84 protein-coding genes, 2 tRNA genes and 1 pseudogene (2 of these 87 only partly in view) are annotated in these 115,343 nt (G+C 51.7%); 63 read left to right on the top strand and 24 right to left on the bottom strand.

From position 1 onward, the window contains the following. From BAQU_RS06070 to BAQU_RS06040, 7 genes are all read left to right on the top strand, one after another. Positions 1-81, top strand: the end of a protein-coding gene (locus BAQU_RS06070) for a hypothetical protein (protein ID WP_094693609.1). Its footprint begins 189 nt before the window's first position; only the last 81 of its 270 coding nucleotides appear in the window; its start codon lies beyond the left edge, outside the window; the stop codon is at positions 79-81. After that, positions 62-2,125, top strand: coding sequence for a DNA primase (dnaG, locus tag BAQU_RS06065; RefSeq protein WP_094693607.1), 2,064 nt, complete (start codon positions 62-64; stop codon positions 2,123-2,125). The genes BAQU_RS06070 and dnaG overlap by 20 nt, the downstream gene beginning before the upstream one ends. A 101-nt stretch (positions 2,126-2,226) precedes the next feature. Further along, positions 2,227-2,303: transfer RNA gene (locus BAQU_RS06060), tRNA-Arg, on the top strand. Between the two features lie 186 nt (positions 2,304-2,489). Then, the gene (locus BAQU_RS06055) at positions 2,490-4,223 is read left to right on the top strand and encodes a hypothetical protein (protein WP_094693605.1); all 1,734 of its coding nucleotides are present in this window, start codon (positions 2,490-2,492) and stop codon (positions 4,221-4,223) included. Positions 4,224-4,310: 87 nt separating this feature from the next. After that, entirely contained in the window at positions 4,311-4,844 is a 534-nt protein-coding gene (gene purE, locus BAQU_RS06050) for a 5-(carboxyamino)imidazole ribonucleotide mutase (RefSeq protein ID WP_169713282.1), read from the top strand. After that, on the top strand, positions 4,828-6,000 hold the full coding sequence (purK, locus tag BAQU_RS06045) for a 5-(carboxyamino)imidazole ribonucleotide synthase (protein ID WP_094693601.1): 1,173 nt from the start codon (positions 4,828-4,830) through the stop codon (positions 5,998-6,000). The genes purE and purK overlap by 17 nt, the downstream gene beginning before the upstream one ends. Positions 6,001-6,126: 126 nt before the next feature. Beyond that, complete coding sequence (locus tag BAQU_RS06040; protein ID WP_094693599.1) at positions 6,127-6,522, top strand: Fur family transcriptional regulator; 396 nt, start codon at positions 6,127-6,129, stop codon at positions 6,520-6,522. 49 nt (positions 6,523-6,571) lie between these two features. On the opposite strand, the gene BAQU_RS06035 is transcribed toward BAQU_RS06040, so the two are convergent. Then, complete coding sequence (locus tag BAQU_RS06035; protein WP_244568449.1) at positions 6,572-9,178, bottom strand: bifunctional lysylphosphatidylglycerol flippase/synthetase MprF; 2,607 nt, start codon at positions 9,176-9,178, stop codon at positions 6,572-6,574. A gap of 104 nt (positions 9,179-9,282) precedes the next feature. Beyond that, entirely contained in the window at positions 9,283-10,668 is a 1,386-nt protein-coding gene (locus BAQU_RS06030) for an alpha/beta hydrolase (RefSeq protein ID WP_094693597.1), read from the bottom strand. A 173-nt stretch (positions 10,669-10,841) separates the two neighbouring features. On the opposite strand from BAQU_RS06030, the gene BAQU_RS06025 reads away from it, so the two are divergent. Next, positions 10,842-13,196: an LTA synthase family protein gene (locus tag BAQU_RS06025; protein WP_244568448.1), complete on the top strand. Its 2,355-nt coding sequence runs from the start codon at positions 10,842-10,844 to the stop codon at positions 13,194-13,196. A 60-nt stretch (positions 13,197-13,256) separates the two neighbouring features. On the opposite strand, the gene BAQU_RS06020 is transcribed toward BAQU_RS06025, so the two are convergent. The 8 genes from BAQU_RS06020 to purT all read right to left on the bottom strand — a co-directional run bounded on the left by BAQU_RS06020 (position 13,257) and on the right by purT (position 25,669). Then, a complete protein-coding gene (locus BAQU_RS06020) occupies positions 13,257-13,997 on the bottom strand; it encodes a TIGR03943 family putative permease subunit (RefSeq protein ID WP_094693595.1) in 741 nt (246 codons plus the stop codon). A 3-nt stretch (positions 13,998-14,000) separates the two neighbouring features. After that, the gene (locus BAQU_RS06015; protein ID WP_094693593.1) at positions 14,001-15,083 is read right to left on the bottom strand and encodes a permease; all 1,083 of its coding nucleotides are present in this window, start codon (positions 15,081-15,083) and stop codon (positions 14,001-14,003) included. 38 nt (positions 15,084-15,121) lie between these two features. Then, complete coding sequence (gene purD, locus BAQU_RS06010) at positions 15,122-16,399, bottom strand: phosphoribosylamine--glycine ligase (protein ID WP_094693591.1); 1,278 nt, start codon at positions 16,397-16,399, stop codon at positions 15,122-15,124. 141 nt (positions 16,400-16,540) lie between these two features. Further along, positions 16,541-17,581, bottom strand: coding sequence for a phosphoribosylformylglycinamidine cyclo-ligase (purM, locus tag BAQU_RS06005; RefSeq protein WP_094693589.1), 1,041 nt, complete (start codon positions 17,579-17,581; stop codon positions 16,541-16,543). A gap of 108 nt (positions 17,582-17,689) precedes the next feature. Then, complete coding sequence (gene purF, locus BAQU_RS06000; protein ID WP_094693587.1) at positions 17,690-19,198, bottom strand: amidophosphoribosyltransferase; 1,509 nt, start codon at positions 19,196-19,198, stop codon at positions 17,690-17,692. 215 nt (positions 19,199-19,413) lie between these two features. Further along, positions 19,414-23,175, bottom strand: coding sequence for a phosphoribosylformylglycinamidine synthase (locus tag BAQU_RS05995; RefSeq protein WP_094693585.1), 3,762 nt, complete (start codon positions 23,173-23,175; stop codon positions 19,414-19,416). Positions 23,176-23,345: 170 nt separating this feature from the next. Next, positions 23,346-24,128, bottom strand: a complete 783-nt coding sequence (gene purC / locus BAQU_RS05990; protein WP_094693583.1) for a phosphoribosylaminoimidazolesuccinocarboxamide synthase — start codon at positions 24,126-24,128, stop codon at positions 23,346-23,348. 245 nt (positions 24,129-24,373) lie between these two features. Continuing rightward, a complete protein-coding gene (purT, locus tag BAQU_RS05985; protein ID WP_094693581.1) occupies positions 24,374-25,669 on the bottom strand; it encodes a formate-dependent phosphoribosylglycinamide formyltransferase in 1,296 nt (431 codons plus the stop codon). A gap of 77 nt (positions 25,670-25,746) precedes the next feature. Between purT and BAQU_RS05980 the strand changes: the two genes are divergently transcribed. The 3 genes from BAQU_RS05980 (at position 25,747) to BAQU_RS10835 (ending at position 36,110) form a co-directional block, all read left to right on the top strand. Then, positions 25,747-26,772, top strand: coding sequence for an SDR family NAD(P)-dependent oxidoreductase (locus BAQU_RS05980; protein ID WP_094693579.1), 1,026 nt, complete (start codon positions 25,747-25,749; stop codon positions 26,770-26,772). Between the two features lie 140 nt (positions 26,773-26,912). Next, a complete protein-coding gene (locus tag BAQU_RS05975) occupies positions 26,913-28,079 on the top strand; it encodes a pyridoxal phosphate-dependent aminotransferase (RefSeq protein WP_415453845.1) in 1,167 nt (388 codons plus the stop codon). 267 nt (positions 28,080-28,346) lie between these two features. After that, positions 28,347-36,110, top strand: a complete 7,764-nt coding sequence (locus tag BAQU_RS10835; RefSeq protein ID WP_094693577.1) for a SpaA isopeptide-forming pilin-related protein — start codon at positions 28,347-28,349, stop codon at positions 36,108-36,110. Between the two features lie 516 nt (positions 36,111-36,626). On the opposite strand, the gene BAQU_RS05960 is transcribed toward BAQU_RS10835, so the two are convergent. Continuing rightward, the gene (locus tag BAQU_RS05960) at positions 36,627-37,283 is read right to left on the bottom strand and encodes an SOS response-associated peptidase (protein ID WP_094693574.1); all 657 of its coding nucleotides are present in this window, start codon (positions 37,281-37,283) and stop codon (positions 36,627-36,629) included. Positions 37,284-37,504: 221 nt separating this feature from the next. Here BAQU_RS05960 and BAQU_RS05955 point away from each other — a divergent pair, with 221 nt between their 5' ends. From BAQU_RS05955 to BAQU_RS05935, 5 genes are read left to right on the top strand one after another with little or no spacing between them, the layout of a single operon-like run. Then, positions 37,505-39,163, top strand: a complete 1,659-nt coding sequence (locus BAQU_RS05955; protein WP_211277120.1) for a BglG family transcription antiterminator — start codon at positions 37,505-37,507, stop codon at positions 39,161-39,163. Beyond that, on the top strand, positions 39,156-39,599 hold the full coding sequence (locus BAQU_RS05950) for a PTS sugar transporter subunit IIA (RefSeq protein WP_094693572.1): 444 nt from the start codon (positions 39,156-39,158) through the stop codon (positions 39,597-39,599). The genes BAQU_RS05955 and BAQU_RS05950 overlap by 8 nt, the downstream gene beginning before the upstream one ends. Next, positions 39,596-39,886 (top strand): PTS sugar transporter subunit IIB, encoded by a 291-nt coding sequence (locus tag BAQU_RS05945; RefSeq protein WP_094693570.1) that lies wholly within the window; start codon positions 39,596-39,598, stop codon positions 39,884-39,886. Before BAQU_RS05950 ends, BAQU_RS05945 begins: the two co-directional genes overlap by 4 nt. After that, positions 39,883-41,154, top strand: coding sequence for a PTS ascorbate transporter subunit IIC (locus tag BAQU_RS05940; protein ID WP_211277119.1), 1,272 nt, complete (start codon positions 39,883-39,885; stop codon positions 41,152-41,154). Before BAQU_RS05945 ends, BAQU_RS05940 begins: the two co-directional genes overlap by 4 nt. After that, positions 41,154-41,891: an SIS domain-containing protein gene (locus BAQU_RS05935; protein WP_094693568.1), complete on the top strand. Its 738-nt coding sequence runs from the start codon at positions 41,154-41,156 to the stop codon at positions 41,889-41,891. The genes BAQU_RS05940 and BAQU_RS05935 overlap by 1 nt, the downstream gene beginning before the upstream one ends. A 164-nt stretch (positions 41,892-42,055) precedes the next feature. Here BAQU_RS05935 and BAQU_RS05930 read toward each other — a convergent pair. After that, positions 42,056-42,131: transfer RNA gene (locus BAQU_RS05930), tRNA-His, on the bottom strand. A 270-nt stretch (positions 42,132-42,401) separates the two neighbouring features. Here BAQU_RS05930 and BAQU_RS05925 point away from each other — a divergent pair. From BAQU_RS05925 to BAQU_RS05905, 5 genes are all read left to right on the top strand, one after another. Further along, positions 42,402-43,373: a ketopantoate reductase family protein gene (locus BAQU_RS05925; RefSeq protein ID WP_094694046.1), complete on the top strand. Its 972-nt coding sequence runs from the start codon at positions 42,402-42,404 to the stop codon at positions 43,371-43,373. Between the two features lie 71 nt (positions 43,374-43,444). Then, on the top strand, positions 43,445-44,464 hold the full coding sequence (locus tag BAQU_RS05920) for a lactate/malate family dehydrogenase (RefSeq protein WP_094693566.1): 1,020 nt from the start codon (positions 43,445-43,447) through the stop codon (positions 44,462-44,464). A gap of 206 nt (positions 44,465-44,670) precedes the next feature. After that, a complete protein-coding gene (locus BAQU_RS05915; protein ID WP_094693564.1) occupies positions 44,671-45,483 on the top strand; it encodes a MetQ/NlpA family ABC transporter substrate-binding protein in 813 nt (270 codons plus the stop codon). Between the two features lie 143 nt (positions 45,484-45,626). Next, positions 45,627-46,637 carry a methionine ABC transporter ATP-binding protein gene (locus tag BAQU_RS05910; protein WP_094693562.1) on the top strand — a complete coding sequence of 337 codons (1,011 nt, stop codon included), beginning with the start codon at positions 45,627-45,629 and terminating at the stop codon, positions 46,635-46,637. 89 nt (positions 46,638-46,726) lie between these two features. Beyond that, positions 46,727-47,332, top strand: a complete 606-nt coding sequence (locus BAQU_RS05905; RefSeq protein ID WP_244568446.1) for a methionine ABC transporter permease — start codon at positions 46,727-46,729, stop codon at positions 47,330-47,332. 1 nt (position 47,333) lies between these two features. Here the strand turns inward: BAQU_RS05905 and BAQU_RS05900 are convergent, their stop codons facing one another. Then, complete coding sequence (locus tag BAQU_RS05900) at positions 47,334-48,023, bottom strand: TetR/AcrR family transcriptional regulator (RefSeq protein WP_094693558.1); 690 nt, start codon at positions 48,021-48,023, stop codon at positions 47,334-47,336. Between the two features lie 269 nt (positions 48,024-48,292). Here BAQU_RS05900 and BAQU_RS05895 point away from each other — a divergent pair, with 269 nt between their 5' ends. Both BAQU_RS05895 and BAQU_RS05890 read left to right on the top strand, forming a co-directional pair. Then, complete coding sequence (locus BAQU_RS05895) at positions 48,293-49,588, top strand: ABC transporter permease (RefSeq protein ID WP_094693556.1); 1,296 nt, start codon at positions 48,293-48,295, stop codon at positions 49,586-49,588. Then, positions 49,585-51,252 (top strand): ATP-binding cassette domain-containing protein, encoded by a 1,668-nt coding sequence (locus BAQU_RS05890; protein WP_094693554.1) that lies wholly within the window; start codon positions 49,585-49,587, stop codon positions 51,250-51,252. The genes BAQU_RS05895 and BAQU_RS05890 overlap by 4 nt, the downstream gene beginning before the upstream one ends. Here the strand turns inward: BAQU_RS05890 and BAQU_RS05885 are convergent. Continuing rightward, positions 51,210-52,376, bottom strand: coding sequence for an ATP-binding protein (locus BAQU_RS05885; RefSeq protein WP_094693552.1), 1,167 nt, complete (start codon positions 52,374-52,376; stop codon positions 51,210-51,212). The genes BAQU_RS05890 and BAQU_RS05885 overlap by 43 nt on opposite strands. Before the next feature lie 237 nt (positions 52,377-52,613). On the opposite strand from BAQU_RS05885, the gene BAQU_RS05880 reads away from it, so the two are divergent. From BAQU_RS05880 to gmk, 11 genes and pseudogenes are all read left to right on the top strand, one after another. Continuing rightward, positions 52,614-53,624, top strand: coding sequence for a YihY/virulence factor BrkB family protein (locus BAQU_RS05880; protein WP_094693550.1), 1,011 nt, complete (start codon positions 52,614-52,616; stop codon positions 53,622-53,624). Between the two features lie 307 nt (positions 53,625-53,931). Then, a complete protein-coding gene (gene rpsL / locus BAQU_RS05875) occupies positions 53,932-54,303 on the top strand; it encodes a 30S ribosomal protein S12 (protein ID WP_094694044.1) in 372 nt (123 codons plus the stop codon). A 4-nt stretch (positions 54,304-54,307) separates the two neighbouring features. Further along, the gene (gene rpsG, locus BAQU_RS05870) at positions 54,308-54,778 is read left to right on the top strand and encodes a 30S ribosomal protein S7 (protein WP_094693548.1); all 471 of its coding nucleotides are present in this window, start codon (positions 54,308-54,310) and stop codon (positions 54,776-54,778) included. Between the two features lie 28 nt (positions 54,779-54,806). Next, complete coding sequence (fusA, locus tag BAQU_RS05865) at positions 54,807-56,933, top strand: elongation factor G (protein WP_094693546.1); 2,127 nt, start codon at positions 54,807-54,809, stop codon at positions 56,931-56,933. A 193-nt stretch (positions 56,934-57,126) separates the two neighbouring features. Continuing rightward, a complete protein-coding gene (gene tuf / locus BAQU_RS05860; protein ID WP_094693544.1) occupies positions 57,127-58,326 on the top strand; it encodes an elongation factor Tu in 1,200 nt (399 codons plus the stop codon). A 177-nt stretch (positions 58,327-58,503) separates the two neighbouring features. After that, a complete protein-coding gene (gene efp, locus BAQU_RS05855; protein WP_094693542.1) occupies positions 58,504-59,070 on the top strand; it encodes an elongation factor P in 567 nt (188 codons plus the stop codon). A gap of 14 nt (positions 59,071-59,084) precedes the next feature. Then, complete coding sequence (nusB, locus tag BAQU_RS05850) at positions 59,085-59,750, top strand: transcription antitermination factor NusB (protein ID WP_094693540.1); 666 nt, start codon at positions 59,085-59,087, stop codon at positions 59,748-59,750. Positions 59,751-59,937: 187 nt separating this feature from the next. Next, positions 59,938-61,200 carry a glutamine-hydrolyzing carbamoyl-phosphate synthase small subunit gene (gene carA, locus BAQU_RS05845; protein WP_094693538.1) on the top strand — a complete coding sequence of 421 codons (1,263 nt, stop codon included), beginning with the start codon at positions 59,938-59,940 and terminating at the stop codon, positions 61,198-61,200. Further along, the gene (gene carB, locus BAQU_RS05840; protein ID WP_094693536.1) at positions 61,193-64,579 is read left to right on the top strand and encodes a carbamoyl-phosphate synthase large subunit; all 3,387 of its coding nucleotides are present in this window, start codon (positions 61,193-61,195) and stop codon (positions 64,577-64,579) included. The genes carA and carB overlap by 8 nt, the downstream gene beginning before the upstream one ends. A gap of 9 nt (positions 64,580-64,588) precedes the next feature. After that, positions 64,589-65,494, top strand: a pseudogene (gene pyrF / locus BAQU_RS05835) (orotidine-5'-phosphate decarboxylase); the annotation flags it as partial. A 212-nt stretch (positions 65,495-65,706) separates the two neighbouring features. Then, positions 65,707-66,306 carry a guanylate kinase gene (gene gmk, locus BAQU_RS05830; RefSeq protein WP_094694042.1) on the top strand — a complete coding sequence of 200 codons (600 nt, stop codon included), beginning with the start codon at positions 65,707-65,709 and terminating at the stop codon, positions 66,304-66,306. A gap of 377 nt (positions 66,307-66,683) precedes the next feature. Here the strand turns inward: gmk and ilvD are convergent, their stop codons facing one another. Continuing rightward, positions 66,684-68,543: a dihydroxy-acid dehydratase gene (gene ilvD / locus BAQU_RS05825; RefSeq protein ID WP_094693532.1), complete on the bottom strand. Its 1,860-nt coding sequence runs from the start codon at positions 68,541-68,543 to the stop codon at positions 66,684-66,686. A 169-nt stretch (positions 68,544-68,712) separates the two neighbouring features. Here ilvD and rpoZ point away from each other — a divergent pair, with 169 nt between their 5' ends. The 9 genes from rpoZ (at position 68,713) to glnA (ending at position 77,815) form a co-directional block, all read left to right on the top strand. After that, the gene (gene rpoZ, locus BAQU_RS05820; RefSeq protein WP_094694040.1) at positions 68,713-68,997 is read left to right on the top strand and encodes a DNA-directed RNA polymerase subunit omega; all 285 of its coding nucleotides are present in this window, start codon (positions 68,713-68,715) and stop codon (positions 68,995-68,997) included. 208 nt (positions 68,998-69,205) lie between these two features. Further along, positions 69,206-70,417 (top strand): methionine adenosyltransferase, encoded by a 1,212-nt coding sequence (metK, locus tag BAQU_RS05815; RefSeq protein ID WP_094693530.1) that lies wholly within the window; start codon positions 69,206-69,208, stop codon positions 70,415-70,417. A gap of 225 nt (positions 70,418-70,642) precedes the next feature. Beyond that, the gene (hisD, locus tag BAQU_RS05810; RefSeq protein WP_169713268.1) at positions 70,643-72,040 is read left to right on the top strand and encodes a histidinol dehydrogenase; all 1,398 of its coding nucleotides are present in this window, start codon (positions 70,643-70,645) and stop codon (positions 72,038-72,040) included. Continuing rightward, complete coding sequence (locus BAQU_RS05805) at positions 72,037-73,197, top strand: histidinol-phosphate transaminase (protein ID WP_094693528.1); 1,161 nt, start codon at positions 72,037-72,039, stop codon at positions 73,195-73,197. Before hisD ends, BAQU_RS05805 begins: the two co-directional genes overlap by 4 nt. Positions 73,198-73,342: 145 nt before the next feature. Further along, positions 73,343-73,942 (top strand): imidazoleglycerol-phosphate dehydratase HisB, encoded by a 600-nt coding sequence (gene hisB, locus BAQU_RS05800; protein WP_094694036.1) that lies wholly within the window; start codon positions 73,343-73,345, stop codon positions 73,940-73,942. Then, positions 73,939-74,871 carry a hypothetical protein gene (locus tag BAQU_RS05795; RefSeq protein WP_244568445.1) on the top strand — a complete coding sequence of 311 codons (933 nt, stop codon included), beginning with the start codon at positions 73,939-73,941 and terminating at the stop codon, positions 74,869-74,871. The genes hisB and BAQU_RS05795 overlap by 4 nt, the downstream gene beginning before the upstream one ends. Positions 74,872-74,944: 73 nt before the next feature. Next, a complete protein-coding gene (gene hisH / locus BAQU_RS05790; protein WP_094693526.1) occupies positions 74,945-75,592 on the top strand; it encodes an imidazole glycerol phosphate synthase subunit HisH in 648 nt (215 codons plus the stop codon). 46 nt (positions 75,593-75,638) lie between these two features. Next, on the top strand, positions 75,639-76,379 hold the full coding sequence (priA, locus tag BAQU_RS05785) for a bifunctional 1-(5-phosphoribosyl)-5-((5-phosphoribosylamino)methylideneamino)imidazole-4-carboxamide isomerase/phosphoribosylanthranilate isomerase PriA (RefSeq protein WP_094693524.1): 741 nt from the start codon (positions 75,639-75,641) through the stop codon (positions 76,377-76,379). A 98-nt stretch (positions 76,380-76,477) separates the two neighbouring features. Beyond that, complete coding sequence (gene glnA, locus BAQU_RS05780; protein ID WP_094693522.1) at positions 76,478-77,815, top strand: type I glutamate--ammonia ligase; 1,338 nt, start codon at positions 76,478-76,480, stop codon at positions 77,813-77,815. A gap of 217 nt (positions 77,816-78,032) precedes the next feature. Here glnA and BAQU_RS05770 read toward each other — a convergent pair whose 3' ends face one another. The 3 genes from BAQU_RS05770 to BAQU_RS05760 form a co-directional block, all read right to left on the bottom strand. Further along, complete coding sequence (locus BAQU_RS05770; RefSeq protein ID WP_244568444.1) at positions 78,033-78,959, bottom strand: hemagglutinin; 927 nt, start codon at positions 78,957-78,959, stop codon at positions 78,033-78,035. 91 nt (positions 78,960-79,050) lie between these two features. Continuing rightward, positions 79,051-83,154: an ATP-dependent RNA helicase HrpA gene (hrpA, locus tag BAQU_RS05765; RefSeq protein ID WP_094693518.1), complete on the bottom strand. Its 4,104-nt coding sequence runs from the start codon at positions 83,152-83,154 to the stop codon at positions 79,051-79,053. Beyond that, a complete protein-coding gene (locus BAQU_RS05760) occupies positions 83,151-83,951 on the bottom strand; it encodes a class I SAM-dependent methyltransferase (protein WP_094694030.1) in 801 nt (266 codons plus the stop codon). Before BAQU_RS05760 ends, hrpA begins: the two co-directional genes overlap by 4 nt. A gap of 273 nt (positions 83,952-84,224) precedes the next feature. Between BAQU_RS05760 and hflX the strand changes: the two genes are divergently transcribed. The 3 genes from hflX (at position 84,225) to BAQU_RS05745 (ending at position 87,897) form a co-directional block, all read left to right on the top strand. Further along, positions 84,225-85,706 carry a GTPase HflX gene (gene hflX / locus BAQU_RS05755; protein ID WP_094693516.1) on the top strand — a complete coding sequence of 494 codons (1,482 nt, stop codon included), beginning with the start codon at positions 84,225-84,227 and terminating at the stop codon, positions 85,704-85,706. 83 nt (positions 85,707-85,789) lie between these two features. Further along, the gene (locus BAQU_RS05750) at positions 85,790-86,752 is read left to right on the top strand and encodes an L-lactate dehydrogenase (protein ID WP_094693514.1); all 963 of its coding nucleotides are present in this window, start codon (positions 85,790-85,792) and stop codon (positions 86,750-86,752) included. 206 nt (positions 86,753-86,958) lie between these two features. Beyond that, positions 86,959-87,897, top strand: a complete 939-nt coding sequence (locus BAQU_RS05745; RefSeq protein ID WP_169713281.1) for a cation diffusion facilitator family transporter — start codon at positions 86,959-86,961, stop codon at positions 87,895-87,897. A 65-nt stretch (positions 87,898-87,962) separates the two neighbouring features. On the opposite strand, the gene lexA is transcribed toward BAQU_RS05745, so the two are convergent. After that, positions 87,963-88,805, bottom strand: coding sequence for a transcriptional repressor LexA (gene lexA, locus BAQU_RS05740; protein WP_094693511.1), 843 nt, complete (start codon positions 88,803-88,805; stop codon positions 87,963-87,965). 223 nt (positions 88,806-89,028) lie between these two features. Between lexA and BAQU_RS05735 the strand changes: the two genes are divergently transcribed. Both BAQU_RS05735 and nrdR read left to right on the top strand, forming a co-directional pair. After that, the gene (locus tag BAQU_RS05735) at positions 89,029-89,391 is read left to right on the top strand and encodes a LysM peptidoglycan-binding domain-containing protein (protein ID WP_244568443.1); all 363 of its coding nucleotides are present in this window, start codon (positions 89,029-89,031) and stop codon (positions 89,389-89,391) included. Positions 89,392-89,474: 83 nt separating this feature from the next. After that, positions 89,475-89,936 (top strand): transcriptional regulator NrdR, encoded by a 462-nt coding sequence (nrdR, locus tag BAQU_RS05730; RefSeq protein WP_094693509.1) that lies wholly within the window; start codon positions 89,475-89,477, stop codon positions 89,934-89,936. 693 nt (positions 89,937-90,629) lie between these two features. Here the strand turns inward: nrdR and serA are convergent. Both serA and BAQU_RS05720 read right to left on the bottom strand, forming a co-directional pair. Beyond that, positions 90,630-91,829 carry a phosphoglycerate dehydrogenase gene (serA, locus tag BAQU_RS05725; RefSeq protein WP_094693507.1) on the bottom strand — a complete coding sequence of 400 codons (1,200 nt, stop codon included), beginning with the start codon at positions 91,827-91,829 and terminating at the stop codon, positions 90,630-90,632. A 10-nt stretch (positions 91,830-91,839) separates the two neighbouring features. After that, a complete protein-coding gene (locus BAQU_RS05720) occupies positions 91,840-94,119 on the bottom strand; it encodes a HelD family protein (protein WP_094693505.1) in 2,280 nt (759 codons plus the stop codon). A 331-nt stretch (positions 94,120-94,450) separates the two neighbouring features. On the opposite strand from BAQU_RS05720, the gene mraZ reads away from it, so the two are divergent. The 12 genes from mraZ to BAQU_RS05660 all read left to right on the top strand — a co-directional run bounded on the left by mraZ (position 94,451) and on the right by BAQU_RS05660 (position 109,345). Beyond that, a complete protein-coding gene (mraZ, locus tag BAQU_RS05715; RefSeq protein WP_094694028.1) occupies positions 94,451-94,924 on the top strand; it encodes a division/cell wall cluster transcriptional repressor MraZ in 474 nt (157 codons plus the stop codon). Next, the gene (rsmH, locus tag BAQU_RS05710; RefSeq protein ID WP_094693503.1) at positions 94,924-95,931 is read left to right on the top strand and encodes a 16S rRNA (cytosine(1402)-N(4))-methyltransferase RsmH; all 1,008 of its coding nucleotides are present in this window, start codon (positions 94,924-94,926) and stop codon (positions 95,929-95,931) included. The genes mraZ and rsmH overlap by 1 nt, the downstream gene beginning before the upstream one ends. A 1-nt stretch (position 95,932) precedes the next feature. After that, positions 95,933-96,394 carry a cell division protein FtsL gene (ftsL, locus tag BAQU_RS05705; RefSeq protein ID WP_244568442.1) on the top strand — a complete coding sequence of 154 codons (462 nt, stop codon included), beginning with the start codon at positions 95,933-95,935 and terminating at the stop codon, positions 96,392-96,394. After that, positions 96,391-98,190 carry a peptidoglycan D,D-transpeptidase FtsI family protein gene (locus BAQU_RS05700; RefSeq protein WP_094693501.1) on the top strand — a complete coding sequence of 600 codons (1,800 nt, stop codon included), beginning with the start codon at positions 96,391-96,393 and terminating at the stop codon, positions 98,188-98,190. The genes ftsL and BAQU_RS05700 overlap by 4 nt, the downstream gene beginning before the upstream one ends. 108 nt (positions 98,191-98,298) lie before the next feature. Next, positions 98,299-99,363 carry a UDP-N-acetylmuramyl peptide synthase gene (locus BAQU_RS05695; RefSeq protein WP_143241971.1) on the top strand — a complete coding sequence of 355 codons (1,065 nt, stop codon included), beginning with the start codon at positions 98,299-98,301 and terminating at the stop codon, positions 99,361-99,363. Between the two features lie 134 nt (positions 99,364-99,497). Then, entirely contained in the window at positions 99,498-101,063 is a 1,566-nt protein-coding gene (locus BAQU_RS05690; protein WP_094694025.1) for a UDP-N-acetylmuramoyl-tripeptide--D-alanyl-D-alanine ligase, read from the top strand. Positions 101,064-101,178: 115 nt separating this feature from the next. After that, entirely contained in the window at positions 101,179-102,282 is a 1,104-nt protein-coding gene (gene mraY / locus BAQU_RS05685) for a phospho-N-acetylmuramoyl-pentapeptide-transferase (protein WP_094694023.1), read from the top strand. Positions 102,283-102,341: 59 nt separating this feature from the next. After that, positions 102,342-103,772, top strand: coding sequence for a UDP-N-acetylmuramoyl-L-alanine--D-glutamate ligase (gene murD / locus BAQU_RS05680; protein WP_094694021.1), 1,431 nt, complete (start codon positions 102,342-102,344; stop codon positions 103,770-103,772). Next, a complete protein-coding gene (locus tag BAQU_RS05675; RefSeq protein WP_094693497.1) occupies positions 103,756-105,057 on the top strand; it encodes an FtsW/RodA/SpoVE family cell cycle protein in 1,302 nt (433 codons plus the stop codon). The genes murD and BAQU_RS05675 overlap by 17 nt, the downstream gene beginning before the upstream one ends. A 168-nt stretch (positions 105,058-105,225) precedes the next feature. Further along, the gene (murG, locus tag BAQU_RS05670) at positions 105,226-106,401 is read left to right on the top strand and encodes an undecaprenyldiphospho-muramoylpentapeptide beta-N-acetylglucosaminyltransferase (protein WP_094694019.1); all 1,176 of its coding nucleotides are present in this window, start codon (positions 105,226-105,228) and stop codon (positions 106,399-106,401) included. Positions 106,402-106,614: 213 nt separating this feature from the next. Further along, the gene (gene murC / locus BAQU_RS05665) at positions 106,615-108,285 is read left to right on the top strand and encodes a UDP-N-acetylmuramate--L-alanine ligase (RefSeq protein ID WP_094694017.1); all 1,671 of its coding nucleotides are present in this window, start codon (positions 106,615-106,617) and stop codon (positions 108,283-108,285) included. A 19-nt stretch (positions 108,286-108,304) separates the two neighbouring features. After that, on the top strand, positions 108,305-109,345 hold the full coding sequence (locus tag BAQU_RS05660) for a cell division protein FtsQ/DivIB (RefSeq protein ID WP_244568441.1): 1,041 nt from the start codon (positions 108,305-108,307) through the stop codon (positions 109,343-109,345). A gap of 92 nt (positions 109,346-109,437) precedes the next feature. On the opposite strand, the gene BAQU_RS05655 is transcribed toward BAQU_RS05660, so the two are convergent. The 3 genes from BAQU_RS05655 to rpsT all read right to left on the bottom strand — a co-directional run bounded on the left by BAQU_RS05655 (position 109,438) and on the right by rpsT (position 111,434). Further along, on the bottom strand, positions 109,438-110,292 hold the full coding sequence (locus BAQU_RS05655; protein ID WP_094693495.1) for a hypothetical protein: 855 nt from the start codon (positions 110,290-110,292) through the stop codon (positions 109,438-109,440). A gap of 197 nt (positions 110,293-110,489) precedes the next feature. Further along, a complete protein-coding gene (gene dtd / locus BAQU_RS05650) occupies positions 110,490-110,963 on the bottom strand; it encodes a D-aminoacyl-tRNA deacylase (protein WP_094694013.1) in 474 nt (157 codons plus the stop codon). A gap of 210 nt (positions 110,964-111,173) precedes the next feature. Then, positions 111,174-111,434 (bottom strand): 30S ribosomal protein S20, encoded by a 261-nt coding sequence (gene rpsT, locus BAQU_RS05645; protein ID WP_094693493.1) that lies wholly within the window; start codon positions 111,432-111,434, stop codon positions 111,174-111,176. A gap of 205 nt (positions 111,435-111,639) precedes the next feature. On the opposite strand from rpsT, the gene lepA reads away from it, so the two are divergent. From lepA to gltB, 3 genes are all read left to right on the top strand, one after another. Beyond that, positions 111,640-113,517 (top strand): translation elongation factor 4, encoded by a 1,878-nt coding sequence (gene lepA, locus BAQU_RS05640; RefSeq protein WP_094693491.1) that lies wholly within the window; start codon positions 111,640-111,642, stop codon positions 113,515-113,517. Positions 113,518-113,546: 29 nt separating this feature from the next. After that, positions 113,547-114,809: a radical SAM family heme chaperone HemW gene (hemW, locus tag BAQU_RS05635; RefSeq protein WP_094693489.1), complete on the top strand. Its 1,263-nt coding sequence runs from the start codon at positions 113,547-113,549 to the stop codon at positions 114,807-114,809. Between the two features lie 133 nt (positions 114,810-114,942). Continuing rightward, positions 114,943-115,343: the start of a glutamate synthase large subunit gene (gene gltB, locus BAQU_RS05630; RefSeq protein ID WP_094693487.1), read on the top strand. Its footprint extends 4,171 nt past the window's final position; the window shows 401 of its 4,572 coding nt (coding positions 1-401); it begins with the start codon at positions 114,943-114,945; the stop codon falls past the right edge of the window.

The raw sequence follows: 115,343 nt of genomic DNA, 5'->3' as shown, positions 1-115,343 counted from the left end.
ACGCATGCATGTCTAGCCTATGGACGCGTGCTATCCCAATCTTCGGCTAAGGTGAGGTGCTATGGCAGGGATGATCGTTAAAGAGGATATTGAAAAGGTGCGGGCTTGTGCCGATCTATATGACATCGTGTCTGCAGATGTGACGCTAAAGGCTTCCGGAGCGGGCACCTTTATGGGACTGTGCCCTTTCCATGATGAAAAGACACCAAGTTTTTCGGTACGGCCTTCGATGGGCGTATGGCATTGCTTTGGTTGCGGGCGCGGTGGTGATGTCTTTGGATACGTTGAGGAGCATGAAAACGTCGGTTTTGGTGAGGCAGTCGGCATCTTGGCCGATAAATATCATATCGAACTGCATTACGATTCAGAAGGACCGCAGAAGCCGCAAGGTTCAACTCGTTCGAGACTCTTGGAGGCAAACGAGGAGGCGCAGCGGTTTTTCGTTTCGCAAATCATGACCGACGATGCACTTGCAGCGAGAAAACTGTTGGGCGGCCGGAATTTTTCGCAAGTCGATTCCGAGCGATTCGGATGCGGTTTCGCTCCGCGCGGATGGGATAACCTTGTGCGCCATCTGGCATCCAAGGGATTTACGCAGAAAGAGATGCTGGATGCGGGTTTGGCGCGGCAAGGTCAGCGCGGAATCTATGACTATTTCCGTGGCCGTGCAACGTGGCCAATTCGTGACTCCACAGGGAGAGTGCTTGGCTTCGGTGCACGCATGCTCTTTGATGATGACGCGATTCAGGCGAAATATATCAATACCCCTGATACGCAGCTCTACCGAAAAAATCAAGTGTTGTATGGCATCGATCTGGCGAAATCCGCTATTGTCAAGAAACGTCAGGTGGTGATCGTCGAGGGATATACCGATGTGATGGCATGTCATCTTGCCGGCATCGATACCGCTGTTGCCACCTGCGGCACGGCATTCGGGCTGGAGCATGCAAAGATCGTTCGCCGTTTGATTGCCGATGATTCTCTCGGGGGTATTCAGCTCATTGGTCCTGTGAAAGGATCGCGAGTAATCTTCACCTTTGATGGCGATGCAGCGGGTCAAAAGGCGGCTCTGCACGCCTTTGGGCTTGATGGTTCGTTCCTGACGCAGACCTTCGTGGCAGTTGCCGACGACAATCTGGATCCATGCGACTTGCGCATTCAGCGGGGCGATGCGGCGGTACGCGCATTGGTAGAAAAGCCTCAGCCACTGTATGACTTCGTGATCGATACTGCCATTGACGCCTTCGACACGGAATACACGACCGGTCAAATGGGAGCGTTGAAGGCCGTTGCACCAATTATCGCGCAGATTCGAGATCGTTCTCTGGTAGATATGTATGCTCGCAAGGCGGCACGAAGAATCGGCGTAGAAAGCGCACTCATGTCTCGTGAAACCCTGGCTGCGCGTCGAAGGGCGCATGTGCGTGATGAAGATGCCTATGCGGTGCGTGAGCCTCGTCATCATCATGAGCCGGACCGCGGGCCATTGGCTTCTGCGAATGCCGAATTGTCAGAGCGTATGGCCGTTCAGCGCCAGGATGCCGTCAGCCAGGGGTATTTTCGGATCGACGACGCTGTGTTTATCTGTGAACAGCAATTCATGGGCGTGCTGATTCAGATACCCCGTGCCGTAAACGTCGAGATGGCGCAACAGCTGTCGGAGTCAAGCTTTGTCACACCTGTATTTCGCTCATTGTTCCAGGTATTCGAAACCGTTGGCGGACTGCCTGCAGACGATATGCCGCAGGGACTGTGGATGCATAATCTGATCAAGGGTGCAGGTCCGGCACTCGAACCGGTAATCAATGAGCTTGCCGTGATGCCTCTGCCGTTGCCGCAACCTGACAATGCGAATGCATCCGATCGCAGTGATGACGAACAGCCAGAACATAATGCTGCCGCAGTGCAATTGCGGCCAGCGACGGATACGGAAAGTCAATATGCTTCAGAGCTGTTGGTGAGGCTTCTTGATATGGGTTTCATGCGACGCATCGCATATGCGAAGGCACGCATGAACCGCTTGCCTGACGGCGAGGAAAAATTCAAGCTTCTGGGAAACATCACGACGATGGAAACCGCAAGAAAAGATCTCCAGGCTCAGATTTTCGGCAATACCGTAGGATAGACAATTTCAGCTCATATCGTCCGTCTTGGAAGTCGACATTTCCCGATGTTCGACCGAAAAGCACTATGTATCCGTGGGTGTGGCTACAATGATTCTGGTTTGGCCCCGTAGCTCAGTTGGATAGAGCGTGTGACTTCTAATCTCAAGGTCGTCGGTTCGAACCCGACCGGGGTCACCATTCCTGATGTTTCTTTCTGCTTGCTGAATTCCAGATAAACTCTGGAATTCATGTCAGCGAAAACCAATTCGCACGCGATACACTGCAACAGTGCCTTCGAAATCTCATAGTTGGACATCATATTGCTGGATATGCATTGCGGCAGTCTCCGTCTTAGCCAGTGCAGGCCTTCAGACGAGCTTCGCCATGAGCGCCAAGACCCCATCATTTCCTTTCGATGAAATCACACTGTTGCAATATGCAAAATACTTTTCAGGCACAGGTATGCATCTTCCGCTTGCCGGGTCAGGATACTTTCCCGGATGGGCCATCATCATGGCTCCCCTGTGGTGGATTACATCAGATCCGCAGACCATGTATCATCTGGCAATTGCACTTGGAGTCGTCGTCGGTGTTGTGACAGTGTGGCCGTTGACGCTACTTGTCGAACGATTTTCGCTTGACCGTGCCAAATCTGCTGCAGTGGCCGGCATCATCATGTGCATGCCCTCTCGTACGGTGCAGGCGGGATATGCCATGAGTGAGAAGTTCCTTTGCCTCATGATTGTGTGCACTGCGCTTGCGGCCTATCGACTTGCAGAAGGCGTGTCGCTTCGGAGGGCAGTCCAGCTGAGTCTGCTCACATCGACCCTGATTCTCACCCATGCTCGAGCTATAGTTGTTCTCCCTATAACGATTGTCTGGCTTGTGCTGCTCCTGAGGAAGCAAGGAAGGCTGGCTCTGCTTTCCGTTTCGATGACTGCAGGATTGGGAACGCTGACTTTCGTGGGATCCATTCTCTTGAACCAGCATCTCTTGGAATTTCAATTCACGCAGGGATACAGCATTGCGGGCAATGTCTTTTCGGGAGCCAGCATCATCCTGCGAACCTTCCTCGGACAGGCGTGGTATCAGATCGTTGCAAGTTTGGGCATCGTCGTACTGGGTGTCGTTGTGCTGACACAGAAGGTGTCTCGAGACTGGAAGTCCTCGAAACGGGTCGATGCCCATCTGTGGATGCTGGCTGTGGGCGTTGGAGCCTTTTCATTTTCTGTTCTGGCATGGGCGAATTCCGCAGGACTGTTTACAACTTCAGGCAGAGGACGTTTGGATCCTGCCATCTACGGTCGCTACAGCGACCCGTTCACCATGTTGCTCATCGTGGCAGGACTGGCATCTATCATGAAGGGTCTGCACGAGTTGAGCTTTGTCTGGGCAGCATTCATCAATCTGATAATCATCGGTGCAACCGTACTATGGGTTGCACCACGGGCGCTTACATGGGGCATTGTCACTCCTGCCCATGTTCCGGGCATCCTTTCGTGGGGATCAAGCCTGCCATATCCACAGAGCATGTCGCCTGGATGGCTGCCTTCGGTCTATCAGCACTATGATACGTGGAATTGGCTGATGCCCACATGGACGAACCTGAACCGATTCTGGCTTCATGCCTCAGCGCCAACCGTCGCTTTCTTGATGATGACAGCGTTGTACATGCTGGTCCGGCACAACGGGGTTAAGTCTTCGGCAGCGTTCATCTTCAGCGCCGTACTCGTCGCCGCGTGTATCCTTGGAAGTCTGACATCGCTTCCCATGGTGCGAAATTTCCAATTGAAAGATGGCGGCAAGCCGAATATCGTGCAGTCCATCGACACTATCGAGGATAGATATGGCACCATGAAGGTCGCCTTCGATATTTCCTGTACACCACATCAGGGCAGTCAGGGCTGGGCATTGAATGCATTCTCATTCTGGCTTCAATCTCGAGGTCTTGAACTGACCGAGCATCCAGAAGAATCAAAGGCACCACTGCTCATAAGCTGCACCGACTACAAGGCGAAGACTGGTAGCGATGTGGAGGCGATTTCAGGGGCGAATACCTTTGGATATCAGCTTTGGGCATTGCCTGGATCATCGTTGTACGCCCATGAAAAAGCTTAGGCTTCCTTGCGTTCGGCGTAGTTCACATGCTTTTCTTTGCTCGTGCGTAGAGTAGTCATGGTCACATCGTTCGGATTGCGAGGTCAAATGTCGTTATTGCATCGAAATGAACATGAATCACACCCTTCTGCTGATCAGCCAGTGGTTGCAGTTGTCATGGGGTCATCAAGCGACTGGGAAACCATGAAACACTCATGCCAGATTCTTGATGATTTTCATATTCCATACATGAAAAAAGTCATTTCAGCACATCGTACGCCGGAACTGATGGCTGATTTTGCGCATAATGCACGCGACAACGGGCTCAAGGTCATTATTGCCGGTGCTGGTGGCGCTGCCCACTTGCCTGGCATGGTTGCAGCACAGACCACACTGCCAGTAATCGGGGTTCCCGTGCAATCGCATGCGCTCAGCGGTTGGGATTCCTTGCTTTCCATAGTGCAGATGCCCGGTGGCATACCTGTGGCGACTACTGCAATCGGAAAATCTGGAGCAACGAATGCAGGAATTCTTGCAGTGAGCATCCTATCGACGAGCGATTCAACGTTGGCGGATGCGCTTGCAGCATTCCGTGAAGAGCTCAAGGAGAAGGTCGAGGAGTCAAATGCCGAGCTTAAGTGAAGAAACCAGCGGTAGTATCACCATGCTGCAGCCTGGAGCCACGATTGGCATAGTTGGCGGAGGCCAGCTGGGTCGAATGATGGCGCTCGCCGCCAAATATCATGGCTTTCGTATTGGAGTTCTCGATCCGACTCCAGATTGTCCAACTGCGCAGGTCAGCGATTTCCAGATCGTCGCCGAATATGACGACAGGAAGGCAATTCATGAACTTGCTGAACGCAGTGATGTGCTCACCTACGAATTTGAGAATGTCGATGCGGATGCACTCGACGAGGTTCGCGGAAAGACTGCAGTTCCACAGGGGACTGACCTGCTTCGTGTAACGCAGGATAGGGTCTTCGAGAAGCAGTTCATCAATGATCATGGCACGCAGACAGCGCCGTGGAGACAGGTTGATGATTTCGATCAATTGGTGCGGGCAATCAACGATCTCGGTTATCCAGCCGTCTTGAAGACTCGTCGAGGTGGATATGACGGTCACGGTCAACTGGTTCTGCATAGTGATGACGATCTTGATATCGTTCGCAAGCGTGAGCAGGATACAGGTATCTTCCCACCATCGATTCTTGAAGGATTCGTGGATTTCGCGTTTGAAGCTTCCATTCTGATTTCGGGTAATGGCAAGGATTTCGTTACTTTCCCCATCGTTCGCAACGAGCATCGCCACAATATTCTGCATCTGACCATTGCTCCGGCAACCGTTGATGACGAAGTTGCCCAGGAGACAGAAGCCCTTGCCTTGCGACTTGCCAATGGATTCGAGCTGGCGGGCACACTTGCCATTGAACTCTTCATCACCAAGGACAACAAGGTTATCGTGAACGAGCTTGCCCCACGTCCACACAATTCCGGCCATTACACGATCGAGGCGTGTTCGATCAGTCAGTTCGATGCCCATATTCGCGGAATTGCCGGATGGCCGCTTCCCAAGCCGGAGCTGCTCAGCCCGGCTGTCATGGCGAATGTCCTTGGTCAGCATGTCGCACCCACGCGTGCAATGATAGGTGCTCATCCCGAATGGAATCTGCATGATTACGGCAAGGCCGAGATCAAGCACAATCGAAAGATGGGTCATGTCACTGTGCTCACTTCAGATACGGCGAGTGCAGTATCCGAACTCGAAGCCACAGGCTGCTGGTCAGATCTGGAGGATTGAGACGTGTGATGGTGTTCTCTTGCAGGCAAGTGATGGCGCTGCCTGCAATACGCCTCAGGCATGTCCATTGCTTCCTGCCTCGCAGGTGCGCTACATTGGAGCGGAAAGCCTATTAAAAGGAGCGTCATGACTGAGCATGTGATTCGGCAAACGAAACAGAAGGATGCAGTGCGAAAGGCTTTGCATGCTTCAGGGGATTTCGTAACAGCTCAGGAATTGCATCGTCAACTGGAAGATGAGGGCTCGACCATCGGCCTGGCAACAGTCTATCGCCAGCTCAACATGCTTGCTCAGGTGGGGCAGGCAGACACGATACAGCTCAATGGTTCCCAGATGTTCAGAATGTGCGATGATCGGACTCATCATCATCATCTCGTCTGTACCAAGTGTGGCAGAACGGTTGAAATCGAGCCTCCCGACGAGACCTGGCTCCGCAAGACTGCGGCCGCGCACGGGTTCACCGTCAGTTCTCACACCTTAGAGCTGTTTGGTCTGTGCAAAGACTGCCAAATGGCTCAGTGATAGGTCATGATCTGAAAGACCCATGAACAGCGGCACAATATCCCGTATTTTAGTGATTAAGCATGTTGCTGATCTGACTTGGCTTCAGATCTGGCAAATACGCTTCCAAGACAGCCAATCCCATAGGAAGAAGTCGTGAAACATCTGGATAACAGATGTATACCGGTTCCTCAGCTGGTTGGAATCGCTTTTTGAACTGGAACAATGAATTGAACCCATACGAAGGCTCCATGATGTCCGCAACAATTTGCAGTGCATGGTGCAGTGCAGCTGAATCTGCTCCGTCCTCTACAGGAGAGCCGGCCAGGGGAGCGGCAGACAGGCTCATGAATTCAGCGATGCCTTCGTCCTGCAGCCGCTCGGCCATGCGCGCAATCAGGAATTCCATGATGCCGTTGGGACTGTCAATCCGATGGCGCATGAAATCCAGCGTCCATCCGACAATCTGGCCATTTCTCCATGTTGGCAACCAGCTCGTCACACCCTGAACCACGTTGTGGGCATCGATGGCGTACAACAGCATGACGCGGTGATCTCTGAGCTCATCGACACCGCCCAAGGTGAACTTCATCTCTGGCAGGGACTTCAGGTTTGCCCATTGATCCGAGATATCAATGATCTGGGACTGAATGTCGCGTGGACTGTCATTGAAGCTTGCATAGATGTCTCGGATTCCCTCGCGATTTGCCTTGTTGATTGCAGTTCGTATTGCCTGCCATTTCTTTCCCTTGGTCTGCCAGATGCGAGGATCGACGACCATTTCGCTGCCCACCTGAATTGATGACCATCCTTGCCGTAACAGTGCCTGTCGTGTCGCATCGTGAACGCTATAGAACACAGGGGAGAGTGAACGTTCGTAACAGAAATGGGTAAAGCCCTGAAGGTCATCGAGATATTCGTGGGTGTCGCCAAAAGGTCCGGTGGTGGTCAGTGCAATGCCATGAGAGACACGATAGGCGATCGCTGATCGGCCAGTCGGAGAAAACCAATAACTATTGCCTTCCCAGGTGGTCATGAACGACATCGATTCTCCGCCAAGTTCGACAAGTGCGCTTGCTGCCTTTCGCGCGCCTGAATTTTCGGCGATTGAAGTGCGCATCCAACGTGACATCACGATGATGAGCACCAGCCAGAATATGATGCCGATACTCTGGCGTACGATTTCAGCTCCAAAGGTTTCCGTGTGCAATACCGCTTGCGAGGTATTCAGGAATCCCATCGGAATGAATGTCTGAGGCAGTTGCGAAAGCAATGAAGGTAAGTCGGCAACAGGCGTGAACGAATGCGGATTGGACAGTCCAAAGCCGACATAGAATATGCTCAGCATGACCGCAGTCGCGACGATTGAAGATAGACCTCTCCAGATGGCGCCGCGCTCGGTAGGAACGCTGAACAGTCGAATGTTATAAAGAATCACTATGGCGAAAACCAGCGGTGGAAGAACGCTCATCAACATCGAGGGCAAGAGACCGTGTCTGTATGGTTGAAACGCGACAGAGCTACCCCGCACCGTTGAGAGCATATAGTACAGGAGGGTAAGCAGGACGATGCCGGCATTGACGACCGCTGCAGACCATGCCGCGATGCGACGGCCACGATACAGACCCCAACTGATGATGAGCAATACGATGGTCGGAAGAATGGCCCGGACGATGCTTCCTGAAGTCGAGATGTGATACAGATTGAATTCCTGATAGCAGCTGCTCTGCGAGGAAGTTCTCAGACAATCCACCAGACGTGCATCATTAATGGTTCCAGGGCCGGCGAGCAGTCCCAGAGCGCTCAGAGCGCCGTGATGCGCGTGTGAGATCGTTGCCACAATCGGGCCAAGAGAGAGAACGACCGATATTGATGTAAGCAGACTCCGACGTTCATGTGCACTGCTCGCAGCCCAATGCTCTCGGCTATCTTGTGGTCCGTGCCATACGTATCCAATGAATTGACCGACAAGTGCTGCAGTCAGCAGGCAGTAGTCGCCGGGATCTCCGGTATAGAGCAGTGCAATGAGAATGGCTGAATAGCTGATAAGCCGGATTCTGCGTCTCCAGATGAAACTGCTGAATGCGCTGGCAGTCATCAATGCACCAATGGTCATGACCAAGGGACTCAAGGTCATCCGTGCATGAGCGGCACTTTGCCACATGCCTCCAAGCCAATTGATGAAGATGCACAGGAACAGACCGATGACCGCGCCTGAAAGTCCAGAAAGCAGACAGGTAAGCAGAGTGCGGGTGCGGCCAAGTCGAGGCTCTGCTATGGAGAATATGGTAAAGATGATGATGACATCGAGGATTAGCCGGAACACGCTTGTGGAAAGAAACAGCGTGGCAATCAGACCGATCATCTGGGCAGCAAGGCTTGGAGGATTCTGAGCCACTGCATTATTGGCGATGCTGCCACCGTGCATGATGAGCTGGTCATAGGTTGTATAAAGATACAGGCTGCTTTGCGGGATTCTGAAGAGCAGCCGCCAGAGCCAAAACACTGTGTTGACTAGGGCAATACTGCCCGTGACCCACACAGCGAGCTGATGGTTGTGCAGCCATTGACGTGTATCGCTCAGCAGTCCCTGCCATCCCTCTGGTGGCTCTGCCGATGGCTCTTGTCCGATGTTTCCGGATGTGGGCTGAGGCATGTGTCTTTCGGTTTGCGACATGAGTTATTGCTTTCCTTGTATATTCGAACGTACATGCTGGTGTGAGTCGATGCCGATGCACATCATTATCCCTTGGCTCTCCACCATAGTCTCAGAGGCTTTCATCAGAGCTTGACATCGACAAGATTCGGGTATTCGCTGATCGGTTTGGTGTCTGTGCCAAGACCCATCTGTGCAGATATCCAATAGATGCCAGGTACCAAGGCGCTCTTCACAGTATGCCAGTCGTGGCCAGATCCCTTGGTGATCACCGCCTGAACCTTCATGCCCGCCTTCTGTGCTGCAGCACCAATGACTTTCATATTATTCACCGATTCTGGATCCTGCTCTCCGGCCACCGTAAACATTGTCTGCGTCGATGGTGCATGCTGTGTGATGGCGTTGACGGGAATCTGAGCTTCGTATGCTGCCCTGCTCCCCCCATAGAAGCGTCGAATCATGCTTGACTCGCTGCCATTTGTGGGCTGCATCTCGCCGTCGACCGGGAACATATGACCATACAGCTTGGGGTTTCTTGGCCCGAGTTGCGTCGTGCAGGTTCCGCCTTGCGAAAACCCGCCAATCGTCCAATACTTCGCCGTGGTTTCCACCGGCAGATGCTTCTTGATCCACGAGGTCACATCCTTGGTCAGGAATGTTGCCGCATTGCCATATACCGGTGAATCGATGCAGAGGGTATTGTGCACTGCGGAGCCGTTCTGATCGGGAGATACAACAATCGGTGCCAACCCGTCGTGTGACTGCGCGTATTCGTTCATGACATGCGATATGCCGCTGGCGGTGAACATGCGGTCAGGACTTCCCGGCTGCCCGCCGAGCATGATCATGACCGGCAACCTAGGGGGAGTGGCTGCAAGGGCTGCAGGCGGAAGATAGATGTCTGCCTCGCGGGAACGGAAGTGAGAAACGGTTGCGGGAATCGCAAATGAACTGTCACTTCCGGTATCGCGATGCTGTGGAGCCTTTCCTGCAGCGGCAAGTGCTTCCCATTGCGCCATGCTCATGGTTGCCTTATGCACCCTTGACAGCTGCAATTCTGAATATGTTGGCAAGCCCAGCACGCTGCCGACGATGGTGTATTCTCCGTATGCCGCATTGACTCGTATGGCAGTGTTCAGCAAGGCAATCGGAATGAGTATGCAGGCGAGCGTGCGTCGCCAGTTTCGTGAAAGTACGCAAGAGGCAATGGCAAAGGCAAGAATCGCAAATCCGACGGCCACATTGCGAATCACGTCCCAACCAAGACTGACACCGAAGAGAACATATACATCCGAGATCAACCATGTGGCAGTCCAACCGATGCCTGCGCTTGCTGCGGATGCAACGATTTCCATGAGTAGACGCTGAAGACCGGTGAATCTGCCATGGCGTCGTCCACAATAAAGAATCTGACTGATGCACAGGATTGCGAATCCTGCAACGGTTATCCAGAGCACGGTGTTGGGGAACCAGCCGCTCAACAACCTTATCTTCGCTATATCGTGAAGCATTGCATTCTTCCCCCTTCTCTTAAGACCTCAAGTCTCCAATCAACAGAGAGTACTGGGTTTCGAATAAAAAAGTTCAAACTGGCGGGCGAAATGACGAAACTTCCACCACATCCGCCATATTCACTGGAATCTTTAAGTTTCGTTGTCTTGGACGCTTGGGAGAATTACCGATTATGCCTAAGTTTTTTGAATGGGGACATGCTCATACCGATAACCAAGCGAATTCCGATGTATCGGAGAATTCAAACGCAGAGCATTCAAACGCTGAGAAAACAATGAAGTCGAAATCCATGCACGCCTCTCGTAAGTCTGCTTCCACGGAACATGCAGCAGCAGCCTCACAGCACTCTTCCACCCAGCCATCGAAGAGTGATGGCCAAAGGCCAAAGATTTCACTCGGAGCATCCCGATTCTCCAACTGGACATATGCGATTCTTTTCCTCATCATTGATATCGTCGGCGTTGCAATCTTGCAGTGGGCAGTAACCATTTCGAGCTCACGCGTTGCTCTTTCGAGTCCTCTGATTGGTCTGTGGGGCTTCATCTCAACGATGTGGACCGACTTGAGGTTCGTCTTCGTATTGAATCTGATCGTTCTTGGACTGATATATGGCATATTGCTGTTTCTGACCAACCGATTCTGGATAGCTTCTCCAATCTTCATCATCATCTGCACGGTCATGGGAATCATTGAGCACATGAAAGTCATCTCTCGCTATGAGACGGTGCTTCCATCCGATATGGATTTTCTTCATTCAGATGCCGGAACCGTTGCGACCTTCCTCCCCGCTGGATCGCAATGGACCATTCTCTGGGCGGTTATTGCACTCCTTGTGCTCGTCGCCCTCTGCATCTTCATCAACCATATGGATCTGCGTCGTGGGCGGATCTTCGATGGGCAGAGGAAGGCATTGAATGCCTCTTTCAGAGTTGCCGGCATTCTTGTGACCGGATTGGTCTTTACCCTGTTCTCGATTGCGGTTGGAACCGTCGGCACCTGGGCGAATACAACGTCGAAGTTCATGGGCGACATCCCCTCGATGTGGGATTCGGTCTACGATGCCCAGCGCAACGGAACCATGGTCGCCTTCCTGCGTCAGTTGAACCCCAAGGTCATGGATGAGCCTAGCGGCTATAGTCAAGCGACCATGAAACGCATCGCGAAGCGTTATGAGGCCGAGGCTAGCAGCATCAACGCAACGCGCAAGAATTATGAGAACGATAGTTCCGTCATCTATATTCTTTCCGAATCGTTCTCCGATCCAACTCGAGTTCCGGGATTGAGCATCAATCAGGATCCCATGCCGAAGATTCGAGCCATCAAACAGAAGACCACCAGCGGTCTAATGCTTTCCAGCGGTTATGGTGGCGGTACTGCCAACCTTGAATTCCAGGCATTGACTGGCCTGAGCATGGCGAATTTCGACTCTTCACTGACCAGCCCATACCAGCAGCTCGTTCCATCGCTTTCGTGGACTCCTTCAGTCAATCAGAACTGGAGTTCCAAGAATGCAGTGGCCTTCCACCCATATGAGTCCTCGATGTATTCTCGTTCGACGGTGTACAAGAAGTTTGGATTTTCGAATTTCTACACTCTTGAGAAGCCTGACATCATCAAGTATCAGAACAAGCTTGACAGCAGTCCGTATGTGAGTGACGAATCCGCATACAAGAGCGCTTTGGAAGAAATGCAGGCAACGAAGAGCAACCAGTTCGTGCAGATTGTGACGATGCAAAATCATATGCCATATAACAATTGGTATACAAACAATCAATTCCAGGTTGCAGCTTCCTCGGGTTCGCAGCCTTTGGGAAGTGATGAGGCCCTGGCGATAGACACGTATGCCAAGGGTATGAGCTACACCGATTCATCGACGCAAGAGTTGTTGGACTCTCTGAACACGTTGAGCAAACCGGTAACCGTCGTCTTCTATGGCGATCATCTTCCAGGAATCTACACGACGGCAGGTGCCGACTCCAGCAACGCCGTGGCGTTGCATGAGACCGATTACTTTATCTGGTCGAACAGGGCTTCAAAGACCTATAACAATAAGATTCCCAATAGCAGCTACACCTCTCCGAATTTCTTCAGTGCCCAATCCGCCGAATACATGAATGCCAAGGTTTCTCCGTATACCGCGTTCCTTACTGCCATGCACTCCAAGATCTCTGCGATGGAGCCTCCGGTCGTGAATCAGATTCAAGGCTGGGATCGTATTCCTGCGGGTCAAACCATATATCTTGATAGTTCAGGCAATCCGATGGATGCTCGTAGCTTTGACGCCAAGACGAAGCAGCTCATACGTGATTACAAGCTGATTCAATATGACATCACCGCCGGCAAGCACTATCTCAAGGATACTGACTTCATGACAACACCCACGGCAAAGTCCGATGCCGCGCAGGCCGCAGCCAAGAAGCTTGCTGAAGAAAAGTCAGCTGCCAAGAAACAAGCTAATGCAGCCACGACACCCTCAGCTTCTCCATCCGAATCCAAGTCGACAGCCAACACCACTTCCGGGAAGTAATGGTTGGTGCATCTTCTTTACACGCTTGTCCCGTCAACGGTCAAGTCCGATGGTCAAGCTCTATTGATGGTAGAAATATCCCGTTCCCGATTCGCTGGTTGTGATAATCGTTGCATTGCTCAGTAGCAAGCCCTGATAGTGGTGTGAGGATGTACCTATGGTGCCCTTGGACAGTGTGCCGGAGACAGTGACCCAGGCATTTTCCTTCGGCATGGTTGAAGCCTTTGCGTTCACCACAAAACCAAACGCGGTCATGTCGAGAACGCAACAGGTCATGAGCATGCGCGATGCCGTGAACTGATTCCTCCCCACGGATGAATCCTTGGATACCGTGCCGTTGAGGATAATCGTGTAGCCCATATATTCGCTTGCATTTCGGTCGATGCGGTCATACCAGGCACCGAATTCGTCATCGCTGATGGTTATCGTCTTCTTCGCCTCATTCAGTCCGCTGAGTCGGGCAGATGCAGCATCATTGATTGCTATGGCACGATTGAGCCCTGCACCACTCGCCGAGCTTGATTGAACGGGCAGAACCAGCAGCAGTATCGGAATCACCAATACGATGACGATTTTCTCCAGTGCCTTCATATTCGAGTGAAAGATGCCACAGCACGATGCGACTGCGAATGCAACGAATACAATGGCTGCAATGACCGCATAAGGCACGGTTCTCGGAGTGACATAGTTGATGTAGCGGCCGGTGGCAATGAAGCCAGCAATGGCTGTGGCAAGCAGCAGGAAAAGCACCCCTTGGATGATGTCGATGCTGTTGGCCTTGTCACATTGTTGAGTATTCACGGTCTATAGCCTCATGATTCCTGCAAGAATCACCATTGCGGTGAAACATACGACAATCGTGGTGAGTGTCAGACGCAGCACAAATCGTTTGGTGAACAATGCCCTGAGCATCAATAAGTTCTTGATATCAAGTATGGGGCCGAAAACCAGAAATCCCAGCACAGCAGGAACCGGAAACATGGTGCCAAAGCCCCGCGCGATAACCGCATCGGAAGATGAGCACAGAGAGCTTACAAACGCAAGCGCCATCATGAAGGAGATGGCAATGATCGATCCACGGTTCTGCAGCCAACCTGGGACATTTGACCCGCCAAGGACCTGTATGCATGATGCGAGCATAATGCCCATCAGCATGTAGGGAACAATCTGGAACATATCGTGGTAGGCATGCTGCATAAAGGCTTTCAGGCGTTCCAGTGCGCCTATGCCCGAGGAATTCTCGCCCCGTTCTTGTGATTGTGATGACGCAGGCATATCCATACCACGCATCCGAACTGCAGGTGCACCGTTCAGCGGCCTGAGAACGGAAAGCGTATGCGGCAAGATCACAAAGCTTAACCCAATAATCAGCGAAACGATGATGCCAAAGATAAAGCGCAGCAGTGTCATATACGGCTTGTCGGGAAATGCAAACCAGGTTGACCAGATGACCACAGGATTGATGATTGGCGCAGCACAGAGAAACACCACCGCTGACGGCAGCGGAATGCCCTTGTGAATCATGCGGGCGAAGACCGGAACCGTCGCACAGTCACACACAGGAGTGCATAGGCCTAGGAACAGAGCGACGAACATGCCACCGGCTGCTGAACGCGGAAAATGCTGATTGATGAAGTCCTTGGTGATGAAAGTCTCGATGCCGGACGACACGAGAATGCCAATGAGCAGAAAAGGGAAAGCTTGTAGCAGCAGACCGATAGCTCCCGAGAGAATGGAAGAAACGGGGATTCCAGTAGAGTCAAGCAGGGGAGCAGCCAGAATGAACATGGCAATGGCAAGGACAGCCACCAAAAAGTGCTGAAAATCAAACCCGTGCCTGGTCTTTTGCGTTCCTGCCTGAATCACATCGGTTATTGTACTACCCATTGACCAATGCTGGCAGAGTGCCTTCGGCAGAGGTGAAACTATGCGTCAAGTGCCTTACTGCCGATATCATGACGATAGAACAGACCGGGCGTATCGATGGCATCGAGCGTGGCATAGACGTTCTTCTGCGCATCTGCGATATCTGTGCCCGTTGTTTCGACCAAAAGCACGCGACCGGAGGAAGCGACGAGCTTGCCCTTGCCGTCTGCATCGCCCGAGACTCCTGCGTAATATACGTGCGTATTCTCGTCAGCATCAATATCCGGCACGGGCGCACCGGTAACTACATCCTCAGGATAACCATCTGAAGCGAGTATCACGCCAATGGTCGTCGAGTCGTTGTCCCAAGTGAAGCTGGGCTTGTCGCCGTGAAGAAGCGCAGACATGGCATCACCAAAATCCGAGGTGAGTCTTGGCAGCACGACTTCCGTCTCGGGATCGCCGAATCGGGCATTGAACTCAATGACCTTGGGGCCCTGCGCCGTGTCGATCAATCCCGCATAGAGAATGCCTTGGAACGGCACACCTTCATCGACCATGGCCTCCACTGTCGGTTTGATGATCGTATCGATGGCGGTCCTGACACTTTCCTTGCTGATTTGCGGCACGGGACTATAGGCACCCATACCTCCGGTGTTTGGACCCTTGTCACCATCATAGGCACGTTTATGATCCTGAGAGATGGGCATCGGCCAGAACTCGGTGCCACGCACGAAGCTCATCAGTGAGAATTCCTGTCCTTCGAGGAAATCCTCGACAACGACCTTGGTGCCTGCAGCGCCAAAGCGATGGTCCAGAAAGATTTCCTTCAACGCTTCCTGCGCTTGCGTCTCAGTAGTGGCGACTGTCACGCCTTTGCCTGCAGCCAGGCCATCAGCCTTGATGACGATTGGAGTACCGTGTTCCGCAACATACATGCTGGCGCGTTCCAAATCATCGAATGTCTCGTATTGTGCCGTGGGAATGCTGTGACGCGCCATCAGCTGCTTGGCATAATCTTTGGAACCCTCGATCTGTGCAGCTGCCTTGTTCGGTCCGAATGCCTTGATGCCGGCGGATTCGAAATCGTCGACGATGCCTTCGATCAGAGGAACCTCTGGCCCTATGAACACCCAGTCGATATCATTGTCATTGACGAATTCGATGAGTGCTGCTTGATTGCTGGGGGAGAGCTGCGTGGTACGAATGCCGTCACGTTCCATTCCGGGGTTGCCTGGAGCGCACACGACTTCATCCACGCTCTCGCCCTTGAGCAGCGTCTGGGCAACCACATGCTCGCGTGCGCCCGAACCGATAATCAACACTTTCTGTCCCATGATGTTCCTTCCCGCGGTATTTCCGCGCAGTTATGGCATCGAAACGGCCTGTTCGTGTCGGCCAATATACGTTGCATCTGCCGTGTGCCGTGGTGAGTGTCCAAGCAATCAGATTCAGACACTCACCACGGCATGATTCGATCAGATGCCGTGACGCAATTCGACTCTTGCTCCATTGTCCTTGACGATTCGTCCGACGATATAGTGTGGTTCGTTCTCTGCGTCAAGCAGCCTGACGACTTCCGCCACAGATCCTGGCGCAACCATGAGCACCATGCCGATACCCATGTTGAAGATGTTATACATTTCAAGATCATCGACATGTCCGTATTGCTGAAGAATTTTGAAGATAGGAGGAACGTCCCAGCTGTCGATATCGAACGCGGCTGCAAGACCTTCGGGAATGATGCGTGGCACCTTTTCTACGAATGATCCGCCCGTGATGTGTGCGACACCGTGCAGAACGTCACTTGCGAACAGTGGCTTGAGAGCCTTCGCATAGATCTTGGTAGGTTTGAGCAATTCCTCGCCAAGAGTCTCGTCGCCGAGCTCTTCGAGCCTGGAATTGACATCGAGGCCACCATCCTTGAACAATGCCTTGCGAATCAGTGAGAAGCCATTGGAATGAACGCCCGATGACGGCAGTCCGATGATGACATCGCCCTGCTCGATCGCACTTCCGTCAATGAGTTTGTCCTTTTCGACGACACCGACCGTAAAACCAGCGAGATCGTATTCGTCGGCATCGTACATGTCTGGCATTTCGGCGGTTTCGCCACCAACAAGTGCCGCTCCAGCCTGCATGCATCCGTCTGCGACACCTTTGACGACCTGTTCCAAAAGCTCTGGATCGTTCTTGCCACATGCGATGTAGTCAAGGAAGAACAGGGGTTCTGCGCCTTGTGCAACGATGTCGTTGACGCACATGGCAACGCAATCGATGCCTATGCTGTCATGCTTGTGCGCTGCCTTGGCAACCATGAGCTTGGTGCCAACACCATCGGTGCCTGAAACGAGCACTGGTTGGCTGTATCCCAGAGCCGAAAGATCGAAGGTTCCGCCAAAACCGCCGATGCCACCCGCGCCCTTGCGCGCTGTGCGGGCAACATGTTGTTGGATCCGTTCAACGACTTCGTATCCAGCTTCGACGCTGACCCCTGCATTCTCATATGCTGTGGGCATGACGTGTGTCTCCTATCGGTTCGGTAATAACTATTGATTGAGTTGTATGTTGTTATTGCTGCAACAATTGTGTCTGGATTGCTCGATTACAGCCATAGCCGCGAGAAGCTATGCAGTGGCATAGCTTCTCGCAAATTCATTATCTGTATAGTGGCTGTTGCTCTTGGCGAAATGTGTGATGCGTCTGCGATCTTCCGGTGTCAGTGCAGCAAGAAAATCATCCTCATAGTCATCGAGTCTGGTCGGATAGTCACCGTTGAAATATGCCACGCATAGACCGCCGTATGGTGCCGGGTCATGCATGCCAATGCAGTCGACAAGACCTTTGACGCTGAGGAACTTGAGTGAGTCCGCACCAATATATTCGCGGATCTCTTCAACGGATTTCTTCGCGGCGATCAGTTCCGAACTGCGTTGGATGTCAATGCCGTAATAGCAAGGGTATTTGAGTGGTGGCGAGGCGATGCGCATATGAACCTCGGTGGCACTTGCCTCTCTGAGCAGCTGCACGATTCGACGTGATGTTGTGCCACGAACGATGCTGTCGTCAATCACGATGACGCGTTTGCCCGCTACGACACCGCGCACTGCGGCGAGCTTCATGCGCACACCCTGTTCGCGCAGTTCCTGCGTCGGCTGAATGAAGGTACGTGCAACATACTGATTCTTGATCAGACCCATCTCATTAGGGATGCCGCTCTTCTCTGCATAGCCGGATGCTGCTGAAAGCGAGGAGTTGGGAACGCCGATGACCATGTCGGCATCGACCGGATCCTCCTCTGCCAGACGTGCGCCCATGCGCTTACGTGCAGAATGCACGTTGATGCCATAGATGTTGGAATCTGGGCGTGCAAAATAGATGAATTCCATCGAGCAGATGGCAAGCTGGGTGTTTTCCGTATATTTCTCAATGTGATAGCCTGAATCGTCAACGATAACGATTTCACCGGGGCGGATGTCGCGGACGAGTTCCGCGCCGACGATATCGAGTGCGCAGGTTTCCGATGCCAGTATGTAAGCGCCATTCTTCATGCGACCGAGCGAGAGTGGACGGAACCCGTTGGGGTCAAGGGCACCGATTATGCTGTTTTCCGTCATCAGAAGGTAGGCGAAACCGCCATGAACCTGATTCAATGCCACCTTGAGCTGGTCAATGAAGTTCTTGCCTGGTGCACGACGGATGAGGTGCATCAGAATCTCAGTATCAGAGTTGGAGTGGAAGATTGCGCCTTCACTCTCCAAGGTCTGCTTCAATGTTGTGCAGTTGGTGAGATTGCCGTTGTGGCACAGAGCGACATCACCGTCATGAAAGCGGAAGATAAATGGCTGTATGTTGTCGATCGAGCCAGAACCGGCAGTTGCATAGCGCACGTGACCTATGGTCTTGGAACCTTTGAGTCTTGTTATTTCAGCCTCATCCGAGAATACCTGGGTGAGTAGTCCAAGACCTCGATGGCCGACCAGCTTGCCATCGTCATTCGATACGATTCCTGCACCTTCCTGACCCCGGTGTTGCAGAGCGTGTAGACCAAAATATGTAAGTCGAGCTGCATCTGGATGGCCCCAGACACCAAATACACCACATTCTTCATGCAAGCCTTCAAGCTCAGCAGACATGACACCAGCTCCTTCCAAAAAATGAGGGAATAGAAGGAATTTGCTTCCTTACCAACGATACCAACAGCGTGTTACAAGCTTTTGGGACTCGAGACGATGACTTCTGTGGCCTTTTTTTGAAAAACTCGCGCCACGGACTCGTTTTTCCGACGGAATTGCGCCATTTTTGAAGCCATGTTCCGAAAAAAGGCAACAAAACTCGCAATCCCAATCGATCATGCCCTGAAATAGTCAACTCCGCCCTCGATAAGAGGCTGACGAACGTCTGCACCGGGAACGTTCTGGTACAAACCGTTTCCTGAACGCTCGGTATGAGCCATCTTGCCGAGGATGCGACCATCAGGACTCGTGATGCCCTCGATGGACATGACTGATCCGTTTGGGTTCACGTCCAGATCCATGGAAGGAACACCAACGGCGTCAACATACTGTGTTGCAATCTGACCGTTACCAGCCAAACGATGCAGCATGTCAGTGCCTGCAACAAAGCGTCCATCTCCATGGGAAATGGCAATGGTATGAGTATCTCCTACCTCTGAGCGACTCAGCCAAGGAGACAGCGTTGAACTGATGCGTGTATGAATGAGTTTGCTCTGATGACGGCCAATGGCGTTGTAAGTCAAGGTTGGGCTTGCCTTCGTCATGGGCACAATGTCGCCATATGGCACCAGTCCGAGTTTTACCAATGCTTGGAAACCATTGCAAATGCCGAGGATCAGGCCATCTCTGTTGTTGAGGAGATCACGAACGGCTTCGGTGATGGCAGGGGAGCGGAAGAAGTCCGCGATGAACTTAGCCGATCCATCAGGTTCATCGCCACCCGAGAAGCCTCCGGGAAGCATTATGATTTGACTGTTATGTATGGCATCCTCAAGCGCCTGAGTGCTTTGCATAACATCGCTTGGTGTGAGATTGCGAATTACCAGAGTGGATGCTTTTGCTCCTGCTCGTTCGAATGCTCGAATGGTGTCAAACTCGCAATTGGTTCCGGGAAACACCGGAATGATGACGCGAGGATTGGCGGTGTGCTGAACCTTGGAGCGCGAACGAGCTGCATGTGCATCATTACGAGCAGCAGGATTGGTGAAACTGATCGCCTTGACCTTAAGCTCCTCGGCTGATTTGTTGCTGCGGTATGGGAAAACACCTTCAAGCTGATGTTCCCAATCTTCTTGAAGTCTTGAAAGGTCAACGCTTTCATTATCCATAGCGAACTGATATTCCTCGGTGGTTGCACCAATCTCTTGTACAACAGCCATGCCTGTGGATTCAGGGATATCCGTATCATCGGGAAGCTCGATGATGAAGCTGCCATATGCAGGCAGGAAGAGAGAATCCGACTGAATATTGTCATTCAAGTGCAGACCGATATGATTGCCAAGCGTCATGTCAAAGAGCATCGCCGCCGTGCAGCCATATCCTGGGGTTGACACTGCAAGGGTCTTGCCTTCATCAATCAGTTTCTCGACGATGGCGATGGAATCGGTCAGACCCTTGATCTCGGGAGTCATGTTATCTGGCAGGTAACGTGGTGTCACGCGGATCAGTCGACTTCCGGCCTTCTTGAATTCAGGGGACATGATATGAGAGAGTGTACCGACTGCAACGGCGAAGCTGATCAGTGTTGGAGGAACATCAAGCTTTTCAAAGCTGCCGCTCATGGAATCCTTGCCGCCGATTGCTCCGACCCCCAGATCGATCTGAGCGCTCAACGCTCCCAACACGCTGGCGAATGGTTTGCCCCACCGTTCGGGAGAACTCCCGAGCTTCTCGAAATATTCCTGAAGCGAAAGATACATGTCTTGCTTGTGGAATCCCGCCGCAACCAGCTTTGCAACGCTTTCAATCACTGCCAGATATGCGCCGGTGTATTGATTCTTCTCGGTGATATATGGGTTAAAGCCCCAAGCCATGCCACTGACTGTCGTTGTTTCGCCGGCTACTGGGAATTTTGCAACCATTGCCATACTGGTGGTGAGCTGCCTGCGACCACCAAAAGGCATCAGTACAGTCGAGGCACCGATAGTGCTGTCAAAGCGTTCGGAAAGACCATTGTTCGAGCACACATTCAGATCGGTGACAAGTGCGTGCAGACGCTCCTCCAGATTCCTGCCATTCCACGCAGTCTGATACTCCGATGGATGTTCGACGTGCACGTCGGCCTGTTTGGGCGCACCGTTTGAGGCGAGGAATTTGCGACTGATATCAACGATGGTATCGCCTTTCCACACCATACGAAGGCGCTTCTCTTCGGTCACCTGTGCAACGACGGTTGCCTCCAGATTCTCTTCACGGACATATCCCATGAATTCGTCGACGTCATTGGAGTCAAGGGCCACGGCCATACGTTCCTGGCTTTCGGAAATGGCGAGTTCCGTGCCATTTAATCCCTCATATTTCTTCTTGACGGCATCGAGGTTAATCAACAAGCCGTCAGCCAGCTCTCCGGTGGCAACGGAGACACCACCGGCACCGAAATCGTTGCAACGCTTGATCAGTTTGGCCGCGTCTCCTCGACGGAACAGCCGTTGCAGTTTGCGCTCAACGATGGGGTTTCCCTTCTGCACCTCTGCGCCACAATCCTCAAGGCTTTCGGCATTTTGAGACTTGGAAGCGCCCGTGGCCCCGCCTATGCCATCGCGTCCTGTTCGACCGCCGAGCAAAATGATGCTGTCACCAGGAGTCGGGGTTTCGCGGCGAACATGGTTCGCAGGAGTGGCACCCACCACGGCACCGACCTCCATGCGCTTGGCGACATAACCTGGATGGTAGATTTCGTGGACCTGACCGGTTGCCAGTCCAATCTGGTTGCCATAGGACGAATATCCTTCAGCGGCGGTCGTAACGATCTTGCGTTGGGGAAGCTTACCCTGCAACGTTTGGCTCACTGGTGTCCGCGGATCAGCGGCACCGGTGAGCCGCATCGCCTGATACACATAGCTTCTACCGGAAAGCGGGTCACGGATCGCTCCGCCGATGCAGGTTGCCGCGCCACCGAATGGTTCTATTTCCGTTGGATGATTGTGAGTTTCGTTCTTGAAGAGGAAGAGCCAATCCTGCTGTTCACCGTCAACATCGACCTTGGTCTTGACAGTGCAGGCATTGATTTCTTCGGATTCGTCAAGATTCTTGAGGATTCCCTTGGATTTGAGATATTTGGCACCAATCGTCGCCATATCCATCAGGCAGCGCGGCTTCTCGTCGCGGCCAAGTTCGTGCCTCATCGACTGATAACGCTTGAATGCCGCCTGTACTGTTGCATCGTCGATGGTGACGGACTTGAGCTCAGTGCCGAATGTCGTATGACGGCAATGGTCGGACCAATAGGTATCGATAACCTTGATCTCGGTGATGCTCGGGTCGCGCTTTTCCTCGCGGAAATAGTCTTGGCAGAACGCAAGATCGTCCACATCCATGGCCAGATCGCGATTGGCGATCATATCGAGCAGACCAGCCTCGTCGAGCTCTCTGAATCCAGCGAGGATCTCGACCTTCGATGGCTGAGCAAGATGCAGATCTAAGGAATCACGTTCCGCCAGCGATGCTTCACGAGCCTCGACCGGGTTGATGACATATGATTTTACTGCTTCGATGTCAGAGGCTGTCAGATCGCCATCGAGAGCGTAGATGGTTGCCGGACGAACTGTTGGTCGCTCGCCCTGACTGATCAGCTGGATGCATTCGCTGGCGGACTCCGCGCGTTGATCGAACTGACCGGGAAGGTATTCAACCGCAAAGGTTGTGGAGATTGGCAGCACAGGCAGTTCATAGGTGACGGTGTCGCTCTGTGGCTCACTGAATACTGTTGGTACGCAGGTATCAAATAGTTTCCTGGAGATTCCCTCAACATCGTACCGATTGATGACGCGCAGACTGCGCAATCCAGAAATACCCAAAATGGATGTCAACTCATGTGCAAGATGCTGAGCCTCAACATCGAACCCCGAACTTTTTTCGACATACACGCGAAAGACCAAGGTAAATTCCTCTCATGACCATTCCGGGCAGAGCCACGGAAGTTATTCCTACAGCTATTGTTCAGTGGTTAATAATGTGTGATGAAGAATTGCTTCCAAACAAGTAGGAACGGTGAAGCACCGTAATGCAGCCTCACCGCTCCCTCACATATTCAATGCATGGTTTTGAATCAGTCTTCTGCAATGTCAGATTGACTTTGCGACTCATCAAGTGTTGTGAGTCTATCGAGAATCTCTTCGTATGCAGGAATGATGCTTCCCAAGTCTCTGCGGAAGATGTCTTTGTCGAGATGCTCAATTGAAACGCCTTCTGACTTTTCGTTGGCAACTCCAGCATTTCTCGTGTCCCACAGGCGGCAGGTATCGGGAGTGATCTCATCGGCAAGAAGAATCATGCCGTCACTGGTCGTTCCCATTTCAATCTTGAAGTCAACGAGCTTTACGTCAATGGCCGTGAACATGGAGCGCAGCGCCTGATTGATTTCTCGGGCCTTGGCAGAAATGATTTCCAACTGTTCCCAATTTGCAAGCTGAAGGGAGAGGATGTCGTCGTTGTTGATGAACGGATCATTCAGCGGATCACTTTTATAGAAGAATTCAAGCACTGGAGTGGAGAGCTCCGTGCCCTCCTTGATGCCGTAACGCTTGGCGAAGGAGCCGGCAGCGACATTACGCATAACGATTTCGAGGGGGAACATGGACATCTTGCGCACAAGCTGATCGGTGTTCGACAAACGTTTTACAAAATGGCTTGCGATGCCTTTTTTCCGCAGGAGCTTGAAAATCAGCGACGTGATGGTATTGTTCAGCTGGCCTTTACCGGCGATCTGTTCCTTTTTGGCTCCGTTACCGGCCGTTGCCTGATTCATATATTCAACCCACAGAATATCTGGGTCCTCGGTTGCATATAGTTTCTTGGCTTTACCTTCGTAAAGCAACTCCCTTTTCTCCATTGCTAGCCTTTCTGATGCTGCGTGATCGGATATTCGGAGTACATGAATGGTGAATGAACAAAGCAAAGACTATCAATGACGTGCTACAAGAAGGTGACATAAATTCTTTCTTTCATTGTGAACTTCTCGAAGTACAGAACGAAAAAAACAGCTGAATTTCATCGAAATTTCTTCGTTTTTGGGCGCTTATACTTCGAGAAGTTCACAATGAACAATTGATATGTTCTTGATGCTCATCATTCCTTTCAAAGCAGGGTGATGTGGAGGCTTTCGAGGATGTTCTGTGTCTTTTCCCTCGCTTCGGCAACCGTGGGAGCGGTGGAAAGTGCTACGCCCATTCTTCTATGACCATGCACGTTGGGTTTGCCGAAAAGTCTCAGATCAGTGTCTTCAGTCGAAAGGGCATGCTCAACTCCGGAAAACACGACTTCTGCGTTGCCGTGAACCACAATTGCACGGCTCGCTGCAGTTGTGCCTTCTGGGATGGTGAGTCGAGTGTCGGATTGAGATACGGGGATGCCCAGTACGGCACGGGCATGAAGCGCAAATTCACTCAAACGCTGTGACATAATCGTGACCATGCCAGTATCGTGTGGACGTGGGGAGACTTCGTTGAACAACAAGGATCCATCCTTGAGAACGAACAGTTCAACGCCGAACACTCCCCATCCTGGTTCATTGTGCTGATGTGAGATGTCCACCAAACCATCCACTATTTGGACAGCCAAGTCATGTGCCCTATCGAGCACTTCCTGATCAAGGCCTACTGGTTGCCATGATTCACGATAATCGCCATCTTCCTGACGCTGGCCTATCGCCTGACACGTTACGACTCCAGCCGAAGAGCTGACGGTAAGTACTGTAAGTTCTGATTCCAAGGGTGCAAATGCTTCGACAATGACACGCGAAACCTCGTCATCATCGGCTGCGCGACGACCATGCTGAGCCTCAGTCCATGAGGATTCTAAATCATCAGGGGTATGCGCAACCGACTGCCCATGTCCCGAGGAGCTCATAATTGGTTTGATAACGCAGGGGAATCCAACGGCCTGCGCTCCAGCGACCAGTTCGTCAAGACTGCCGGCGAAACGGTAGGGAGTCGTTGGCAATCCCAATGTTTCATGCGCCAGAACGCGAAGTCGCTCACGATCCATACAGATTGCCGCAATCTGTGAGCTCGGCGTGACCTGAATTCCCGCGTCGACGGCCTTGCGTAGTTCCTGCGTGGCGATGGCCTCCACCTCTGGAATGATGATATCGGGCTGAATCTCGTCAATGAGTGCATCGAGCTGATCGGGATTGGCCATGTCAAGCACACGCGCCTCATGTGCAATTTGAGCTGCAGGTGCTCCCTCATAGCTGTCCGCGGCACATACCCAAGCTCCCAGGCGCATGAGTTCGATTGCAATCTCCTTGCCCAGCTCGCCTGAACCGAGCATGAGAATTTTTGTACGCTGTGTGCCTAATGGAGAACCAAGTGCATGATTGTTCACGATCTGAGCTGCTTTCAAAAGGGGAAGATGGTGAGTGATATCGCTCATGCTGTCATTATGCCCGTGAGGGTCTATTTTCTGCCGTAATTCACACGATCATCGACTGCTTCAACTAGCATGGGGGCATGATTGAAGCAAAATCGTTTGTGGAAAGCATCGGCAGTGCCTTGAACGGGATGGTTCAAGGCCTTGGGCAGCAACATGCCGATTCGTTTGAAGCGTGTTCAAGAAGGCTTCTCAACTCGATGGCACTCGGTGAAAAGTTTGACAGACAAAGGAATGTCGTAGCGCGGGGACGTCGCTCTGACCGTCGTTTTGTCGGTGCTCGTGTCGTCATCACCGGAGCTGGTTCCGGCATCGGACGGTGCATGGCAGAGGAGATTGCGGCCGAGGGTGGCAGAGTCGCCCTATGGGGATGGCACAAGACCAACATTCAGGAAGTAGCCGATAAGCTCAATGAGCAATATGGCACGGCGAATCATCCGATAGCATTCCCTTTCAGAGTCGATGTTTCTCAGGCTCCTGCGGTGAACCGCACAGCGAAGCGAACAATCGCCGCATTGGGTGGGGTCAATGTGGTGATCAATAACGCAGGCATCATCAGCGGCAAACCCTTCAAGGAACTGGATGATAGAAGCGTTCGTCAGACCTTTGGTGTCAATGGCATGGCGATGTTCTGGGTGACGAAGGCTTTCCTCAACGAACTTGAGAAGCATCGCAGAGCATATATTGTCAATGTCGCCTCAATCGCGGGTTTCGTTTCCGTTGCAGGCCAAACGGATTATTCAGCAAGCAAATGCGCAGCAGTTGGCTTCACCAATGCGCTGAGAGCGGAATTGAAGCATGAGCACGCTTCAGTCAAGACGTTGCTGGTCTGCCCCTATTATATCGACACAGGCATGTTTTCGGGCGTGGAAGCTGGTCTGCTCCGCCAGGCGATGCACATGCTCAGCACTGAAACTGTGGCCCACTCGATTGTCAATGCCATTGCAAAGGGCAAGGAACGGCTGTTCATCCCCAAGATTGGCGAGCTCGCCACCGTGTTCAATGCCATGCCTGTCTCGTTAGCGGACCGTCTGCTTGAAGTCATGCACGCGAACAATGCCATGACACATTTTGTTGGCAAACGAGAGACACAACAACGTGAATAATCACGAAGACGAACGGATTCAAGCTATTTTTGAGGTAAGGGCGATTGCTCATGAGTGAGGCAGCATTGAATATGGAACACATGGTGAACGCAGAACAGGTGGCGCAGGATCCATCGGACGGCGATTTCAAGCTCGACAGCATGATCGCCATGCGAGCCCAGCATATTCCTGGCAATCCCTTTGCCATGGGCGATGCCCGAGTCGCTCGAGCGGTTGCGAACGGTGAAGATGTCATCGATTTGAGCAAGGGCAACCCAGATGGGCAGCCGCCAGAGTTTATGGTCGATGAGGCCATCCGCGCGACGCATGACCCGGAAGATTTTCGTTACACGGCGTTCAATGGCAAGCCGGCATTCTTGCAGGCGGCGGCATCGTGGTACCAACGCGAACATGGCATTGATCTCGATTCGAAAACTCAACTGCTCGCGGTCAGTGGCGCTTCGGTTGGGATTGGGCTTGTTATTCTTACCCTGATCAATCCTGGCGACCTTGTTGTGGTTCCAGGCCCGTATTATCCGCAATATGAGGGTTCGACAGCTGTTGCACAAGGCCGTTTGCACGCAATTCCAACCGATGAGGAACATGACTTTCTTCCAGATCTTGATGCTGTGGATGAATCCGTATGGAGCCAAACCAAGTTGCTGATTCTCAATTATCCCAATAACCCCACCGGTGCCGTCGCCAACCCGGAATTCTTTGCGAAAGCGGTCGCGCTCGCTAAACGCTATCACTTCATCATCATGCATGATTTTGCCTATGCGGGCATCGGTTTTGATGAAAAGGCTCCCATCAGTCTGCTTGAAACGCCGGGTGCAATGGATGTTTCCGTGGAGCTATGCTCCCTGTCGAAGATGTACATGGTTGCAGGGTGGCGTGGCGGTTTCATCGCAGGGAATCCAGTACTCATGGATGCCATCAAATGCTTGAATCTGCAGACCACGCTGCTTGTCACCTCTACGGTTTTGGATGCGGGAGCCGCTGCTCTCAACAGCGATCAGGCTTCAGTCCGTGTTCTCGCTGCACGATACAGGAAGCGTTTTGAAACCTTGAAGGCAGGGCTCGCAAAAGCTGGGCTGCATCTCTGTGAATCTCACGGGGGTCTCTTTGCCTGGATGAGAGTTCCGCAAGGTGAAAATGACCGTGACTTTACAACATGGTTGCTTCATACAGCAGGAATCGCCGTCTTGGCAGGTTCGGACTTTGGCCCAACGGGTGCCGGCTTTGTGCGTCTGAGTCTTTTGAAGCCTGAATCTGAGCTCGCTGAAGCCACGAGAAGAATCAGCGCTGCCATGCAACAGCGGCATTGAATGCTTCATGACGCGTTTTTTGAATACAGCGCCGTTCATTGTGAACTTCTCAAAGTATAGAGACTTGGGAAGGGGCTAAATTCGACGTAAATTGTTCTGATTTAGGTCGATAAACAGCTTGGATACTTTGTGAAGTTCACAATGAAATTCGATACGCCAACGAACTGAACATTTACTGCATGTATAATATTCTCTTACTCAAGTGTCGTGAGTTTTCGCAATATGAAAGCCATATATCGGCACGCATTGGAGTTAAAGGGAGATGCTATGCGAGATCAGGGAATCCTAGCCGTTATTAATCCGAACGTTCAACGATCTCGTCTGCAAACATTCGGTGCTGCGTGCCTGACACTGGTATTCGCGGCATCAATGCTGGTGTTCCCCAGCCAAGAATCTTCGGCAGCAGGTCAGTTGGAGAAGATCGAAACGGTCATGATGCCATCGACCTCAATGCAACTCTTCGATTACTGGGTTGACGAGCAAAGTTCTCCAGACAATGCGCCCGCCTCGACTTGTGCCGCATGGAAAACATTTCTTACGTCGGGAATCAACGGTCCTGCCAGCCTGAACAGTGGTGGGGTGCAGGGCGAAGGATTGAAGTTTGCCAAGGACTTGAAATGGCCGCCTTCGGGCTGCAATCTTAGCTCCTACGGTTCGAATGCAATGAATCTCTCTGCCGGGAATTCGGTGTATCAGGGCAGTGTGCTTCCTGCACTTTCCGATAGTTTTCCCACATTGGCGAGCTACGGTCAAGGCTCTCTTGATTATCTGTTCAATCCTGCGGTTGCGCATGAGGGTCGGGCAAATTATGAGGTTACCGGTGCCAATCTGTTCAAGTCTGATGGCAGCTACCTCAAATATGATTCAAAGGAAAACTTCGCCTCGTATAATTTCACCACCAACCAATTCGATGTGTATAACAAGCCCGCCGTGCAGACAGGTTCGAATGTTGGGCAATTCTTCCCCTTCAATACCGCAGATCAAGTATTTACCAATGGGGAAGCCAATTCAATCTCCGTTACCGATGCTTCTATCAACCACTATTTTGGACTCGGCATGCTTTCGACTTTCACGCAACCCTTGGGTGGCGTTATTGGTTCATCCAGTGGAACAAGCGATGACATGGTCTTTGACTTCTCTGGCGATGATGACATGTGGGTATTCATTGATGGAGCGTTGGTGCTTGATTTGGGTGGCTCGCATGCTCCGGCAAGCGGATCGGTGAACTTCAAGACCGGTGCCGTTACTGTGAAAGGTGCGACGGGACAAGTCATCACCTCGTCAACCTTGCAGAAACAATACGCTGCTGCTGGGATTACACCACCGTCAGGGTGGCAGGGTGGCACCTTCGTCGATGGCACTCGCCACCATTTCTCGCTGTTCTATCTTGAACGAGGCAACTATCAATCAAATCTGGAAATTACTACCAATCTGAACTTCATGCCTGCGGCACATCTGCAGAAGACCGACATCGCCGGCACTCCAATTTCCACTCAGGCGGGTCAGGAAGCCACTTTTGAGCTCTATAACACTGATGATGCATACAACATCGAGGGTCTCACTCCGATTGGCACGTTTTCAACGGATAAAGATGGGGCGATTACCTTTGTTGACGATGACACCGGTGCTCAGCTGAATTTCGGCGGTTATGGCACCGACTACTTTGTGCTCAAAGAGACCAAGTCTCCACCCGGCTATGGTCTGTTGCTCAATGACATTCATCTGCAATTCATTCCGATTCATCAACAGGATGGCACGATTGTGCCAGGTATGGGCACACTGAATGTGATGAATTACTATGAGACAGGAGTTGAGACAAGCTTCGACTCGTGGGCAAGCCCGGTGAATTCGACCGTGTATCGGTGGTGCCCTGGTGAAAGTGATTCTGCCGGATATAACGAAAATACGTCAGGAACATGTGCCGATGCAACACAGACGTCATTCTCCTTGGATGATGTCAGACAAGCCGTTGCTGCCGGAGGTGGCTTAAAGGCAATGGTGGTGCGATCGCCACTAGACCATAATGTCGATTTCCCATCGGCTGCCGTTCAGGTGAGCGATGTCAGCGCGCCTGGCTCCTGGCAGCAGGCTGGTTATCATCTGATGAATGGCTCCAGCACTGTGGGGTGGAGGGAGATTCTGCCCACGACCGACATTGCCACCAGCCAGTATGCCGCAGTCACCACCGATGCCAACGGTGTGCTGCTCAACACCGATCTATCGAGTGCCAAGGTATATGACTTTGAAGTGTATGGCTCGAGCTATCGAGTGGGAACGACTGATCTGCCAGGACTCATCACCGATTACAATATTCCGAATCGTACCGAGCTCAACTTCGATGTGCTCTATTATCTTGATCTGGGCACAGGTGAAGACAAGATTCTGCTGAATTACAATTCGTTCAGCCGCCAGCGCGTCTCGGACATCATTGTGCCGAACACACCGGAAATCATCAAGGTTCGCAAGGTTGATGGGAATGGCAACCCCTTGCAAAACGTCGGTTTTACCATCTTCACCGATAAGGAGTGTGCTTCGGATGCACAGCCGGTGAGCGCGTGCGGTTCCCAAAAGACGCTTACCGATGAGGTCTTCACTGATAGTGACGGCAATGCAAGCTTCAGCGTGAACGACGTGCTGCTCGATACATATGCGTACGGAGACTATTATCTGCGTGAAACCTCGCCAATTGTTGGATATGAACCCGACCCCTATCCGGTGGCGATACTGTATTCGCAGGGCGGCTATTTTGCTGATGCTGGAACAGTCGACACAGCGGCGAATAACCCTGCAGCAGGTGACGCATATACCGAACAGACGTATGATCCAGACAATCTGATCTCCGTCGAGCTGGGTGTGAACAGAATCAAGGCACCTATCGTAGGTCGAGGTCAGAACGATGTAATGACCGAAATCGATGGTCTGCCAAACTTAGACAATATCACTGGGAGACTCTATCAGCTTGTGGACGGGCAGATTGCCCCGAATGTGCCGGAATTTGCATACGAACAATGGTCACAGCAGTCTGATGTGACAGGCAAGTCGGCTCAGGATTTGGCCTACGACTATTCACAGGACATATGTGTCGAGGTTGTCAGCGGTGCAAAGCAGACGTCTGCATGCACCGCACCTCAACATTCATCAACAAGCTGGGTTGAGTCCGCTGCAGGGAAATATGTTTCCGCCGATGTTAACGCTGCCACCTTCACCGTGGATTCCGGGTATGCACGATTTGGCATATTCCCCGGAATTGACTCAAATCCGCCGCCAGGATGGAATCCGGTGACTGATGGAACATGGGTCGACAACGAAATCACCTTCGGCTTTTCGATCAGCAAGACCATCGTTGTGAAGAACAAACCCAAATCCACGGACCTGACTGTCGAAAAACTGGTGAAGCAAGACGACGACAGTTTCAAGGCTTCTGGAGGATACACTTTTGAGCTCTATAAACAGGCGGATGAGAGCGCTCCTATTGGCGATACGCCAAGCCCCGATGATGAACGTGTTGGAGACTGCACGACTTCCAGCGGAGCAGATGAACTCGGTCGTTGCACCATAACAGTCAAGGATCTAGGCAGCTATTACTGGGCCGAATCAGGTGTTCCAGAAGGTGAGACCGGGCCGGACGGAGACTTGACTTCAACTGCGATACACATCACGGCCACCAACGCCGGCACAGCCATCACACCGTTGCAGTTCACCAACCCTCGCAACCCGGGGCAAGTGAACTTCCTCAAATATGCTGCGAATCCAGATGACTCATCAGATCATTCGATAGTGCTGGAAGGTGCCAGCTTTGAGCTGTGGAGTGCCGGTGAAGATGACAGCCCGACGAAACTGCGTGGCAGTTGCTCGACCAATGCGCAAGGAGAGTGCTCCATCTCGGATTTGATTCCTGAAACATATGTGTATCGTGAATGCATTGCGCCTGCGGGTTTTCAGTTTGAAGAATCGGCGGATGACTGTTCTGAATTCAATTCAATAACACTTGATAACAGGAATGGCGAACCGACTGAACCAACGGCCGAAGTTGCCAATGCACCTGTTCCAACAGCGCTGAAAATAGTAAAGATCTCTATTGACGATTTGACACGGGTCGGAGGAGCCGCATATTCCCTGTATCGTGTCGTAGGCGACGTTGACCCGGATGGTACAGGTGATGGCGACGATGTCAATGTCGGCACATGTACCACATCCACTGAAGAGGCAACCCTGGGTACATGCTCTGTGGACGCGCCGGCCTTGGGACAGTATTACTGGAAGGAAGCGGCACCTCCAACTGGATATGAATTCAATTCCTGCGCTTTCCCCAATGAGAGTCTGATTCCAGGAAAATGCGGCAGCGTCACACCTTTGAACGTTACCAAGGACAATGCCGGTCAGGCCATGCAGCTGAGTATTACGACCGCTTCCGATTTCCAGAAGTGGAGTGATCTCACCATAAAGAAGGTTTCAAACGATACTGCGTCGCAACCCCTGGAAGGTGCTCAGTTCGCTCTGTACCGTTTGGCAGATGGTGCTGAAGATGTGCCTGATGTGGCGAATGCAAGTGGCAACGACACACTTCTTGACACCTGCGTCACAGGCAGCGACGGCACATGCACCGTAGGTCAGTTGCCCTTCGGCAGATACTATTGGGCGGAGCAGATCGCGCCTGATGGATATGAGATTCCGCGGCATACCACCTCTGATTTGATATCCGTCGATGCCGAGAATGCAGGAACTGCAATTGACGCGTTTACCTTCAAGAATCCGCGGAATCCGGGCAAGATAACGGTCCAAAAATTCCGAATGCATGACGATGGAACCTTGACCGCAGACGCGCTCGCAGGAGCAACCTTTGCAATATTTGAAGATTCGGATGCTTCGGGTACCTTGGATGACACTGACAATCTCCTGAGCACCTGCACAACACCCAGCGTACATACCGATGACCCTGATGGTTTTGGTACATGCTCGTTCACCGATCTGAACACATCGGATGCTCCGGGCCGTGTACGTACGTATTTTGTTCAAGAAACCGACGCGCCGCAAGGCTACATCCTGCCTTCCAAGCTCAGCGACCGGATGTGGGGACCGATAACCCTTGCTGACGACACACCAACCGAAGTTCTTGAGCTCGGCAATGAACCTGAGCCCAGTCAGCTCAGTATCAAGAAGATTGATGCCGATACGGGCAGTGCGCTTGGCGGAGCCACGTTTGAGCTCTACAACACAGATAATCTTGATGGCGATGGTGCTTCAGAGCCAGTCGGAGCATGCACCACGTCCGATGATGCAAGTGATCCCGAAAAGTATGGAAGCTGCTCGCTCACCGTCGTTGATTTTGGCAGCTATGTATGGAAGGAGACGGAAGCTCCAGCTGGATACCAGTTGCCCAACCCTGCGGTGAGCGAGGCTGTTGTCGTTGACACTCCAGGTTCGGCAAACAAAGCGGTCACGTTCAGCGACAGCCAGACGAGATCGGCTCTGTCCATTCGAAAGCTTGCCAGTGACACCTCACAGGGGCTTTCAGGTGCAACCTTTGCCTTGTACCGTTTGGCAGAGGGGTCGCAACAGCCCGGGGATGCACCGAACAACACCGATGCCGAGATTGGCAAGTGTGACACTGACGCTTCCGGCGTCTGCACCATTGCCAACCTGCCCTTCGGTTCGTATTACTGGGTTGAAACCAAGGCTCCTCAAGGGTATGCGATTGCGAAAGACACGACTTCTTCAACGGTGGTCATAGGCCCATCGAATGCGGGCACCGATTTCGAAATCTATGAGTTCTCAGACCCTCGACCGACCGGGAAAATAACGGTTGTCAAGTATGCCCGCACCGGTTCTGGTTCTCTTGACACGGATAAGCCGCTGACAGGTGCTGTTGTCGATTTGTATCAGGATGGCAATGCCAACAATGCCTTTGATGCCGGTATCGATCACAGGCTCTCGAGTTGCACGACTGCCGGCTCTGATGCCTCCTGCTCGTTCAAGCAGTTGGGAGCAGGAACCTACTTCGTTGTGGAGCGTCAAGCTCCAACGGGATACCTGCTTCCCGAAAATCCGGTCAGCGCCCCTATCAATTTGGTTGATTCAGGTTTTGATGCAGCAGGAGTGCCGATAACCACTGCGATTACCTATCAGCTTGGTGATTTGCCGAAACCCAGTTCCTTGGCTGTCAAGAAGATTGCCAAGAATACGTCGCTGCCGCTCGCTGGCGCAGTGTTCGAATTGTATCGGAGCAATAGCGATTCCCTCGTGTATGATGCCGACGATGTCACGCTTGCAGGCGGTTGCGCAACAACCAGCGCCCAGCATGGAACGTGCAGCGTGAGTGACCTACAGGTTGGGTATTACTTCTGGAAGGAAGTCACCGCTCCAATTGGGTACGAACTGCCTGCGGATTCGATCAGTGCTGTTATTCGGATAGATTTGCCAGGATATGACGGTTCGGTGAACCCTGTTGTCTTTGCCGATGCACCGAAACTCACGAATCTGCAATTAAAGAAGGTCGATGCGGAATCTGGCATGCCACTTTCCGGCGCGGCATTTGACCTGTACAAAGCATCCAATCCGAATGCTCAGCCAGGGAGTGTACACACAGGAGGTGATGTGCTTGCCGGTTCGTGCGTAAGTGATGAGCAAGGCATGTGCACGGTAGATAATCTTGTCTTCGGCTCATATTTCTGGGAAGAAACGCAAGCCCCCGCGGGTCACGAACTGCAAGAAGACAGAACTTCAGTGCTGGTCAACATCGTTCCTGAGAACGCAGGAACTGAAATGTCCGCCATGCCATTCAGCAATCCACGCAATCCCGGGCAAATAACCATACTCAAGACTGATAATGATCAGGAGTGGCCGACGCCACTTGGCGGTGCAATCTTCGATCTGTATGCAGATTCAGATGAAGATAAAGAATTGGGCGAGGACACTGATGCGTTCATCACATCGTGCACAACGAGCAATATGGAAGGCGAGTTGCTGGGAACGTGTGCGATTGGTGACTTGCCAGCCAGTATGGATGGCACCACGTATTTCGTGAGGGAACGCACGGCTCCAACTGGGTATTCTCTTTCAACCGACACTGTGCAAACGGTTATTCTGACTCACGATGAAGAACCTCGAGTGGAGGTTTCCTTCACCAATGAGCCGCTTGTCTCCAAACTCTTCATTCATAAGATTGATGCATTCAGAGGTGGCGCACTTTCTGGAGCTCGATTCATGCTTGTGCATGACAATGGTGATGGTGTTTATAACTCTGAGCAGGATGCATCGCAAGATACGTCAATCGGGGATTGCACCACCGAGGTGACGGCGAATAATCCATCTGGACAATGCTCTGTGGCTGTTTCAACGTTTGGAACCTTCTTCTGGATTGAGGCTCAGGCGCCTCAAGGCTATGCCTTGCGAGAGGGGGTGGTTACAACCGTCCATGTCGATGAGGCGAGTGCGGGTGGCGCTGCCTCGACATTGATTCCAGCAGTGGTGAGTGATGTTCCATTGTCAAGTTCGTTGAGAGTGCTCAAGCTCGCTTCTGATACGAAAAAGCCATTACGTGGAGCGGAGTTCGATCTTGTTCGGGACGTAAATGCCAACGGTGCGTTTGATAGCGGAATCGATCTGCTTGTGAACTCTTGCATCAGCGGCACGGATGGATACTGCTCCATCCAGGTGAACGATTTTGGCCACTATCTTTTCATTGAGAGAAAAGCTCCGATTGGTTATGTGCTACCTGACAATCCTGTTTCGACTGCGGTTATCGTGACGGCAGAAAATGCTGGAACCGAGAATATCGGCAGTGTTACCTTCCTCGATGAACCAATACCGCCAAATCCTGAGAAACCTGAGAATCCTGACAAGCCTGGGAAACCAACTGAACCGGCTCAACCGGAAAACCCGTCCGCAGGGAACGATCCTCCAGCCGATGCTGACAGCTCCGGGAAAAGCGCGTTGGCAAGAACCGGTTCGTCAATCCAGACGCTTGTGATACTAACAACATTGAGTTTTGGGGCTTCTCTTGCCATTTTCAGACTTCGAAAACGTCAATAGTCGAGTTTCCGCTTCTCGGTAATATGCCTCACGATCGTTGAAGCATTGAGCCGGAAAGTCTGGCTATATGGTTTCTGGAGGGTGTACTTTGTAAGTCGCTTTTTGCCTGGATTTGCTCAAAAAGCGACTTACAAAGTACACCCTCCCCACCTCCCTTGTCATCCCCACCCTCCCCACCTCCCTTGTCATCTCGAGCGAATCCGCCTCTTTTGTCATCTCGAGCGAGCGCAGCGAGTCGAGAGATCTCATCCTTGCGAGCATCAACAGCCAAGATCCCTCGACTCGCTCCGCTCGCTCGGGATGACAATGGTGTTATTGTTCATACGGCCGACTCTGACGATGATGCATACAGCTTTGACAAGTTCATACGGCCGACCTGCTTCGCTCGCTCGGAATGACGGGAGCGGAGCATGGCATCAATTGGAACGAATTACACGCCAGCACACCAGCGAAGACCAAAAATCCACACTTCAGTCCCTATAACCCGAATGGTGACAAAACTCGAACAGTGGAAGGTCACAGTTTGCTGATCAGTGCCGGTCCATCATCTTTGAGCGGCTTTACCTGCCAGAATTGAAGATTCATGGCCAACTCTTCACTGTGTGATTGCGCAGCGGGAAGAATATCCTGTGCAGTGCCTTTCGGGTCGAGCCATTCATCCTGTATATCGGGAGTGATGAACACAGGCATGCGATTATGTATCGATGCAACATTTTCTGTGGCCTCTCTTGTCACAATGGTGCTCGTAAGATTCCAGGGATCGTTTGGCGTGGCACGCCACCAGCTATATAGTCCAGCGATGGATAGGGGAGTCTCGTCATGTAGTGAGAAATAGAACGGATCCTTGTGGTTGCGCCACTCGTAATAGCCGGATGCCGGAATGATGCAGCGTTGGAATTGGGCTGCATGTTGGTATGTGCGTTTCTCCAGGACAGATTCAATGCGGGCGTTGAAGGTCGGGAAGTTCAGTGTCGAAGTTCTTGACCATGGAGGAATCAGACTCCAATGCGAAGAGGCAAGATGGCGAACTTCGTCCTTGCCATCGAGAATCGTGGCAATGGCGTTCGTTGGCTTGATGTTCCAAGACCGTTCAGGAACCGTCCCCGTCGGTATTGCCCTGTAGAAATCAGCCAATTCATCAATCACGTAATCCATAGCGAATCGTCCGCACATGTGTCAATGGTATTGCAGGAATCCCCTTTACGCCAGAGCATCGCTCGTATACGCAGGCAACGGGAAACCGTTGAGGCACAATCTTATAATTATATTCCAAAACCTTGTTAAATACGTGTAACGCTGTTCTCAATTTTGAAGGCAATTCCTCGTCGCTATTTGTTCTTCTCAGTCATGTAATCCTCGAATACAGTAATGGATTACATGATGGGGGTGATAGTGTGAACGCACAGGAAATTCCGACGAGCAAGGATCGAAAATATTACATTCTTGCGAGACTCGTTGACGGTGAGCACCTCAGTTATCAGCGTCTTTCCAATGATTACTTTATATCGAGGAGCAGCATTGCCCATGATGTTGAGTTCATAAAGTCACTGTTAGCCAAGGATAACGTTTCCCTGGGATTCGATAATTCTGGGACGTTCATCGGCGGGGGTGAAGTCGTCAGGCAAAAGGTGATCAAACGCATCGTCACCGATCTCTTGCGAGTGGGTGATGAGGGTTCACCAATCCTGAAGCTATTCATCGATCCTTCTCCTCTTCACAGTGTGCAGAAGATTTTTCAGAAGCAGGTCCGTGTCTGGCAGCTGGAAGTGCCGGAATATTACATCGATGACATCGTGATTTCTACTGCCATAGTCGTGTATAGAGGTTTGCTGGGGCATCATATCGCCGATGCCAAGGGAAACCAGCTGGGTAAAATACTCTTCCAGTTTGATAAATATCCTTTGGTTTACGAGTTGATCAAAGGGGTCGAAGATGCTGGAGTATATTCATTCACCCCTGATGAATTGCGCTATCTTTCCTATATCGTGATTGGCAACGGATTCAAATTCTTCATGAAGGACCTCCAGATCCCTGCTTCCTTCAAGAGCAAGGTCAAGTCGCTGATCTCCACGGTCAGCGATGGATTGAACACTGATCTGACGCAGGATACGCGGCTACATGCCGATCTGACTGTGCACCTGTACCAGATGTTCTTGCGACTCCAAGCGGATACCACGGTAATCAATCCGCTGCTGGATGAGATACAAAAAAACTATCCACAGCTATATGGAACCGTTTGGTATGCGTTCAGTGATTTTGGCAATGACAATCATATTGCCATTTCAGACGATGAAGTCGGTTTCCTGACCATTCATTTTCAAGCAGCGGTCGAACGAACGAAGAGCGCCAAACGTGTGCTGTTCGTCTGTCCAAACGGAATCGGTACGAGTTCACTCGTCTCAGCAAAAATGCATCGAATACTTCCAGAGGTTTCACTGATCGAAGTCGTGTCACAAGTCGACTTGATACGTCAGGACCTATCGGATGTTGCACTCATCATTTCCACCGTGCGACTTCCTGAACAGCCAGTGCCCGTCGCGAACATCTCTCCTATGATCACGACCCGCGACATGAAGACAATCATGAACAGATACATTGATGTCTCCATGGATAGCTCTGAGCAGGAACTTGACTTTTCTCATGTTCGAAGCATTCCATTTCTCGCAAAAGGCCATGTCCTGTTTTGCAATGCAAGAAGTCGAGCCGAAATTATCGATGCTCTGATGAGTGTGAACGAGTGGCCGGATATCGAGCAGAGAAATATGTTCCGACAGACTGTGTTTCAGCGTGACACAGTTCAATCCACGTATCTGGACAATGGATTTGTGATTTCTCACGGGGATCCATCCCTTGTCGCACATAGCTGCATTGGGGTTGCCATTCTCGATAAGGCAATCGATTGGATGAACAATCGTGCAGATGTGATTGCCCTGCTGATGATCAAAAAAGAGGATAGAAAATCTATCGAACCGTTCATGAATGTGATTATGAACGGAATTAATAACAAGGATTGGTTCATTTCAACGATGATGGAGATTGGTTCACATGACTGACAGGCTTTTCGATTCTTCAAATATCAATGTCATTGACGATGCGGATACATGGCAGTCTGCACTGCAGCAGGCCAGTGAACCATTACTTGCGTCGAAAGCAATCACGCAGCTCTATGTGAACAAAATGATTGAAAATGTGCAGAGCAATGGCCCGTACATGGTTCTCTCAGACTATTTCGCACTGATGCATGCCCGACCTGGAGAGGGGGTGAACAGCATGGGAATGAGTCTGCTTGTCTCGAGAAATCCCATTGATCTTGAAGGCAAGCAGGTGAAGATTTTCCTGATCATGGCAGCCGTTGACAATTCCAGCCACCTCAAGAGCCTTCAACAGGTGACATCCATTTTCATGGACAGGAAGGCATACGAAACGATTTTGAACGGAAACAAAAACGAAATTCTCGCATTATTCAAACAGAAAGAGGCAGTGGCATGAAATTCCTAGCAGTGTGTGGATTTGGGGTTGGAAGCTCCATGGTTTTGAAAATGACTCTGGACAAGGTTATCAAGGAACTTGGCATTGAGGCGGAGACGGAAAATACCGATATCGCTTCAGCAAAGGCCGAGGACGCTGATGCTTATTTCACGAGTGCAGAGCTGAAGCCCGATCTCGAATCGTCTACCAACAAACCGGTTATAGCAATCAAAAGATACATGGATGCATCAGAAGTGAAACAGGCACTGGTGACATTCCTACAGGCAAGGGAGGGTAGTGAACGATGAGCGTCTTCACCAACATACTGGATTTCATTTCCAACAACATACTTCAGGATCCTCCCATTCTTCTGGGATTGATTGCAATGGTGGGCCTGATCGTACAGAGGAAGTCGATTGCCGACATCATCAAGGGCAGTATCTCTGCTGCATTCGGCATGGTCATCCTTACTGAAGGCGTCAACATGCTGACTGGCGTGGTTGCGGCAATCAACACCGCTGTTCAGACGAAAATGGGAGTTGGTGTCTCCGAAGGTCTCTCCGACGTCACATTCACTTCACACTATGGCGGAACGGTCGGCATTGCAATGTTTCTTGCCTTGATCATCCACATATTCATTGCTCGATTCACGCCCGTGAAGACGATATTCCTCACAGGACATATGCTGTGGTGGGTACCATTCGTAATTGTGGCAGGCGGAGTCGAGGGAGGGCTACAGGGTCCAGTGCTCATTGTGGTGAGTGCCATACTTTCGGCCGTGTACTTCTCCATTGCACCCTGGGTCATGCGTAAGTACGTTTGGGCGGCGACCGAGGATGATTCCTTCCTCATCGGCCATCCGACCACCATTCTTTCACTGATTTCGGGTTCTGTAGCAAAGCTGATAGGCAACAAGAAACATTCGACTGAGGATATCAAGGTTCCGAAGGGACTGTCATTCTTTAGAGAAATATCAATCAGCGGCGGTATGGTGATGTTCCTTGTAGACCTTATCGTAGGTCTCGTCGCTCCGGCACTTGTGCCCAAAGGTGGCAATCTCTTCATGGTTGCTCTCAACGCGGGTCTGACCTTTGGTGGTGGCCTGTTGATTCTGCTCTATGGTGTCAGAATGCTCGTGAATCAGATTGTTCCCGCATTCCAAGGAATCTCTGAAAAGCTTGTTCCAGGTGCGAAACCGGCGTTCGATGTGCCCGTTCTTTTCAATTACAAGCCGAATGCGGTCATCATCGGATTTATATCCGCCTTTGTGACGTCGACGATTCTTGTGTTGATTTGCAATGTGACGAATGTGTTCGGAATCATTCTTGTGCCGATGGTCATCACCAGCTTCTTCGAATGCGGTGGCGCTGCAATCGTCGGAGAAGGTCAGGGTGGTATCCGAGGTGCGGTTGTGGGAACAATGGTAGCTTCGGTGGCAATGATCGTACTGGTAGGTTTTTCGGCACTGATGATGGGTGGAACCATACGGAACTGGATTCTCATCTTTGGAGGCAACGACCTATCGCTGTGGGGAATGATTGGAAAATGGGTCGGTAATCTGATTGGAATCTTCTAATGTTTCAATATTTTCAAAAAATCCGTGACCTGATCACGACGGTCAATGATGAGGAACATGAGAATATCAGGAAGGCAATCCGGGCCATTGTAGATGCGAATGTGGAGAAGTCATCGATCTATATCTTCGGTGCCAGCCATGCTGGAATCCTATCGGAGGAAATGTATTATCGAGCAGGTGGCATGATCACTATCAATGCAATTTTTGCACGAGAGGTAATGCTGGATCGAAAGCCGATAACCTTTACCAGCACTATGGAACGGCTTGAGGGGTATGGAACGGCAATCGCATCAACGGTTGCCTTCCGTCATGGCGATATTCTCATTCTTCATTCCGTGTCTGGACGTAACCCAATCATCATCGACATGGCTTTGGCCGCCAAGTCGAAGGGAGTGAAGATCATTGCACTGACCAATCTTGCCTATTCGCGATCGGTATCCAGCAGACATAGCTCGGGAAAGCGGCTGTTTGAACTTGCCGATATTGTGATTGATAATCACGGAGATATCGGCGATGCCGCATGCGATGTACCTGGCACCGAGCAAAGGGTCGGACCAACGTCAACGGTCATCGGTGCAGCGATACTTGACACCATCGTTGTCGAGGCAAGCAGAATGATTTCTCAACAAGCTGCAAGCAAGGTGCCAGTGTTCTATTCAGCCAATCTTGAGGGAGGAGATGAGAAGAACAAGGAGTTGGTAGAAGAATTTCAAGATATGATTCATTACGAATTCTAATCGGCGATCGTGGAACTGCTGATGCGCTGCGGCTGTGAATGCAATGGTGACCTGTAGAAGGCATCGTCATTCGAATGATGACATGAGCCAGCGGGCGAAGTGCGGCGCTCATGAATGATTATTGAAAAATCCTCGCAATCGTTTTGATTGCGAGGATTATCGAATGGGGTGGATAACGCGGTTCGAACGCGCGACCTTCTGAACCACAATCAGATGCTCTACCTGCTGAGCTATATCCACCATGTGTAACGCACGGATACCGTAACGCACAACAGATGAATACTATACACTAATTCTCCGATGACCACGCCGAAGCCTCACGTTTACCAAAGTTGAGAGTTGGAAACCGTTCGCACAACTCATAACTCAGCGGTATTATCGCGGTATTGCAATGTCGTTCGGTATGGAATGCACGAGGAAGGCAACTTGCTCTTTTCGCGAAGCATACATGAAGAGAACATTGTTGGGTGTGAATCGTTGCAGTTGGATTATTTGAAAGGCGTTGGACAGATGCGATACGGAGTTATTGGTACTGGTGGCATGGGAACGCAGTATGGCGTTCTTCTTCAGGAATTCGCGGGTAAACAGGTTGATTTCATCGATACCTGGGACGACAACGTCGAGCAAATTCGCAAGCAGGGTGGAGTCTATGTTTCACAGGATGAGGAGAATCGACATCTTGTACCGATACACGTCTACTACCCAGAGGAGTATGACGGCGATCCAGACGTATGGATTGTTTTCCTTAAGCAGATGCAGCTTGATGATGTGCTCCCGCGCTGTGCTCATCTTTTCAAGGACCATCAGGTGATATTCTCTGCCATGAATGGCTATGGCCATTTCGAGAAGTTTGCACAATATTTTGACACTTCTCGGATCTATGGCGGCACTGCGCTGATCGGTGCAGAAGTGTACGGTCCCGGTGACGTGAATTTCACTGGAGGAGCCAACGCCAAGGCCATGAACATGTGTGGCTATGGTGAGCAGGTAACCGATGTCGAACATGAGATCTTTGAAGATTTTACTCAGGCGACACTGAATCCAACAATTGTCAGCAACTTCATGGGCATGTGCATGGCGAAGATCGTGTTCAACTCTGTGCTGAACACGTTATGCACGATGTATCAGATCAGATTCGGAGAATTCATGCGTCATCCAGGTGCTCGGTGGATGACAGAGAAACTCGTCGATGAAGCCTATACGGCTGCTGAAAAGGCAGGATTGAAACTATTGGGTACGCGTGAATCCGAAGTGGAGACGATATGTCACACAGCTGGTGTCGCTCACCCATTACATTATCCTTCGATGTATCAGGACCTGACCAAGGGACGTTCGACCGAAGTGGATTTCATCAACGGATATATAGCAACAATTGGCCGCGAGAATGGCTATGAATGCACACTTCATGAGTTCGTTACCCAAGAACTGCATCTTGCAGAACTGGCATTTTCCATACACCATCCAGAATTCAAACACAGCTGAAAAGCAAGTCATAGAACGGCAGTGCTGACAGACAGGCCACGTAGCCGCCAAGTCACATAGGAGGGGCAACAATGGGATATCATCCGGTATCAATCGGTATCATCGGCATGGGGCACGTGGGTCCGCATGCGGCAAACAGTTTGATTCTGCAGGGCATAGCAGATGAAATTCTTGTCTGTGACGAGAATGAAGACAAACTCAGGGCGGAAGTCCAGGATCTCAATGATTCCACAGTCTTTGCGCCTCACCGTGCAGTGATCACCAACTGCCATACCGATTACGAAAAACTCGCGCAATGCGATGTGATCATCAATGCTTCGGGGCAAGTCACGCTTTCAGCAATCAGTCGAACCGGTGAGCTGTTCAAGTCGGTTGACGATGCGAGACTTTTCGCTGGTCGGATTGCGGCTGCGGGATTCACGGGATACTACGTGAATGTGACAAATCCATGCGACGTGGTTGCCAGGGAAATATTCAGACTCTCAGGACTTCCATCCTCGCATGTCATGGGTACTGGCACATGTCTGGATTCCGCGCGACTTCGAACGGTCATCGCTCTCAAAACGCAGCTCGCTCCTGAATCGATTCAGGCCTACATGGTGGGAGAGCATGGAAATTCTCAGATTGCAGCGTGGTCGAGCGTGAGCATTGCAGGAAAACTGTTGAATGAACTCTCAGACAATCCTCGTTTTGCCATGGATGGTGCTGAAGCTGAATCTCTCGCACGCAAGGGTGGCTATATTGCATACCACGGTAAGCAACGCACTGAATACGCAATTGCCAACGCGGCAACGAGAATTGTGAGAGCGATTGTGCATGATGAAAAGGTGGTGCTCGCCGCTTCTGTCCAGCTGAACGGCGCATATGGTCAGAAAGGACTGTTTGCTTCCGTTCCTTGCATCATCGGCAAGGATGGAGTTGAAGAAGTCTTGGAAATCGACATGAACGATGTAGAGAAGCAAGGTTTTGCCGACTCGTGCGATGTCATTCGGGGCAACTTCGAGAAACTTGCACCATTTAGCGTGGAAAGTTCACGAACAATGCCGATAGTGCTTCCCAAACATGCGGAAGACGATCGCAGACTGGATTGATTTTTTCTGTGTGTTTTTCGTCACATTTCTCAGATCGTTGCGAAATAAGGGGTTTTACCACCGTTATCAATAGAATTTAGGCTCCCTCATAAATATTTCCATGAATGAGGGTGGTGTGTTTTCCGTTCGTTCCTCGGTACGATAACCGAGTTAACCAATCGTTACAGGGAGCGAAGGCAGCGAAAGTTGCCGTGAAAGTGGGAGACGTGAAGAAGAAAATCATCGCAGCAATCGTCGCAATCGCTGCAAGCTTTGGACTGGCAGCGTGTGGTTCTGCCTCAGCATCGAGCGATCATAAGTATGTCGTTGGGGTAGCGAGTGATCAGCAGAAGGAAATTTGGGAATATGTTGGCAAGCAGGTCGCCAAGGAGGGAATTACCATCGATGTAAAACTCTTCTCTGGATACACCGAAGAGAATCCAGCACTCGTTGACGGCAGCTTGGATCTGAACAGCTTCCAGCACATTGCATTTCTGAATAACTTCAATACAGAGAACAAGGCAGATCTGACCTACATCGGATACACCATCATTTCCCCATTTGGTCTGTATTCAGACAAGATCAAAAACTACAAGGATTTGAAGGATGGCGATACCATCGCCATCCCAAACGATGTTACCAACGGCGGCCGTGCATTGCAGCTGCTCGATGCAATCGGAGTCATCAAGCTGAAGGCCGATGCTCCGGATTCGCCAACCACGAAGGACATCGAGAAGTACATCAAGAAGGTCAAGATCGAACAGTTGCAGGCTGACCAAATTGCACCAGCATTGCAGGATGTGACAGCGGCAACGATCAACACCAACTATGTAACTGATCAGCTGCATACCACTCCTGAGAAGTCTGCAATATATATCGATACCGATCACATCTCCAAGGTGAGCAGCATCTACAAGAATGTGATTGCGGTGCGCAAGGAAGACAAGAACAAGGCAGATTTCAAGAAGATTGTGAAGGCGTATCAGACAGATGCCGTCGCGAAGATGATCAAGGAAACCAACGATATTCCCGCTTGGTGAGCTGCTTCATCGATCTTTGCATATTACTGATTGATTTGCACATTACTGATTGAATGGTATCGAATACTTCGTATGTGGAACGAAATCTTTGATTCGAGCGCAGACCATGCACATGGTCTGCGCTCTTAAGCGAATGGGACTCTATGATCGAGTTAAATGACATTGTGGTGAAATTCCCGCAGAAGGGGCATGTAGTCACTGCCGTGAATCACGTATCCTTGGCGGTAGATGACGGCAGCATGTATGGCATCGTAGGGTTTTCCGGTGCAGGAAAATCGACGTTGGTTCGTGTCATGAATCTCCTGCAGAAGCCGACAAGTGGGTCGGTAATCGTCAATGGCACAGATTTGATAGCGTTGTCGGAGCGTGCGCTGCGAAAGGAGCGTAGAAACATTGGAATGATTTTTCAGCATTTCAATCTGATGGAATCACGAACCATTTTCGACAATGTCGATTTTCCTCTTAAGGGTTCTGGCATATCCAAGGTCGAGCGCAGGCAACGAATCGAAAAGTTGCTTGATCTTGTCGGCATCCTGGAGAAGAAGGATGCATATCCATACCAGCTCTCGGGTGGTCAGAAGCAGCGGGTGGCAATTGCCAGGGCCCTTGCCACTGATCCGAAGATTCTTTTGTGTGACGAGGCAACAAGTGCACTTGATCCCAAGACGACCATTGCAGTGCTGCAGCTGTTAAAGGAAATCAATGACAGGCTTGGCATCACGATTGTGATCATCACTCATGAAATGCAGGTTGTCAAAGAGATCTGCGATCACGTGGCTGTTATGGAAGAGGGCAAAATCATCGAGCGTGGCGAGGTTGCCGATATTTTCAGCAATCCTCAGAAACCCCTAACGCAGGATTTCATCCGTACCGCGGGTCACATCGATCAGGCAGAAACAACGATCCTCGAGCATGTGGCGGGAGAAGATGTCTACGAACTTCGCTTTTCTGGCAGTCGTGCTTCAGAGCCCATCCTGATTGATATCTACAAGCGATTTGGCCTGACCGCAAATATTCTCTATGCCAATGTCGAATATCTTCAAAATAAGCCATTGGGAACCATGCTGGTGACTTTTGATAGTTCTGATCAGCTGGGTGAAGTTGAACAGCACCTGCAACAGGATGGTATTTCTATGAGTAAGGTGGTGCGCTAACTATGTTCGGCTCGTTCATGGAACATTATTTCCCATATGCAAGTCAAATGGGCTCGGATTTTACACAGGCAACGGAAGAAACCGTGTTGATGACAGTTTCAGCGATGATCATTGCTGGTGTCATTGGACTCATCATCGGCATCCTTCTGCTGCTTACAGGTTCACGCGGATTGAGTCCCAACGCTCCCTTGTATTGGGTACTTGACCAGATTGTGAATATTGGCAGATCGATTCCATTCATTATCCTTCTTGCAATTATCATGCCATTTACCCGTCTGATTGTGGGGACCAGCATTGGGACTACTGCTGTGACAGTTCCTATTGTTGTGGGTACGATCCCATTCTTTGCTCGACAGGTACAGAATGCCTTGCTTGAAGTGGACCCTGGCGTCGTTGAGGCTGCTCAGGCAATGGGTCTGGGCAACCTTGCCATCGTCTTTCGCGTGTATCTCAAAGAAGGTCTTATCTCACTCGTTCGCTCGGTCAACTTCACCATCATCAATCTGATTGGCCTGACTGCCATGGCGGGCGCCGTTGGGGGAGGCGGTTTGGGTGCGACGGCACTTCAGGAAGGCTATCAGCGAGGCAGAACGGACGTTACTTTTGTAGCCATGATCCTGATTCTGATCTTTGTATTCTTAACGCAAATTATCGGCAATGCACTTCTCAGGCTCATAGCTCACGGCAGGGCTTAGTTTATCTATCGGCAGCGTCTGTTTGATCTATCTCTGTGTGATCTATCTCTTCGAATGCCAGCTCGTCAAAGAGATAATGTTTCAGGGTTGGACCTATGAGCTGTGCCACTTGTGGAATGGGCATGCTCGCCAGAGGTTCCAGTTTGAGCACATATCGCGTGTTTGCCAAACCGAGCAACTGTGAGCCGAAGAGCGTTGTTCTCAGTGTTGCATGATCCAATTTGAGGGTTGTGGATGTAAGAGCCATGATCTGTTCATGTAGGAACTTCAGAAAGATCGTTCGAATGTGTTCGTTGCTGCCGATTCCGCGAATCAGTGCCACATACGCCTCGTGAATGCCGGGCATCTCCGCAGTGCGAAGATACTCTTCTGCGAACGTGGTGGCAATCTCCAAGGGTTCTCCTTGTTTGGCCTTTTCCAAAATGCCACCCAGATTCTGTTGCTTGTAGATATCGACGATGACTTTCGAAAACAACATGTCCTTACTACCGAAGTAATAGTGGACCAGCTTAGGATCGCACCCTGCTCTCTGCGCGATGATTCGAATTGTCGCATCGTCATAGCCACGATGTCCAAATTCAACGCGAGCTGCCTGAAGTATCTGGCCCTCCGTGTCTTGTGATGAGGCCTCGGAAGGTCTTCCTCGACGTGACTCTTTGTCGACTGGATCACATCGATCGTTGTTCGACATTATATTCCTTTCCAATGGCGTATGGGTATTGACTCATCCGGTCTGGTCTGAGACGTTTCCATGACATCCGAGACCAAACCGGACACTCACAGGTATTCAATGTATTCAATTATTCATCATGTGATGAATTCCATGATATCATATATTCATCAAGCGGTGAATTAATGAATGTCGGCGATAACCTGCTGACGCAGCAGACCAAACTGCCGCACGCGCGACGCTGTTCGAGTGATTCAGTATTATCGCAGAACTGAGGAAAGAGATTACTTATGAGAGCTCTGATCATCAAGGAATTTCAGGAATTGCTGAAAGACCGACGCACCCTTGCGATGCTTATCGTTATGCCTGTTTTGCTCCTGATCATTTTTGGATACGCAGCGAATTTCTCCGTTTCAAAGGTTTCAGTAACGGTAATAGGCTCTCAGGCTGAATCCTTGTCACGCTCAATCCGAAGCATGAGTACGGCACGGGACAATATGGACATTGTTTCCGTTGATTCGACCAAATCAGGGAAAACCGATGCACAGGCAATCCTGAGGTCTCAATCAAGCGATGTCGTTATCCAGAGTACGGAGTCAGATTCGAAAAGTCCTCTGTCGGAACGCATGAAAGTCTATGTGGATGGCTCTCAACTGTTCACAGCGCAGGCTGCAAAGAAAACCGTGCTCCAGCTCGTTGCACAGGATGCCCAAACGCGAATAACGCAGGTGAAAAACAAGATATCCAATCTGAAGGAGCAAGCCGCAAAGGGGACTCAGGAGTTGCAGGATTATGTCGCGAAACTTCAAGCATGGCGAGTTGCTCTTTCAAGCTCAATAGCGCAAGGCAAAAGTCAGATACCGGCAGTTCCCACACCGCCGACATTGCCAAAGAGTATCAGTATCCCATCGATCTCCATGCCATCATTGACGGATGACAATCTCGTTACCGTCATGTTCAATCCAGATCTCGACACGTCTTGGGTCATGATTCCCGGTTTGATCGGTCTTATTCTGACATTGATCGGAACGGTCATCACCAGTATCGGACTCGTCAGAGAGCGAGAAACGGGCACACTCGAGCAATTGGCCGTTATGCCAATACGACCTGGATCAATAATCATGGGCAAGATCGTGCCGTATTTTGTGCTCGCCATCGTTGACATGCTCATCGTTACAGTTCTTGCCCGTTGGCTGTTCAATGTCCCGTTTATCGGCAACGTAGGAATTTTCATACTCGCCGTATTCATGTTCCTCTTTGTTGTGCTCGGATTGGGTGTACTGATATCGACCTTGTCGCAAACAAGCGGGCAAGCAATACAGATGGCACTGATGATTACCATGCCTCAGATTCTCTTGAGCGGCATTATCTTCCCACTGAAGTCCATGGCAGTCGTGATTCGTTGGATTGGATATGTGCTTCCTTTGACATGGTTCAACAAGGTTTCACAGGGAGTCATGTTGCGTGGAGCTTCATTCCAAGATTTGTGGATGCCATTGGTCATTTTGGCCATAGAGGCAGTTGTCATATTCGGCTTCGCAACCATGCGTATGCGATTCATTCTCACACATGGAGGGGCACGATGAACATCGAGTTGCATCATGTGAGCGTGAACTATGGTGAGGTTCAAGCGTTAGCTGATTTCTCGGCCAATTTCCGTGCTGGTGAAATAACGGTCATCATTGGGGGAGATGGTGCCGGAAAATCAACATTGCTCAAATTGCTTGCACGAGGAATCAAGCCAAGTTTGGGAACTATATCCGGCCTGCCAGATTCTCAGAATATTGGATATCAATCTGCGGATAGTGGCACGTGGGCGAATCTGTCGGTGCAGGGCAACATGAATTTCGTGGGCACAATTTTCAAGATGAACAACAATCAACTGCATGAGCGCATGCACTCGCTTGTTGCCCAGGCACAGCTCGACAGCGCGCTTCACCGCAGTGCTCGAAATCTATCGGGAGGCATGCGACAAAAACTTGGATGCATCATGGCCTCGCTCCATGATCCCGATCTCCTGGTGCTCGATGAGCCCACTACGGGTGTCGATCCCATCAGTCGCAATGAGTTGTGGAAGCTCATTATCAATGAGGCTCAGCATGGGAAAGCAGTGGTTGTCGCAACGACATATGTGGAGGAAGCTACACGAGGCACGTCCATGATACTTCTTGATAAAGGGAGGATTGTTGCAGAGGGGTCCGCGAGTGACATTACACGCCAGTCGCCAGGGAGTCTCTTCAGCAGACCATGCGGTAACAATCGAGATAACGAAGAATTGGATGATGACGATGAAAGCTGGAGACGTGGGAATACCCAATATCTGTGGAAGTCCTCTTCTCATGCCGAGACACCAGAAGGGTACAATCCTGCGGAAATCGATATAGAAAATGCCTGCATCATACGACTCAAAGCACGGCAGAACCGTAATCGAAAGCAACAATCTCATTCAATTGACCCGCCGGATACGGCGATCGTTCGATCTGCTCTTCAACGTGTTGACAATCAGAATCAGAGCGGACGGGAATTGTTGAGTGCACAGGACGTCACCAAACGGTTTGGCAAGCAAACCGCTCTCGCCGACGTTTCCCTTTCAGTCAACGCGGGCGAAATAGTCGGCCTGATCGGTAGCAATGGTGCCGGTAAAACCACCCTCATGCGTGTGCTTTTAGGCTTGGAGTCTCCGAACGAAGGTCAGACAACCCTCATGGGAGATAGTCCGAACTTGCGCACCCGAGAAAAAATTGGATATGTGCCGCAAGGTCTTGGTCTCTATCCGACACTGAGTGCTGAACAGAATCTTAAGTTTGCACGATCCATGTATTCACATAAGCTGCAACGCGGCAATAATCAAGTAACCGATACTGGAGGGCTATCTTATACCAAGGCCCTGGAATTCGCACAGTCTCTTGGAGGGCGACCGGTCCAAAAACTGTCTCTGGGAATTCGCAGAATGCTCGCTTATCTTATCGCCACTTCTCACGATCCGAGTCTCTTGATTCTTGATGAACCTACTTCAGGTGTGGATCCCATTGCAAGAATGGAACTCTGGGATGAGCTGCATAAGGCTGCGGATCGAGGTGTTGGAATTTTGATAACCACGCATTACATGAGCGAAGCAGCCCAATGCGATCGTTGCGTGCTGCTGAGCGCAGGCAAAGCCATCGTTTCGGGAACAGTAGAGGAGATGATGAACAACCACAGCAATCCCTATATCACCAGTCTGTTCAAGTCTGGCAATCCCAATACCTGACCTTGCTTTGTCTCATAGGATTGGGTGCCTCCATAAGCCACAATGCGCTGGCACCTGTCAAGTCCCATGATAGGTCCGAGCTTGTTCAGCGTAGAAAATGCATTGGGATTGAAGGTTGCCGTGGATTTAATCTCGATAGCGTACTGAGCTTTGCCGCCCTTTTCAATGACAAGGTCGATTTCGTTCTGGTTACTATCTCGCCAAAAATAGAGTTGTGGTCGTTTACCCAGCGAATAGTACTGTTTGATAATCTCAACAACTACAGCGTTTTCAAAGAGATTGCCACGTTTGTGGTGAGTGAGCACATCGTTTTTCTGTTCGATACCTATCAGATTGCATGCCAAACCAGTGTCATAGAAATACATTTTCGGTGATTTAGTCAAACGCCTTCCATAATTTTTATGGAATGGTTGCAGAAGAAAGATAATGAAACTCGCATGAAGAATGGAAATCCAATCGCGAGCGGTTTTTACTGATATATCACACTCATTGGCCAGATTCTCTACATTGAGCACTTCTCCTGTTCTTAAGGCGCATGCCGTAATGAAATGAGTGAAGGAATCGATCTTTTTCACGCCCAGTTCCTCACGCACGTCACGTTCAAGATATGTTCGCATGTAGCTGGGAAAGAAATCAGAAGGTGCAATGTCGTTGACGACTAATCTTGGATATCCGCCCAAAAACATGAAATCGTCAAGATCATGGGGCACGAACGCTGTGTTTGCCAGTTCCGCATATGATAAAGGCAAGAGATGCTGTATTGAAACCCTTCCAGCTAAACTTTGTGAGATGCCTTTAAGTAGCAAGAAATTCTGAGAACCCGACAATAAGTATTGACCCGGTTCATTCTGTTCGTCAACCACACCTTGAATGTAGGAAAAAAGTTCGGGCGTTCGCTGAATTTCATCGAAAATAGCTTTCGAGTTGAATTGCTTGAGAAATGAGCGCGGGTCATTTTCAGCAAGCTGTCTCAAGTCTGGGTCTTCTAAGGATACATAACTGTATTCGGGAAAACTGTTGCGAAGCAAGGTTGATTTTCCACTTTGCCGTGGGCCGGTGAGAGATACGATAGGGAAGACCTTAAGCATGGAAACGAGTTTATTCTTCAGTGATCTTTCCAGCATATTCCAGCCTTTCTTGAGGTATTACCTGATTTGCATGACTCCTGCTACTTGATTTACATAAACTATATTACCCGATTTGCATGACCTCTACTACCTGATTTGCATAAATCTCCTGTTGACGCCTCATAATTCCAGAAATCAAACCCCGAGTAACCAGCATGGTAATATCGCACAAATTTTTCTCCCGAAGCGCGCAAAGACAAGCAATTGAGCCATCTTCGATTAGAATCATCAATCATGGGGAGCATGAAGGCACTGATAGAGAAATTGACGGCAATCTGGCAACGTTCCTTGCCTGGCAGGGTTTTGGCAAGGTATGGCAGAAATAATGGTGGTCTGCTTGCTGGCGGTCTTGCGTATGGTTTGCTATTTGCCTTCTTCGCAGGTGTGTGGACTGTCTTCAGCATCGCAGGTCTCATCTTTTCTCATGACGACAATGTGAGAACGGCACTCTTGAATACGGCTTCGCGCGTCGTCCCGAGTCTTCAATCAGGGTCAGGAAAGGAAATCATTTCAGCCACGACGCTTTCTTCCATATCTACGACCTTCACCATCACGGGCCTGTTCACGCTTCTTGCCTTTTTCTGGCAGATCATAGGTTGGCTTGGCTCCGTCAGGTCTGCGGTCAGAACCATGGTTGAGGCCGGACAGCAGCAGAGCAATGCCATCAGTTCCAAACTGTTCGATGCATTGGCTGTGATTCTGATCATGGTGCTCTTCATACTCTCGAGCGTCGCGGCAGTGGTCTCTGGAGGAGCGATTCGCAATATCCTCAATGTGTTGAAAGTTCCGCAAGACGCATGGGGATTTTCCAGCCTGATTGATGTCGTTGGATTCTTGTTGACCTTGCTGTTCAACTTCCTCCTGCTTATGGTGATATTCTGGCTGGTCGCAGAGCTGCGTGATCGAAAGGCAGTGGTCAGAACCTCCATTTTCGGTTCCATCTGCCTTTCCATCATTCAGATGCTAGGCACTCGGCTTGTTGGGGGAGCGTCGTCGAATCCGCTGCTCGCACCGTTTGCAGCAATTCTCGCTGTGCTCATCTGGTTCAATCTCATTGCACAGGTACTGATGTATTGTGCATCGTTGCTGGCGGAAACGATGAGTAAGGAGCGCGTCGGGTCATCGAATGGCGTGGTTGATTCCACGGTGATGACGGGTGTGGATGAGAATAAAAAAGACTCAGCCCACATATCCGTCCAAGAAGCAGCGAAGGCAGCGGCGACAACGGTTGACAAGGAAAGTTGACCTTCAACTTGCAGCGTTGCTTTTTCTGCAGTTTCATGGGTTCTGGCGTTAATCAACATTTGCCATGCAACAGTTCCATTTCTGTGATACACTAATAATTTGTGTGTGCCACTGGCATGTCTTATGTAACAGACATACTGCAGTGGGATATCCTCGTCTTCGTGATGCGACGCGCAGTCGCTTTATTCAAGGTCGAGGCCATCGGGCCGGTGGACAGTGGCTGACTTTCCGATTTCAAGGATTGTGCGGTCGCGGTGCTGCGGCTTCACGAAGACTGAACATTAACTATCGAATCGGAGAGAGTCAGTTGCCAACGATTGAACAGCTCGTCCGTAAGGGACGTAAGGCCAAGCCTCGCAAGTCGAAGACCTTGGCATTGAAGGGAAGCCCACTGCGTCGCGGTGTGTGCACCCGTGTTTACACCACAACCCCAAAGAAGCCGAATTCGGCTTTGCGTAAGGTTGCTCGTGTTCGTCTGAGCTCAGGAATTGAAGTCACCGCTTACATTCCAGGCGAAGGACACAACCTTCAGGAACACTCCATCGTGCTCGTGCGCGGTGGCCGTGTGAAGGATCTTCCTGGTGTTCGTTATCACATCGTTCGTGGTGCATTGGATACGCAGGGTGTCAAGGATCGCAAGCAGGGTCGTTCCCTGTACGGAGCAAAGAAGGCGAAGTAAGAGAATGTCACGCAAAGGACCAGCTAAGAAGCACCAGCTCCTGCCAGATCCGATTTACGGTTCGACAGTTGTAGCTCAGCTTATCAATAAGATTCTTCTCGATGGCAAGAAGTCCATCGCTGAAGACATCGTGTACACGGCACTTGAGCAAGTCAAGGAGAAGACGGACCAGGAGCCAGTCGCAGTGTTGAAGCGCGCTCTGGACAACATTCGTCCAAGCCTCGAGGTTCGTTCACGCCGAGTCGGTGGAGCAACCTACCAGGTTCCTGTGGAGGTCAAGCCTGCACGTGCCAACACGCTTTCACTTCGCTGGCTGACTGATTTCAGTCGTGCACGCCGTGAGAAGACCATGTCGGAGCGTCTCGCCAACGAGATTCTCGATGCATCCAACGGTCTCGGCGCCTCAGTGAAGCGCCGCGAAGATACCCACAAGATGGCAGAGGCAAACAAGGCCTTTGCTCACTATCGCTGGTAATAGCGTAAGAATAAGAGCTGAGGATAATATGGCACAAGATGTGCTCTCCGACCTGACAAAGGTCCGCAACATCGGCATCATGGCTCATATTGATGCCGGAAAGACAACGACGACAGAACGAATTCTGTACTACACCGGTGTGAACTATAAAATCGGTGAGGTACATGATGGCGCTGCAACCATGGATTGGATGGCTCAGGAGCAGGAGCGAGGCATCACCATTACCTCTGCTGCAACGACATGCTTCTGGAATCGTCAGACCCATGATGAGAAAGACAAATTCCAGATCAACATCATTGATACTCCAGGACACGTCGACTTCACCGCTGAGGTGGAGCGTTCACTTCGTGTGCTCGACGGGGCAGTTGCCGTCTTCGATGGCAAGGAAGGCGTGGAGCCACAGTCTGAGACCGTATGGCGTCAGGCCGATAAGTATGGCGTTCCTCGCATCTGCTTCATCAACAAGATGGATAAGCTTGGAGCCAACTTCTATTACTCAGTGGATACCATCAAGGAAAAGCTCGGTGCAAAGCCAATCGTCATGCAGCTTCCTATCGGTGCTGAAAATGACTTCCGCGGCGTTGTCGATCTTGTTCGCATGGTTGCGTACTACTGGGAAGATGGAGCCGACCTCGGTGCTCATTACAACACCATCGAGATTCCAGATGACTTGAAGGACAAGGCAAAGCAGTATCGTGAACAACTGCTCGATACCGTTGCTGAGACCGACGAGACACTGCTCGAGAAGTACCTCGAAACAGGAGATCTGACTGAGGATGAGATTCGTGGCGCTGTGCGTCAGCTCACCGTATCCAAGGAAGCCTACCCAGTGTTCTGCGGTTCTGCATTCAAGGATAAGGGTGTACAGCCAATGTTGGATGCGGTTATCGATTATCTTCCTTCACCAGAGGATGTTCCTGCAATCAAGGGTTATGAGCCAGGGGACGAATCGAAGGAAATCGACCGCAAGCCAAGCGTTGATGAACCATTCTCCGCTCTTGCCTTCAAGATTGCCACTCACCCCTTCTACGGCAAGCTTATTTATGTGCGTGTCTACTCGGGCAAGGTTTCACAGGGAGACAACGTTCTCGATGCCACCAAGGATCGTAAGGAGCGTATCGGCAAGCTGTTCCAGATGCACTCCAACAAGGAGAATCCCGTTGACGAGGCCATTGCCGGTAATATCTATGCGTTCGTCGGCCTGAAGAATGTCACCACTGGGGACACGCTCTGCGACGAAAAGTCACCGATTGCTCTTGAATCCATGACCTTCCCAGACCCTGTTATCGAGGTTGCGGTCGAGCCCAAGACCAAGGCAGATCAGGAGAAGATGGGTCTCGCTCTGCAGAAGCTATCTGAGGAGGATCCAACATTCCAGGTCAAGACTGATGAAGAATCCGGTCAGACACTGATTTCAGGCATGGGTGAGCTTCAGCTCGACATCCTGATCGATCGTATGCGCCGTGAATTCCATGTTGATTGCAACGTTGGCAAGCCTCAGGTGGCATACCGCGAGACCATTCGCAAGGCAGTCATGAATCAGGAATACACTCACAAGAAGCAGACCGGTGGTTCGGGTCAGTTCGCAAAGGTCCTCATGAACTTCGAGCCTTTGGAGCCAACAGAGGGTGAAACCTACCAGTTCGAGAACAAGGTCACTGGTGGTCACATCACCAAGGAATTCATTCCTTCTGTCGATGCAGGTGTTCAGGAGGCCATGGAATCTGGCATTCTTGCTGGGTTCCCGGTCGTGAATGTCAAGGCGACATTGACCGATGGCCAGATCCACGATGTCGATTCTTCGGAAATGGCATTCAAGATCGCTGGTTCCATGTGCTTCAAGGAAGCTGCTCCCAAGGCAAAGCCTGTCATTCTTGAGCCGATCATGGCTGTTGAGGTGCGTACACCTGAGGAATACATGGGCGAAGTCATGGGCGATCTCAACTCTCGTCGTGGAAACATCCAGTCGATGGCCGACGCCACAGGTGTCAAGGTCATCGATGCAAAGGTTCCACTGTCAGAGATGTTCGGATACATTGGCGACCTACGCTCAAAGACCCAGGGCCGTGCAGTCTTCACCATGCAGATGGATTCATATGCAGAGGTGCCTCGTGCAGTATCAGAGGAAATCATAAAAGCCCAGCGTGGCGAGTGAGAAAGCTCATTTTTCGCTCAACACACCTTTAATTCCAAGGTTTTCTCTGTCTCCAGTCAGCGCTAAACTCATTGAGCGCTGACTGGGCGGAGGATACCAAGTGGCAAATAAACCAATTACCCAGTAATATGTAGCGAGTGTCTTGTGCGTGGTTCGCACAGGCAAACTACGAGACGTCCAGGAGGACAAACACATGGCAAAGGAAAAGTACGAACGTACTAAGCCGCACGTTAACATCGGTACCATTGGCCACGTCGATCACGGCAAGACTACCCTGACCGCCGCCATCTCCAAGGTGCTGCACGAGGAATACCCTGATCTCAATCCTGAGTATGATTTCGACCAAATCGATTCTGCTCCAGAAGAGAAGCAGCGCGGTATCACCATCAACATTGCTCATATTGAGTATCAGACCGCAAAGCGTCACTATGCACACGTTGATGCCCCAGGCCACGCTGATTATGTCAAGAACATGATTACCGGTGCCGCTCAGATGGATGGTGCAATCCTCGTGGTTGCCGCTACCGACGGTCCAATGGCCCAGACTCGTGAACATGTGCTGCTTGCCAAGCAGGTTGGCGTTCCGAAGATTCTCGTCGCCCTGAACAAGTGCGACATGGTCGATGATGATGAGCTCATCGAGCTCGTTGAAGAAGAGGTCCGCGACCTTCTGGACGAGAACGGATTCGACCGCGATTGCCCAGTGATCCGTACTTCTGCTTACGGTGCACTTCATGACGATGCTCCTGACCACGAGAAGTGGGCACAGACCGTCAAGGATCTCATGGATGCAGTCGATGACTACATTCCAACCCCAGTTCACGATCTCGACAAGCCATTCTTGATGCCAATCGAAGATGTCTTCACCATCTCCGGTCGTGGAACCGTTGTTACCGGTCGTGTTGAGCGCGGTAAGCTCGCCGTCAACAGCAACGTTGAGATTGTTGGCCTTCGTCCAACTCAGGCAACGACCTGCACCTCAATCGAAACATTCCACAAGCAGATGGACGAGGCCGAGGCTGGCGACAACACCGGTCTGCTGCTCCGTGGCATCAACCGCGATCAGGTCGAGCGTGGCCAGGTCGTGGCTGCTCCAGGAACGGTTACACCTCACCACAAGTTCGAAGGCGAAGTCTACGTTCTGACAAAGGATGAGGGTGGCCGTCACTCGCCATTCTTCTCCAACTACCGTCCTCAGTTCTACTTCCGCACCACCGATGTCACTGGCGTCATCACGCTGCCAGAGGGCATCGAAATGGTTCAGCCTGGCGATCACGCAACCTTCTCGGTTGAGCTGATCCAGCCAATCGCCATGGAAGAGGGTCTGACCTTCGCAGTTCGTGAAGGTGGACACACAGTCGGCTCAGGCCGTGTCACCAAGGTTGTTGAGTAATATTTCATTACTCGCTAGCAGTAAGCCCGGGATTTTCCCGGGCTTACTGCATTTTTCGTCGAATTCAGAGAAGAAAGTCATGCCGGCATTTCTGTGTTTAGACGCCGTGGCATAATGGACTAGGCATTTTTGTCGCTGGGTTAGGCGGCTTTTATATATACGAATAGGTGAGTGAACGTGGCACAAACTACAAACGATATCAAGAATGGTTCAGTTCTGAACTTGGACGGCAAACTGTGGACCGTCACCAAGTTCCAGCACGTGAAACCCGGCAAGGGCCCTGCTTTCGTGCGAACAACCATCAAAGATGTGCTTTCAGGAAAGATCGTCGACAAGACATTCAATGCCGGTATGAAGATGGAATTCGAAACGGTTGACAACCGTACCATGCAATATTCATACCGCGATGCGGATTCGTTCGTATTCATGGATATGACCAATTACGAGCAGGTCAACATTCCTGAGTCCTTGATCGGAGACCAGGAGCGTTTCCTGCTTGAGGGCACTGATTGCATCATCAGTTTCCACGATGGCAACCCGCTTTCCGTCGAGCTTCCTGCATCGGTCATTCTCAAAGTTGAGCACACAGAACCGGGTCTGCAGGGCAACCGTTCGAATGCGGGTACCAAGCCAGCGACTGTAGAGACCGGCGCAGAGATTCAGGTTCCACTGTTCATCAACGAGGGCGAAAGAGTCAAGGTTGATACACGCGATGGTTCATATCTCGGTCGTGAAAATTCCTGAGGCAATAGTTCAATATGGCACGATCGACCGCCCGGAAAAGGGCTCTTAATACTCTGTATGAGGCCGATGAAAAGGGGCAGGAAGTTCTGTCCCTTTTGGCTGAGCGATTACTTCGCCCCGGAGCACAAACACCACTTCCTGACTATGCGATTGATCTGGTCAGGGGAGTGGCAGAACATCTTCACACGATTGACGGCGCACTTGATGCCCATTCCACAGGATGGAAACTCAACAGAATGGCAGTCGTTGATCGAAACATCTTGAGAATTGCTACCTGGGAAATCGTCTTCAATCCTGACGTACCCGATAGGGTTGCAATCGACGAGGCGTTATCTCTTGCAAAAAGTTTTTCCGACTCGGATGCTCCAGGTTTCATACATGGCTTGCTCAGCGCCGTTTCTGCAGACAAGGAGCAGACGCTGATTACAGAATCCGAGCAAGCAGAATCCGAGCAAGCAGAGTCTGAACAAGCTGACTCTGGGAATGCAGAGTCTGAGCAAGCAGAGTCCGATTCCGCTGAAAGCTTTGAGACTGAGAACAATCCCACACTTGCTCCTGAGCAAGAGGCGCATATTGAGTCCGTTCCGTTCGAAACTTCGACGTCTGATAGTGCAGCGAACGCACCTCTTCAGCCAGAACCAGAAGTGAGTCGCGATGATGATACGCGGCAAAACGTCTGATAGTACGAATTCGCACGCTAGTCGATTGATGTGATCCGTCCATTTCCATACGATATGGACGGATTTTGTTTTTGCTCTTTCAACAGGTGGACTCCAGTATCCAGATTCTGGGATGAAGACATAGTTAACCTAAATTTATCCACGGCGATGGATACTGTAGTTACGACTATCCGCTGTATAAGGGGGTTTGGTAAACTTGTACGATTCCGACGCCACAACAGTTGAGAGCTTTTCCCCAGATGATGCAATCCTCGTTCTCGAGGATGGACAAGTGTATGTGGGCAAGCCTTTTGGCGCATTAGGGCAGACAACTGCCGAGATTGTTTTTACTACAGGCATGACAGGGTATCAGGAGACGATAACCGATCCAAGTTATGACCGCCAAATATTGATACAAACATTTCCACATATTGGAAACACCGGTGTCAATGGGGAAGACAACGAGTCTTCCAAGATATGGGTTGCCGGATATGTTGTCCGTGAACCAAGCCCGAATGTGAGTAACTGGCGAGCAACTGGTAGCTTGCAGGATGATCTGATAAGTCAGGGCATCGTCGGAATCAGTGGAATCGATACAAGAAAATTAGTGCGACATCTTCGTTCTGCGGGTGTGATGCGTGCAGGGATCTTCTCAGGAAATGCCCTGAAACAGGGCAACGGTGAGCTTGCAAGCACGGGAACCTTGCGTACGATCGTCGAGGAGACGCCACAGATGGCTGGCGCTCATCTTATGGATGAGGTCAGTACCGCTCAGGAAAAGATCATTGCTCCTCGTGGAGCGTTTGCAGGCAAGAAACCGCTGTTCAAGGTCGCGGCATTGGATTTCGGAATCAAGAGCATGACGCCACAACGTCTCTCAGAACGTGGATGTGAAGTGCATATTCTTCCACAACACACCACATTCGAAGAATTGCAAGCTTTGAGTCCCGATGGTGTCTTTTTCTCGAACGGTCCTGGCGATCCGGCCACAGCTCATAAGGAGGTCGCGCTCCTGCGCGAGGTTCTTGACAGGGGATACCCATTCTTTGGCATCTGCCTCGGTAATCAGTTGTTAGGGCGCGCGCTTGGATTTGGAACGTACAAGCTCAAATTTGGTCATCGAGGCATCAACCAGCCGGTCAAGGATGTCAATACCGACAAAGTTTCGATAACTTCGCAGAATCACGGTTTTGCAGTTGATGCCCCACTGGGCACCGATATTTCATCACCATTCGACAATGGGCATTTCGGCAAGGTAAAGGTATCGCATATCGGGCTGAACGACGACGTGGTTGAAGGGTTGCAATGCCTTGATATTCCAGCTTTCTCAGTTCAATATCATCCGGAGGCATCTGCCGGCCCACACGATGCAACATACCTGTTTGATCGTTTCATCAATCTGATGAAATCATCTCAGGATTCTCAACATGCTCAAGAACAGGAAGAGACAGAGGGGAAGATCAATGCCTAAGCGTTCCGATATTCATTCGGTTATGGTCATTGGCTCAGGACCAATCGTCATTGGTCAGGCCGCAGAGTTTGACTATTCAGGAACGCAGGCATGCCGTGTTTTGCGCGAAGAGGGAATCCGCGTGATTCTGGTCAACTCGAATCCTGCAACGATTATGACTGATCCTGAAATGGCCGATGCCACCTATATCGAACCTATCGATACAGCCATTCTTGAAAAAATCATTGCCAAGGAAAAACCTGATGCACTCTTGCCGACGTTGGGTGGGCAGACCGCTTTGAACGCCGCGATGGCGCTCGGAGAGGCTGGGATCCTCAAGAAATATAACGTTGAGCTTATCGGTGCCTCGCTCGATGCGATCGATCGTGGTGAAGACCGAGATCTTTTCAAGAAGGTCGTCGAAAAGGCGGGTGCAGAATCCGCCCGATCGCTGATTGCACACAGCATGGAAGATGCCGAGGCCGCCGCGGATGATCTTGGCTATCCATTGGTGGTTCGTCCAAGCTTCACCATGGGTGGTCTAGGTTCCGGCATTGCACACAATGTTGAGGAACTCCATCGCATTGCCGGAGCAGGCATGCATTATTCTCCGACGCATGAGATCCTTCTTGAGGAAGGCATCGAAGGTTGGAAAGAATACGAGCTTGAGCTGATGCGAGACAAGAATGACAATGTCGTGGTCATCTGCCCGATTGAAAACGTTGATCCTGTTGGTGTGCACACCGGCGATTCGACGACTGTGGCGCCCATGCTCACACTCACGGATCGCGAATATCAGAAGATGCGTGATGTTGGTATCAAGATCATTCGTGGCGTTGGTGTAGACACAGGCGGTTGCAACATTCAGTTCGCCGTAGAACCACAGACCGGTCGTCTGATCGTCATTGAAATGAACCCACGTGTGTCGCGTTCATCCGCTCTGGCATCAAAGGCAACCGGTTTCCCCATCGCGAAGATAGCGACCAAGCTGGCTCTGGGGTATACGCTTGATGAAATTCAAAATGACATCACGCAATCAACTCCGGCGAGTTTTGAGCCGACCATCGATTATGTTGTGACGAAGATTCCTCGTTTTACCTTCGAGAAATTCCCGAATGCCGATACGACGCTCACCACTTCGATGAAGTCGGTGGGCGAGGCGATGGCTTTGGCAGGAAACTTCCGCGAATCCCTGGGCAAGGCTCTTCGATCCATTGACAAGCGTCACATGAACTTCTCATGGGACGGCGACAAGCCGTCTCAGGCCGAGATTCAGCAGTTGCTGCACGATATGAGCACTCCTACCGAGCACCGTTACCTTCAGTTGCAGCGCGCCATGTGGGGCGGAGCAAGTGTGGAGCAGATCTATGCAGCCACCAAGATTGACCGTTGGTTCCTTGAACAGATCAAGGAAATGAATGATGTGGCAATGGAGGTTCAGGCGGCTGAAAGTCTTGGAGCTCAACTGCTCAGGAAGGCCAAGCAATCAGGCTTAAGCGACTTGCAGATCGCTCATTTGAGAAAGCTCGGAGATGAAGGCGAGAATGCCGTTCGTGAGCTTCGCTGGAATTATGGACTGCGACCGGTATATAAGACCGTTGACACCTGTGCTGCGGAATTTGACGCGGTTACTCCGTATTACTATTCATGTTATGCCGATGAGACCGAGATCAGGCCAAGAGATCGCGAAGCCGTAATCATTCTTGGTTCCGGTCCCAATCGGATCGGTCAGGGCATCGAATTCGACTACACCTGTGTGCATGCCGTTCAAGAGCTTGGCAAGAAGTACGACACGATCATGATCAACTGCAATCCAGAGACGGTTTCGACGGATTACGACATGTCGGATCGCCTCTATTTTGAGCCATTGACTTTCGAAGATGTTCTCGAAGTCTATACGGCAGAAAAGAAGATGGGTCCCATCAAGGGCGTCATCGTACAACTGGGTGGACAGACACCTCTTTCGCTTGCAGCAAGACTCAAAGCTGCCGGGGTGACGATTCTCGGCACTTCGCCAGAGGCTATCGACTTGGCTGAAAACCGACAGCTCTTTGGTGAGGTTCTCAAGCGCGAAGGATTGAATGCCCCACGGTACGGCACAGCGTTATCGTACGAAGAGGCAGAGGAGGCTGCACATAACATTGGTTATCCTGTGCTGGTGCGTCCATCCTACGTGTTGGGTGGTAGAGGGATGGAAATCGTCTATGACGATGCACAGCTCAAGACTTACGTCAACAGGGCGCTTGATGAGGCGAAGGCCGACACGGTGGTGTCCGGAAGACTCCCTTCCCCCTTGCTTATAGACAAGTTCTTGCAGGATGCCATTGAGATTGATGTCGATGCCATCTACGATGGTTCGGATCTTTACATCGGTGGGATTATGGAACATGTCGAGGAGGCGGGTGTCCATTCGGGTGATGCAGCTTGCACGCTGCCGCCTAGCACACTCTCGGACGATCAGATGGAACGTTTGCGCAAGGCTACCTTGGCAATTGCCCAGGGTTGTGGCGTTCGTGGACTCATCAATGTTCAGTATGCATACATGGCCAACACTTTGTATGTCATCGAAGCCAATCCACGCGCTTCCAGAACAGTTCCGTTTGCTTCCAAGGCGACGGGAACTGCCCTTGCCAAGGCGGCAGCACGCATCATGACGGGTGAAACCATTGAGGACCAGCGCAAGAACGGCCTGCTGCTTCCCGTTGGTGACGGTGGCATGATTCGTCGCGGTCAGCCGGTTGCAGTCAAGGAGTCGGTGCTTCCGTTCAAGCGCTTCAGAACCAAGGTTGGTCGTACGGTTGACATCATCCTTGGGCCAGAGATGCGTTCGACTGGCGAGGTCATGGGTTTCGATAGAGACTTCCCCCATGCATTCGCCAAGAGTCAGTTGGCAGCATACGCCGGGGGACTGGTTACGAGTGGCAACGTGTTCCTCTCCGTCAACGACAGCGATAAGAGACAACTGCCTTTGATGGCACAACGTCTGCACGAATTTGGTTTTAATCTGTACGCAACGGAGGGAACCGCTTCGGTCTTGCGCAGATATGGTCTTCAGGCTCATGTTGTCGCCAAGCTTGGGACACGCGTCGACACACCCCAGCCCGCTGTTCCAGATTCAACGCAATCAACAGCCAGTGTGAGCGATTCCACCGAGAAGAATGTCGTTGATCTGATAGAAGACGGAACCATCAACATGATTCTCAATACCCCAAATTCCAAGGGTTCACGATCTGATGGCTACTCGATTCGAGCTGCGGCAATAGCAGCGGATTTGCCGCACTTCACCACCATGACGGAGTTTTCTGCCGCTTTGATGGCTATCGAGGCCGTACGGAAGAATGACTACCAGATCGAAAGTATTCAGGAACGTGCTGAGCAGATACACGAACTTGAAAGATAAGGATATCTGATGGCAAAGGCGACCCGTGAAGAAGAGATTAAGGCACAGAGATCAGATTTTGGTCTGCGATTAAGCACTTCAATGTCAAAATTCGGGCCGCTTTGCGTCGGCATAGATCCTCACCGAAAGATTCTCAGTGAGTGGGGGTATCAGGTGGATGCCGATGGTGCCGAGATGTTTTCCATGCGCATGCTTCAGGCGGCCCATGGCCGAGCTGCGGCAGTGAAATTCCAGACACCCATGTTCGAACGATACGGTTCAAAAGGTTATGCCGCGCTTGAGCGGGTGCTCTATGCCGCCCGTCAGATGGGAATCATTACGATTGTCGATTGCCTTCGCGGCGGGCTTTCGACTACTATTTCAGCCATTGCCGATGCCTATTTCAAGCCAAATGCGCCGCTGAAGGCGGATGCCATAACCCTGCTTCCCTACTATGGCGCCCGTTCGCTCAACAATCTCACCGACGAAGCCCTGAGTTATGGCCGTGGGGTGTTCATTGCATCGCTCACATCCAATAGTGAGGGTACAAGTCTGCAGTCTGCGATCAGGCAAAGTGGTTCGTACAAAGGCAAGACAGTGGCCTACAGCATAGCCGGAACAGCTCAGAAATTCAATCAGAGCATGGATGGCATGGGCTCTGTTGGACTGATCATCGGAGCAACGATTGGCCAGTGGATCACTACCGGTGGTGTAGATCCATCGAAATTCACCGGACCCATTCTTTCACCAGGATATGGATGGCAGGGTGCCGAGGCTCATGATCTGAAGACGGTATTTGCCGGCACACAAGGTAATGTTCTGGTAACTGTATCCCGTTCGATTGCAACTCATGGACCTCAGATTGATAAGCTCGCACAGGCGACGGAAAGCATTGCACTGGATGTGCGCCAAGCCTTGTCTGAGGCGACGAAGGAAACTGCAAGTGATAACTTTGCAGGAGATGCCGTGAAACACGATGTCACTGCAAAAAAGAGTAAGACAAATGTGCATACAGCTTCGTCAGCAACAACTCAATCTATGAACGAGGGGAAGTAGTCGTGACGGTGAGTGAATCCGTAATCCGACAATCCAAGGATTCTTCTGCACAAGTGTCTGCAAGTTCTCCAGCCGCTGCAGACAATGCAGTGATGAATCATAAAGAGCCGCAGCAAGGTCATCAACGACTCATCGTTCTTACCGGTCCGACCGCTGTAGGCAAAGGTACGGTTGAGGCAAAACTTCGATCAAGGCATCCAGAAGTATGGGTTTCGGTTTCTGCGACGACTCGTGATTCTCGTCCCGGCGAACGTAATGGCATCAACTACTGGTTTGTTTCTGAAGAAGAATTTGCTGCCATGGAGCAACGGGGTGAATTCCTTGAAACTGCACTGGTACATAACATGGCGCATTACGGAACACCACTGCAACCAGTGCTCGATCATCTCAAGCAAGGGATTCCAACGATCCTGGAGATTGACTTGCAGGGTGCACATCGTGTTCGCCAACGCGCGAAAGAGCTCAATCTTGATGTTGTATATGTATTTTTGGCCCCTCCAAGCTTTGACGATCTGATTCGCCGCCTTGCTTCTCGTGGCACTGAAAACGAAGAGCAGCGCACGAAGCGCCTTGCCACTGCACGAGTCGAGCTTGCCAGTGAGGGTGAATTCGATGTCGTCATCGTCAACGACACCGTTGAGAACGCCGCCGACGCCATGTGGAACGTGATTGCGAAGGAATACAATCTCTAAGAGCTTGTTACTGGACCCTCGAGAAGCTGGCCCTGCTTCTTTTGTGGTCCTGATTGGGTTGCCTTGCATCTTTTGTCATCCCGAGCGAGCGAAGCGAGTCGAGGGATCTCCTCGTGTCCGCTGTGGATGGGATCTCTCGACTTCGGCTGCGCCTACGCTCGAGATGACAAGGAAAAGCATTCATAGGATGACGGGAGAAGAGCACATCTGGCACCGTGTGCGCCTTTGCTCGAGATAACAGCAATAAGAGCGCCTTGGATGAAGGAAATAGACTCTGATGTAACCCTGATATGGATATGTCTCCGTGAATCGTAGGATCCGCGGAGACATATCCATATCTACGGTGCTGTCGATGCTCGAATCGAGTCGAAACAGCCTTATGCGAGGCCAGAGAGCTTGTTGATAAGGTCAGGGTCACGGGTGGCACCCTTGTCCGCCGAACGCGCGAATGCCGCGTATGCCTTGAGTGCCAGGGAAACATGGCGGTTGCGGTGTGCCACGTAGCCATCTCCAGCCTCAAGCTCTGCCTTTCGCTGTGCAAGTTCCTCGTCGCTCAGATCGACATTCACTGTTCGATTGGGAATGTCGATGACGATCATGTCGCCGTTCTTGATCAGGGCGATCGGCCCTTTGCTTGCAGCTTCAGGAGCGATATGGCCGATTGACAATCCTGAGGAGCCTCCCGAGTAACGGCCATCGGTGAGCAAAGCCACCTCCTTGCCTATACCCTTGCCTTTCACGAAGGATGTTGGGTAGAGCATCTCCTGCATGCCAGGGCCGCCCTTTGGACCTTCATATCGAATGATCAATGCCTGGCCTGGCTTCAGGGTTCCATTAAGAATGACCTTGACGGCCTCCTCCTGAGATTCGACGACCAGAGCAGGGCCACGGAAGTGCCAGATTTCCTTAGGAACGCCGGCCGTTTTCACCACGCATCCGTCGGGAGCAAGGTTGCCGTGAAGAATGGCCAAACCGCCCTCATTCACCGCTGGATGTTGAAGGTCGTGAATGGCACCATTGATTCGGTCTGTGTCAAGGTCAGGGAATTCCTCGGACTGGTTCCATGGCTTTGGCGAACGGATATGTCCGGGCGCTGCATGGTAGAGCTTTTTCGCCTCGTCCAGGCAACTTGGACGCATGATGTCCCAGTCATCGAGCTTCGCTTCAAGGCTTGGATAATCGATGGAATGAGTATCTTTGTGGAGCACACCGCCACGGTCGAGCTCTCCAAGGATGCCGCAGATGCCGCCCGCGCGGTGAACATCGGAAATCTCCCAATCGCCGGAAGGCGAAGCCTTACAGATGCATGGCACGGTGTGTGATATGCGTTCGATATCGTCGAGGGTGAAGTCAACGTCAGCGGACTGTGCGGCGGCAAGAATGTGCAGAACGGTGTTGGAAGAGCCTCCCATGGCAACATCCATTGTCATTGCATTTTCAAAGGCATGCTTCGTCGCGATTGCGCGTGGAAGTACCGATTCATCGTCATCATCGTAATAGCGTTTGGCAATGTCGATGATGGCCTTGCCCGCTTTGGTGAAGAGTGAACGCCGTGCGGTGTGCGAAGCGAGTGTGGTTCCGTTGCCGGGAAGGGCAAGACCCATGGCTTCGGTCAGGCAATTCATCGAGTTCGCTGTAAACATGCCAGCGCAAGAACCACAGGTCGGGCATACGGACTTTTCCAGTGCAAGTACGTCCTCGTCGTTCATGCTGTCATCGGCCGAAGCATACATTACATCGATAAGATCGGTGTTCTCCTTGACCTCACCGTCGGGCATGACGGTGGTGCCGGCCTCCATGGGGCCTCCAGAGACAAATACTGTCGGAATGTTCAACCGCAGGGCCGCAAGCAACATGCCAGGCGTGATCTTGTCACAGTTTGAAATGCAAATCAGTGCATCGGCGCAATGGGCATTCACTGAGTATTCAACGGCATCGGCAATCAGATCTCGGCTTGGCAGTGAATACAGCATGCCGGTATGACCCATGGCAATGCCATCGTCAACGGCGATGGTATTGAACTCTCGAGGAATGCCGCCCGCCTCTTTCACCGCCTGGGAAACCAAGCGGCCGACCTGATTCAGATGAACATGCCCCGGAACGAATTCGGAGAATGAATTTGCTATCGCGACGATAGGTTTGCCAAAATCGTTGCCAGAAACTCCGGCAGCACGATAGAGGGCGCGAGCCCCGGCGAACATTCGTCCGTTCATTAATTTTGCTGACCTCATTTGCATAGTGACCATTCAAGCGGGATAGTTGGGCAAATGAGTGGCGAGGGTCAAATAGTGGGATTATTCAAGTTGGAAATCAGAGCAGCCCATTCACAAAATCGTATCGATGCGATATAATCGCGAAGATTGCAAGGCTGATGCATTCATCGGCATTATTCGTATTGGAGATTATATGGCACTCGGTACCGAACCAACACCAACAGGATTTGCAAAACCAACCATCGACGAACTCATGCAGCACGCCGATTCCAAATATGCGCTTTCCATTTTCGCTGCGAAACGTGCACGTCAAATCAACTCATATTTTACACAGCTCAATGAAGGTCTGCTGCAGAACGTTGGTCCCCTGGTTGAGTATCAGAATCAGGAAAAACCATTGTCCATCGCCTTCCGCGAAATCAACGAGGGACTTCTTGAAGAGAAGCTCGGCGACGATGATTTGAGCGAGGGCAACTGATTCTGCAGACACAACCTTATGTCTGGTTGTATCAATATCCATACGATTTACATCTAGTAATTGACCTACCTAAGGCATAGGGTTGTTGTCGTATTGTTTGCACGAATGCAGACGGTAGGTTTGCTGACTTGCTGTCTGCCAAGGGGAGAGGACTCCGAAAGGGGTCCTTTCCTCATAATTATGGTTTGCATAGGGGGTATCGCGAATAATGGCAGAGCGAAAACTAATTTCTGCGGAATCGGTGACCGAAGGTCATCCTGACAAGGTTTGTGACCAGATATCAGATGAGATTTTGGACGATCTATTGGCGCAGGATCCCTATTCGCACGTTGCTGTGGAAACTTCCGCAACAACCGGTCAGTTCTTCGTTTTCGGCGAGGTGACATCGAAGGGCTATACCGATATCCAGCATGAAGTTCGTTCCGTTCTTCGAAAAATCGGATACACAAGCTCTGATATAGGTCTGGATGCCGATTCCTGTGGCGTACTCGTCGCTCTTGGAGAACAGAGTTCAGAAATCAATCAGGGTGTCGATCGCCTCAGCCGCGAGCAGGAGAATGCTGCTACTCGAGAAGAGCGCTATGAGGCACAAGGGGCGGGCGATCAGGGAGTCATGTTCGGCTATGCAACCGACGAGACCGATGTGTTGATGCCGCTGCCAATCTATATGGCTCACCGACTGGCGTATCGCTTGGCTGAGGTCCGCAAGCAGGGGATCATTCCTCATTTGCGTCCCGATGGCAAGACGCAGGTCACCATCGAGTACGATGAAAATGACAACCCGCTGCGTGTGAACACCGTACTGATTTCCACACAGCATGATCCAGATGTGGACCGTGACTGGCTGACCAATCAACTCGCCGAACATGTCATCACACCCGTGCTCGCAGAGGTCTGCGGCGACAAGGTCGAGCATGAAGGGTACAGACTGCTCGTAAATCCAACCGGCTCCTTCATTCTTGGCGGGCCGTCTGCAGATGCAGGTCTGACAGGCAGGAAGATCATCGTTGACACCTATGGTGGTGCCGCGCATCACGGTGGCGGTGCCTTCTCAGGCAAGGATCCGAGCAAGGTTGATCGTTCCGCTGCATATGCCGCGCGTTGGGTTGCAAAGAATATCGTTGCGGCAGGGCTGGCTCACCGTGTCGAGGTACAGATTGCCTATGCAATTGGTGTTGCCGATCCTGTAAGCATCAATGTGGAGACCTATGGAACTGAGATTGGTGTCTCGAGAGATCAGATTCAGGATGCTGTGCGTAAGGTATTTGATCTTCGACCGGCAGCGATCATCGATGAGCTCGATCTGTTGCGCCCAATCTATGCGAAGACTGCCGCATACGGTCACTTTGGCCGCGAGGATCCGGACTTCACATGGGAAAACGTTGACAAGGTCGATGCATTGAAGGCATCAATCGCCTGATTTACGCATTCCATAGTGCTCATTGTGAACTCGCTCAGGTATCACATCGAAATGCTGGCTTAATGCTGGTGGAAGAGAGCGTATTTCATGCGTTGATACTTTCCTGAGTTCACAACGAGTGAGGGCACTGAGAATGTTGAATCAGTTCATTGAAATAATCTCAAAATTCGAGACGATTTGTCTCAAATTCAGCTCTCGTCATCGGTGGAATCTACCATCGAAGTCATGACAGACAACATAATGCATGTAATCGATTTGCGCGGCAAGAATCTGAGTCGCGCTGACCTTCTCAAAACCATGCCACGAGCCTCCATGGGCACACATGAGGCCACTGAGCTCGTTCGTCCGATTCTTGAAGATGTGCGCAAGCGTGGTGCTGCCTCATTGAGAGATTACGAAGAACGATTCGATCATGTGCGTCCGGTTTATCTCAGGGTTCCCAAGGAGCGTCTGCAAGAGGCCTTGGATGCCCTTGACCCCAAGGTTCGTGAGGCCGTTGAAGAGTCCGTGCATCGTTGTCGTGCAGTCAGCACTTCGCAGGTTCCCAGTGGTTTCCACACCGATCTGGCAGAAGGGGCACGTGTCTCGGAGCGTTGGATCCCCATCGAGCGCGTTGGTCTCTACGTTCCCGGCGGCAAAGCCGTATATCCGAGTTCGGTCATCATGAATGTCGTGCCCGCACAGACAGCGGGAGTGGAGTCGCTCGCCATCGCGACACCGCCATCCAAATCGTCCGCGGAAGGTCTTCCCGATCCGACGATCATGGCGACATGCGCCATTCTTGACGTTGACGAGGTCTATGCCGTTGGAGGTGCGCAGGCAATCGCCATGTTTGCCTATGGCGCTGCCGGCAGCGAGGAGCAGGATGGCGACATTCTCTGTGATCCAGTCGATAAGATCACGGGTCCTGGCAATATCTTCGTAGCCACTGCAAAGAGTCTGGTTTCAGGCATCGTGGGCATCGATGCAGTCGCAGGACCTACCGAAATCGCGATTCTTGCAGATGCAACCGCCAATCCAGAGTATCTTGCAGCCGATCTCATCGGGCAGGCAGAGCATGATGAATTGGCAGGATCCGTACTCATCACCGATGATGAGTCTCAGATTCAGAAGGTTCAAGACAGTCTGAACAGAAGAGTTCCCCGAACCGAACACAGCGAAAGAGTTCATACTTCGTTGGGCGGCTCCCAGTCGGGAATCATTCTGACCGATAATCTCGAACAATCCATTGCCGCAGCCAATGCCTATGCCGCCGAGCATCTTGAGATTCAGACGTCTGATCCAGATACGACGATTTCCCACATTCGCAATGCCGGCGCCATCTTCCGCGGACCGTTCTCACCTGTACCTCTCGGCGACTACATGTCCGGTTCAAACCATGTGCTGCCGACAGGAGGAACCGCTCGCTTTGCTAGCGGTCTTGGTGTGCACACTTTCATGAAACCGGTCGAGGTCATCGAATATGACGAGGATGGTTTAAAGGCTCTTGCCGACAAGATCAACACATTTGCTGTGAGTGAGGATCTGCCGGGCCATGGTGAATGCGTACTCACACGATTCGTCAACGATCCTTACGACAAGCAGAGCTTGAAGGATCAGGAACGAGAGGCTGGTCTGCTATGACTTCAATTCCATCGTCATTGCCCCTGCGCAACGACCTCATAGGCGAGGAGCCATACGGCGCCCCTCAGTTGGATGTTCCCGTATGTCTCAATGTCAACGAGAACCCCTACCCGCTAGATGACGAGGTGGCAGATACCATCGCACGTCGAGTGAGGGAAGTGGCGCAGAACCTGAACCGTTATCCTGACCGCGAGCACATCAAGCTGCGCCAGGCGTTCTGCGACTACCTTGCCTATGAATCCGGCACACGTCTGGGTGTCGAACAACTGTGGGGTGCGAATGGTTCGAACGAAATCATGCTGCAGATTTTTCAGGCATTCGGTGGACCAGGCCGCACTGCTCTTGGCTGTGACCCGACATATTCCATGTATCCGGAATATGCACGAGACACCTTCACCTCGTGGAAGGTGATTCACCGCAAAGGTGACTTCACCATCGACCTTGACAAGACAATCGAAGGCATCACGAGCATCGGACCGTCAATTGTGCTGCTGACGAGTCCGAATAATCCAACAGGGACTAACCTGCCATTGAGCGATGTGAAGACGTTGCTCGCAATATGTGAGCAGACACAGGTTGCAGGAGCTCAAGAAGGCACTCATCCGGTGGTCATAATCGATGAAGCGTATGTGGAGTTTCGCAATCCGGGCACCCCTTCCGCCGTGTCGTTGATTCCTGAGCATCACAATCTTGCCGTTTCCCGAACCATGTCAAAGGCCTTTGCCTTTGCGGGTGCTCGAGTCGGCTATCTAGCCGCAGACGCAGGCATCATCGATTGCCTCAGAATCGTACGCATGCCATATCATTTGAGTGCCATCACGCAGGCAGCGGCTCTGGCGGCTTTTGAACATACCGATCTTCAGCTGAAACGTGTTGCAAAGCTTCGTGAGACCAGAGAAGAGACCGCGGCATGGCTGAGAAGCCAGCAATACCATGGCAGCAATCTCCAAGTTGCAGATTCCGAATCAAACTTCTTGCTTTTTGGAAAATTCGATGACCGCATGCTCGTTTTCAATAAACTGCTCAGTCGTGGCATACTGATTCGCGTGGTTGGCCCTGATCATTGGCTTCGAGTCTGCATGGGAACAGAGAGGGAAATGTCGACATTCAGAACGGCATTTGCCGAAGTGCTGGCAACGATAGATAAGCAACAGTAAGCAACCATGCAATACAACACAACGTGGAAGACCCGCACATCTGATGATCGGCATCACCGAAGACCATCGGCAAGGGCCAGAAGCGCTGTCGATAACCATGAACTGCCTGCAGATCCGCGAGGGCATTGTCATAAAGGAGCAACATATGGATCGCACAGCATCAATAACCCGCATCACGAGCGAATCGAATGTTTCGCTGAGTTTGAATCTTGACGGCACCGGTGAGACCCATGTTGACACGAGCGTGCCCTTCTACAACCATATGATGACTGCACTTGGCAAGCATTCACTGATTGATCTCGATATCAAGGCCAGTGGCGATACCGATATTGACGTACACCATACGGTCGAGGACATCGCGATTGTCTTCGGCGAGGCTCTCAAGAAGGCTCTCGGAGATAAACGAGGCATTCGACGATTTGCCGATGTCACCGTTCCTCTTGACGAGGCACTGGCGCGAGCCGTCATCGATATTTCTGGAAGACCATATGTCGTGTGCTCAGGCGAGCCTGAGGGTTTTGAGTTCGCTCTGATAGGTGGACATTTCACAGGGTCGCTGGTACGCCATGTCATGGAATCCATCGCCTTGCATGCCGGCATCTGCCTTCACATGACATTGCTTGCCGGGCGCGATCCTCACCACATTGCCGAGGCAGAATTCAAAGCATTGGCTCGAGCATTGCGTGTTGCGGTGGAATCCGATCCGCGTGTCACTGGCATTCCAAGCACGAAGGGAGCGTTGTGAACGATTCTTCAACCGATGCAAACAGCTCGGATTGCGAAGACCACGATTCTCATGAGGAGCACTCGACAAATCTCAACGCACAAGGCATGCATGATGACAATTCGAAGAAACCCCACGAGAGCGGGAAGCATGCCGGCTCTGACAAGGATTCTTCCGATCGCTTGAGTGACGAGGAGATTGACGCTGCCTTCGCCAGTTTTGAAGAGGATTTCAACAAACAGGTGGATGGTGATTTCAATTTCGGTGATGACAACACGATTCATCCGGCTGGAACCCATCGCAATGGGCATACTGCGGCTACAGACTCATCCGGTGAAGAGGATGGCAATGCCTCTGCTTCGCATGCTGCAGATGGCGTTTCGGAGAACCAAACTGAGAACGCCGGCAACCAGGCCGAAGCGTTCAATGATGATCTTGATTTGGACGCTGACTTCCAGAGCGAACTTGAAGGCTTGATTGGTGACAAAGTCAAGGTCGCGGTGATCATTACCCGCATCGCATCCGCTGAATTGTTGGCTGCATTCTGCTGCATCTCCGATATCTCGGCCCGATGCATCGACTCGTCCGAGGGTGCCGTTGCCGTGTTGAACACGCACGAGGCGGACGGACCTGAAAATGCAGCTCAGGATTTGACGGATGTCGTCTCCGGTCTTTCCGTCGTTCTTGCAGTGAATAGAGCCAACAAGCTCGAAGCCAAATTGTGGATGCGCGGCAAGTCTGGAGAGGAATTTGCTCCTCCCATTCTCTTCGCATCGAGTGCATCATTTGTTGAGGACATCATGGTTGGTACGGTGAGCGTCGATTCTCTGAAGCATAACGGTATTACTGTCGTCAATACCGATGATTTGGACCATGATCAGGCGATGGGTATCATTGCCCGACATATGCGTCTCGGTCCTGATTCATCTGCAGGCAAGACAAACGGCTGACTGCACTTCCAGACCGCGTACAGTACTGCAGTACCATGCAGACCTTTCATTTCTACCGTTGTGAGGAGTACCAATGACTTCCATCGTTGTTTTTGATTATGGTTTTGGCAATGTTCGCTCGATGGTTCGTGCACTCGCGAATGTCGGTGCAGATGTGACTCTGACGTCAAATCACCGTGCCGCAATGAATGCCGATGGTGTCGTCGTGCCAGGCGTAGGAGCTTTGGCGGCATGTCTGGAGGGCTTGCGCGATGTTGGCGGCGAGCAGGTCATCAGAGATCGCTTGGCGGATGGCAGACCCGTTCTGGGAGTCTGCGTCGGAGAACAGATCATGTTCGAGTCTGGAGTCGAGAGGGGAGCCCATGCACAAGGTCTTGGGCTCATAGGTGGCACGGTTGCACGGCTTGATGCCGACGTGGTTCCTCATACTGGGTGGAACACGATTCAGGCGGCTGAAGGCACGACATTGCTTCACGGTGTGGAACATGAACGTTTCTACTTCGTTCACTCATATGCGGCTTCGGATGCGCACGATATAGATGTGGATGGATTGGGTGAGAATCCAGGCAAGGTGACACGCTGCGAATATGGGCGAAGTAATTTTGTTGCCGCCTATGAGCGTGGTCCGCTATCGGCGACTCAATTTCATCCCGAAAAATCCGCTCAGGCAGGAGCACGGCTGCTTGAGAATTGGATAGCCACTTTTCCAAATTTCTCATGAGACGTTACCATAGCCATATATTTGATGCGTTGAAAGGATGTTATTCATGCTGACTCTTCTTCCAGCAGTCGATGTGAGAAACGGTAAGGCCGTGCGACTTCGACAAGGTGCTTCGGGCTCAGAGACCGATTACGGCAGTCCCTTGGATGCCGCAAGAACATGGGTTGATGCCGGCGCTGCTTGGATTCATCTTGTGGATTTGGATGCTGCCTTTGGAACAGGGAACAATCGAAGTGAGCTGAAGGCCATTGCCAAGGAACTCGGTTCAAAGGTGCATATCGAGATGAGCGGTGGCATCCGCGATGATGAGAGTCTCGACGAGGCGCTTGATGCGGGAGCCTCACGAGTCAATATTGGCACCGCTGCACTGGAAGATCCAGACTGGACGGCCGGTGCAATCAATCGTTATGGCGATTGCGTTGCTGTTGGCCTTGACGTTCGTGGTCGCACCTTGGCTGCCCGCGGTTGGACGCGTGAAGGTGGGGATCTGTTTGAGACCATCACATTCCTTGATTCGGTTGGTTGTGAACGATACGTGGTAACCGATGTGTCACGAGACGGCATGATGAGCGGACCCAACGTTGATTTGCTTCGTGAAGTTGCAGAATGTACATCCGCGAGTGTCACGGCATCCGGTGGTATTTCGTCGCTTGAGGATATTGAGCATGTAGCTGCATTGGAGGCGTTGGGAGTTGATTCTGCGATTCTTGGAAAATCCCTGTATTCCGGGGCTTTCAGCCTTGAGGACGCTTTGAAGCTTGCGCGACAGCCCGTGCAGCGAACTTGAGAATGTCTGACACACATTGGCATGTTGTGGCAGGGAGTTCTTAGGCACGGCGAAGGTTAGTATTAATTAGGAAATAAATGCATGGGAGCATAGCAGACATGGATAAACAGCAGGAGTTCGCGTTACGCACAGTTGAGGAACGCGACGTACGTTTCATTCGTTTGTGGTTCACCGATGTATTGGGAACATTGAAATCCGTGGCAATAGCACCAGCGGAGCTCGAAGCGGCATTCGAAGAGGGTCTTGGATTCGATGGTTCGGCCATCGAAGGCATGACCAGAGTCTCGGAAGACGATATGATCGTCAAGCCCGATCCCTCGACTTTCCAGATTTTGCCTTGGAGAGGTGGCCCACAGGGTACGGCACGCATGTTTTGCGATATCCTGACACCGGATGGTGAGCCAAGTCTGGGTGACCCGCGTCACGTGTTGAAGAGAGCGCTTTCGAAGGCCAAGGATAAGGGATTCACTTTCTATGTGCACCCTGAGATTGAGTTCTATCTCTTTGAGCAGCAGGAAGACTGGTCAAAGGCACCGACGCCCATCGATCATGGAGGCTATTTCGATCACGTTCCACGCAGTCCGGGGATGGATTTCCGTCGTGCAACGGTGAACATGCTTGAACAGATGGGTATTTCGGTTGAATATTCCCACCACGAGGCGGGACCAGGCCAAAACGAGATTGATCTGCGCTATGCCGATGCCCTCACTACAGCCGACAACATCATGACCTTCAGAACGGTGGTGAAAGAGGTATCGCTGGAACGTGGCATCCATGCCAGCTTCATGCCAAAGCCGTTGTCGGATCAGCCTGGTTCGGGTATGCATACGCACCTGAGTCTTTTTGAAGGTGACGGCAATGCCTTCTACGAGGCTGGGCAGGAGTTCAATATGTCGTTGACTGCGCGTCAGTTCGCGGCCGGCATTCTGCATCATGCTGCTGAAATCACTGCGGTCACCGACCAATATGTCAACTCGTACAAGCGGCTGTGGGGCGGAAACGAAGCTCCAAGCTATGTGTGCTGGGGCCATAACAACCGTTCCGCATTATTGAGAATTCCTCAGTACAAACCAGGCAAGGGTAATTCTGCTCGCATGGAATTCCGGGCGCTCGATCCCGTTACCAATCCCTATCTGGCTTACTCCGTCTTGCTCGCTGCCGGACTTGATGGCATCGAACGGCAGATGACGCTTACCGAACCGACCAGCGATGATGTCTGGGAGCTCACGGATGTAGAACGCCAATCCATGGGCATAGAGCCACTTCCTGATTCTCTGGATGCGGCCTTGAAGATCATGGAGAAGTCCGAATTCGTTGCCGATGTGCTTGGTGAACATGCGTTTGAATATTTCCTACGCAACAAGCGCAAGGAATGGGATGAATACCGCTTGCAGGTCACCCCATATGAGCTGCAAAAGTATTTGCCGACGCTCTAAGCCAATCCACTGAGCGAGTTTTGTTGCCTTTCCACAGTAGGCATGTCGTTTTTTGGTTGTATCAGCTCATATTCCAACGAATATGAGTCTGCATACTGAGAAAAGGCAACAAAACTCGAGATTTCGGGGAAGATACCGAATTGCGCCATATCAGCATGCCGATGTGGAGCGACAGCATTCAATTTCATCGTTGCGTGGGATGTGAATCCGCAACTTCTTAGCGTTTCGCGGCAGTGACGGGGAACCAATGCTTGTATATGTACGAAAAGTTACGATTGCCGTAGCTTGAGCATGAGTCGCCTTCGCCAACCACGGCTTTGAGTGCGGCGGCATTGGGCTGATACGGGGTATAGATATAGAGCAGCGCGGTCGCTTTGTTCTCAATGAATACCTTTGTGCCCCCACACGATGCTGTGGGACTAAAGGCTATGTAATTCAGCTGGCCTGCGTGATAAGAATATTCAGACGCGTGGGCGAGATAGTATTTGAAGCGTTTGGCCGAGCCATAGACTTGCTTGAAGAATCCCGCATATTTCGGATCGCAGCTGGCATCGTCTGGGCAGGAGAGACCCATGGCGGATTTGTATTGCCATGCAGTGGGCTTGGTCGAGCTTACGAGCTGCTGCTCCTTCTGAAGCAATGTGATCAGAACTTTCTGATTGATGCCACATGAGCGTGCTACGCCATCGATGATGGTTGCAGCTGACTGTGACTTGCCACCCTTGAATGCCTTGCATAGCGAATCAGCAGCGATATCGGTGGTGTCCTGCCTATAGTTCTTGAGGCAGGAACTGCCCTGACATGCACTGTTCCTTGCATTGAGAAAGCGCTGTACCGATGAGGCCGTCATGGATGAACTATCGAAGAATTCCTCGTCACTGAAAATCTCACCTGGGTTGAAGTCATAGCGAGTGCTGAACTGCTCCTGACGTTGCTGTGCCTGTTGCACTGCAGCACGATACTGTACCCAGCGAATGCCGAGCATGATCAAAGTCATGGCGAGGATAACCGCAACCGTCGAACCCGAGCACCACACGATTCGCCTGCCGAATGACAGCTTTCGCCATTTGCGGACAATGAAGCTGCCGCTCTTTCTGCGATGTGAGGAATGCTTGCGTCGGGATTGGTGTCTAGTCACTTTCATCACGCACCATCATAGTGGTACACAGTAGTGGCACAAGCGGTGACTTTGAAAGCTTCATGGTATATGGAACAGGTGAAGATCGCGTCTGAGATCATGCCTGCACCAACTTTCGTATGCGCTGCATGCTTACAGGCTGCGAGGTGCCGAGCTCCTGAGCCCAGAGTGAGACATAGAATTCCTCGAGCATCCATCGAGCCTGTTCCGCTTCCTCTATCAGACGATCCCTGCGGTTTCCTGCCGGTTCAGACATGGCCTTGCTTCGAGCACTATCCACCATTCGCTTTGCCTCATCGGCTTCCCATGCCCAGCGGACGTCGCGAGACTTGTCTTTCTTTGCCTTTTCCAAGCGAATGAGATCCGCGTGCAGGAAGCGCTCGATATGGGGCAACTCACATCCAGGGGTGTCCTTCAAAAACCCTTGATACACCAGCGTTGCCATGTGCTCTCGGATCGATTGCAGCACAGCAAGCAGCGGCAGATCTGCCGGACCTGAAATCGCTTTATCGATCTCGGCATAGCGCTTCATGATGCGAATCACGTCATGAGCCACGGCATAGATCGTATCTTCATAGACTTCACGCACGTCTTCGACTGCCTGTGCCAATGCCTGATCGGAGTTGATTCCATCAACATGGGGGAGCAGGCGTTTTACCGTTGCCCACTGCATATCCTGTATGAGTGCCTTCGTGCTCGGATATGGTGTTGCAGCAAGCATCAGTGCTTCTTCACCCAGCCATCGAGACGAAATGCGTTCAGATGGTAGGTGAAGTGTCGCCAGAGTAGCTTTCCACAACATCTGCGAATGCGATGTTGTGGTGGCACCAGCCTGATGCAGCAGTCTGCTCTGTTCCACGGGCTTGCCCTTGCTTGCAGCTTCGGCAGCCTTCTTGCCCACCTGCTGTTTTGCCGCGGCTTCGGATTGCTCGGCGAAACGATGCTGCAGCTGTATCAAGGATTTTCCAGATCCAAGAACCTTCACTCGCTGCTGGTGACGATGATGACCATGGTTCGAGCTTTGTGTCGCTGAATCTTCAATCACGAATGTCATTTTTGTATAGTCAGGCATACGCTTGTTCTGTTCTGCATCGAATATGCTTGGATGAATCTGTGCATCCGATATGGTGATGGCAGCCTCGGTAAAGACCTGAGTAAATTCCGGCCAGAGCGTGACGGATTCTGGAGCTGGTTTTGAATCCCCATCATCTTGTTGTGTTGCATCGACGGATGTGCCGAGACCAGGAAGACATGCGTAGTGCTCATTGATCCAGCTGCGAATCGCACGTGCGGTATCCGGTGCCGGAACGAATTGGACTCGCAGTGCCTTCGGCAGGGACTTTATGGTCGAAAGAATGACATCATCAAGAAAGCCAGGAACATTCCACGTAAATTCCTCAGGTCTGAGCCGTGACAGCAATTTCACCGGGACATGAACGCTCACACCATCGTCGGGTGCCTGCGGGTTGTATACATAGCTCAAGCGCAGACTGAATGTCGAGCCATCGCTGGCTGAGCCCCTCCAACAATCTGGATAGGCATCGAGGTTGTGTGAAGTCGAGGTTTGCAGACGATCGATGTTCAATGGATCGAAATCGAGCAGATGGGGGTGTTGATCATGCTCATGCTTCCACCAATGGGCAAGCGCGGCCACCGATGTGATGTCCTCTGGCAGCATCTGATCGTAGAAGTCATAGAGATCTTCATCATTCACCGCTTCGCCTGGATTGCGCGTGCGGCTGCTTTCATCGTCGGCCTCTTCAAGAATCGAACGGTTGGCCTGCAGAAATCCGTCATACGAAAATCGTTGCTGAACATCACCTTCGACCAATCCCTGTCGAATGAGAAAATCCCGTGCCTCCACCGGATTGATAGAACCCCACTGCACCGTCCTGCCCTGTACGATGGGCAGACCGTACAGCAGAACCTTGGAACTGGCAATGGCCGAGCCATGAGAGGCAGCCCAGTGCGGTTCTGCATAGGTTACGCGCGTCAAAGGGCCTGCGAGAGATTCTGCCCATGCGGGATCAATCTTGGCAGCATTGCGAGCCCAGAGACGAGAAGTCTCGACCAGATCGGTTACCATCACCCATTCTGGAGGGGTCTTGGAAACGCTAGAGGCAGGGAATAGCGCGAAATGGGTGCCGCGAGCACCTTGATACTCATTATGTGACATTTTCTGAGCACGCTTCATGGCTCGAGCGCGGGCAGCGCCACGCAAACCTGCGAAATCCGAGGCTTTGGGCTCGCGAATTATCTGCATGCCCATATTCGAAAGCAGACCGGCGAGCATGGCTCGATGAATGCCTTCGCCATCCCATGAGCACGTCAGACTATATGCTGCCTGCTGGTTCATGGGAAGCTGGCGAATGGCCAGATCAGGTCGCGAAGATGGCAATGGTTCGCCCACCTTGAACTTGAGCTCATGGCACATCTGCGCCAACTGGCGATAGAGATCGCGCCACTGACGCATGCGCATATAGCTCATCATCTCGGACTTGCTCAACCGCCGCAAGACACCGTTGCTCGGGTCACCGTCAGCTTGGAAGAAGCGGTCCCACATATTCAGTGCCGTAAGAAAGTCGCTGGTCTGATCGACGTATCTGTTATGGATTCGATCAGACTCCTCACGTTTTTCCTGGGGACGCTCGCGTGGGTCCTGAAGGCTGAGAAATGCGACGACAACCAGTACCGCTGCCAGGGTATTCGGCGTATTTTTGGCAGCTTCAATGACCATTCTGCCCAGTCGAATGTCAATCGGAATGCGAGCAAGTTTACGTCCAATCGAGGTGAGTCGAACATCGTTGTGCGAACCCCTGTTCGCAGCGATTGCCTTCAATTCAGTCAATTCGGTGAATCCGTCGGAGACGGCACGTATGTCTGGAGGGTCGATGAAGCCGAAATCGGTAACATCCCTGGCTGTTTTCGCAATGCCGACCGAGAGCATATGAAGTACCACTGCTCCGAGGGAGGTTCTGAGAATCTCCGGTTCGGTGAATTTCGGTCGAGTCTCGAAATCCTCTGCAGAATACAGGCGTATGGCAATGCCATCGGCGATTCGGCCACAACGACCGGCACGCTGATTGGCACTGGCCTGGGCGATATCTTCAATGGGCAGCCGTTGAACTTTTGCTGATTTTGAATATCGGCTGATTCTAGCGGTTCCTGGGTCCACCACATATCGGATTCCCGGTACGGTTAGCGAGGTTTCTGCAACATTGGTGGCAATCACGATGCGCTGATGAATATGATGCTCGAATACCTTGTGCTGGTCCTTGGAAGAGAGTCTTGCAAAGAGTGGGAGAATTTCGATGGCATCGTGGCGACGCATGTCGGCGGTTCGAGATCCGAGATGCTTGTTCAGTGCACTTTCGAACTCATGGATGTCGCGTTCGCCAGATGCAAAGACGAGAATGTCCCGAGCACCCTGATCATGCGCCGAGAGTGTCACCAATTCGGTGCACGCCCGTGCCACGCCTTCGGAGATATCCAAGGCCTCATCGTTATCGTCGCTCGAGTGGCTGCCATTCACAGGAGAAGAAAATCGTTGATTGCCAGCGAATCCATCGACATGATTCATCAGGGCAGGAGGTGCATCCAGAGGTTCATAGACAATCTGAACCGGATATGTTCGCCCTGACACTTCGATGATGGGAACCTTCGTGTGCAGTGCCGTTGCAAAATGCTTCTGAAACTTTTCGGAATCGATGGTGGCCGAAGTGATGATCAGTTTCAGATCGTGACGTTGGGGGAGTAAAGCGGTCAAATATCCGAGCAGAAAATCGATGTTCAGGCTGCGCTCATGCGCTTCATCAATGATGATGGTGTCGTATGCGTTGAGTTTCGGATCCCGCTGGATCTGTGCAAGTAGGATGCCATCCGTCACTACTCGTAGACGCGTCTTGGGTGAACTCTCGTCGGTGAAGCGAACCTGGAAACCAACCTCACCGCCGAGATGGACACCGAGCTCGAGTGCAATGCGTTCGGCCACCGTTCTTGCAGCAATTCTGCGAGGCTGAGTGTGAACGATTTGGTGGCCGTGAGTTCCGCGCCCCATCTGCAACAGAATCTTGGGAATCTGGGTGGTCTTCCCCGAACCGGTTTGGCCGGAAACGATAACGACCTGAGACTTGCGAACAGCTTGCTCGATCTCAGTCCGAGCGGCGCTGACCGGTAATTCCTGTGGATAATCAAATCTCATATAGCGAGACGCTCCGTCTTGTTTTCTGGATGCTGGTGCTCTGAGTTGGATGGATTGCCAATGCCTTCGCCAGTCTTGTCATCATTCGCGCTATGGCCAGTTGGGTTATGATCGCCTGCGTTGCGGTGAAGATGCAGGATTCTAAAGCCCTTCGATGATGCCGTCTTTTCGACGGTCCACGGTTGAATATCCTCAGTCTGCCCGGTGGATGCATTGGATACATCCACCGCATTCGACGCATTCAATGTGGAGTCGAGCCACGCCCTCAACGAGTCAGCTCCCAGATTCTTCTGCACGACAAGATATGCGTCACCTCCAACGCTCAAACGTGCAAGATATTGCATCAGCAGTGCATGCAGGTCGGCTTTACCTATGCGAATCGGCGGATTCGACCATATCAGATCAAAGCTCATGTCAGTGGGCATATTCGTGGGAGTGAATGCCGACACGTTCGAGAAACCATTCAACTGTGCATTGTGGGAAGTGAGCTCAACGGCTCGTTCATTGACATCCACCGCCACGATCTGAGCATCGGGAGATTCCTGTGCAAGGGAGAGAGCAACTGGACCCCAACCGCAACCGAGATCGAGAAAACGGCCATGTTTCGGTGCTTCAGGGGCATGCCTGAGTAGCACGGATGTGCCCAGATCGACTCGATTCATTGAAAACACACCGTGCGAGGTCTCCACATTCATCTCATGTCCGCGCAGCTTCACCTTGAGCGTCCGCCGTACATCGGGCGTTTCAGGATGCGCAGAAAAGTATTGCCCGTTAGCTGTATTCTCTTCTGAAGTCATACCTTTACCCTGCCCTTTGCTCGTTGCACCACGCATTATGCGTCTGACATCTTTCCCCGAAAACATTCCATTGCCAGTGAACATGTCGCAACTCGTGATGATAATACAAGGAATATGGTAGGCGATGCGCGGATTTCCAAGCTCATAATCCTACCCGCATAGCGTAACCAGACCATAATTTCATCGTGAACCAGCAATTCATGTGCAGCAGAGGTGCAATTGAAGCAATTTTCTCAACAGGATCCAACACAGAAGAAGACTGTGAACGTAACTATGTCAACCGATCCAGTCATACCCGATTCGCATGTGAACGAGCGCGCCAGCGATGTGTTGGCCGGTCATTCAGAGGTACTTCATGACGGTCACGGGGCCGAGGATCTTCCCGAGGTGTGGCAGGAGCGTGAGCAGCGCAATGAATTCCGCCACGTGACGGGTATTGGCGAGCTTGAAGATGTCTCGGAGGTTGAATACCGCAAGGTTCGTCTCGAGCGTGTGGTGCTGGCTGGCGTATGGTCAAGCGCAGAAACCAGCTTTGGCAAGGCCGAGGAATCCATGAGAGAGCTCGCTGCGCTGGCTCAGACTGCCGGCGCACAGGTGCTTGATGGTGTTTTGCAGCAACGCGCCAAACCGGATTCGGCAACCTATCTCGGTTCAGGCAAGGCTTACGAACTGGCTGGACTCGTGGCAAGACTCGAGGCCGACACGATCATTGTTGACGATGATCTCCATCCTTCACAGCGTCGCGCACTCGAAGATGTAACGAAGGTCAAGGTCGTCGACAGAACGGCAGTCATTCTTGATATCTTCGCGCAACATGCGACCAGTCGAGAGGGCAAGGCACAGATTGAACTTGCCCAGCTTGAATATATGCTTCCGCGACTGCGTGGTTGGGGTGGGTCTCTCTCCAGACAGGCTGGTGGCCAGGCTGCCGGTCAGGCCGGTGGCATCGGTTCGCGTGGCCCTGGTGAAACCAAGATAGAAATGGATCGACGAGTAATTAGAACGCGAATCGCCAAGTTGCGTCGTCAGATAGCTCATATGGAGCCCGCACGCAATATCAAGCGCGGTTCACGCAGACGCTTTGACATGCCCACGGTGGCAGTCGTTGGATATACGAATGCCGGAAAGTCATCACTCACCAATCGCCTTACCGGCTCAGGCGAATTGGTCGAGAATGCTCTTTTTGCAACTTTGGACACTGCCGTACGTCGAGCCGAGACGCAGGATGGTCGTGTATATGCCTATGTGGATACCGTCGGTTTTGTAAGACGTCTGCCCACTCAGTTGGTCGAGGCATTCAAGTCGACCTTGGAGGAAGTCGGTGTCGCTGACATCATCATCCATATCGTTGATGGTTCCCATCCCGATCCTTTTGCACAGATTGATGCCGTGAACGCGGTTCTGGAAGATATCCCCGGAGCGGCTTCGATACCGCGCATCGTTGTATTCAACAAGATCGATTCGGTAAGCGATGTCGTCACGGACCGTCTTCGCCAGCTGATGCCCTCTGCGTATCTGGTATCGGCGAGAACCGGCGAAGGGTTGGCGGAGCTGAGAGAGGCCATCGAAAGTCTGCTCCCGGTTCCTGATGTTCATATCGATGCCGTCCTTCCTTATGCCAGCGGTTCTTTGGTTTCCGAAATACGTGAGCGTGGCAAGGTGCTGAATGTGGATTATCTTGATCAAGGCATTCATATTCAGGCTGATGTCGATAATAGACTTGCGGCCAGAGTGGTGGATCAGGCAGTTGCATAAACGTCAACTCTTCTCGTTAGAGTGGGACTGAAACATCACAGAGAGCCCGGCCAATCTTCGGGTCATTTTAGAGAGGTTCATATATGGCGGATTCACGTTTTAGGACAACCAAATTAGCTATTGTTGGTGCAGGAGCGGTTGGTTCGACCTTGGCGTTTGCTGCCGCGCAGAGGGGCGTTGCGCGACAAATCGTTTTGGAAGATATTAATGCCAAGCGAGTTGAGGCGGAAGTCCTTGATATGCAGCACGGTTCAAGCTTCTATCCAACAGTGTCCATTGATGGCGCAGATGATCCTGAAATATGCCGTGATGCCGATGTCATCGTCATCACTGCGGGCGCTCGTCAAAAGCCAGGCCAATCAAGGCTTGACTTGGCAGGTGCAACGATCAACATCATGAAGGCCATCATTCCGAACCTGGTGAAGGTTGCTCCACACGCCATCTTCATGCTTATCACGAACCCGGTTGATGTTGTCACTCATGTTTCCATGAAGCTCTCAGGACTTCCTGCAGGTCAGATGTTCGGTTCAGGCACCAACCTTGATTCCGCTCGTCTTCGCTTCCTCATCGCACAGCAGACCGGCGTGAACGTCAAGAACGTTCATGCATACATTGCTGGTGAGCACGGTGATTCCGAGGTTCCTCTGTGGTCTTCGGCAACCATCGGCGGCGTTCCCATGTGCGATTGGAAAGCTCTCGACGGACACGCTCCACTTGATGCACAGACTCGTGAAAGCATCCACCAAGAGGTCAAGAATGCAGCATACAAGATCATTGAGGGCAAGGGTGCGACGAACTATGCCATCGCCATGTCTGGTGTGGATATCATCGAATCCATCATGCACGATACGAACCGCATTCTTCCGGTGAGCTCCTGGCTGAAGGACTTCCACGGCATCTCCGATGTATGTATGTCTGTTCCAAGCGTTCTTAACCGTTCCGGTGTCAACACCCAGATCAACACGCCACTGAGCGATGACGAGCTCGCAGCGTTGACGCGTTCCGCTGAAACGTTGAAGGAAACAGCAAGCAAGTTCGGCTTCTGATTCCTTTCAGTGCTTTATCGCCATATGAAGGGGATGTCCCTGAGGGACATCCCCTTTTTGTATGTCTGCTTGTACGTCTGCAGGGAAGAAAGTCAATGTGCGGATGATCCGCGATGATCATTCATTGAGGTGAGTTCTTCTTGAAACACGGGTGGTGATTGATGCACATTGCCTGTATCGTGGAGGGTACCAAGGATTGGAGTGGTATGGATTCGGCAAGTGAGCAGACAATCGAGCAGCAGTCCAGAGCGCATCAACGGACGTTGACTCTGACATTGGGCTTGACATTCACTGTATTCATTGCTGAACTTGTTGGTGTTGTTCTGACTGGAAGTCTTGCACTGTTGGTGGATGTCGGTCATATGCTTACCGATGTCTCGGTACTCATAGCCTCGACCATCACGGCAGCCTTGATGAGACGGCGCCCAACCGAGAGCCGGACGTGGGGTTGGGCACGTCTGGAAGTGATCACCGCTGCTGCGGGTTCGACGATTCTTTTATTGGTCGGTATCTATGCACTCATTGAAGCGGTCCTGCGATTGACTGGCGTTGAAGAGGCGCAGGTTCGCGATACCCAACTGATGCTGCTCTTCGGCTTGATTGGCCTTTTGGCTAACGTGGGCTCGTTGGTCATTCTTCGATCTTCTCATAACGACAATCTGAACATGCGCACTGCATTCCTTGAAGTCATGAATGACGCGCTTGGCTCTGTGGGTGTCATTGCTGCAGCTCTCGTGGTTCTGTACACGGGTTGGGCAGATGCCGACGCTCTTGCCGGTGGAGTGATAGCACTGTTGATGATTCCGCGGGCACTTCGATTGATTTCAAAAAGTCTGAAGGTCCTGCTTGAAGAGACTCCGCATGGACTGGATTTGAAGGCTGTGCGCAATCATTTGGATCGTGTCCCTGGAGTCGTTGCTGTTCATGATCTGCATGCCAGCACCGTGGCGACGGGTATGACACAGTTAAGCGCACATATTGTTGTGAATAGCAATCTTTCTGATACTCAGCGTGCTGAAATTCTTCGCAGCATGCAGGTATGTCTCCGCACGCATTTTCCGGTCAGCATTGATCACACCACCTTCCAGATTGAGCCGGAAGGATACGAGCAGCGCTATGAAAGTACCTTGCATATTCACGCATAAGTATCGCAGAGGTACCGCATAGATACCACACAGGTATCACAGGCACTTAACGGATGATCGAGATCCTAGATCTTTCGCAGCACGGTAACGACGATGCCCATGATTGTGGCATGGGTGCCATCAATCGGGGAGTATGCGGGATTGTGGGGCATTAGCCATACATGACCGTGATCTTGACGGAAGGTCTTGACAGTGGCTTCGTCATCAAGGAGTGCGGCGACGATTTCCCCGCTCTGGGCTGTGTTCTGTTCACGAACGACTACAAAATCGCCGTCACATATGGCGGCATCGATCATTGAATCACCATGTACCTCAAGCATGAAGAGATTGCCGGATCCTGTAAGTCGCTGGGGAAGTCGCATCACGTCATCGACATGTTGCTCCGCAGTGATTGGAGCACCTGCGGCGATGCGGCCAACCAAGGGCACATCTTGTGATTCGGCAATCGATGGATTTTCGGATTCCATTGAAGGAAATGGCAGAATTGTAGCAATGTGCTGCGGATTAGGCGTGGGTTGCACGGTGGAGCTGGGTTGCACGGTGGAGTGGGATTGTGCCGATTGAAGCCGCTGCTCGAAATCACTGGCAGCATCTTTCTTTTCATGCTTCGCTGCGGAAGCTGAATTGTCAATAACCAGGGTGTTCAAGTCTTCTATGAGTTCGATGGCACGACCCTTGTTGGCACTGATGCGGATATAACCCTTTTCTTCGAGAGTGCTGAGCTGGTGCTTGACCGATGAAGTGCTTTTAAGACCGGCAGCATCGCCGATTTCACGGAATGACGGTGCATAACCATGTTCACTGACATGTTTGCGAATGGCCTGAAGCACCAATTGCTGACGTCGAGAAAGAGAGTTCGCACCCTTGGCATGTGCGATGGCATCATCGTTTTGGTTTGTCGCAGACATATGCCCGGCGACGGCGCTATGCCTGGACACCGCTTCGTTGCTCTGGGGGCGGAACGGGATGGTGCTCACGAGGGGCTCCTTTCAATCGACAATCAAGAGTCTACCGTGTCAATTCTGTGAAATCAAACATATGTTCGAAATTGGGGTTGGAAAAATCGTGCTTGTATGCCACAATGAGAACATACGTTCGATAGAACAAATGTTCGAAGGAGTCAATATGTCGATGACGATGCAAGTAGGAGAATTTCTGCCATCATCTGATGGCGCTAGTGTCCGTAGGGCTGTGCGTGGCAGCCGTACGCGGATGAGGCTCACTCTTCGTGGAAAGATCGTTACCGGACTGCTTGCTGCAGCAATGTGCTTTGCCGGTGTGACCATTGGTGCCACACAGGCAGAATCGTCCATACCGCCACAGCAGGTGACGAGCTACACCGTTCGTCCCGGTGAGACCATGTGGTCGTATGCGTCGAATATCACGCCATCGGGTGGTAACGTCAACGAGACCATAGATAAGCTTGTAAAGATGAACAACCTGCATTCCACCTCGTTACAGGTCGGACAGCGCCTTATTGTTCCTCAGGAATAAGATTTCGTTGATTTCACGGGATTTTCACCATTGCATTCATTCCTGGCGATGAAGATTGAGAACAGTGGGCTACTGTGGTACCTATGCATTGTCCTTTTTGCCAGAATTCTGAAACGAAAGTCGTGGATACACGTATTAGCGACGATGGGTTTGCCATCCGCAGACGTCGCGAATGCCCAAAATGCGGCAGACGTTTTACCACGGTCGAGACAGCAAGCCTCATGGTTTTGAAACGTTCGGGGAACGCAGAGGCATTCAATAGGGATAAGGTAATTTCCGGCGTGCGAAAGGCGTGTCAGGGGAGACCCATTAACGAAGATGATCTTAAGGCTCTCGGACAAAAAGTTGAGGAGGACTTACGCTCGCTTGGTGCTGCACAGGTTGATTCCGATGAGGTCGGCAGGGCCATCTTGAAGCCTTTGCGTAAGCTTGATGAAGTCGCATACTTACGGTTCGCCAGCGTCTATCAGAATTTCAATGGACTGACAGATTTTGAGCACGCCATAGAAGAACTCAGAAGCGAAGATAACGCCGAACAGGACTGATTGGGACCACAATGGTACCGGTGATTCCGAACTGCAATGGTCATTTCAAACGGCACAGATAATTTCGAACGGTACAGATAATTCCACACGGCACTACGCGCCTGCATCGCGCTGCTCACTTCCGGTTGGCGTGTGCATACATTCATTGTGAACTTCACGAAGTATAGATGACTTGAATCAATGGAAATTTGACCATTTTGAAACTGATATCACCCTTTCCAGTGCTTTTTATACTTGGCGAAGTTCACAATGAACGCTGCGGTAGGTTCATTGGCGGTCTACCGACGGTACCGGTGGCAGGAGGACGGTCTTCATGAGCGTGGACTGGCTTCGCTTCTCATCTAAGGCAACATATAGCCCATTCACGACAGGCATGTGAGCCCCATCCGACCAATAAACCGTCCAACCGGTATCCATCGGCAACAGCGTGTTATTCGCCTGAGCAAGTACAAGGTATTGACCGGTATTCTACGAAACAATGCAACTGCCTGACGCACGAAGGTATACGACACGTATCAAACACGACACTGACACGATCCACCAACATGCAGAACCGGTCAGCATCCAATCATCGGGACAGATGGACGATGAGCTGTCTGTCCCTAAATGCCAGCAATCCCCGCATTCCAAGGAACGCGGGGATTGCATGCGCATGTCGTCGCACTGGACGCTCCTGCATGTAGAGTATGTAGGCTATTTCAGGGTTCTCATGCGAATTCTCCCGTAAAGATCCTGCAATGCCTGGAAAGCATCGTTGCTGGGCATACTGGAAACATCAGTGACCACATATCCCAATTCGCCTTCAGTTGCCAGCGACTGTGCATTGACATTGATGTTTTCTTCACCAAGGATTCGATTAACCTGAGCAAGGACTCCAGGCAGATTCTTGTGAAGGTGTGCAATGCGTGTAACGCCAGAAACTGCACCCAGCGTGAGTTCTGGCAAATTAACGGAGAGAGTGGTGGATCCCTTCTCCCAATAATCCAAGAGCCTTTGGGAAACGAAATGACCTATCGATTCCTGCGCTTCGAGAGTCGAACCGCCAATATGCGGCGTCAGGATGACATTGTCTTCCTTATTCAATGAGGAATCGAACGCATCGCCACTTTTGCGGGGTTCCTTGGGAAATACATCGATGGCAGCGCCTGAAAGATGACCGGATTCAAGATGGCGCTTCAATGCATCCAAATCCGCAACGAATCCTCTGGAAATGTTGATGAATATTGAGCCCTGCTTCATGTGTGAGAATTGATCTTCACCGAAGAAACCGGTATTGGACTTTCGTCCGTCAACATGCAGCGTCACTGCATCGGACTGAAGCAGGAGCTCTTCCAGGCTCCCAGCTCTATGTGCATTGCCAAGGGCGAGCTTCTCTTCGATGTCGTAGAAGACGACACGCATGCCCAATGCCTCGGCGAGAACTGAAAGCTGTGCGCCAATATTGCCGTAGCCGATGATTCCCAAAGTCTTGCCGCGTACCTCGTGCGAGCCTGAGGCAGACTTATCCCATACGCCATCGCGCATGCGGTGCGAATGTGCAGGGATTCTCCTCATCAGACTGATGATGTCACTGATGACCAGCTCAACAACGGATCGTGTGTTTGAATATGGTGCATTGAACACACCGATGCCATGCGATCCTGCATAGTCCAAATCGACCTGGTTCGTTCCGATGCAGAAGCAGCCTATGGCAGTCAGACCGGGTCTGGCATCGAGAACGCGTCTCGTAACATTGGTCTTGGAACGAATTCCAAGAACATCCACATCGTCAAGAGCCTCGATCAGGTCATCTTCGTCGAGTGCCCCTGGCTGCGTATTGACTTCGAATCCGTGATTACGCAATGATTCGGCCGCAAAGGGATGAATATTTTCAAGTAGCAAAGCTTTAGGCATATTTCATACCTTATAGTGGGAGGTCGTCAGTATCTTGCCGTGTTCGAATAATGACAAGTTTTTGGGTCGGTCGCGTCATCGAGACATAGAGATCGGAAGCCGCAACGATGCGAGAGGGGGCATTGTTCTCCATCAGACCGGGCTCAACGAGAATCACCGCATCGAATTCCAGCCCTTTGACCTCTTCAGTTCTATAGACGCCAATCTGCCTGTCCCACGAATGTTGCGATTGAAGGCGGAAGCGGTCATCGGCATTCAAACGCGTATTGATGTAGGTATCAAGGTTGCGCGAGATATCTGGTATCATGCTCGCCTCTGCGATGATCGCTATGCGACCACTGCCGTCGGACGAGACAAACTGCGGACGCAGCACATCCAATTCCTGGAAAATGCGCGAACTTAAGTCTGACGATGCCTCAACGGTGATGTTCTGCACGGAATCGGGAATCGCTCGAACTGCATTCACGGTTGAAATGTAAAGCCCCTCCTCTTTGGCAAAGCGTGAAGAGAGATCTGAAACCTCTTTTGGGTTTCGATAGTTGATGCTGAGCTCGTTGAGCGTCCAATTATGTTCACCGAAGAGAGGAGTCATCGTCTTCTGCCAGGATCTGGAACCGCCTAGGGCAGATGTCTGGGCAACATCGCCAACAATCGTGAAAGAACGTGATGGGCATCTGCGAATGAGCATGCGCCAGTCCATTGCGGTCAGTTCCTGAGCCTCGTCAACAACGATATGGCCATAGGTCCATTCTCGATCGGAGGCTGCACGTTGAGACATGGTTTCGTCATCGTCGGCCGTCATCTGGTCGACCAGCATCTGGGAGGTGACAATGCCATTGCCAATGCCCGCCTGTCCAAGTGTTTCTGAGGCAATCTGCTCATCGTGAGCACGTCGTGAAGCCTGAGCAGAGACATTTCTTATGCTCTTGGGGTCTGGACCGAGCACATCCATCGCCTCGTCCAACAGAGGAATGTCAGATATGGTGAACGGCGATCCTTTTGGACGGCTGAGCATGTGTATCTGCTCATTACTGAGCCAAGGTGCAAAGTGTCTCAAATGTTCAGGTTTTGCCCACATATCCGACAAAAGCCAGGCGGCGTTCATGGGAAGCCATGCAAGATTCAAGGTCTTGCGTACGTCATCGTTCAAACGGAACACCGATGTGGCATGCGAGAGTTCGGACTGTTCTGGAGTGTAGTCGAGCTGCTCGGCATACCTGTTGGTGAGAGCGTGCATCATCGAACGCACGAAAGTCTTTCGCGCCTTGTTGTGCGGCTGATGTGTGCGAAGTGCATCGCCCTGCGCCTGTTCGATGTCTGTGCTGAGGATGGGAACGATCAAGCCATTCACATGAATGCCTGGCAGCGCAGGGGGAATTCTGACACGTGCGGCCACAGCATTGGCGATCGCATGCCTCATGCGAATGTCGCCTTTCAATGCAGCCACGCGGGGCGATTCCTGTGCAGTAGCCACGACTCCAGGAATCAGATCGCCAATGGTTCGGCTAATAACGCCCGTTTCCCCCAGAGAAGGCAGAACTTGGTCAATATAATGCAGAAATGCTGAGCTGGGACCAATGATCAGCACACCTGAACGCTCAAGTGTGCGGCGATGGGTATAAAGCAGGTATGCAGCACGATGCAGGGCGACTGCGGTCTTGCCTGTACCGGGACCGCCCTGTACTACCACTGCATGCGCCATGTCGGATCGAATGATTCGATCCTGTTCAGCCTGGATGGTGGCAACGATGTCGGTCATTTTCCCGGTGCGGCGTGAACTCAGGGAAGCCAGCAACGCACCCTCGCCGGTAAGAGTACCCGATTGTGATGCCTGACTGACGGTGGGAGAGTTCATGTCGAGAATTTCATCCTCAATGGCCACGACATCACGAAAGCTCAGCGTGATATGTCGACGCATCACGATGTCGCCATGATGTGAAGGAGTGGCCTCATAGAACGGCCGAGCTGCATCGGCTCGCCAATCAGTAAGAATTGGTTCATGATCTTCGCTTGATAATCCAATTCTTCCCACGTAACGATGTTCGCCCTGTCTGCTATCCAGTCTGCCAAACACGAGCCTGTCCTCCACTGCCCGCAGTTGGGTCAGGCGATCCTCGTACAGGGTCGCGAATGAATCACGTTCGGTACGTTGTGTCGGTGAACCATGCGACCCCGCAGCGCGCACGGCATCGAGTCGTGAACGTATCTGGGCGCGTAATGAATCCAAGCGTGCATAAGCACGATCGGTTGCTCGTTGTTCATCCTGCAATTGGGAAGAGTATTGCGACATTCGTATCCATTCCTCCTACAAAAACTGGGCAATCCAATATACCTCAGAGCCTTGTCATTGATATGACATGCGTCAGGATCCCAGAAATTGTGAGTTTCCCAACAGAACAAGCAAGTGAACGTATATTTTGTTTATAAGTGGGGAAAAGTGGAGTGTTATGGGGTAAAGTGGGGAAACAGTGACGAGTTGTGAGTGATCCTGGGGATGGAGGTGCGACATGACGAACGACTTCGTTCGCAATGAGCAGCCCGATTCCAATCAGGAAAAAGGGACACTACAGCCAGAGCAAAGCCAGAATGTTCACCGTGCTCAGCCGTCCTCACCTTCTCCAATGTCTGCCGATCACGACAATGGCTTCGAAATGCCCGCACTGTTGCTGGGAACCTATACGCCAAAAATCGATGACAAGGGTCGCATGGCGCTCCCTGCCAAGCTTCGTTCGCAATTCGGCGATGGCCTGGTCATGGCGCGAGGTCAGGAACGCTGCGTCTATCTGTTGCCACAAAGCGAATTCAGACGCGTTGCCATACAGATTCAACGTACATCGATGGGCAACAAGGCTGCTCGTGACTATCTTCGTGTATTTCTTTCCGGCGCCGTTGACGAGGTGCCTGACCGGCAAGGTCGCGTGCTGGTTCCACAGATGCTGCGCTCGTATGCACACTTGAACACCGAAGTGGTCGTCATCGGAGTAGGCACTCGCGCTGAGCTCTGGGATAGTGCTTCGTGGCAAAGCTATCTCGAAAGCAAGGAACAGGGATACTCCGACATAGCCGACGATGTGCTTCCGGAGGTGGATTTCTGATGACAGACTTGAATGCCATACATCAACCGGTGTTGCTGGATGAGTGCGTCGGCCTTGTTGCTCCTGCACTTGCACATGGGGATGCCATAGTCGTGGACTGCACGCTTGGACTGGCTGGGCATGCGATAGCATTCCTGAAATCCTCTCCCGGCGCGCATCTCATCGGTATTGACCGTGACGAGGAAGCGCTGGAACTGGCCACGCAGCGGATGGATCAGGAGGGGCTTTCGAGCAGATTCATTCCCGTTCATGCTGCCTTCGATGATTTCGACGAGGTGCTCGAAAGTCAGGGCATAGAGCACGTAGACGCAGCATTCATGGATTTGGGATTGTCGAGTCTGCAGATTGATGAGACCTCTCGAGGATTTTCATATGCGCATGATGCGCCACTCGATATGCGCATGGATACAACTCAGACCCTTACGGCAGCAGAGGTTCTTGCAAGTTACTCGCTGCAGCGGCTGACATCGATATTCAGGGAATACGGTGAAGAGCGATTCAGCAGGCCTATTGCGAGAGCGATTGTTGAAAGCCGCGAATCACATCCGTTGCAGACCTCGAAGGATTTGAACGAACTGGTGGATGCCACGGTTCCCAAATCGCATCGGCCCGCAGGAAATCCCGCGAAGCGTGTCTTTCAGGCATTGCGCATCGAGGTCAACGGAGAACTGGAGAAATTGTCACAGACCTTGCCTCAGATCGCAACGCATCTGAACATGCACGGTCGAATTGTCGTCGAGTCTTATCACTCACTCGAAGACCGCACCGTAAAACGTTTCATGACTGCCGGCACACGAGTGAACGTACCCCGTGGGCTGCCAATCATTCCTGAGGAGGCACAGCCATATTTCAAGGATCTGACGCACGGTGCAATCAAAGCCGACGACATGCAGATTGAAGAGAATCCACGATCGGCGTCGGTGAGATTGAGGGCTGTCGAACTGATACGCCACATTCCCGAGAATGCATTGAAAGAATACGAGGAGCACGGAAAGGAAAGGGGATAAGATGCCTGCAGCAGCACGACGCATACAGTCCGGGGCGAGACGCGAGAAGCGACGTCCGGACTCACAGCAACACGAGACGAGACCTGAACTGCAACTGCTGACGAATCGCAGGACCAATCAGCATACCCTTTCCGAAAGGGCGCAGCAGCTCATTCATTGGACGCGAACCCGTAGAACCCCGATGTTCCACTTCATGATTGCGTTCTCGGTACTTGGTGCAAGTCTTATAGGTTCATTGATGCTCAGAACGCAGATGATGGAGAACTCCTTCGAGGCGACGCGTGAGCAGCAGTCGATCAGTCGTCTGACCCAAGACATTGAGGATGACCGGAGCACACTCGACAGTCTGCAGGCATCGTTGCCTGACAAAGCCCAGAAAATGGGCATGGTACCCCAGCAGAGTTCGATTTCGATCGATTTGCAAGGCTATAAGGCCACTCAGAGTTCGGGAGACAAACAATGAACGTACCCCTTATCGTCTGGTGGAAGAACGCCACACAGTTCATGAAACGTACGGTATGCGTGGCGGCTGTAATCGCGATGATCGCATCCGGGGCAGTGATCAAACTGACATATGTCCAGCTCATTGCCGGAAAGACCACCGCTGAGGCAGCCACAGCAAGCAGAACGGTGAGCACAACAATCAGCGCTCAGCGTGGCAACATCACCGATTCGAACGGTATCGTCCTGGCACAGAGCGTCGAACGATACACGATTATTGGTGATCCCAAGGCGGCATCCACCTTCGAGCCAACAACATGTACCAAGGCAACGGAGGGCAACTGCCAAAGCATTGATGGAAAGCCTGTCGGGACGACCGGGCCTGCGGCAGTTGCAAAACTGCTCGCTCCCGTGCTTGGCATGAACACGATGGAACTCGGCGCGATGCTGACCGGTACCAACCAATATGTGGTCATCAAGAGGGATGTTGTCCCTACGGTGAAGCGCGCCATCGATGCATTGAATCTGAGCGGAGTCATCACGGCTCAGCTCACCACCGACCGCGTATATCCCAACGGTACGCTCATGGGTTCACTGCTCGGTGGTGTTGATGATTCAGGTACTGGCGTGGCCGGCATTGAACAGATGGAGAACAAGCTGCTCACCGGGACCGATGGATACACGAAATATCAGCGCGGCAATGACGGCCAACAGATTCCGGGTACGCAGACGGAATCAGTTGCGGCGGTCAATGGCGATAACGTTCAGCTCACCATTGACAGGGATGTGCAATGGTACGTGGAACAGGCGCTGGAACAGGGAAAGGCGAAGTATAAGGCCGACTGGGCAGTTGCTTCGGTTCAGGAAGTCTCCACGGGAAAGATTCTCGCGCTTGCTGATACCTCCACTGAGGAAGCGGGAAGTTCCGATGCCAAGCTCAATCCATCGCACGCGGTAACTGAAACCTTTGAACCCGGTTCTGTGGGCAAGCTGGTTACGCTCTCTGGGCTGCTGCAAGAGAAGCAGCAGACAATGAACAACAAATTCAGCGTTCCATACAGCATTGATGTGAATGGGCAGACGTACCACGATTCTGAGTCGCATCCAACCGAAAAGTGGACTCTCGCTGGCATTCTGCAGAATTCCTCCAATGTTGGCGTAATCATGGCATCCTCCAACTACTCGCTGGCTCAGCGGTACTCCTATCTGACCAAATTTGGTATCGGCCAGTCTTCCGGAATGGGGCTCCCCGGTGAATCCGATGGATTGCTCTCGAAGGATACCAGCTGGGATAAGCGCACGCAGAATACGGTGCTCTTTGGTCAGGGGTATGCGACCAACGTGCTTCAGGTGAGCAATGTGGCCGCGACGATTGCCAATAAAGGTGTCAAGAATCAGCAGTCGATCATTGCCAATGTCAAGGACGAGAATGGTAAGGAGCTCTCGGTACAGACGCCAGAGTCAACGCGGGTGATTGACCCTTCCGTTGCTTCACAGATGATGAATGCCATGGAATCCGTTGCCGAAGGCTATAAAAGTGTCGCTGGGGTTTCCGGCTATCGCGTTGCGGCGAAGACAGGCACCGCAGAGGTGGCGGGAGCCAATGGTGCGTTGACGGGGATTGTGGCAGATTGGGTTGGCGTATTGCCTGCTGACAATCCCAAGTATGTCGTGACTGTAGTCTTGAAGAATCCTGAAGGAACGTATGGTGGCTTGACCGCCGGCCCGATTTTTGCCAATATTGGTGAATTCCTTATGCAGAAATATGAAGTTCCTACATCTTCGCCACGTACAGGTGCTATTCCAGTGACTTGGTGACTGCGTGCATGGCCGATTCAATTGGTGACGAATTCACCATTACGCTCGGCAAGTGCACTCGTTATCTGTGAGAAGAGAGGCTGGATAGTGAGTTCATTAGGTGAAACCATGTCACAGAGAATGACTCTGGGCTACCTTGGCAATCATTATGGCCTTGTGGTGCAACCCAAATTCTGCGAACCAGTGACGATAACCTCATTGGCAGACGATGCCCGGTCAGTACGACCAGGAGCACTTTTTGTGCCATCTCAAAATCGAGTCTCTGCGGCTGAAATTGTCGAGGCGCAGACTCGTGGAGCCTATGCCATGGTCTTGCCTCAGGCTCAGGAAACCGTTGCCAACAACATTCAGATTCCGCTATTGCTGGGCACTTTGGATGCCGAGCAGATTGGGCAGCTCGCTTCGGATGTTGCCGGTGAACCATCCGAAGCGTTGGCAATCTTTGCAATAGCGGATTCCGACGGTGCCAAGTATGTCAATAAACTGGCGGAATTCCTTCATATTCTTGGCAATCCTGTGGGGGTTGTGAGTTCGGAAGGTTCCTATTCCCTTGACCGTCCGTTGGAATTGAACTATCCCATCAGCATGTTCGACATGGAACGGTTGATGTCGGTATGTCTGGAAGATGGTGCCGCTGCCCTAGTGATAGCAGTCAATCCGCAGACCTTGAAGCCTCATGCGTTACAGGCGGTACAGGTTGATGTCGTGAGCCTCGCCTCTTCGAGTTCCGCCTTGGCACAGATCTCTGCCCAGGCGAGAGAGGCAGCCGACGAGGCAGCCAGGAAGGCCGACAAACAGGCCAATATCAAGGTAGTTTCAGAGGCTGATGTTACACAGACCGTTGCCATTGCATCTGACGAAATGAAAATCAACAAGGACGAGCAGCCGGACAAGAGGCGCGACTCATCATTCGGCATCAGCAGAAACCAGACACGTCAGGCAGAGCAGCGACGGTTGGAGCAAATCTGCACAACCTATGGGCTGCGCATCGCTAAGAATACCAAGGTCGCTGCACGGACCGATGAGTCCGATTCACTCTCAATGCAGGCGGGCATCAGCGAAGATGGGGATTCGCAGAAGCAGCTGTCATTGAGCATTTCGATGGCCATGGCAGCAGGTGTCCGAAGAAACAATATTAAAAGCGCACTACGCGTTTCCAAAGAGCTATCTTGAGGAGAACATTGAACAAGCGGGGTTACGAAGTGGAAGATGACGCCAAGGATTTCCGGCAACAGCTGGCATCGGACGAGGGCCTGCTTTCTGGAGAAGGGGCGTTTGACAAGTCATCCGGGGATCTGGAGCCTGAGATGATGACCATGAGCATTGACGAAATCGCACATTCCGTCTCGGGTATCGTGGACTTCGATAATGGCCACAAGGTCAGCAGCGTAACGACCGATTCGAGAACAGCGGGCCAAGGTTCATTGTTCGTTGCCATTCCTGGGACTCGAGTCGATGGGCATGACTTCGTGTCCGTGGCTGCTCGTCAAGGTGCGGTCGCAGCTTTGGTTGAGCATAAGGTTGCTGACACTGACATAACACAGATTGTCGTTGACGATACGGTCAGGGCACTTGGAATGCTGGCACGCCATAACATTGATCGACGCCGTGAATTGCCGGATCCCTTTACCATCATCGGTATAACCGGCTCTGTGGGGAAGACCACCACCAAGGATCTGCTCTTCTCGCTGCTCTCTCGTCTGGGAAATACCATTTCGCCCGTTGGATCATTTAACAATGAGATTGGGCTGCCTCTGACTGCGTTGAAGGTGCACGCATCCACTCGATTCTTCACTGCTGAAATGGGAGCCTCTCATATTGGCGACATCGATTATCTGACGAAAATCGCTCCACCTGACATATCGATTGCGCTGATCGTCGGAATCGCGCACCTTGGTGAATTTGGTTCGGTAGACAATATTGCGATAGCCAAGAGTGAGATCATCCAGAACCTGCTTCCTGGAGGTATTTCGGTGCTCAATGCCGACGATCCACGGGTTAGCGCCATGAGAAGATATGCTCCTGGAAAGATTCTATGGTTCGGAGAGAACGGGAGCCAGCTTCCTGCCGGTTCGCATTTGAACATGTATGCCACCGGTATTCACACCGATGATCTCGACCATCCGAGATTCCTTATGCATGCACATGATGAACTTCCAACCGCGAACGATGCCAACTCGGTAAAAGAAGATACCCATCAGGTGACGCTCGGCATTCGTGGGACGCATAATGTGATGAATGCCCTGGCTGCGTCTGCGGTTGCCCATGAACTTGGACTGTCTTTGCCCGACATTGCAGACGTGCTCGGCAAACAGGAACGAATCAGCCCACATCGTATGGCAGTGTCGAAGGTTGCAGGCAAGGAATCGTCCTTCACCCTCATCGATGACTCATTCAATGCAAACCCCAATTCAGTTGCTGCAGGTGTGCAGGGCCTGGCTGATTGGGGAGCGAATCAGCGGACTCCTCCATATCGTGTGGCCGTTCTTGGGGCAATGCTCGAGCTTGGTGCTGATGAAAAGCGGCTGCATGCTGATATCGGTGCTCTCTGCGCGCGGCAACATATCGATCAGTTGATCGCCGTTGGCGGCAATGAGCAGCTCAATGCTCTTGCGCATGACATCGTTGACGGCGCCGAGGCCGCCGCAGCAGCAGAGCATGGGGATGATATGACCACACCAGCGGATAACACCGATGGGAATAAGGCGATGATCAGTTCATGTGCGAGCAACATTGACGAGGCCGATGCAATGGTTGCACAGATATCTGCCGAACACCCGCATACCGTCGTCCTGCTCAAAGGCTCTCATGCTTCGGGGCTGAGTACTCTTGCAGATCGTTGGAATGCAACACCCAAGGCGCAGCAATCATGAACAATCCCTGCAGCATCATGCATGGGCTGCGCTTAGGAATAACCCTTCCGAGTATACGAAGGTATCGGGGGTCATCGTACGATGGAATACAGGAAGCAATGAACGGGGTGCACAAGTGATTTCACTCATTATTGGAATTGTGGTTTCTCTGGCAGTGACGGTGATCGGCACGCCTCTTCTCATCAACCTTGTGCATCGTCTGCATTATGGTCAATATATTCGTCAGGATGGTCCGAAATCGCATCTGGTAAAGCGCGGAACTCCAACCATGGGCGGGGTGATCATCAATCTTGCAATCATCCTTGGTTGGGTTGCGTCTGCTCTATATCGATTCTTCTTTTATCACACGGCTCCCTCATGGTCGGCAATTCTTGTTCTCTTTGCCATGGTCTCCATGGGTCTGCTAGGTTTCATCGATGATTTCGCCAAGGTGAGGAAAAAGCAGAATCTCGGATTGTCCGTGTCTGCCAAGTTCCTTGGGCAGGTTATCTTTGCAACCATCTACGCCGTGCTTGCTCTCATTATTCCAACCAAGTCAGGCTTCCCCAGTGCTCAGGCGGGAATGGCCTTCATTGAAAAGCCATTTTTCAATTTTGATTTCGCCGGCCGTTTTCTCGCCATCATTATCTTCGTGATCTGGGTCAATTTCCTGATGGCTGCGTGGACCAATGCTGTGAACCTGAATGATGGGTTGGACGGGCTTGCATCCGGTAGCTCGATGATTGCCTTCGTCGGCTATGCAATCATAGCTTTCTGGGAAAGCTACCACATCAAGGGTGGAGTGCATCCAGGATTTTCCTACGCCGTTTCTGATCCCTTGGATCTCTCGATCATCGCTGTCTGTGCGGCAACGGCTTGCTTTGGTTTTCTCTGGTACAACACGAAGCCGGCAACGATTTTCATGGGGGATACAGGCTCTCTCGCATTGGGAGGATTGTTTGCCGCGATTTCGATTGCTACCCATACCGAGTTCCTTGCGATAATCATGGGTGGATTGTTCGTCATCGAGGCCATGTCTGACGTGATTCAAGTCGGATATTTCAAAATGACGCATAAGCGTGTGTTCAAGATGGCTCCGATCCATCATCACTTCGAATTGATGGGTTGGCCTGAGTCAAAGGTAGTGGTGAGATTCTGGATGGTCGAACTCATGTTTGTCCTTATCGGCATGGTGACCTTCTATGGTGATTGGGTCACTCGGTCCGGTCTCCTGGGTTGATTGTGAACATAGGTTGTGGATCGTCGACAAGTGGAGCAATGAAGGGTGGAGTAGACATCATGGATGTTGGCAATGCAACGGTTCTGGTTGCGGGTCTTGGTATTTCTGGCAGAAGTTCGTGCGCTGTGCTGAACAATCGCGCAAAGCGAGTGATTACCGTTGACGAGCACAAGGCTGAAGCGGATTTGCACAGTTTTGAAGACATACCCTGGAAATCGATTGACATAGTCGTCACTTCACCGGTGTTCAATCCTCGGACGCCTTTCATACTCGAGGCCCAGCGACACTCCATTCCAGTCATGAGTGAGGTCGAACTCGCATGGCAGCTCAGAGTGAAGAGCAAGGGGAGCGAGGCTCCTGCACCATGGATTGGCATAACGGGCACGAACGGCAAGACATCCACGACTGAAATGACATCGGCGATGCTGACCGATTCGGGTCTTGTGGCTCCAGCAGTAGGCAATATCGGCAAGGCTGTTTCACATGCAGCGGTGGATGAATCCAATCAGGTGCTGTGTGTGGAACTGAGTTCATTCCAGCTTCATTTCACCGACTCCATGACTCTGGCATGTGCGGCAATCACCAATCTTGCCGACGATCATTTAGATTGGCATGGCGGTTTTGCACACTATGCGGCTGACAAGGCAAAGGTATATCGTGGCGTCACCAAAGCGCTTGTCTATAATGCCGATGACGTGCGTGTCACGGCTTTGGCGATGAAGGCTCAGCCGGCAGCTGGTTGCAGGAAGATAGGATTCACTCTCAACTCCCCGCACGAGGGCCAGATTGGTGTTGAACATGGCTGGATCGTTGATGCGAGCGGTCTGGCAAATGATTCCAAGAGTCCCGCCAAACTCGCGAAGATCACTGAATTCAAGCATATGAGTGAGCCGGACGGAACGGTTTATCCGCATCTGGTCGCTGACTCGCTGTGCGCCTTGGCTCTTGCGCTTGGCTTTGGCGTCTGCGTTGATGATGCAATCAGGGCATTGAAGAACTTCGTACCGGGCGGACATCGCATTCAGACCGTTGCAACCGCCTCGCTCACCGATGGAAGCATCAGATTCGTCGATGATTCCAAGGCGACGAACGCTCATGCGGCGGCGGCGTCACTGTCGAGTTTTGCTGATCACAGCGTGGTCTGGATTGCCGGAGGGTTGGCGAAAGGCAGTCGATTCGAACAACTCGTTGCAGATCAGCGTGAGAAAATCAAGGCCGCTGTGATCATTGGAAAAGAACAGCAGCCAATGCTCAAGGCTTTGGCGGTTTCTGCACCGGATATTGCAACGACAGTGATTGATCCGACCGATAACGACACCGTCATGCAGCGTGCAGTCGATGCCTGTGGATCATATGCCCAGGCAGGGGATGTCATATTGATGGCTCCTGCATGTGCGTCAATGGATCAATTCATCTCATATGCCGATAGAGGCGACCAATTTGTGAAACAGGCATCGCGATGGGTTCGGGAACATGCCCAGAACGACTAGATCCAGTTCCGATTCTCGGTCACGCTCGGGTGCATCCTCGAATCGTCAGCGGCATGTTCAAGACAACGCAGGTGAGCGATATCGTAAGGCTTCATCGCGAGAGGATGCTTCGGATATTGCGCGAAAGGTCAGCTATTCCGGTTGGAGAAACATCTTCAATCCGGTCTGGTGCTACAACGGTTTCATAACCTGTGTTGTCGCACTCACCGTTTTTGGCTTCATCATGGTGTTTTCCAGTTCGTCCGTGAGCATGGTCGCGGCAGGAAAATCGCCATGGTCTCAGGCTGCAAATCAGACGATCTATGGCATATTTGGCTTGATTGTCGCTGCAGTGACTGCCCATATCGGCGCTCGATGGTATCGGCGCTTCTCGTTCTTTCTGCTGATTGCAGCCATGTTTCTTCAGCTACTGACCTTGAGTCCGCTCGGGCGCAACATCAATGGCAATACAGGTTGGATTGGCATCGGTCCACTAACCCTGCAACCAGCCGAGGCATTGAAGCTCGCACTGTGCATCTGGCTGCCGCTCGCATTGAGCGTTGCAAAGACAAGAAACGCGAAGGTGAACGTCTGGCAGGCATATTGGATCCCCATTGTCATGTTTGCAGCTTCGGTAGGTCTGGTCCTGATAGGCAAGGATCTGGGAACGGCCATGATTCTCATCATCATAGGATTCGTTGCATTCCTCATTGGTGGCTTTTCGATGGTACTGCTATTTCTGTTCAGCGTCATTGCAGCAGTCGGAATATTGGTTGTTTTCGTCTTTGGGTCCTCGAATCGCATGGACCGCATCCTTGCAGCGTATCTTCCATGCAGTGCAGAAAGCGCCCAGGGAGTCTGCTACCAGTCCATTCACAGCATGTATGCCATGGCATCGGGAGGTTTGACCGGTGTGGGGCTGGGAAATTCACGTGAAAAGTGGAATTATCTACCAGAGGCCCACAACGATTTCATCTTTGCCGTCATAGGCGAGGAGCTCGGATTCATTGGCACTGCTCTTGTTGTTCTCACCTTCATCATCATGGGTTGGTGCCTGATACGAGTTGCATTGCAATCCCACAACGCGTTTACGCGACTGGTCTTGGTGTGCATCGCCACATGGATTGTCAGTCAGGCGTTGATCAATATTTCCGTCGTCCTCGGCTTGCTTCCGGTCATGGGTTTGCCATTGCCCTTTGTCTCAGCTGGTGGAACGGCGTTGATCATGTGTCTTTGCGCTTCTGGGGTTGCTGTGAGTATGATGAAGAGTCTGCCAGAGATTCGCTCCTCGCAGGCAAAGCCATGATAAAGGTTTGTGTTGTGAATTGAACAAGAGAAGATAAGTTCAGATCAGGGCTGCTGAGATGTGATGCAAGGCTAGGCTGATATGTTGCGTAATAATTGACCCGACATATTGTTCACTGTATCCCTTGGTTGGCGTGGTATGGACTGAATAAGGGATATGCTCAGGGATATGGGAACAGAAGAAGAGAAGATCCGGGTTGTTTTGGCTGGAGGCGGCACTGCAGGGCATGTGAATCCTCTGCTCAGTGTAGCCAGGGCACTCAGAACAAGGAATCCACACAACCAGATCAGTGTGATTGGCACGCAGGTCGGACTCGAACGTGACTTGGTTCCGCAGGCCGGCTTTGCATTGGACACCATCGAAAAGGTGCCATTCCCACGTTCCCTGAGTCTCGCTCTCTTCACCTTTCCCTTCCGCTGGATGCGTGAGGTGCATAAGGTCAAGCGAATCTTGCGTGATCATCAGGCGCAGGTGGTTGTAGGCTTCGGCGGGTATGCTTCGGCACCGGTTTACAGAGCGGCTCATCTGATGCATATTCCGATTCTGATTCATGAACAGAATGCCAAGGCAGGCATGGCGAATAAACTTGGCGCTCGTTGGGCCGATTTCATCGGGACGGTGTATGAGAACACCGGTCTGGAAGCACGAAAGGGCGCCAGAATCGAACGGATTGGCCTTCCCTTGCGACCGACAATCTCAGAATTGGCAAACCGCATCGCAGATAATGCGAAATTGGCCCGTGTGGAGGCATCCTCCGCCCTTGGCATCGATACGTCCCGTCCGCTGGTACTGGTCACGGGTGGTTCACTGGGCGCGGTCAGTCTGAATCAATCCGTAGCCCGTTCTGCGGGTGAGCTCCTCAATTATGTGCAGATCATCCATCTGACGGGGAAAGGCAAGGGCGATGAGGTTCGCTCGATAGTAGAGCAACAGGTCGGAGCCAATGCGGTCAACAGTCTGGGAATTGGGAAAACCGGTCAAGGTGATTATCATGTCGTTGAATATCTTGAACGTATCGATCTAGCCTTTGCCTGTGCAGATCTGGTAATCTGCCGTTCCGGTGCAGGCACGGTCGCTGAGCTGACCGCTCTCGGCATTCCTGCCGTCTATGTGCCCCTTCCGATTGGCAATGGTGAGCAACGATACAATGCGCAGCCAGTTGTGGATGCTCACGGAGGAATAATGGTTGATGACGACGAGTTTACCCCCACATGGATTCGTGAACATGTCATCCCATTGTTGCGCAATCGAGAGAATCTTCTTGCGATGGGCAAGTCGGCATGGAATTATGGAACTCGTGATGCGGCGGAGACCATGGCTGCGCGTGTTGAATCGTGCGCATGATGGTATTCACTCATATGCAGCCCAATCACGAATGAATTGATGCTTGATGTGTCGTTTCATGATGAGTCGTTTCATGGGGGTGACCTCTGATCGATGGATTATGTTATGTCCCACGGCAATAATGGTTGAAGCAGCAGTATCGGGGAGTCGATGTTCGTGAACAATGAATTGATGCATGGAGTAATGGGTATAGGAATGGATGAATCCAAGACGATGAATAGCAGTGAGCAGCAAGCGCAGCAGTCTTCACAACCGTTGGATCCCACTGGGGACGCCTTTGATCTGCAGACCGGGCACGGATCAGACTCCACGCAGCGTGCAGATGCAGCGTTTCGTCATCTAGGCTCGACGTACTTTATCGGCATCGGCGGGGCTGGTATGAGTGTTCTCGCTGAGATGCTTCACCAGAACGGTGTAGAGGTCAGTGGTTCGGATTCAGGTGAGAGCAGCAAGACAAAGCGCTTGGAATCATTGGGGATACCGGTGCATATTGGCCAGCGGGCACAGAATCTGCAGGGAGTCAATACGGTGGTATGGTCGAGCGCCATCAAATCCAGCAACGCCGAGATCATAGAGGCGAAACGCCAGCATCTTCATCTTGTGCATCGTAGCGATATCCTCGGTCTGCTCATGTCGCTCAAGAAGGCTGTCAGCGTTGCTGGAGCGCATGGAAAAACCACAACAAGTGCCTTGCTGTCGCACATTCTGATCCATGCAGCAGGGTCGGTAGACAAGCTTGGCAAGCCCAGCTATGCGATTGGTGGTTCGGTGCAAGGCATCGACGGACCCATTGATGGCGGTCATGCGGACACTGGGTCGGTTTTCGTTGCCGAGGCTGATGAATCCGATGGAAGTTTTCTGAAATATCATCCTGAGATTGCCATAATCACGAATGCTGAGGCAGATCATCTTGATCATTACGGCACGGCAAAAACATACCGTCGAGCTTTCGTAGCTCACGCAGGCCACGCCAAGGCGCATGTGGTGATAACCGGTGACGATGCAGGAGCTCAAGAAATCATCGCAAATCTCGATCATGACACTGCTCGGCACACCGTCATCTACACGACTGAGTCGGGTGCACGCTTTGCTGGATTCGCGGGTTGCGTGGTGCGCATCGTCTCTGAGTCGGAGCATCAGGGCAGTGGTGAGGAACGTTTCAGCATTGTTATTCCTTCGGTGCTGGCAGACGGTGATGAGCGAACAATTTCCGTAGCCTTGAAAATTCCGGGCATCCATAATGCCCGCAATGCAACTGCTGCAATCATTGCCGCTGCGTTGCTCGGTGTGGATGTCCAAGCCGCCGCGGCAGCCGCTGCATCATTTCTTGGCGCTGTGAGACGTTTCCAAGTATGCGGGCATGTCAATCAGGTCACCGTCGTTGATGATTACGCACACCATCCCACCGAAATCGCGGCTCTGTTGGATGCCGCACGAAGAAGATATCCAAGCTCTAGGATTCATATCATCTTCCAGCCGCACCTGTTCTCCAGAACTCGGTTCTTTGCCACCGCGTTTGCTCAGGCATTGCGCAAGGCGGACGATGTCGTGGTGACGGGCATCTTCCCAGCCCGAGAAAAGCAATCGGACTTTCCCGATGTTGGTCCGCGCAGTATCGTGCAGGCGGCTCAGGCTCTGGGCGATAGTCCTGTTCATACGTGGATAAGTGCAGTGGATAGCATGAATCAGGCAGCACAGATGATTGCATTGCGTGCTCAGCCAGGCGATGTCGTGATTACTGCAGGTGCAGGCGACATCAATGCCGTTGTGCCCATTATTCTGCATGTCCTTGAGGCGCGAGAAGGTCATCTGCAGGCTAAAGATTCCTCATCCACTCAGCCTGATTCCTCTGAACCTCTTTCGCAAGAGTCGATGACTCGCTGATTGCCGGAAAGGCTGAACAATGGCTCGAAAAACAGTCAGTTCCGGACACACCCCACATCGCGATGACAAGGGAAGATCGGTACGTTCTGCCGAGTCTGGGCGAAAGCCGCAGTCGGCGCATAGTGGTGACTCTCCTCGGACTGCGCGTTCTGATATGACTACGAGCTCATCCGATGGTGATTTTGTTGATGCGAGAGTGCTGGATGCTTCGGAATCTGTAGATGAACGAGTTGCTCGTTCGCTGCATGAGCAACCTGTCGAAGGTGAGGATTCCGGTCCGATTCCGGGCATGTTTACCAGGCCAAAGGTCGTTGATTTCACTGCAAGACTGAAAGAACGGCGTAAGGCAGGATTATATAAATCCCTGACCAGAATTTCTATCGTGGTATCTGCAACCGCTCTTGTGGTTTTGCTGGTCTGGATGTTGTTTTTCTCCTCCGTGTTTCGATTTGAGATTTCAGGCATCAAGGTCACTGGTGCAAACCAATGGGTGTCTTCGAATGAGATCAGTGCCATAGCGGCGAAGCAGGTAGGAAAGTCCTTGCTCCTCGTTTCCACCGAGACGGTTGAAAATCAAGTTGGTGCACTCCCAGGTGTCACATCGGCGAAAGCCGAAAAGCTCTATCCTCATGGAATCCGCATAAGCGTGAAATCGGAGAAGCCTGCCGCAGTGTTGAAATCCTCGAATAATACTTTGACCGCTGTAGACAGTGAGGCGCGCATCCTGAACACCGTCACGGCTGCAACCGTTACGGGCATTCCCGAGATCCAGGTGTCGACGCTCAAAGGTGGACTTGCCAACGATGCTGTCAAGCAGGCGTTGAAGATTCTGGCTTCGCTGCCTGAAAGCATGCGTCAGAGTATCACCAAGGTCACGGCGAATACACAGGATTCCATCACCACGGAAATCAGTTCGGGGAAATACACCATCGTCTGGGGCGACGCTTCGCAGCTTGAGCTGAAGAAAGCGGTCGTGGATAAGATCATCAACGATCCCAGCAAGATCGGATCAAAGCATGATGTCGACGTTTCCGCGCCACTTCGACCGATCATTCAGTGAGCAATCCTATGATTGTGTTCATTGTGAACTGAGCGAAGTATAAACGCATTTTTTACGCTGTATTCGGTACTGATTACCCGATTTCTCGGCAGTTATACCTCATCTAGTTCACAATGAACCGAGTATCGGGCTGATTGCGCCACAATAACGCTCTCAAGTGTGTCCGTAAATCGATTCCAGCATGTTTGATCGAGAATATCTTCTGATGTTACTGGGATGAGATTCCATTTCATTCCTTGAAGAGCGGAACTCTTACGGCTGTCTCTTTTCAGGCTTTCTTTGGATGTATGAAACCTGACGCCTTGGTATTCAATCGCGATCTTGAGTTCGGGGTAGGCGAGATCCGCAAGCCAGATCTCACCTGTTTGTGGATGTTGAATCATGTAGTTCACCTGCGGGCATGGAAAATGATGCTGAATGAGTTTTATTCTTAGCCGGGATTCCATGGGAGAGTCAGTTCCTTCTCTGCAGCGTTCCAACGCCCACCGTGCGCTAGCTTTTCCAACAAATCGCTGATTTGTGTTTATCAGACATTCAAGATCTTGCTTGGAGACCTCTTTTCGATTTGCTCCTCTTGCGAGAAGTGAATCGAACAGGACAACCGCCTCTTCTTTGCTTATGTCGCGCAGACTTTGGAGGCATGCGGTCACTGGATCGACAATATTCATTGATATGTCACCGCATGTAATTGTTGATGTGAAAAAGGGCAGGCTCCAATAGATAGCTCGAATGTCTCTCTGTTTCGATCTTTGTTGTTGCGGGGATGCACAGACTGTCACGCGCAGCTGGTCTCTGTCCTGATTCCATGGTGGTGGCAGACCCATGAGCGCTATGGCTGTTAAACCGGCAAGCACCAGTGGAGTTCGCGCCTTTCTTGCCAAATGAAAGCATCGTTCTAATTCTGAGTTCGCTGAACTCAGCCAAGCCTCATCTTGTGTGATATCCATGGAAAAATGCTAATGAATGCTCATGCAGCGGCAAAGGTGGCGAATTCATGTGGTCGAATGTGGAAGAATGACCGAGATGTTGCGTGGTGCTCGGCTCATTGTGAACTTCAAAAGATACAGCAATGATTTTCTTAAGCATATACAGTGATTTCCGCCAAAAAATACCGTACTATACCTGTCGAAGTTCACAACGAATCTCAGCGCTCGAGAATAAGTGTCACTGGACCATCATTGACGAGTTGTACAGACATGTGGGCACCGAATGTGCCGGTTCGGACGATGATGCCTTGGCTACGAAGTGCCTCATTGAACTGATCCCATATCTGTGCCGCGTGTTCAGGCTTTCCTGCCGCCGTGAAGCTGGGACGATTTCCTTTTCGAGCGTCTCCATACAGCGTAAATTGCGATATCGAGAGAATAGAACCCTTGATTTCCTGAATCGAGCGGTTCATTTTGCCTGCGCAATCTTCAAAGATTCTTAAGTGAGCAATTTTGTGTGACATCCAAGAGACCGTGTCTTCATTGTCGATGTCGCTCACGGCGACGAGCAGGAGGAAGCCAATGCCGATGCCCTGAGGCTCAGGAAGCGGCATGGCATCGGTGTGTGAAGGTTCTTGTTGAGATATTACACTTACCGAAGCGGAGGAAACCCGTTGCAAGACTATTCGCATATATGCAACATTAGCGTGAGAGGTGCGAAATGGTGCTTGTTGCGGGCGGATAGAAAATGGTCTGTACAGATCGGTGAATGAAACGGTGTGACGAAATTTCCCGTATGCTGGCAGTATCATCCTCATCTATCGCAGCAGTGCTCGCGATCGCATACAAAAATTCCCGCGAATCTGTTAAGAATTGCGGGAATTGAAATCTTAAAAGAAAGCTCAGAGAGCGTTCACAGCCGTAGCAAGACCGGACTTGCGGTTTGCAGCCTGATTCTTATGAATCACGCCCTTGCCTGCAGCTCTGTCGAGACTGCGTGCCGCGACTTGGTAAGCGGTCTGTGCGCTTTCCTTATCTCCGGCGCTGATTGCCTCGCGTGCCGCACGCACGGCAGTCTTTACTTCGCTCTTCACCGATACGTTACGAAGATGAGCGTTCTCATTGGTGATGACGCGCTTCTTCTGCGACTTGATGTTTGCCACTGTTACTCCAAACGACGTTATGCTATATCCTTATAGACAAACATACAGGCTACCATGCCTCATGCCCATTCGCCAAGAATCTTGCCATGAGCCGCATAAATGGCGTATGAAAACGCTGGTGACGCTGCTCAACCCGTCAGGGTTCCACTCTGGCTGCACTTACGGGTAGAATTCCGTAAGTTCACACTTTATCGGAGGGAGCACGGTGGCGGTTCAGCATAATCAGCCCGGATTCACCGATCAATCATTGATACGCAACTTCTGCATCATTGCGCATATTGATCATGGTAAGTCAACGGTTGCTGATCGCATTTTGCAACTGAGTGGCATCGTGTCTGATCGTGAAATGCATGATCAATTCCTCGATCGCATGGATATCGAGCAGGAACGCGGCATTACAATCAAGTCACAGGCTGTGCGTGTGCCTTGGATCGCGGATGGCAAGGAATATACGCTTGGCATGATCGACACCCCTGGCCATGTCGATTTCACCTACGAGGTTTCCCGAGCGCTCGCTGCATGCGAAGGTGCGGTGCTTCTCGTTGATGCCACGCAGGGAATTGAAGCTCAGACGCTTTCGAATCTGTATATGGCGATAGATCACGACCTGACCATCATTCCAGTGCTCAATAAGATTGATCTGCCAAGTGCAGAGCCTGATAAACATGCCAAGGAGATTGCTGGGCTCCTGGGCTGCCCGGAAAGCGATATATTGCGTGTCTCCGGCAAGACTGGCGAAGGCATCAGGGAGTTGCTCGACCGCATCGTGGTGGAGGTTCCTCCGCCGCACGGCGATGCACGGGCACCAGCACGAGCAATGATCTTCGATTCGGTCTACGACTCCTACCGTGGCATCGTGACCTATATTCGTATGATTGACGGCGAAATCAAATCCCGTCAGAAAATCCGCATGATGGGTCTGGGCACTGTCCATGATCCGATCGAGCTTGGCGTGATCAGCCCCGACATGACACCAACGAAGGCGCTTGGTGCCGGTGAAGTCGGTTATGTGATCACCGGCGTCAAGGACGTTGGTCAATCCAAGGTCGGCGACACGATCACGACTGAGCAAGACCCCGCAACCACGGCTCTTCCTGGCTATAGAGATCCTCACCCGATGGTCTATGCCGGACTCTTCCCGGTTGATAACGCCGATTTCCCAGACTTGCGCGAGGCATTGGACAAGCTCAAGCTCAACGATGCCGCGCTCATCTACGAACCGGAAACTTCAGTCGCCTTAGGGTTTGGATTCCGCTGCGGTTTCCTTGGACTGCTGCACATGGAAATCGTTGCCGAGCGTCTGAGCCGGGAATTTGATCTCGATCTGATTTCGACTGCCCCAAATGTGACCTATGACGTGACGATGGAAGATGGCAAGGTGCATCATGTCACCAATCCCAGCGAATTCCCTGACGGCAAGGTGAAGAAAATCGTTGAACCTGTGGTTTCAGCCGATATCATCACGCCCAAAGAATTCATTGGTTCGGTCATGGAGCTGTGTCAGGATCATCGCGGTCAGATGGGCACCATGGAATACATCAGTGAGGATCGCGTCGAAATGCATTACACGATGCCGCTTGCTGAGATTGTGTTCGACTTCTTTGACCAGCTGAAAAGCCGCACCAAGGGGTATGCCAGCCTTGACTATCACGAGTCGGGCGAGCAGTCGGCAGACTTGGTCAAGGTCGATATCCTGATTCAGGGCGAGAAGGTCGATGCTTTCAGCGCCGTCGTACACCGGGACAAGGCGTATGCATATGGCGTGATGATGACGAAGAAGCTCAGGGAGCTCATACCGCGCCAGCAGTTCGAGATTCCCATTCAGGCGGCTATTGGTTCGCGCATCATCGCGCGCGAAACGATTCGTGCACTGCGCAAGGACGTGCTTGCCAAATGTTATGGCGGAGACATCACACGAAAGCGCAAGTTGCTTGAGAAGCAGAAGGCTGGCAAGAAGCGCATGAAGATGCTTGGGCGCGTCGAAGTGCCGCAGGAAGCCTTCATCGCAGCATTGAGTACTGACGATTCCACGGATAGAGATACTCGAGACAAGATTCGTGCGGCTGCGAAGAAAGATAGTTAGACGAAAGCTCAGTTGCATTGGGGGACACCATGACCTTTGGCCTCTATATTCATGTGCCATTCTGCTTGAAGCGTTGTGGATACTGTGATTTCAATACCTACACGTCGATGGACATGGGAGAGGGCGCAAGCGTTGATCACTATGCGACCATGATCATCGAAGAGATGGCATTACTCAAACGATGGCAAGAACGCAACGGCATCACGCCCGAACCCATTTCGACCATATTCTTTGGGGGAGGAACGCCGACCGTTCTCAAGGCGTTCGATCTTGTTCGCATGGTGCAGACCGCCGAGCACGAATGGGGGATTATCGACAATCCTGAAATCACTACAGAAGCGAACCCTGACACTGTTGATGCGGCATATTTGCAAACATTGAAGGCTGGTGGTTTCACAAGAATCTCATTCGGTATGCAGTCAGCGGTTCCACATGTGCTGAAAACGCTCGATCGGACGCACACGCCGGAAAATGTGGTGACCAACGTCAAGGCAGCTCAGATCCTCGGACTCGAATGCAGCGTTGACCTTATCTACGGCACCCCCGGAGAAAGCATCGACGATTGGAAAACGAGTGTCCGCAGTGCCTTGGCCATGGAACCTACGCATATTTCCGCGTATGCGCTCACCTTGGAACCGACGACGCCGATGGGCAGGAAGGTTGATTACGGCATTCTGCCCAAACCTAACGATGATGATGAAGCTGAAAAGTATGAAATTGCTGATTCTCTTTTTTCAGCGCAGGGTCTCGAATGGTATGAGATTTCGAATTGGGCAGTACCCGGCCATGAATGCCGGCACAATCTTGGCTACTGGCGAAACATTGATTGGGCGGGGCTTGGACCGGGGGCTCACTCGCATTTCAGCCATCTGAATGCCTCAACGACTTTGCCGCAAGGGGCGTATGCGGTTGACGATCATGATGGCTTCACGAGGCAACATCGCCGGCTTCCAGAAGATTGCTCTTCGATAAGGGCCTGGGACATTCGCCATCCTCGGCGCTGGGCGCATACGATTCATCAAGGCAACGTTCCCTGGCAAGGAGCGGAAACGCTGAATCACCATGCGACGCTTGAAGAGGCCATCATGCTGGGAGTTCGCCTTCGGGAGGGCTTGGATGTGGCAGGCATCAATGCAATTGCCGGAAAGCAGTTGCAGCCCGGCATATTGCATGCATTGCACGCTGAGGGCTTGATCGAACGGCAGACATCAACCATAGTGCCTACCCTTCACGGGAGGTTGTTGAATGATATCATCGTTGAAAAGCTGCTTGATGCCTATATGCTCGAGTGAGAGGCTGATACCAAATAATGTCTAATTCGACACGAATTTTGGAATCATGCCCAAGAATGACACAATCACACGGTATTCTGTTCTATCAAAGCGTTCCAATCGGGCTTCTGCCCACCCTAGAGAGGTGATATCAGTGACTTTCAAAGCACCACTTGATCTTACTGTTCATAATGCACAGGGACTATACGATCCTGCCAACGAGCATGACGCATGTGGTGTAGGTATGGTCACTACCTTGAATGGGCTTCCCGAACGTTCCATAGTCGACCATGCGATTGAGGTTCTCGTGAACCTTGATCACCGCGGTGCCGTTGGTGCTGAAAAGAACACTGGTGACGGTGCAGGAATGCTCATCACCATGCCTGATGAATTCATGCGCGCGACGATTGAAGCCGAACTGCCTGAACAGGGAAGCTATGCGGCGGGTATTGTCTTCCTCGATCGCGATATCGCGCTTGGCGCGCAGCAGGAGCAAGCCATCGCCTCCATCGTCGAAGAGGAAGGACTATCGGTCCTTGCGTGGCGGGATGTGCC

It is taken from the genome of Bifidobacterium aquikefiri (genome assembly GCF_002259795.1).
Taxonomy (GTDB): domain Bacteria; phylum Actinomycetota; class Actinomycetes; order Actinomycetales; family Bifidobacteriaceae; genus Bombiscardovia; species Bombiscardovia aquikefiri.
This window is presented reverse-complemented; position numbering and strand designations above follow the sequence as displayed.

What these genes read in the sequence shown, in the direction of transcription:
- rpoZ (WP_094694040.1), top strand. Translation starts at nt 68,713, where the DNA reads ATGGCACTCGGTACCGAACCAACACCAACAGGATTTGCAAAACCAACC.
- BAQU_RS06035 (WP_244568449.1), bottom strand. Translation starts at nt 9,178, where the DNA reads ATGTCGCAAACCGAAAGACACATGCCTCAGCCCACATCCGGAAACATC.
- BAQU_RS06030 (WP_094693597.1), bottom strand. Translation starts at nt 10,668, where the DNA reads ATGCTTCACGATATAGCGAAGATAAGGTTGTTGAGCGGCTGGTTCCCC.
- hemW (WP_094693489.1), top strand. Translation starts at nt 113,547, where the DNA reads ATGACCTTTGGCCTCTATATTCATGTGCCATTCTGCTTGAAGCGTTGT.
- rsmH (WP_094693503.1), top strand. Translation starts at nt 94,924, where the DNA reads ATGACAGACTTGAATGCCATACATCAACCGGTGTTGCTGGATGAGTGC.
- BAQU_RS05975 (WP_415453845.1), top strand. Translation starts at nt 26,913, where the DNA reads ATGATCGCCATGCGAGCCCAGCATATTCCTGGCAATCCCTTTGCCATG.
- BAQU_RS05655 (WP_094693495.1), bottom strand. Translation starts at nt 110,292, where the DNA reads ATGGATATCACACAAGATGAGGCTTGGCTGAGTTCAGCGAACTCAGAA.
- BAQU_RS05760 (WP_094694030.1), bottom strand. Translation starts at nt 83,951, where the DNA reads ATGACTTCAGAAGAGAATACAGCTAACGGGCAATACTTTTCTGCGCAT.
- BAQU_RS05750 (WP_094693514.1), top strand. Translation starts at nt 85,790, where the DNA reads ATGGCGGATTCACGTTTTAGGACAACCAAATTAGCTATTGTTGGTGCA.
- hisH (WP_094693526.1), top strand. Translation starts at nt 74,945, where the DNA reads ATGACTTCCATCGTTGTTTTTGATTATGGTTTTGGCAATGTTCGCTCG.
- serA (WP_094693507.1), bottom strand. Translation starts at nt 91,829, where the DNA reads ATGCCTAAAGCTTTGCTACTTGAAAATATTCATCCCTTTGCGGCCGAA.
- hrpA (WP_094693518.1), bottom strand. Translation starts at nt 83,154, where the DNA reads ATGAGATTTGATTATCCACAGGAATTACCGGTCAGCGCCGCTCGGACT.
- BAQU_RS05675 (WP_094693497.1), top strand. Translation starts at nt 103,756, where the DNA reads ATGCCCAGAACGACTAGATCCAGTTCCGATTCTCGGTCACGCTCGGGT.
- BAQU_RS05910 (WP_094693562.1), top strand. Translation starts at nt 45,627, where the DNA reads ATGATCGAGTTAAATGACATTGTGGTGAAATTCCCGCAGAAGGGGCAT.
- BAQU_RS05770 (WP_244568444.1), bottom strand. Translation starts at nt 78,959, where the DNA reads ATGAAAGTGACTAGACACCAATCCCGACGCAAGCATTCCTCACATCGC.
- purM (WP_094693589.1), bottom strand. Translation starts at nt 17,581, where the DNA reads ATGCCCACAGCATATGAGAATGCAGGGGTCAGCGTCGAAGCTGGATAC.
- BAQU_RS05885 (WP_094693552.1), bottom strand. Translation starts at nt 52,376, where the DNA reads ATGCTGGAAAGATCACTGAAGAATAAACTCGTTTCCATGCTTAAGGTC.
- mraZ (WP_094694028.1), top strand. Translation starts at nt 94,451, where the DNA reads ATGTCTGCCGATCACGACAATGGCTTCGAAATGCCCGCACTGTTGCTG.
- BAQU_RS05960 (WP_094693574.1), bottom strand. Translation starts at nt 37,283, where the DNA reads ATGTGCGGACGATTCGCTATGGATTACGTGATTGATGAATTGGCTGAT.
- BAQU_RS05880 (WP_094693550.1), top strand. Translation starts at nt 52,614, where the DNA reads ATGGGGAGCATGAAGGCACTGATAGAGAAATTGACGGCAATCTGGCAA.
- BAQU_RS05940 (WP_211277119.1), top strand. Translation starts at nt 39,883, where the DNA reads ATGAGCGTCTTCACCAACATACTGGATTTCATTTCCAACAACATACTT.
- rpsG (WP_094693548.1), top strand. Translation starts at nt 54,308, where the DNA reads ATGTCACGCAAAGGACCAGCTAAGAAGCACCAGCTCCTGCCAGATCCG.
- lexA (WP_094693511.1), bottom strand. Translation starts at nt 88,805, where the DNA reads ATGTCTGCGACAAACCAAAACGATGATGCCATCGCACATGCCAAGGGT.
- murD (WP_094694021.1), top strand. Translation starts at nt 102,342, where the DNA reads ATGGATGTTGGCAATGCAACGGTTCTGGTTGCGGGTCTTGGTATTTCT.
- BAQU_RS06055 (WP_094693605.1), top strand. Translation starts at nt 2,490, where the DNA reads ATGAGCGCCAAGACCCCATCATTTCCTTTCGATGAAATCACACTGTTG.
- dnaG (WP_094693607.1), top strand. Translation starts at nt 62, where the DNA reads ATGGCAGGGATGATCGTTAAAGAGGATATTGAAAAGGTGCGGGCTTGT.
- BAQU_RS06025 (WP_244568448.1), top strand. Translation starts at nt 10,842, where the DNA reads ATGCCTAAGTTTTTTGAATGGGGACATGCTCATACCGATAACCAAGCG.
- nrdR (WP_094693509.1), top strand. Translation starts at nt 89,475, where the DNA reads ATGCATTGTCCTTTTTGCCAGAATTCTGAAACGAAAGTCGTGGATACA.
- hflX (WP_094693516.1), top strand. Translation starts at nt 84,225, where the DNA reads ATGTCAACCGATCCAGTCATACCCGATTCGCATGTGAACGAGCGCGCC.
- glnA (WP_094693522.1), top strand. Translation starts at nt 76,478, where the DNA reads ATGGATAAACAGCAGGAGTTCGCGTTACGCACAGTTGAGGAACGCGAC.
- BAQU_RS05935 (WP_094693568.1), top strand. Translation starts at nt 41,154, where the DNA reads ATGTTTCAATATTTTCAAAAAATCCGTGACCTGATCACGACGGTCAAT.
- BAQU_RS05745 (WP_169713281.1), top strand. Translation starts at nt 86,959, where the DNA reads ATGGATTCGGCAAGTGAGCAGACAATCGAGCAGCAGTCCAGAGCGCAT.
- BAQU_RS05660 (WP_244568441.1), top strand. Translation starts at nt 108,305, where the DNA reads ATGGCTCGAAAAACAGTCAGTTCCGGACACACCCCACATCGCGATGAC.
- BAQU_RS05735 (WP_244568443.1), top strand. Translation starts at nt 89,029, where the DNA reads ATGACGATGCAAGTAGGAGAATTTCTGCCATCATCTGATGGCGCTAGT.
- ftsL (WP_244568442.1), top strand. Translation starts at nt 95,933, where the DNA reads ATGCCTGCAGCAGCACGACGCATACAGTCCGGGGCGAGACGCGAGAAG.
- purF (WP_094693587.1), bottom strand. Translation starts at nt 19,198, where the DNA reads ATGTCTGCTGAGCTTGAAGGCTTGCATGAAGAATGTGGTGTATTTGGT.
- BAQU_RS05920 (WP_094693566.1), top strand. Translation starts at nt 43,445, where the DNA reads ATGGGATATCATCCGGTATCAATCGGTATCATCGGCATGGGGCACGTG.
- BAQU_RS05945 (WP_094693570.1), top strand. Translation starts at nt 39,596, where the DNA reads ATGAAATTCCTAGCAGTGTGTGGATTTGGGGTTGGAAGCTCCATGGTT.
- BAQU_RS05890 (WP_094693554.1), top strand. Translation starts at nt 49,585, where the DNA reads ATGAACATCGAGTTGCATCATGTGAGCGTGAACTATGGTGAGGTTCAA.
- hisD (WP_169713268.1), top strand. Translation starts at nt 70,643, where the DNA reads ATGACAGACAACATAATGCATGTAATCGATTTGCGCGGCAAGAATCTG.
- purT (WP_094693581.1), bottom strand. Translation starts at nt 25,669, where the DNA reads ATGAGCGATATCACTCACCATCTTCCCCTTTTGAAAGCAGCTCAGATC.
- murC (WP_094694017.1), top strand. Translation starts at nt 106,615, where the DNA reads ATGAATAGCAGTGAGCAGCAAGCGCAGCAGTCTTCACAACCGTTGGAT.
- hisB (WP_094694036.1), top strand. Translation starts at nt 73,343, where the DNA reads ATGGATCGCACAGCATCAATAACCCGCATCACGAGCGAATCGAATGTT.
- purK (WP_094693601.1), top strand. Translation starts at nt 4,828, where the DNA reads ATGCCGAGCTTAAGTGAAGAAACCAGCGGTAGTATCACCATGCTGCAG.
- purE (WP_169713282.1), top strand. Translation starts at nt 4,311, where the DNA reads ATGTCGTTATTGCATCGAAATGAACATGAATCACACCCTTCTGCTGAT.
- tuf (WP_094693544.1), top strand. Translation starts at nt 57,127, where the DNA reads ATGGCAAAGGAAAAGTACGAACGTACTAAGCCGCACGTTAACATCGGT.
- BAQU_RS05695 (WP_143241971.1), top strand. Translation starts at nt 98,299, where the DNA reads ATGTCACAGAGAATGACTCTGGGCTACCTTGGCAATCATTATGGCCTT.
- murG (WP_094694019.1), top strand. Translation starts at nt 105,226, where the DNA reads ATGGGAACAGAAGAAGAGAAGATCCGGGTTGTTTTGGCTGGAGGCGGC.
- BAQU_RS06015 (WP_094693593.1), bottom strand. Translation starts at nt 15,083, where the DNA reads ATGGGTAGTACAATAACCGATGTGATTCAGGCAGGAACGCAAAAGACC.
- ilvD (WP_094693532.1), bottom strand. Translation starts at nt 68,543, where the DNA reads ATGCAAATGAGGTCAGCAAAATTAATGAACGGACGAATGTTCGCCGGG.
- BAQU_RS05980 (WP_094693579.1), top strand. Translation starts at nt 25,747, where the DNA reads ATGATTGAAGCAAAATCGTTTGTGGAAAGCATCGGCAGTGCCTTGAAC.
- BAQU_RS05925 (WP_094694046.1), top strand. Translation starts at nt 42,402, where the DNA reads ATGCGATACGGAGTTATTGGTACTGGTGGCATGGGAACGCAGTATGGC.
- BAQU_RS05900 (WP_094693558.1), bottom strand. Translation starts at nt 48,023, where the DNA reads ATGTCGAACAACGATCGATGTGATCCAGTCGACAAAGAGTCACGTCGA.
- BAQU_RS10835 (WP_094693577.1), top strand. Translation starts at nt 28,347, where the DNA reads ATGCGAGATCAGGGAATCCTAGCCGTTATTAATCCGAACGTTCAACGA.
- BAQU_RS05895 (WP_094693556.1), top strand. Translation starts at nt 48,293, where the DNA reads ATGAGAGCTCTGATCATCAAGGAATTTCAGGAATTGCTGAAAGACCGA.
- dtd (WP_094694013.1), bottom strand. Translation starts at nt 110,963, where the DNA reads ATGCGAATAGTCTTGCAACGGGTTTCCTCCGCTTCGGTAAGTGTAATA.
- BAQU_RS05805 (WP_094693528.1), top strand. Translation starts at nt 72,037, where the DNA reads ATGACTTCAATTCCATCGTCATTGCCCCTGCGCAACGACCTCATAGGC.
- BAQU_RS06040 (WP_094693599.1), top strand. Translation starts at nt 6,127, where the DNA reads ATGACTGAGCATGTGATTCGGCAAACGAAACAGAAGGATGCAGTGCGA.
- BAQU_RS05720 (WP_094693505.1), bottom strand. Translation starts at nt 94,119, where the DNA reads ATGTCGCAATACTCTTCCCAATTGCAGGATGAACAACGAGCAACCGAT.
- nusB (WP_094693540.1), top strand. Translation starts at nt 59,085, where the DNA reads ATGGCACGATCGACCGCCCGGAAAAGGGCTCTTAATACTCTGTATGAG.
- purC (WP_094693583.1), bottom strand. Translation starts at nt 24,128, where the DNA reads ATGGAGAAAAGGGAGTTGCTTTACGAAGGTAAAGCCAAGAAACTATAT.
- priA (WP_094693524.1), top strand. Translation starts at nt 75,639, where the DNA reads ATGCTGACTCTTCTTCCAGCAGTCGATGTGAGAAACGGTAAGGCCGTG.
- gmk (WP_094694042.1), top strand. Translation starts at nt 65,707, where the DNA reads ATGAATCATAAAGAGCCGCAGCAAGGTCATCAACGACTCATCGTTCTT.
- purD (WP_094693591.1), bottom strand. Translation starts at nt 16,399, where the DNA reads ATGGGACAGAAAGTGTTGATTATCGGTTCGGGCGCACGCGAGCATGTG.
- BAQU_RS05905 (WP_244568446.1), top strand. Translation starts at nt 46,727, where the DNA reads ATGACAGTTTCAGCGATGATCATTGCTGGTGTCATTGGACTCATCATC.
- fusA (WP_094693546.1), top strand. Translation starts at nt 54,807, where the DNA reads ATGGCACAAGATGTGCTCTCCGACCTGACAAAGGTCCGCAACATCGGC.
- BAQU_RS05950 (WP_094693572.1), top strand. Translation starts at nt 39,156, where the DNA reads ATGACTGACAGGCTTTTCGATTCTTCAAATATCAATGTCATTGACGAT.
- metK (WP_094693530.1), top strand. Translation starts at nt 69,206, where the DNA reads ATGGCAGAGCGAAAACTAATTTCTGCGGAATCGGTGACCGAAGGTCAT.
- carB (WP_094693536.1), top strand. Translation starts at nt 61,193, where the DNA reads ATGCCTAAGCGTTCCGATATTCATTCGGTTATGGTCATTGGCTCAGGA.
- BAQU_RS05690 (WP_094694025.1), top strand. Translation starts at nt 99,498, where the DNA reads ATGATGACCATGAGCATTGACGAAATCGCACATTCCGTCTCGGGTATC.
- BAQU_RS05700 (WP_094693501.1), top strand. Translation starts at nt 96,391, where the DNA reads ATGAACGTACCCCTTATCGTCTGGTGGAAGAACGCCACACAGTTCATG.